We start from the raw sequence: 115343 nt of genomic DNA on the forward strand, positions 1-115343 counted from the left end.
GGGCGCCGGGCGGGCAGCGCGGGGCGCCTCGCCCGGTTCCTCAAGCGCCGCAGCGTGGTCAAGCCAGACGTGGCCACGGGCGCGCATGGCTTCAATCGCCGCTTGCCCACCTTGATCGGGAAGGCCAGAAAGCAGGTTCAGGATACGGTTCAACCAGCGCGATACCACGGTTTCGGCATCGGCAGAGCGCACGGAACGGGTGAGCCAGACCTCGGGTGCGGCAATCGCCTGTTGGAAATCATGCGCCGAAAGGCCGATTCGCCGCTCGGGCAGCAAGAGACCCACCTGATGACGCAGGGCGCGGTTGAGCCATGGGTCGGCTTTGGGGGATACGGGCCAGCTGCCCTCATTCAGTCCGGCGAGGATCAAGAGATCGGCCCCCTGAACGCGCGCCTCAAGCGTGCCCCAGATGAGGATATGGGGGTGCGGATCAACAGGATTGCGCACCTCGCGCGCGCTGAGAATTTTGTGAAAGAGGCTGGAATAGTCACTGGCGCTGAGCGTGCCTGCGTGATGTGCCTCGGTCTGCAACTCGGTCACGGCCTTCTGCGCCTCTTGACCGGCATCCTTGAGCCAGAGCGTGCCGGAGCCCGTGCCATGGCAGCCGTGGGCGATCTGTTCAGCCAGTTCCAGATGCGCGGCGACACTGTTTTCAAGCGGCATTTCACCGGAATAGTCTCTGTTCACGAAGCAATCGCAGAGCCAGTTGACCCAATCGGGGATGAGTTGATCCCTTTGGCCCGCACCCCAGGCGCGCAGGCTGTCTTCGGTCGGATAGGGCGGACCATGGCGGCGCAGGTGCAATTCCAACTCGCGGGTCAGGCGCAGATGCGTGCCACGTTCCGCCCCCTGATGCGCCAACGGATGCTTGAGCAGGGTCAGCAGCGATTCGGCGCTGAGCCGGTTGCGGAAAAGATCGGCGACATGACGCAGGAAACGCCCCGGCGGCGAGAGGTGCAGCGGCAGGCCCGCACTGTCATCGGGCAGGATATCCCAACGGTCAAGCGCGGCGGTCACTTGACGGGTGAGGGTCCGGTCGGGGGTGATGAGGGCGGCGGTGCGCCCATCCTCTGCCGCCTGACGCAGGCGCATGGCGATGGCGAGCGCCTCTTGGCGTTGCGACGGGGCCTCGACCAGCGTCACATCGGCCATAGCCCCGGTGATGTCGCGCAGATGCGGACCATCGCGTAACCATTGATCGGTCACGGGGGCCGGGCGCAGGGCCAATGACACCAGCGCGTTGCGTGCCGGATTGGCGGGGCGGGTGTCGGACCACGGCCGGATATCGACCGGCATGATCCCGGCCCCCACCGCCACGCGGCAAAAGCGGTATTGCGGATGATCCTCGGACAGCATGGCATCGTCCAACGCGTCCCAGACCGGGGCGGGCGTGTCGAAATCAAAGCCGGGCAGCACCACCGCCCCTTGCGGCAGGCGCGCAACCGCCTGCATGAGATGCTGCGTCGCCCCGCGCGAGCCGGTGGAGCCTGCGAGGATCACGGGATGCTTTGGCGGCATTTCGGCCCGGAGGGCCGCCAGACGCTCTATCACGAGCCGCTGACGGGTTTCCACATCGGGGGCGGCACCGCCCGCCTCGAAATAATGTCGGACGATGCCGAGAAAGGATTTGATCCGGGCCCAATGGCCGGATTGGTCGCTGACATCGAGCGCCTCGATGGCGTGCGGCGACACGCCTTCGCCGTGCATTTCGTCCATCAGCCCGGCAAGGCTATCGGAAAGGTCGTAGATCGCGCTGCGCGGGGCCAAATCAGGGGCGCTGTCGAGCAGTTTGGTGATCAGCCGCACCAGTTCCAGCCTGCGGCGCAGGGGCGGCACCGGATCGGGGATATGGGCCAGATCCCACAGTTCTCCGAGATCGGTCAGGAGGCTGATGCGCGGCAAGAGGCAGGGGGGGCCTTGGTCGAACAACTCGCGGATGCGGCGGGCCATGCGGCGGGTGTTGACGATAAGTTGCACGCGCGCGAGGGTTTCGGGCGGTTGGCCTGCGTGACGCGCGCGCAGGCCCTCGACCAGAGCGCGGGGGAAATCCACGCCGGGGGGGATGCCATAGAGGCGGGGGGCGTCCGAGGGGTCAAACATCGGCGGCGGCAAGCATGGATTCGGCCAGTGCGATCCCCTCGGGGCGACCGACATCGCACCAATGGCCGGGGTAGTCGGCGGCGAAGAGCCTGCGCTCGGCCAGCATCATGTCCCAGAGACGGTTGAGGGAAAAGGCACGCTCGGGGATGGTGTGAAGCAGGTCGGGCTTTACGATCTGAAGCCCGGAATAAACAGAGCCCGGGCCGCGCGTGGCGCGCCCATCCGGGTCTATCTGGAAATCGCCCGTGCCGGAATGGCCGACTGCCTGCGCGCGCGGGATGCAGAGCAGAAGCGCGTCCATTTCTGCGGGGCGCCAGAGGCGTGCGAGGTGGTCGAGCGGATTGGGGCCGCGCCAGACGGCATCGGTGTTCATGGTAAAGACCGGGCCGGGGCCAAGCAGCGGCAGCGCGGCGCGAAGTCCGCCGCCGGTTTCCAAAATCTCAGGCGATTCGAGAGAGAAGCGGATAGCGCGCCCCGCCAGATGCTGCGCCAGTTGATCAGCCAGATAGTGCAGGTTCGCCACCACCGGGGCCGCGCCATGCGCCGTGACGAGATCCAGCGCGTGGTCGATGAGCGGGCGACCTGCCACCTCGATCAGCGGTTTGGGACGGGTCGCGGTCAGCGCCCCCATGCGCGTGCCGAACCCGGCGGCAAAGAGCATCAGCGGCAGGCTCATGGCGCGCGTTGCGCGCGCAGGCGCTCTCTGACGGCGGGTGTTGGCGCAGGTAGCACGGTGCGCAAGAGATCGGCAACCGGGGCAAGCGCCGGGTGATCGAGATCCCGTTGCAGATGGTCCCAGACGCGCGGGATGAGGTCGATGTATTGCGACTTGCCATCGCGCAGGCAGAGGCGGGCAAAGACGCCGAGGATACGAAGATTGCGCTGCGCCCCGAGGCAGTGATAGGCGGCCTCAAAGGCGGTTTTATCCGTGCCGGTTGCGGCGCAATAGCGGGTAATCATCGCAGTCTGGAGCGGTTGGGGCACATCGCGGCGGGCGTCTTGCAGCACAGAGACCAGATCATAGGCCCGGTGGCCAGTCATGGCGTCCTGAAAATCCAGAAGGCCGACACGGGCCGCCCCAACGCGCGCCGGCAGCCAGAGCAGGTTCTCGGCGTGATAGTCGCGCAGGACGATCACATCGGTGGTTCCGGAGTGCTGGCGCAAGACACTGTGCAGCGCGGCGAGAGCTTCGGCGCGCTGTGGGCTGTTTTCACCCGTAGCGCCAGTGAGATACCAGTCAAAGGCGAGGGCCGCCATTTCGGTCATGGTGTCTGGGCCGTAGGGTTTGAGACCCTCAGGCGGGGGCGCGCGGTGCATTTCGGTCAGCACATCGGTGGCAGCGGCGTATAGCTGTTGCTCCATTTGTGGCGCAACCGGGATGACGCGGGCAAAGAGTGCGTCGCCCAGATCCTCAAGGATCAGGAAGCCGCGCGCCTCGTCCTGTGCAAAGACCTGTGGGGCGCTGAGGCCGAGCCCGGTGAGATAACCGGCAATCTGCAGGAAGGGGCGCACATCCTCGCCACGTTCGGGTGGCGCATCCATCAGCACGGCATGCGCGCCGGTGTCGCGCCGCAGCCGCAGATACCGCCGGTTAGAGGCATCGCCTGCCAAAGGGGAAAGCGCCGCATCGGCCCAATCAGTCCCGGCGAGAAAGTCCTGCATCAGGGCAGTGCGGTCAGTCATTCAATAGCCCCTCTAGTCGCGGTCCCCACCTGTCATCCTGCCACGTCAACCGCAAGAGGCGGCGATCCTCTGCGCCGGGGTCTGTCAACGGGTCGAAATGCAGCCAGAGGGCATCCATCGGGGTCAGGTCCCCGAGACGGTCGGGCCATTCGATCAGGCAAATGGCGTCGGAAAACGCCTCGGTCAGGCCCAGTTCGACAAGCTCGATTGCGTCGCTCAGGCGGTAGAGGTCGGCATGCCAGATGTCGGCCGTCCGCCCCGGATAGGTCTGGACAAGGGTATAGGTCGGTGAGGGCACATCTTCGGGGGTGATCAGCAGGGATTGAATCAGGCAGCGGGCGAAATGGGTCTTGCCCGCGCCCACGCCGCCCGAGAGCAGGAGCGTATCGCCGGGTCTGAGCCGGGGTGCTAGGCCTTGGGCCAAGGTGCAGGTCGCATCGGGGCTGGCGAGGGGGATAAGGACGTGGTGATCGGACATGCTCCGACACTACACACGCCGCGTTCGCCCGCAACCCGGATCAGCGTGCGGGCAGGCCAACAGCGCCTGTTGATGCGCTTTCCCGGCTCTTGAGGCAAAGCATGAATTGGCCTCGACCAAGCGGCACCACCCGCACGTCCGCGCCCTTTTGACCCGGTGGGCCGGCGCTGTCGTGGAGAGTTGCAACCAGACGCCGCGTCGTGATGCGATCCTCGATCTCCGGCCAGAGGCCGGGATCGGGATAGCGTGCGCTGCACGCGCTGATCACGTCATGCAGCCTCATCTCGGCAAAGGTGACATCCGGGGCAATCCCCAGCATCTCGCCAAAAGTGGTGTTGCAGAAGAGAAGACGACCATCCTGCGCGAGCACGGCGATCCCGTCCTCCAGCCGGTCGATGACGGATTGGTGCAGGTCCATCTGGAGCCTGTGACGCCGGGTGACAGAGACCTCGAGCGAGATATCCTCGAACATAAAGGCCACTGCGCCATCGGGATGGGGCCGTCCTGTGACGCGGTAGGTCTGGCCCGAGGGCAAGGTCCAGACCTCGTGATAGAGACCGCCCGTGGCGCTTTTGACCATATCGGCGATCTGGCCGCGCCAGCTTGCGTAGTTTTTGGGTTCGGGCATCACCATCCGGTCGCGCAAGGCGTCGAAAAAGCCAAAGAGACTCGGCCGAGCGCTGAGAAATTCAGGCGAGAGACTTGTGAGATCGGTCAGCGCGGGATTGAAGACCGCCAATGTCTTGGCCCGGTCGAACACCACCAGCCCGGCAGTCAGATCGGCAAAGGTCTTGCTGAGCGTTTGGACAAAATCACGTTGCGCTGTTTCGGCCCGGATCAGGCGTGTGATGTCGAAGGCGTAATGAATGGTGCCGGACTCTGTGCGGGTCACATGCAGATCATACGATTGATCCGCCGCTCCCCCTTCGCCCGTCAGGGTCAGTCGTGTCCGCAGGGTGCCACCGAGGTCCGGCAGATCATCGGGAGGTCCCGTAAGGCGCGCGGCATGTCGAGGTGCGATGGCGCGGGCGCTGTCATTCTGCCAGATCACAGTGCCGACTGCGTCCATTATCCAGACGGGGAGCGGCGCGCTCTGCGCGGCGAGAGATTGGGATTGTAAATCGTGGTGGTGACAGGCCTGGGCGTGGCGGGCGGCGGCATCGGCGGGCGGATCGTCCCGCAACACGGCGCGCACTGTCTCGTTCTGACGGGAGAGATGGAGTTGGGCCGCGCCGTCCGACAACAACCGAAGGCTCTCCCCGTCGGTCAGATCCTCATACCCGTGCGGCAAATTCCCAAACCGAAAGCCCATCCACCTGCGAAACCGCGCCCAGTCGGTCTCTGCCTCGCGTGCGTCGGGAAGGAGCAGGTTGGCAGCGTCGTGATCCACCAGGATTCCGCCCCGAAAGAGAAACACCGTCTCTTGCTTTCCGGTTTCATCAGTGGCCGCGGTAGGCGCGGTACGGCCCATCAGCCAGAGCGCAACCATCGAAAGCATCAGAGCCAGCGGCACCAGAATGGCAATATCCCAAACGGTCATGTCAGACATCCGCATCCCTCGCAGGCTGTTTCCGAGAGCGAGCTTGGCGCAGAGTGGTTAAGGGGCGATTAACGTCAGTCGGGATCAGCCGCGAATGGGCTGGTTCACTCCCAAGGCCGGGTTGAGCGCGCCCGATGGGGCCTCGATGGCGTTGCGGGGCCATGAGACCTCAACCATGGCCCCGGTGCGCGTTGCATGGCTGGCCTGCGTGCGGAACGAGTCCGAGCCGTTGGCAAAGGTGAGATCGGCGCCTGACCGCTCCAACAGGGTTTTGGCGATGAAGAGACCCAATCCCATGCCTTCGTATTCCGGGCGCTGCGGATCGCTGGTGGGCGCACGGCGGCGGATGAAGGGGTCGCCGATGCGCCCCAGCATGTCCGGCGGATAGCCGCGCCCATCGTCCATGATCCGCAGCGTGATGGCATCTTCGGTCCAGCCGCTCTCGACCCATACATTCTCGCGCGCGAAATCCACAGCGTTCTGGATCAGGTTGCGCAGGCCGTGAATCACTTCGGGGCGGCGCAGCACAGTCGGCTGGGTGATCAGATCCCCCTCGCCATGATCGAAATGAATCAGTTTGCCCCGGTCGACATGCGGCTCTGCCGCTTCTTCGATGAGCGCGGTCAGGGGGGCGCTGCGCAGGTGCAGATCATCCTTGCCCACGCGACCCATGGAGCGCAGGATGTCGCGGCAACGGTCGGTTTGCTGCACGATCAAGAGCGCATCCTCGCGCAGGTCCGGGTGATCGGTCAGTTCCTCCGCCAGTTCGGCGCTGGCCAATTTGATAGTCGCGAGCGGCGTGCCCAATTCATGCGCGGCGGCGGCGACCACGCCGCCCAGATCGGTCAGTTTCTGTTCGCGCGCGAGCGCCATTTGCGTGGCTTGCAGGGCGTCTGACATGGCGTGCATTTCCTGTACGATCCAGCGTGAATAGACCCCGAGAAAGAGGACCGCGATGACAATGGCCACCCAGTTGCCAAAGCGGAACACATCCGGCATCGCCAGAACGAACCCATCCTGAAGCCGCAGCGGCAGGTAGAATTGCATCAAGAGCGTGACGATCATGATCGCCATCGCGCCGAGAAAGGCGGTGGAGCGCCCCGAGAGGGCAGAGGCCGACACCGTGACGGGACCGACGATCAGGATCGAGAAGGGATTGTGCAGCCCGCCAGTGAGATAGAGCAAGAGCCCCAGTTGCAGCATGTCGAAGAGCACGACCAAAAAGGTATCCTGCTCCGACAGGCGCTTGTTCTCGGCAAAGACGAAGGCGGCGACGAGATTGCTTGCAATTGAAACCCCGATCACCAGAAAGCAGAGGCCGATTTCCAGATCGAGGTGATAGACCCGTTCGGCGATGATCAGCGCCGTCGCCTGACCCACGATGGCCCACCAGCGCAACAGGACCAGCGTGCGCAGCCGGATCCAATTGCCGCGTTCGCGGGATTTGAACAGATCAGGTGAGGGATGAGCCATATGTGCGCCTGCGTCCCATTGCATGCGGGGGAGGGGATGTTACATAGGCCGAACGTTGCACTCTGCCCGTTCGAACGCAAGGACATCCCATGACCCGCCTGATCGCCATGTCTGCCGCTGCTGTCTTGATCTTCGGTTTGGGGATCACCTATGTCATGACGATGGGCAAGACGGGCGATGACCAGTTTGCGCAATGCCGGGCGTCGAATGTGGCGGGCGGGGCTGCACAGATCGGTGGAGCGTTCACCCTTGTCAGCGAGACCGGCGAGACGGTCACAGACAAAGAGGTGATTGATCAACCCGCTCTGATCTATTTCGGCTACACCTTCTGCCCGGATGTCTGCCCCTTGGACGGGGCGCGCAACGCGGCAGCGGTCGATCTGCTGGAGGAGCGGGGCGCCATGGTCAAGCCGGTGTTCATCTCGATCGACCCAAAGCGGGACACGCCCGAGGTGATGGCTGAGTACACCGAGTATCTGCATCCCCGGATGCTGGGTCTGACGGGCAGCGAAGAGCAGGTGCGCGCCGCCTCAAAGGCGTATCGCACATTCTTTCAGGCGCATAAGCCGACCGAGGGCGAGGAAGAGTTTTATCTGGTGGACCATTCCACCATGACCTACCTGTCTCTACCTCAGCACGGCTTTGTCGAGTTTTTCCGCCGTGACGTGACTCCAGAGCAAATGGCTGATCGCGTTCAATGTTTCATTGACGCAAGCTAGAATAGCGCGTTTGTTTGACGCAGGTCATGCAGCGGGCTAGAACCTACGACAGCGTTGCGCAACAGGAGGATCGGCATGGCCGACGACATGCAGGACATCGGTGAAGACAGGTCGCTTCTGCTGGTTGACGATGACGAGGCATTTTTGAAACGTCTGGCCAAGGCCATGGAAAAGCGCGGTTTTGAGGTCGAGACCGCCGGATCGGTCGCCGCCGGGCGCGCGATTGCCACGGCACGCCCCCCCGCCTATGCGGTGTGTGACCTGCGGTTGGAGGATGGCAACGGGCTCGATGTGGTCGAAGTGATCCGCGAAAAGCGGCCGGATAGCCGGATCGTGGTTCTGACGGGCTACGGCGCAATTGCGACCGCGGTCGCTGCGGTCAAGATCGGGGCCACGGATTATCTGTCCAAGCCAGCAGATGCCACCGACATCACCAACGCGCTTTTGGCGAATGGTGCCGAATTGCCGCCGCCGCCCGAGAACCCGATGAGCGCGGACCGGGTGCGCTGGGAGCATATTCAGCGGGTCTATGAGCTGTGCGATCGGAACGTGAGTGAAACCGCGCGGCGTCTGAATATGCATCGGCGTACATTGCAGCGGATCTTGGCAAAGCGATCTCCAAGGTAGTTTCTAGCGATTTAAAAGCTCGTCATGCTTGTAATCGGGTCACTTTGAGACGACAGACCCTATTTTTAGCTAAGATTGTTTTGGAAAAGCTCGTATTAATCCTGAGGGACTAATGTTGAGCAATTTAGAGCGGGCAGCAGGGCATAATCTTTGGGGGCATGGCAGTCATATCGGATGCGGTTGCGACGCAAGCGTGCGAAAATTCGTGCGTTCCGCAAGCATTTCTCACTGACTCCGGTCATCAACCGCACCGAACGGATCAAGCCGGGCGATGTCCTTCTGTTCTCGACGATGCGCGATGAGCATATCCGCCTGCCCTATTTTCTGCGCTATTACAGAGAGTTGGGGATTTCGCATTTCCTGATCGTGGACAATGGCAGCACCGATGGCGGCGCAGAATATCTTGCGGCCCAAGAGGACGTATCGCTCTGGTCCACGAAATCGAGCTACAAGCGGTCGCGATTTGGCGTGGATTGGCTCAACTGGCTTCAGGGTAAATATGGCCACGGCCATTGGACTCTGGTGATCGATCCCGACGAGTTCTTTATTTATCCTTTCTGCGACACGCGGCCCATTCGCGCGCTGACCGACTGGCTGGATACCTCTCAGGTGAAATCCTTTGGCGCGATGCTGCTCGATATGTATCCCAAAGGGCGGATTGACGCTGTGCCTTATCAGCCGGGCCAGAACCCGATGGAGATTGCCGCGTGGTTTGATCCCGGTAATTACATCGTTGAAAAAAACAAGTTTTACGGCAATCTCTGGATTCAGGGCGGGCCACGGGCGCGGGTGTTTTTCCCGGATAATCCCAAGAAGGCGCCGGCGCTCAACAAGACACCGTTGGTCAAATGGGACAGGCGCTATGCCTATGAAAGCTCGACCCACATGATCCTGCCGCGCGGTCTGAACCTGACCTATGACGAATGGGGCGGGGAAAAGGCAAGCGGCATCCTGCTGCATGCCAAGTTCCTCGACACCTTTACCGTCAAGGCCGCCGAGGAGCTGACGCGCCGCCAACATTACTCGGGCAGTGTCGAATACAAAGCCTATGCCGAGATTGTGAAGGATAATCCCGAACTTTGGTGTAAATGGTCGGAAAAATATATAAACTGGCGGCAATTAGAAATTCTCGGGCTCATGTCCAAAGGAAATTGGGCATGAGCACAGGGGCAGTGAGTCGATGAGCGTAGGCATCATCATGCTGGTTCACACGGCCTTTGGTCGCGCCGAACAGGTGGCGCGCCATTGGGCGGCGTCGGGCTGTCCGCTGGTGATCCATGTCGACAAGGCGGTGCCGCGCAAGAGCTACAATGCCTTTGTGCAGGCGCTTTCGGATATGACCGATGTGCGCTTTGCCCCACGCCATCGCTGTGAATGGGGCACTTGGGGTCTTGTCGCCGCAACGCAGGGGGCTGCGGAAATCATGCTGCGTGATTTCAAGGATGTGCGGCATGTCTATCTTGCCTCCGGGTCTTGCCTGCCCTTGCGCCCGGTGCAAGAACTGATCGACTACCTCGCGAAACGGCCCCATACCGATTTCATCGAGAGCGCCACGACGGCGGATGTGCCCTGGACCATCGGGGGATTGGATCAGGAGCGATTCACGCTGCGCTTTCCCTTCTCATGGCGCAAGAACCGGTATCTCTTTGACAAATACGTGGCGCTGCAACGGTTGGTGCGGTTCAAGCGGCGCATCCCCAACGGCATCGTGCCGCATATGGGTAGCCAGTGGTGGTGTCTGACGCGCCAGACGCTATCGGCGATTCTGGAGGACCCGGACCGGCGGGGTTACGACCGTTATTTCTCCAAGGTGTGGATTCCCGACGAGAGCTATTTTCAGACCCTCGCGCGGCAATATTCCCGCCAGATCGAAAGCAGGTCGCTCACGCTGTCCAAGTTCGATTATCAGGGCAAGCCGCATATTTTCTACGACGATCACCTGCAACTCTTGCGGCGCTCCGACTGTTTTGTCGCGCGCAAGATCTGGCCCTTTGCCGACCGCCTCTACGAGGCATTCCTGACCGATCAGGCCAGTGCGATGAAGCGGACAGAACCCAATCCCGGCAAGATCGACCGTATTTTTGCCAAGGCCGTCGATCGGCGCACGCGCGGACGTCCCGGCCTGTATATGCAGAGCCGGTTTCCGGTAGAGGGGCGCGAAAATGGGCTGACCTGCGCGCCCTATTCGGTGTTCGAGGGCTTTAGCGATCTCTTTGAGAATTTCCAGCCGTGGTTGGCGCGGATGACGGGCATGCGGGTGCATGGCCATCTCTTTGCTCCTGAACGGGCCGAGTTTTCGGATGGTCAGACGGTGATGAACGGCGCGCTTTCGGACAGTGCGGCGCTGCGCGATTACAATCCGCGCGCCTTTCTGGCGAGCCTGATCTGGAACACGCGCGGCGAGCGGCAATGCTTTCAGCTTGGACCGCGCGATGTCTTTGAGGATATCGAGTGGCACATTGCGCGCGATCCGAATGCGCAGGTTTCGGTGATCTCAGGCGCTTGGGCGGTGCCACTGTTCAAATCCAACGCCAATTTCTCGGATATTCGGCGTGAGGCTGCGGTGCTGCAAAGGATCGAGAGCAAGCATCTGGAGGTGTTGCGTTCGCAATGGATCAAGGCGCGGGTGCGGATCTGGACCATGGCCGATTTCATCGAGGCCCCGATGGAGCCGTTGCAGACCATAATTGACGAGATCGGGCAGCAGAACCTGCGCGGTTTGGCCGAGGTCCCGCGCATGGCGGATCTGACCGGCTTTGGCCAATTCCTGCAAAACCTCAAGAATCAGGGCATGCATCCCTATGTGATGGGGGATTTCCCGGTCGAACAGGGGTTGATCGAACCGCAGAGTAATCCCCGCAAACCCTATCTTGTGCGATAAGGTCGAATGACAGCTATTTTTGATTATTTCGTGGTGTTCGCAGAGATGCGCACCGGGTCTAATTTTCTGGAAACCAACCTCAATGCCTTTGACGGCATCGAATGCCATGGTGAGGCGTTCAACCCGCATTTCATCGGCTATCCCAACAAGACCGAGTTACTGGGTCTGACACAGGCCGAGCGCGACGAGGTGCCAGAGCGCTTGATCGGCGCGATCAAGGGGCAGTCGCAGGGGATTGGCGGGTTTCGCTACTTCCATGATCACGACCCGCGCATTCTGGACCTGATGCTGGACAATCCGCGCTGCGCCAAGATCATCCTGACGCGTAACCCGGTAGAGAGCTATGTGTCGTGGAAAATCGCGCAGGCAACCGGGCAATGGAAACTGACCAACGTCAAGCGCCGCCGCGACAGCAAAATTACGTTTGATCCGGCCGAGTTCGAGCTGCATGTCGGACGGTTGCAGGCGTTTCAGGTGTTCTTGCTGAACCGCCTGCAAGCGGCCGGGCAGACAGGGTTCTACCTTGCCTATGAGGATTTGCAGAGCCTTGAGGTGATGAACGGTCTGGCGCGCTATCTGGGATGCACGGCGCGGCTGGAGGCGCTGGATGCCTCGCTCAAGAAGCAGAACCCGGAGCCGCTGGAAAGCAAGGTCGAGAATTTCGCAGAGATGGAGCGGGCGCTGGCGGGCCTCGACCAGTTCAACCTCACGCGCACCCCCAATTTCGAGCCACGGCGCGGGGCGGCGGTGCCCGGTTTCGTGAGCGGCGCGCGTGCGCCTCTGCTCTATATGCCGGTGCGCTCTGGTCCCGAGGCCGAGGTGCGCGCGTGGCTGGCAGCCCTCGACACTGTGCCGGTCGAGACGCTGCCCACAAAGCTCAATCAAAAGGTGCTGCGGCAATGGATGCGGCGCAAGCCGGGGCATCGGCGCTTTACCGTGCTGCGTCACCCGGTGGCGCGGGCGCATGCCGCCTTTTGCGACAAGATCCTGATCAAGGGGCCGGGATGCTATCGCGACATTCGCCGTACGTTGCGCAATTTTCACAAGCTGCCGATCCCCCAAGGGGAGTTGGACGAGAGTTATGATCGCGTGGCGCACCAGCAGGCATTTGCCGCCTTTCTACAATTTCTCAAGGCCAATCTGGCGGGGCAGACCGGTATAAGGGTGGATGCGCATTGGGCGACGCAGGCCGCCGTGCTGGAAGGGCTGGCCGAATTCGCCCTGCCCGACATGGTGGTGCGCGAGGCGGAAATGGCGGGCTATCTGGCGGCCTTGGCGCGGCAGGTGGGCTACCCCAAGCCGCCCGCGCCGCCCGCTGTTCAGGACACTGGGCCGTTTGCTCTGGCCGAGATTTACGATGCCGAGATCGAGACGCTGACGCGCGAAGCCTATTTGCGCGACTATATGACCTTTGGTTTCGACGATTGGGCGTGATTCCACAGGACCTCACGCAAGGGTGACGCGGGCGCTCTGTGCAGGAGAGGCTGAATATGGGAGGGTTGGGGGCAACCTTTCGCTGACCGGAGCCTCTGATGCGCCTCGTCTCTGTTCTTGCCCTCTGTCTGGGCCTCACCGGGCCGCTGGCCGCCGCGCCGCTCTGCGGCGATCCTGACACGCCCTGCGAGACAGCGACGGGCAGCTATCACATTGCCCTGCCCGAGGGGCCGGGGCCGCATCCGGTGCTGGTGTTTCTGCACGGGTATGGCGGGCGTGGTGGCCCTATGGTCGAAGGTGCGACGGCACGGGATGCGACCGCGCGCGGGTATGCGTATATTGCACCCAATGGTCTTATCCGACCGGCGCGCACGCGCCCAAGCTGGAATTTCCACCCGGATTTTCCGGGACAGAGGGATGAGGCGGCGTTTCTGCGAGAGGTGATGCAGGATGCCGCCACCCGGTTCGACATCGACCCCAAGCGCAGTCTCTTGGCGGGGTTCTCTATCGGCGGGTCGCTGGCCAGCTATATCGCCTGCGCCACGCCCAAGGCGTTCAGCGCCTATGCGCCGGTATCCGGCAGCTTTTGGCGGCCACATCCGACGGGCTGCGCCGGGCCTGTGCGTCTCTTGCATGCGCATGGCTGGCGCGACGAGGTGGTGCCGCTCGAAGGGCGGGTGATCCGGCAGGTCATGGGGCGCGATTTCGCACAAGGCGACGTGTTTCACGCCATGGGCCTCTGGCGCGCGGCCAATGGCTGTGAGAATCATCGCGCGGATCGGTTCGAGACAACGGGAAACTACTGGCGGCGTATCTGGACCCGCTGCACCCCCGGCTCAGCACTGGAATTCGCGCTGTTTGACGGGGGGCACACGGTGCCGAAAGGCTGGAGCACGCTGGCGCTCGACTGGTTCGAGACGCTGGACGGGCCGGGGCAGTAATCCGCTTACTCAGCGGCGATCGGTGGGCTCTCAGGATAGCGGAACATCATCCGGTGATTGCGCGCCAGTTGCAGGATCGGCGGAGTATCGACCATCTCCGGCGTGGCCATCACTGTGGACAGGCCGCGCCGCTGGTCCATCCGCAAACCGGACATCATCGACAGAGGCACTGCGCCAATCAGGCTGATCGCAATCGGCAAGAGCCAGAGCGACACCACGCCCGCCGCCATCCCCAAGGTCAAGAGCGCCCCACTGACGGCTTCCAGCGCGTGAAACTTGAGCACGGTGCGGGCGCTGTAATCGCCGCCCTTGCGCGCCTGTGGCGACCACGTCGGGCGAATGCCAATAACGGTCCGCAGCACGGCAACCACCTGTTGCACCATCATGATCGGGGCAAACAGGATCGACAGCAGGACTTCGACCAGCAGCGAAATGGTGAACCGGCCCCCCCCGCCGAATTGTGTCATATGCCGATCCGTCATGCCGATCATCAGCGCGCCCAGCATCTTGGGGGCCAGCAGCATGCCATACATGAAGAGCAGGATCAGAACCGAACTGACCCGGCTCAATTCCGGCCAGACCGGGTAGAGCGGATTCTCCATGGAGAAGTAGCTGATGACGCTGTCTTGCCCATTGCCCAGAATGGCCCAAATCACCAGAAGTCCGAACCATGCGGGCGACAGGAGGTAGCTCATCGCGCCGTGAAACAGGTGAAATCGCGACACAGGGTGCAGGCCGCGTGTTGCCAGCAGGCTGAGGTGTTGCAGGTTGCCATGGCACCAGCGGCGGTCACGCAGCGCATAGTCTATCAGGGTGGCGGGCGGTTCTTCATAGCTGCCGGGAATGGTGGGGATGAAGCGCACCGCCCAACCGGCGCGGCGCAAGAGCCCGGCCTCGACGAAATCGTGGCTGAGGATCAGACCGCCCTTGCCCCGCAGCGATGGCATGCGCGGCAAGCCCGCGCAATCGGCAAAGGCGCGGGTGCGCAGGATGGCGTTGTGACCCCAGTAGTTGCCCTCGGAGCCGGTCCAGCCCGCCAGCCCCTCGGACAGAAGCGTACCATAGACCGAGGCCGAGAATTGCTGCATCCGGCCAAAGAGCGTGTCAGAGCCCACCACCAGCGGTGCCGATTGAATGAGGCCTGCCGTGGGATCAAGCGACATCTCATCCGAGAGGGCAATCACCGCCTCGGGGCTCATGAGGCTGTCAGCGTCGAGAACGAGCATCGCCTCATAGGCGCCGCCCCAGTTTTCCAGCCATTGCGCGATATTGCCGACCTTGCGTTCGGTGTTCTGCACCCGCCTGCGATACCACACCGGCGCATCGGGCGGCATGGTGGCCCGCAGCGTGGCATAGGCGCGTTGCTCGGCCATGGCGATTTCCGTGTCCTGCGTATCCGACAGGATGAAAAGCTCGAACCGATGCGCGCTGCGCGCGACGCGCAGGGCGCTCATCATGGCGCTGGCATTGCCAAAGACCTCGGCCGTGTCCTCGTTATAGATCGGCACGAGGAGGGCAACGTTCAACGGCGCAGGGGCGGCCTGCGCGCGGGCGCGTTGCTGTTTGAGGTGAACGGCAAGGCCAAGCGTGGCCGTGCCCATAGCCAGCGCAATCCAGAAAAACGTAACCATCACAAAGGCCAGCAGCACCCATTCCAGCCACCAGATGCCATTGGTCGACAACCAGTCCCCAAAGGCCCAGGCCAGGGCCCCTGTGGTCAGTACCGCAGGAAGAAAGGCCGCCGCGCGGCGCCATTGAAACACGGCCGATGGTTGCCATTTCGGCGCGTTGGGATCGCGATAGACACGGCTGAAGCTCTGGACCGGATGGTCCAGAGGGGCAGGCGCGGGCATCAGCCCGGTGCCGGGAAAGGGCGTCAGACGGTCCATCGGTAGAGCCATACTTCGGACACAGCTTGTCCTTGGTGATAGAGTTGTGCGCGCAATTCGGCTGCCGTCACATCGGCAGGGTCAAAGGAGAACACCAGACGCGGGCCGTCAGTATCGGGGTTGCGCTGGATTTGCGGCACCGAGGGTTCAAAGGTGTTGGCCCGCACATAGGGGACCAGATCCTGGTAATCCTCGGGCAAGGCGGGATGTGGCGCGAAGTCGATGACAACGAGTTTGTGATCATTCTGCGCAAAGCCCTTGCCCAGACGCGTGTTGAGCACCTGCGTCACCGGCTTGCTTGACTCGATCTGGTCGGTCCACGTCATGCGATAAGAGAACGCGTGCTCGGAGCCCTCTGCCAGTGGTGTGCGCGGCTTCCAGTAGGCGACGATATTGTCGTAGATTTCCTTGTCGGTGGGAATCTCGACCAAAGTGATCGCGCCCTGACCCCAGTCTTCGCCCGGCGTAATCCAGAGACTCGGGCGGTCCTGATAGTGCGCCTCGAGATCCTCGAAGTTGGAAAAGGCCCGCTCGCGCTGTGCCAGACCAAAGCCCTTGGGGTTTTCATCCGCAAAGCTGGAAATCTGGATGAAGGTCGGGTTGGCCAGAGGCCGCCAGATCAGCTCGCCGTTGCCGTTGAGGATGCTCAGCCCGTCGCTGTCATGCACGGCGGGACGGAAATCGTCAAAGCGGCCACGGTTCGTCTCGTCGAAATAGAACATTGAGGTGAGCGGCGCGATGCCGACATTCGCCAACTCGGTGCGCGGCCAGAGCGTGCAACGGACATCGACCTCTGTGGTGGTGCCATTGGGCCGCAGGGTGAAATGGTAGATGCCGGTAACAGAGGGGCTCTCCAGCAGGGCGTGCACCTTGTGTTCGGAGACGCCCGGTGCCGGTTTTTCAATCCAGAAACGGGTGAAATCCGGGAACTCTTCACCATCCGGTGAGGCGGTGTTGAGCGCCAGACCGCGTGCCGACAGGCCATAGGCGAGATCACGAGCGATGACGCGGAAATAGCTGGCCCCTTGGAACACAGCGTATTCCTGAAAGAAGCCCGGCTTAGCGATCTCTGCCCGCAGACGGATACCGGAATAGCCCAATGCTTCATCCACCGGCAGATCCGGCACGATTTCATGCAGGTCATAGAGCCCGAAATCGAACGGCATTCTGTGCGCGATGCCATTCTCGACCATGTTGACCTCGACCGCATGCGGGAAATAGAGGCCCGGCGGAAACATGTCGAATTCGAGCGTGGTGTCAGCCCCGGCCCAGATCGCCTTGTCGGTGTTGTAGCGAATGCCGCGATACTGATCATAGGTCAGATCACGCCATGCGTCGGGTACGAAGGGACGCTCGGCATAGGGGTTGGCCGCGATCTGACGGGCCAATTCATGCAGCCCCGATTCGGAAAAGGCGGTGCCATCCGAAGCACGGGTCATGCCCGGCCAGATCGCGAGGGCGGCGAGAGATTTGAGAACATCGCGGCGGATCATTTTGCACCCCGCCAAGGATGAGATTTAAACCAGGCTACGGTGTAGGCCACCGCGATAAGCGCCCCGAACCCGATAAAGTTCGCAAGCGTGATGTTCCAGGTATTGCGTCCGATCTGGTCCATGACGAAACCCGAAAAGCGGGCGAACACCATGGAGAAGACGAAGACCGCCAGCGATTGCTGCCCGACCTTCAGAATCATTTTGAGCAGAACTCCCCAAATGTAAGAGATGATGCCGTTGCCAGCGACGCGGAGGCGATTACCACCTTCTCCGGCCGCTGCCCAGCACAGATATGCAAGGGCGAGAAAATGTACATAGCGCAGGATGCCGAAATCGGATTTGTTGAAGAGCCAGTTGTTTGCGCCGCGCCAGTCGCGGGCCCAGTCAAAACCGAATTCGCGCACGCCGATGTTGGAAAGTGGGATATTTGCAATCACAAGCGCCAGAGCGATGCCGATCAACACTTGGTTGACCGGTGGCTTGGGCAGCCAGCCGCGCATAAAGGCAAAGCCGGTGAAAAAGATCAATTGCCAGCCGAAGGGGTTAAAGAACCATTCCCGATTCGACCATGGCTCTGCCGGAAAGGCGAGATGAAGATGGCCCAGCCCAAGTGAGTCGAGGATGAATTGCTGCGCCATGAGCCATGTGAGACCCATCGCCCCCGCCACCGCCCAGAGGCTGATGCGGCTCAGCGCCATGATGACCGGCATCATCACGAGGATGACCATATACATCGGAAGGATGTCGAAATAATTTGGCACATAGGTGAGCGTGAACAGCCCGACCAGTTGAGGCGCGGGGTTTGCAAAGAAGTGCTGAAGATTGAGCGAACTGACGTAGCTCTTTTCAAAATTGCCCAGCACATCAAAGGCGGCAAGCATCGTGGCAATGACGAAAAACATCGCGATATGCGCCCAAAAGACCTGCCAGACACGATAGCCCACACGTCCCGTTCCCAGCGTCCAGCCCGCGCGGTCGAAGGTGCGGCCAAAGGCGATGGCAGAGGCCATGCCGGAACAGAACACAAAGATCTCTGTCGCGTCGGAAAAGCCCCAGCGCGCCGGAATCCAGCTTGTGAAAAAGTTGCGCGGGGTATGTGCGGCCAAGATGATGAACATCGCAAGACCGCGAAAGAAATCCAGCCGGATGTCCCGCGTGCTCGCGACCGGCTTGGCAACCGCTGCGCTGGCGCGGCCGTGCAATATGGACGGATCGGCAACACTCGTCATAACGGTGTCGGCTCCTTTTCGTGAGTTAGTCCGCGCCTATTCCGCCGGCAAGCGGCCAGCTTCGTCCCAGTCAACGCGTGACCCCGAGATAAGTTCCAAACGGGCGCTGGCATAGGAATCAAGCCGGCCTGCGCGCTGCGCGGTGCGCTCGTGCAAGAAGTTCTCGGCCTCATCGAGAAATCCGGCACGAATAGCCGCATCAATCGTGAGTCGTTCAAATACGTCGCGTTGGGCATGGCTGCCCCCGGCCAGTTGCATGGAACGTCTCGCTCGTCCAAGGTTGAGGAACGCGGTTTTGTAATCGCCATCCCCAAACGCCTCAAGGCCCGTGGCGGCCGATAGGCCAGGATTCGCCATCCGCGCCAAAAGCTCGCCTGCGTTGGTCTGTTTGGCATCGCGGTGCATCCGCGCCAGCATACGCTTGACGGCCACATCGCGACTGCCGCCGATAAGCGCCAGAAGATAGTGCAGATCGGCAAAGAGAAGACAGGCATCTTCGGTGCGCCGCTCTGCGATATCGGTCAGCTCGTCCCAACGATGACCGACATTGACCCCTTCCAGTTCCAGCCGCATCAACAAGGACGTTGCGTTGGATATATCACGGAAATCGTCGGTATGATCGCGCCGCACCTCGGTGTCATAGAGGTCGAGCACCGCGTCAATCTCACCCTGATCGAGATGCATCAGCGCCTTGTGCCACCAGACGTGGTAGCGAAAATTGTTGCAATGCGCCCAGGCGTGTTCGCGACCTTCCAGCCAATTCAGCCCGGCGCGGGCATTGGCTGTCATGTCAAATACATGCGCCACGGCATGCAGGCCCCAGGCATCGTCAGGCGAGAGGCTCAGGCCCAACCGACCAGCGGTTTCAGCGCGGGCATAGTCGCCCGTCTCTTCCAAGGAAAAGGCGTGGCAGCCAAAGAGATAGCCACGCGCTGGATTCTTGGCGTCATAGGCGGGAAGCAGCGCTTCGATCGAGGCGCGCATGCCCTTGCCGTCACCCATGATGAAGCGGGTCGCATGGCTGATTTTCATCGCCAGCGCATCCTCAGGCCAGCGCGTGAGAATCGCTTCCATCTCGCGTACGGTCTCGGAGGGGCGTCCGTCGAGCCATGCGCCCAGCCCACGGATATAGCCCATCTCGCGCGCCGTGGGGGCGCTGCGCAAGGCCGCCTCTTGTGCTGCGCGATACCCCTCTTGCGCGGTCTCGGTCATCTCGCGCCGCCCGAGCATCAGGAAAAATAGACCCTTGGTGGCATGCGCCATCGCAAAATCAGGCTCTTGGCTCAGCACGGACCCCAGATATTCGGGGGTCTTCGCGGCATGGGCGAGAAAGGCCAATACCATATTGTCCCAAGCCTCGGCGGCGGTGGGCGATGATATGGTCAACTCATATCCAAATTGATCTATACGCATAACCCGAATTCCTTCTGATACCTCTGCATCACAGCTAGCCCGGTAAATGTGACAGCGGCAACATACCTGCCGCTTATCTCACCAAGTCGTTATCCGCACTGTAGCGAATGTGACAGGTATCTTGCAGATGCTGCCGTGTAATGCGCTAGAAAATAGGCGTAATTCTGCTCAGGCAGGGAGAGAGCCCCACCGGTTCGCCAAAATTTCACTCGGCAATGGCAGTTTGCGCGACGGTTTTGAAAACACCATCCAATTCGGTCGCGAGCGCGCGGAGATCGTCCCCGCCTTCGTCGAAGTAAGGGGCAAAGACCGCAGTGGGCGTTTTATAACTGAGCGTGGCGGTGCCATCGGCCTCCTCGGTCACATAGAGGCGGATCGGCGCCTCGATTCCGGCTGCGACGCTGGCGGCCAACATGCGGCGGGCATAGTCGTTGCGATAGAGACCAAAGATGCGATTGCCGGGGATGGTGATCCCCTGCCCGCGCGCGCCATCCGAGGCGCTGGCCTGTGTGACGATGGCGATGGGCGCGGTCTCGACCGCTGCGCGCACCGCCTCGACCAGCGCGTCAAAGCCTTTGGCCGTGTCGTGGATCACCCAGCCGTCGCGGGGCTCCAGCGCCTGTGCGGTGCTGGACAGAAACAGGAAAACGCTCAGAATTGCCAGAAATCGTTGCATGACACAGTCCTCCGGTTGTGCCCGGAGAGGTAAGGCATACCTCGAGTCGCGGCAAATCACGTGGCCGCGAGGCAAGGTTACAGATCGCGCCGGAGCGGTCCAAGCACCGCGTCGGTATCGGCCCCGGTCGTGGGCGGAGCGCTGCGATAGCTCACCGGCGTGCGCGAGAATTTGAGCGGGTTGCCAATGAGGCGCACGTCCCCCTTGGCGGTGTGCGGCGCGGGCATCGTGATCGTCATGCCGCGCGCCTGCGCCTGTTCGGTCTCCAGCGCCTGACCAATGGTGTTGACTGGCCCCACCGGCACCTTGCGCGCCTCTAGCCCTTCGATCACATGCGCGGTGGTGCGGGTGGCCAGAACTTCGACAATCATCGGCACAAGGGTGTCGCGATGCGTCAGTCGCGCGGTATTGGTGGCATAGTGCGGATCAGTGGCCCAGTTGGGTTGGCCCAGATAATCGCAAAAACGGGCATATTGGCTGTCATTGCCCACCGCCACGATCACATGACCATCGGCGGTCGCAAAGACCTGATAGGGCACGATGTTGGGATGGGCATTGCCCGCGCGGGTGGGGGAAGTGCCGGAGGTGAGGTAGTTCAGCCCCTGATTGACCAGCCAGGCCATCGTGGCATCGACCAGCGCGATGTCGATATGCTGCCCCTCGCCGGTCGCGTCGCGGTGGCGCAGCGCCGCCAGAATGCCGGTCGAAGCATAAAGGCCGCAGACCACATCGGCGACGCCCACACCCACCTTCATTGGCTCACCATCCGCCTCGCCGGTGATCGACATGATGCCGCCGTAGCCTTGGGCCATCAAATCATAGCCGGGTTTGTCGCGATTGGGGCCGGTCTGGCCGAAACCGGAAATCGAGCAATAGACAAGGCCCGGATAGGCGGCGCAGAGCGTGTCGTGATCCAGGCCGTATTTCCGCAATCCGCCCGGTTTGAAATTCTCGATCACCACATCGGCGCGGCCTGCCAGAGCATGCAGCAGGCTCTGCACCTCTGGGTCGGTCAAATCCACCGCCACGGATTTCTTGTTGCGGTTGGAGGACATGAAATAGGCCGAGAGGTCCGTGGGATTGCCTTGGGCATCCAGCGCAAAGGGCGGGCCCCATTGCCGCGTATCATCCCCTTCAAGACTCTCGATCTTGATCACCTCCGCCCCAAGGTCGCCCAGAAGCTGCGTGCAGGTGGGGCCGGCGAGAATGCGACTGAGGTCGAGGATAACGAGACCCTCCAACGGACCGGGCATGGGCATCTCCTCAGATACGGTTGTCATAAGAGCCGCGGTCGATTTCGGCGGCGATGACGGTAAAGGTGTCAGCCTCTTGTGCGACCTTAAGGGCTGCGCGTAATTCTGTACGGTTGGTCACGCGCACGCCGTGGCCGCCAAAGGCGCGCCCGATGGCGGCGAAATCGTGATGGCCGAAATCGACCGCCAGATTGACCATCTGCCGCTCACGCTGTTTCTTTTCGATCAGCGCAAGGCTGGCATCGACGAAGACGACGAAGATCACCGGCAGTTTGAGTTCGGCGACGGTCGAGAGTTCGCCCGCGACCATCAGGAACCCGGCATCGCCGGAAAAACTGACGACGGTGGCCTCAGGCGTGGCGAGTTTCGCGCCCATCGCCAGCGGCACGGCACAGCCCATCGTGCAAAGGGCGGTGGATTGCAGCAGGGCGCGGGGGAAATGGCTGGTCCACATCTGCGACAAGAGAATGCGATGCGCGCCGCTATCGACGGTGGCGATGGTATCCTGCGGCAACACGGCGCGCGCCTCGGCGATGACACCGGCGGCCCCCCATTCGTCATCCGTTGGAAAGGCACCCGCCAGCGCCGCGCGGGCCGCGGCCACTTGCCCCCCCGTCCACGTCGCACGGGGGCTGACGCCCTCAGTGATGGCCGCAAGAGAGGGCGCGCAGGCCCCAACGATATTCATTGTGGCCTGATGCATATATTGGTCATTGGGCACGGCCGCGATGTCGATCACCTTGACCTCTGCCGGATCCCAGATCTCGCGCCAGCCGGGGCGCATTTCAATGGGGTCATAGCCGACACAGAGAATCAGATCGGCCTGCCGCACCAGCGGCACGAGGATACCATCGGCAAGCGGTGAGAGGCCGGCACCCCCAAGGGCGAGCGGATGCGTCTCGGGGATGATCCCCTTGGCCTTGTAGGTGGTGACAACGGGAATGTTCAGGCGCTCGGCGACCTCAAGGATCGTCTCGCCCGCCCCCTCGTTGACCGCATCAAGGCCCACGATCATCACCGGACGCTCGGCCGCCGCCAGCCAATCACGCGCCGCCTGAGGCGCGGCGGGCTGCATCGGCACGGCATCGGGACGTCGGCGCAGGCGCGGCAGGGTCACGCGCATATCCGCCACGGAAATCGGCACGTCGATATGCACCGGGCCGGGACGGCCTTCGGTGGCGATGCCGATGGCTTTGTCGGCGATGATATCGGCCCCTTGGGCGGTCAGGCGAAAGGTCGCCTTGGTGATTGGTGCTAGCACCGCCTCATGATCAAGAATTTGATGGGTATAGGTCAGCGCCTCATCGGCATCGACACACCCGGAAATCACGATCAGCGGCACACGGTCCTGATGCGCGTTGGCGATGGCATTGACCCCGTTCAATACCCCCGGCCCCAGCGTGGCAATCAGAATGCCGGGTGCGCCGGTGCGGTGCCAGACGCCTTCGGCCATGAAGGCGGCGGCGTTCTCATGCCGCGCCAATGTCACCTCGATGCCCGCCCGCGCCAACGCATCCATCACGGTCAGAACCTCGCCGCCCGGCATGCCAAAGGCATGGCGGCAACCCGCCTCGTATAGACGCCGTGCAAGATAGTCGGCGGCGCGGTTCTGGGTCTCTTGGCTATCGTTCACGGGGTGGGCTCCTCTGTCGTCCTTGGGCACTTTGTGGCCGAGGGTTGGGGCAACCGCAAGCCCGCTTCAGGGCGCGATTAACAGGGCGCCACTGGTTTTCCTGTGACCGCAGACCTAAATCCGGGTTGAGGGGCCAAGAGAAAGCGCCTAATCACGAGGCTATTCGCCCAGTTTCACGGCCCCGGTCCGCTCCGGGCAAAAGGATTTTCAATGGCCAACCATCTCTATCAGAACGACCTGCCCGATGGGCTGGATCTTGGCTCTGTCGTCGCGATTGATTGCGAGACGATGGGTCTGCACCCGCACCGTGACCGGCTCTGTGTCGTGCAGCTTTCGGGGGGGGATGGGCATGCACATCTGGTGCAGGTCGCCAAGGGGCAGACCAGCGCGCCCAATCTGGAACGGCTGCTGACCGATCCAAATGTCCTGAAACTGTTTCACTTTGGTCGCTTCGACATCGCGGCAATGCACAATGCTTTTGGCGCGCTTGCGGCTCCGGTCTATTGCACCAAGATCGCGAGCAAACTCATCCGTACCTACACCGACCGGCATGGGCTCAAGTATCTGTTGCAAGAACTGTTGAACATCGACATCTCCAAGCAGCAGCAAAGCTCGGATTGGGGCGCCGAAAGCCTGACGTCCGCACAGCTCGACTATGCCGCCTCGGACGTGCTCTATCTGCACCGCTTGCGGGACGAGTTGAACACACGTCTGGTCCGGGAAGACCGGATGGGGCTGGCGCAGGCCTGCTTTGATTTCCTGCCGCAACGCGCTGTGCTCGATCTGGCCGGATGGCCCGAGATCGACATCTTCGCCCACTAAGGAATGGCACGCGCGCAGAACACCTATTCGCGGATCGTGGCGTGGATGAAAATCATCCTGCCGCTGACTGCCCTTGGGCTGCTCTCGACGCTGTTTTTGTTTTCGCGCACCGTTGATCCGACGCAAACGGTGCCGATTGACCAACTTGATCTGGAACAGCGCGCTCAGGATCTCGGGGCGACAAAGCCGCGGTTTGCAGGGGTGACGGCCGACGGCGACGAGATTACCTTTGCCGCCGAGATCGCACGCCCCGACCGCAAAACGCCCGATCAGTTGATTGCCGAGGATATCACCGCACAATTGCGGCTGAGCGCAGGGACAGTCATCGACATCACCTCTGCCAATGCCGAAATGCAGCAAGGTGACATGACGGCGAGCTTGACGGGCCGAGTGCACATCACCACATCGACGGGCTATGAGATCGACACCGAGCGGCTGAATGCCAAGCTGGATGAGGTCTATGCCGAAACGCCGGGACGGGTTGAGGCCACCGGTCCTCTGGGAGAGGTGACGGCAGGGCGGATGCTGTTGCATAACAACTCCGAGAGCGCTACGCCGGAATTGCTTTTCACCGAGGGTGTCAAGCTGATATACCGCCCGGAAGAAGCGGGGGAGTGACACAAGTGCCAAGAATTTTCAGTTTGATTTTGGCGTTCGCGCTGCTTCTGCCACCTGTTGTCACACTGGCGCAGGGCGCGCAGGTGGCCTTTGGCAACACCCAAGCGGATCGCAACCTGCCCGTCGAGGTGACATCCGACTCTCTCAGCGTCAATCAGGCGGACAATACCGCCACCTTCACCGGGAATGTTGTGATCGGTCAGGGCGCGATGCGGCTGGCTGCACCCGAGGTGCTTGTGGTCTACTTGCCCGACAAGAGCGGGATCGAAAGCCTGAAGGCAACAGGGGGCGTCACGCTGGTCAGTGGCGAAGATGCCGCCGAGGCGGAACGAGCCGACTATGACATCACCACGGGGATGATAGAACTGCGCGGCAACGTCCTCTTGGTGCAGGGCACCAATGCGATCACAGGTGAGACCGTGTTCGTGGATACCGCGGCGGGCACGGCGCAGGTCAGCGGCAGGGTCAAGACCATCCTGCAACCGGGCAGCAACGAATGAGCTCTCCGAACTTGACACTCGCGCATGAAAATGCCGGCCTCGTGGTTGAAAACCTGCGCAAGAGCTATCGCAAGCGCTTGGTGATCCGCGACGTATCGCTCTCGCTCAAACAGGGCGAGGTGGTGGCGCTCTTGGGGCCGAACGGATCGGGCAAGACCACGACATTCTATGCCATTGCGGGGCTGATCTACCCCGAAGGCGGACATATCCACATCGACGGTCAGGATGTGACCAGTCTTCCGATGTATCGCCGCGCCAAGCTGGGCATCGGCTATCTGCCGCAGGAAATGTCAATCTTTCGTGGCCTGTCGGTCGAAGACAATATCCTTGCGATTCTCGACATCGCAGAACGTGACCGTCACAAGCGGCGCGAGCGGCTGGAAGAGTTGCTCTCGGATTTCTCGATCGAACATTTGCGCCGCGCGCCCGCCTTGGCCTTGTCCGGCGGCGAGCGACGGCGGGTCGAGATTGCGCGCTGTCTGGCCGCCAACCCGCGCTATCTCTTGCTGGACGAGCCTTTTGCGGGGGTTGATCCGATCTCTGTCGGCGACATTCGGCATCTGGTTGCCGATCTCAAGAAACGCGGCATTGGGGTGCTGATCACCGACCATAATGTGCGCGAGACGCTGGAAATCGTTGATCGCGCCTATATCCTGCATGACGGCAAGGTTCTGATGTCCGGCAGTCCGCGCGACGTTGTGGAAAACGAGAACGTGCGCCGCGTCTATCTGGGCGACACCTTTCGGATTTCCTGAGCGTCAGAGCCACGGCGAATCCGTGCCCCTATCCTTCAAATCAGATTGACAAGCTGCGCGGAAAGCGCGTCAATTGAGCTATGACATGTGTTGATCTCGCGCTGTTCCCCGAATGGCCCTCGCGACAAGGGCCTGTCTTGGGACAATTTCAACACCTGTCGTGTACCCGCATCCGGGACTAGGCAATCCCGCGGCGCAAGCGTGCCGCGCATGCCCCCGGCTTGTCAAACGAAGGAGATGAGATGCGTTATCAAATCAGTGGAAAGCAGATCGACATTGGCGAGGCCCTTCAGGTTCATGTGAAGGATGAGTTGGGTAGCGCGGTCGCGAAATACGCGGACCGGCCGACTGACGCGATGGTCGTTTTTTCCAAGAGCGCCAGCGAATTCGTCTGCGAAGCCATCGTGCATCTGTCCACCGGCCTAACCGCGCAGGCCAGCGCCAAGGCGCATGAGATCTACGCTGCCTTTGATGCCTGTTGCGCCAAAATGGAGAAGCAGCTGCGCCGCTACAAACGACGCCTCAAGGACCATCACCGCGAGCGGGCGGAACCGGTTGAACTCTTTGGTGCGTCCTCTTATATCCTCGCCTCAGATAGTGTGGAACCGGAATCAGAGCCCGACAGCCTTCAGCCGATCATCGTCGCCGAGATGGAAACCAAGATTCCGTCGCTCTCGGTTGGTGAGGCGGTCATGCAGATGGAGTTGGCAGGCGCCCCGGTGCTGGTGTTCCGCAAGCAAGGCAAGGATACGGTCAATGTCGTGTATCGCCGTGAGGACGGCAATATCGGCTGGATTGACCCATAACGAGAGGGAGACAGGCGGTGACACGCTTGTCTGAGCAACAGAGTTTATGGAAATTCCAATGATCCTCAAGCCAGAGGCAGTGCGCGTGCTATCAGGCGCGACCAGCAAGAAACGTCTGATGCACGAACTTGGAAGCATTGCAGAGGCCGCCTATGGCGTGTCCCATTCCGCAGCTGTCGAAGCGCTGTTGGAACGCGAAAGCCTTGGCCCGACAGGGGTTGGTCACGGTGTGGCTCTCCCCCATGCGCGCCTTCCAGGGTTGGAGCAGGTTGTTGGTGTGCTGGCTTTGCTGGAAAAACCGATCGACTTTGACGCGGTAGATCGGCAGCCGGTGGATCTGGCTTTTGCGCTCTTTGCGCCGCTTGATGCCGGGGTTGAACACCTCAAGGCGCTTGCACTTGTGTCACGCACTCTGCGGGATGTCGGACTATGCGCCAAACTGCGGTCGAACAGTGATCCCATGACACTCTATACCATCGTCACCGAGGCGCAGGCGGTGCAAGCCGCCTGACGCCCTGCCGGACCTCCGGCTGCCTCAGACCAGCCTGTCGCCCGGCTCTTGCCCAGCAAAGAACGCATCCAGATTGCCCAGCGCGCGAAAGCCCATGGCGTCCCGCGTGGCGCGTGTGGCGCTGCCGATATGCGGCAACATGAAGATGTTTTCATGCGCTGCAAAGGCCGCATTGCCACCCGGTTCAACCTTGAAGCAATCCAGCCCCGCGCCTGCGATATGGCCGGATTTGATGGCGGAGAGCAGGGCGTGTTCATCAATCAAAGCGCCGCGCGCGGTGTTGACCACAACGGCCCCCGCAGGCAGACGCGCGATGCGATCAGCATTGAGAAGATTGATCGTATCGGGCGTGGCCGGGCAGTGCAGCGACAGAAAATCCGAGACATCAAGCAGGCTCTCGACATCCGCATGAAAAATCGCGCCATGTTCATCCTCGGGCGAGAGGCGCGATCGATTGTGATAATGGATTTCCATATCAAAGCCGCGCGCCTTGGCGGCGAAGGCACGACCGACGCGGCCCATCCCAAGGATGCCCACGCGGGCGCCGGTCATCTGCTTGCCGACCATGAAGGAGGGTGACCAGCTATCCCATTGACCTTGTCGCACGATCCGGTCGCCCATGATCGCATGGCGCGCCGCACCCAGCATCAGAAGCATGGCAATTTCGGCCGTTGCGTCAGACAGCACATCCGGCGTGTTGGTGACAACGATACCGGCGGCCTTGAGCGCTGCCAGATCGCAATGATCCACACCCACCGAATGATTGGCGACGATTCTGAGCCTCGGATCAAGCTGCGCTACCACATCGGCGCTGAAATGCTCCGAGTGGCAGGGGATCATCCCGTCCACCCGCTGGCTCATGGCGATGATGTCCTCGGCGGTGCCGGGGGTGTCCGCCTCGTTGACGATCACCTCATAATCACGACGCGCGCGCTCCAGCGTGGCATCGGATAGGCGACGCGGGATCCAAATAACCTTCTTATCGGGCATGTCAGCTTTTGTTCTTGCTCGAGGTCACGAAATCATACCCCGCCAAGGCTGCCGTCAGGCCAACCACGATCCACAGGTCCAGCGTGCCGACCTTGCGCACAAGGATGTAGAGAAAGGCGGTAAAGACCGCGAAGGCAAATATCGCCAGAAATCTATTCATATCGTCATCCTTTTCTCATGCTCCGGCTTCATTCAGCCAGCCCGTAAACCAGTTTGCATTGCGCAAGAGTCGCGCGTCATTGCCGCGTGCGGCAACCAGTTGAATCCCCATCGGCAGTCCGTTTTCCGCCGTAAAGGCAGGCACGGTCACCGCAGGCGTTCCCGTCAGCGTCCAGAGCCCGTTGAAAATCGCATCGCCGGTGAATTTCAGCCCTTCGGGGGCGGGCCCAGTGGCTGCAGGACAGAGGATTGCGTCGCAGCGCTCAAAGATCTCGCCCAGCCCGGCATAGAGCACATCGGCCCAATCCAGCGCCGCCAGATAATCCCGCGCGAGCGTGGCGTTGCCCGTGTTCAGCGCCTCTTGCGTGCGCGGCCCAAGCGCGTCGATGGATTTGCCATAGCGATAGTAGTATTTCGCCATCTCCGCAAAATTGATCCGTGCCCGGATCTCTGCAGCCTCACTGAACGCCGTGGGCAGAGGGGCTTCAAACACCTGTTCGCCCAAGGCCGCGACCAGTTCTTCAAAGGCGGCATGCAGTTGCGGATCGGCTTTGTCCCAGCCCGGCGGGCGGACAAAGGCAAAGACCGGTTTGAGCGGAGGGGTCGAGGAGGCCACCGACAAGAGCGATGGCACAGGGGCGGGAACGGTCGCCGGATCGCCCGCGTCATGGCCCATCAATACCTCCGCCAAGAGCGCCGCATCGGCGGGCGTGCGGGCAAAGACGCCGAGCGTATCGAGCGTGGGCGATTGGATCAGAACGCCGGTGCGGGGGATCGCGCCAAAGCTGGGCTTGAACCCGGTCACGCCGCAATAGGACGCCGGGCGGATCACCGAGCCGCCGGTCTGCGTGCCCACCGCGAGCGGCACCATCCCATCCGCCACCGCCGCCGCAGAGCCCGAGGACGAGCCGCCCGGCGTGTGCGCGGTATTGAGCGGATTGCGGGTGGGTCCGGCGTGCATATAGGCCAATTCGGTCGTGACCGTCTTGCCCATGATCACCGCACCTGCCGCCTTGAGCCGGGCGACGATGGCGGCATCCTTGGTGGGGATGCGGCCTGCGTCCAGCGAACAGCCGTTCTCCGTCGGAATCTTGGCGGTGTCGATGATGTCCTTGAGCGCAACCGGCAGACCGTGCAGCGCCCCGATGGGGCGCCCGGCTTGCCGTTGCGTGTCGAGCGCCTTGGCCTGCATTCGGGCAAAATCGGCGTCAAACCACGCCCAAGCCCGGATTTCTGGCTCGCGTGCCTCGATCCGGGCGATACAGGCCTCGACCAAGTCCAGAGCGCTCAGCGCCCCTGAGGCCAGACGCGTGCGAAGGGTGCACGCGTCCAACATCAGGATTTCGGCCTTACTTGCCATACATCAGCTCCGGCAGATAGAACACGATCTGCGGAAAGATATACATCAGAGCCATGGCGATGAAGACGCAGAAGAGGAACGGCATGACGCCCGAGAAAATCTGCGTGAGCTTGATCTCTGGCGGGGCGATCCCCTTGAGGTAATAGGCCGACATGGCCATGGGTGGCGTTAAGAAACTGGTTTGCAGGTTGAGAGCCACCAGAATCCCAAAGAACAGCGGGTCAATCTCAAAGAACGCCAAGAGCGGCAGAAAGATCGGCACGAAGATAATGATAATCTCCGACCATTCCAGCGGCCAGCCCAGCAAGAAGATGATGAGCTGTGCCAACAGCAGGAACATCAGCGGGCTGAGGTTCATGCTCTGGACGAATTCCGAAATCACATGTTCCCCGCCGAGGTAAGAGAACACCGCCGAGAAGGTGTAGGAACCGACAAACAGCCAGCAAACCATCGCCGTGGTGCGCACGGTCAGATATACGCTCTCGCGCATCCGCTGCCATGTCATGGCACGGTAGACAAAGGCGAGGAAGATACCGCCCAGCGCACCGATGGAGGCCGCTTCTGTCGGGGTCGCCAGACCAAAGAGGATCGAGCCAAGCACTGCGAGGATCAGGAATGCCAGCGGCACGAGCGAGGTCAAGATCATCAGCATGAGCTGGCTCTTGGGGATGTCGGGAATTTCTTCCTTTGTGGGCTTCGGGGCCACAGACGGTTGCAGGATCGAACGGCCGATCACGTAGACCAGATAGAGACCAACCAGAGTAAGACCCGGCAAGAGCGCCGCCGCATAGAGCCGCACAATTGAGACGCTCGACGCCGCTGCATAGACGATCAGCATGATCGAGGGCGGAATGAGAATACCCAACGTGCCACCCGCGCAGATGATGCCCGAGGCAAAGGACGGATCATAGCGCGCCTTGAGCATGGCGGGCAGGGCCAGCAGACCCATCAGCGTCACCACCGCACCGACGATCCCGGTGGCCGTGGCAAAGAGCGCGCAGGTCACAAGTGCCGCCACGCCCATAGAGCCGGGCATATTCTTGGCTGCGATGTTGAGCGTCCCGAACAGCCGGTCCACGATGTTCGCCCGCTCGACGATATACCCCATGAAGAGGAACAGCGGCACAGCGGTCAGAACCTCGTTCGACATCACCGTATAGGTCTGATTGACGAAGAGGTCGAATATTCGGTTGTTAAAGAAGCCCTCAAGCCAGAGACTCCATTGGTCCCAAGCCCCGGCATCCTCAGCCAACCGGTCAAAGCTGCGCCACATCCGGCTCGCATCGAAGTAGGCGTAATAGCCAAAGCCAATACCCATCGCCATGAGGGTGAAGGCGATCGGAAAGCCGAGAAAAACAAAGATTAGGAAAAGGCCCAGCATCATCAGGGCGATTTGCGGATCGGTCATGGATGTGCGTCCTTTTCGGCCTCAGCGGCCTTTTGCATCAGCAGGTCTTCGGTCTCGAAGACGTCTTCATCGGCCTTGAGCCACTCATTGGTGCGCATGCAGTGGATGCAGCGAAACACCTGAGCGATGCCTTGGATCAAGAGGAGGATTCCGGCGGCGACGATCACCGTCTTGAATTGATAGATCGGAATGCCTGCCGGGCTATTGACCGACACCTCGGCATAGGACCAGGACCGCGCGGCGTATTTCCAGCCCGACACGATCAGTGCGATGATACCCGGAAAGAAGAACACGATATAGAGCACCAGATCGACCTTGGCCTGATTGCGTGGCTGCCAGAGGCGATACAGAAAATCGCCCCGCACATGACCGCCCCGCGACAGGGTATACGCCCCGCCCATCATGAAAAGCGTGCCGTACATGATGAACGACACATCCAACGCCCAGGCGGTCGGATTGTTGAAGACGTAGCGAACCACGACTTCATAGCCAGTGCCAAAGGCCATCAGGACGATCAGCCAGGCAAACGCCTTGCCGAACCAAGCCGACAGGTTGTCGGCGAAACGTATGAAACCGATCACACGGAGCCCCCTCTATTTTGAAAGTGGCCCCGGCGTTTACTGCGCCGGGGCCCTTGTTGCAACGGTATTGTACCGTGATTACATCTTCAGCTTGCCGGGGAAGTAGTGATCAAAGGCAAGCGCATAATCCGGTGCGTTCATCAGTTCATAGTAGGTGACCTGTTCAACCCAAGCACGCTGGCTGTCGAGACACTTCTTCATGAACGGATCTTCTTCGAGAACCGGGATCAGCTTGTCCCATGCCTCGATCTGGCCATTCAGAATGTCTGTCGAGGTGCGGTGAATGGTGACACCGGCCTCTTCTTGCAGCCACTTGAGGTCTGCCGAATAACGACGCATCGCTTTGGCGGTGTTGGCCGTAGAGGCCGCTTCGACCGCGTATTTCAGAATCGCACGCAGATCGGGGTCCAGATCTTCCATGGTGAGCTTGTTGAACAGGAATTCAAAGCTCTCGGAGGCCTGGTGATACGAGGACAGGTAATAGTTCTTGGCCACATCATGCGCGCCAAAGTTCCGGTCCGACGACGGGTTGTTGAACTCGAACGCGTCGATCACGCCACGCTCCATCGCGGGGACGATCTCGCCACCCGGAAGCTGTGCCACGGACATGCCCATCGACTGAAGCAGGTCAGCCGCAAGGCCCACAGTGCGATATTTAAAGCCGTTCAGGTCGGCAACAGTGTTCACTTCGCCTTTGAACCAGCCAAAGGGCTGCGCGAACATCGGGAAGCCCATGTAGCCATCGACTTCCAGACCCATGACGTCTTGGGTCAGTTCGTCATAGAGCGCCTTGCCGCCACCTTCATAGAACCAGCTCAGCATTGTTGTGGCAGAGCCACCGAACACGGGGCCGGTGCCAAAGAGCGACGCGGCCTTGTTCTTGCCGTACCAGTAGACCGGCACCGAATGCGCCATGTCGAGAACGCCGTCATTCACGGCATCAAGCACCTGGAACGCGGCCACGACAGCGCCTGCGGGCAGCACGTCGATCTTGAGGCGGCCACCGGACATTTCCTCGACCCGGGTCGCGTAATCCTGTGCCATTTCCTGCCAGATATCACCGGCGGGCCAGGATGTCTGCATTTTGAGAACCAACGGCGCCTGTGCCAGCACCGCCGGGGCCGCGAGCGAGCCCGCAGCAATCGCGGGCGCCCCAACCGCCGCGCGGCGCAGGAACGAGCGTCGGTCCATCTTAGACTTGTCTGTCATGGTATTCCTCCCATAAATTCTTGTGCGTCAGATTGCTCTTGATGGCGGGCAAAGCGTCTCCCCCACGGGCGATTCGAGGCCCTGCAATCCGCCACACACGCCAGATCGTAACGGTTATCCAAGCAAAGGCAAGCATTCTGGTAAGATTAATTTACCAAATCCGCCTGAATTCTCGTCAAACTCTCGAAAAAGCCGGAGCAGAGGGCGGGTGGTGCCCGCCGATCCGCCTTGCACGCGCCCGCCCGCTTTGGTTTAACCGCCGCAATTGTCCCGCCGGAGGCCGCTCATGGTCGATATCGCCACCCGTGTGCATAACCACAAATGGAAGATCGACCCGATTGTCCGATCTCTGATCGACACCGATTTCTACAAGCTGCTGATGTGTCAGTCGGTGTTTCGGAACAGGCCAGACACCACCGTCACCTTTTCCCTGATCAACCGCAGCACTTCGATCCGTCTGGCCGAACTGGTGGACGAGGGCGAGCTGCGCGAGCAACTGGATCACATCCGGTCATTGTCCCTGTCGCGCGGCGAGAGCACGTGGATGCGGGGCAACATGTTCTATGGCAAGCGCAGCATGTTCACGCCCGAGTTCATGGACTGGTTCGAGGCGCTGCGCCTGCCGCCCTATCATCTCGAAAAGCGGGATGGGCAATATGAGCTGACCTTTGAGGGCAAATGGCCCGAAGTCATGCTTTGGGAAATTCCGGCGCTGGCCGTGCTGATGGAATTGCGCTCCCGCGCCGTGCTGCATCACCTCAAGAAGTTCGAGCTTCAGGTGCTCTATGCCCGCGCCATGACGAAACTCTGGGAAAAGGTCGAACGCCTGCGCCCCATCGAGGGGCTGCGCATCGCCGATTTCGGCACAAGACGGCGCCATTCGTTTCTGTGGCAGGATTGGTGCGTGCAGGCCATGAGCGAGCGTTTGGGCAACCGCTTTGTCGGCACGTCGAATTGCCTCATCGCCAAGAACCGCGATCTAGAGGCGATCGGCACAAATGCCCATGAATTGCCGATGGTCTACGCCGCCTTGGCCGAGGATGACGCGGCTTTGGCGCGCGCGCCCTATGAGGTGCTTTCGGATTGGCACGAGGAACACGATGGCAACCTGCGTATCATCTTGCCCGATACCTATGGCACGCGCGGGTTTCTCGACAATGCCCCCGATTGGTTGGCCGGATGGACCGGCATCCGCATCGATTCCGGGGCCCCCGAAGACGCCGCGGAAACGGCAATCAATTGGTGGAAATCGCGCGGCGAGGATCCACTCAAGAAGATGGTGATCTTTTCCGACGGCCTCGACGTGGACCGGATCATTGCCTTGCATGAGCGGTTCTCGGGGCGTGTGCGCTGTTCCTTTGGCTGGGGCACGCTTCTGACCAATGATTTCAGGGGCCTGACGCCGGATGATGCGCTGGAACCCTTCTCACTGGTGTGCAAGGCGGTGGCTGCCAATGGGCGGCCCACGGTCAAGCTCTCGGACAATCCGCGCAAGGCGATGGGCCCGGCAAGCGAGATTGCCCGCTACAAGCGTGTCTTCGGGGTCGGCGCCCAGGACGAGATCGAGGTGCTGGTCTAGCGCGGTCTGACCCCAGGCCACCGAGACTGTTCAAATGCGGCAGGGTCTGAAGCCAGATCCCCGAATATCGCGGTGCCATGACGCTCCTTGGCGCGGTTCGAGGCCGCTCTAGGGACACGCATGGGCATCGTGTTCCGCCGTCTTGCGGTTTCTCTTGGTCAAGATCGGACCGACTTAAGTCGGAAGACCTTGAGGCAGGGATCGCATAAAGAGAAATAGCAGACTAGAAATTTCCGTGAGCGCGACCGCAATCCAAGTCGTCGCCTCGGCCACGCTTTGTAAACTCAATAATTCAGGACATGACATTCCGTACAGACTCGTGGAGGCTCCGGTGAACTTTATGGAACACGATTACGCTGTCAGGGATGTTCGACTTGGGCAACGCTCATCCGAGCTGTGGCGTTGGGTCCGAAGATGGTATCACTCGCTGCCGATGCATCTCCGCTTTGCCATCGTTGGCGGCATCGTCAGCCTTTTCAGCATGATTCTGATCGGGGCTTTCGTCAATCAGCGCATCGAAAGCGCCGTCGTGCGCAATTCTGCGATTTCGGCCGCGGTCTACATGGAGAGCCTGATTGCGCCACTGTCGCAGGACTTGGCGGATGGCAACGAACTCTCGCGGGAACAACGCGCCAATCTGGAGGAGATTCTCGCGCGGCCAGCTGTTCGGGAAAGGATTCTGTCCGTCAAGATATGGAAAGACGGTGGCCTTGTCGCCTATGCGAGCGATCCCGATCTGATTGGCCAGAAATTCGAGCCGAAAGGCGATCTTCAGCAGGCGTGGCAAGGGGATATTTTCGCTGGATTCGATGAGCTCGACCATGACGAATCAGAAGGCGAGCGCGCGCTTGGTGTGCCTCTGCTAGAGGTCTACAATCCGATCCACTCGATCCGCACAGGAGAGATTATCGCAGTTGCGGAGTTTTATCAGGATGCCAGCGAGTTGAAAGACGATCTGCGTTTCGCTCGGCTGACCGCCTGGGCAATCGTCGCCGCGCTTGCCGGTGCAACATTTCTCGCCCTGTTCGGTATCGTCCGCGCCGGAAGCCGGACGATCGAGACGCAAAGGTCCGAACTGGAGCAGCGGCTGAACCTGATCACGCTGGTCGGTCTCCAGAACGACCTGTTGCGCCTGCGAATTCAGAACGCATCCGAACGGTTTTCGGCACTCAACGAGCAATTGCTGCAACGGATTGGGGCAGAATTGCATGATGGTCCCGCGCAGGCGCTGTCCTTTGCCAATATGCGCATCAGCGCTTGGCGCAACGCGAACGGCCCCGAAGAGGCAGACTTGATCCTAAAGGCGCTCAACGACGCGCTTGGTGACATCCGTGGGCTGGCGCGCGGACTGGTGTTGCCCAAGCTCGAAGGGGCCTCCATCGCAGAAACGATCCGGCGGGCTGCCGAAGCGCATACCGAACGGACCCAGACCGAAGTTCTTCTGGATGGTGGTGACAAGAACGACGGGAATATGCGGCCGGGACTGCCACAACTGATTTGCCTCTTTCGCTTTGTGCAAGAAGGGCTGACGAATGCGTGGCGCCATGCAGGTGGCATAGGGCAGAGTATCGAGTTCGGAATTCAGGATGGCATGCTTGTCGTGACCGTCAGTGATCAGGGTTCCGGGTTCGATCCGAACGCCACGGCAGACACGGGCCGGATCGGGCTCGCAGGTCTGCGCGAGCGGGTGCAAAGTGTCGGGGGCGCATTCGAAATTGACAGTGATCCCGGGCAGGGAACCCGCCTGACCATGCGTCTGCCGATCCATGAGAGGGCGGTGTGACGGACCGTATCAGCGTCGTAGTCGCCGACGACCACCCGCTGTTTCGCGGCGGCGTTGCCCGCTCTCTGCAAGAGGCTGGCGATATCGACGTCGTTGCGGAATGCACAAGTGCCGATGGCGCCATTCAGGCAGCAGCAGACCACATGCCGGATATTGCGCTGCTGGACATCTCGATGCCCGGCAATGGGATCACGGCTGCCGAAAGGATCGGCGAACGATTTCCGGCGATCAAGGTGATCATGCTGACAGTTTCCGAGCAGGATGACGATCTTTTGCGTGCGCTCAAGGCGGGGGCCTCCGGTTATGTGCTCAAGGGCGTTGCTGTCGAGACGCTTGTGGAAGCCGTGCGTAGCGTTCGTGCGGGCGGGAGTTATATCTCTCCCGGACTGGCTGGAAAGGTGCTCTCGGCCATGGGGGCCGGCAAAATCCGCAATGCCCGCACATCCGATCCCATCTCGGATCTCACCTATCGCGAAGAGCAGATTCTCCGACTGGTGGCGCGTGGCTCCTCTAATCGCGAGATTGGCGAAGAGCTTGGTTTGCGCGAGGCCACCGTCAAACATTATATGACCAACATTCTTCAGAAACTGCATGTGCGCAACCGCGTCGAGGCGGCGATCATGGCGCGGGAAAAGGGGCTCTGACCCTAATCCACGTCCGACTTTCGTGCCGCGTATTCGCCCCACCTTCGAGCCCGCCACAGACCTCACATCTGCGCAAAGCTGATCAGGCGAACCTTGGTATCGGGAGACACGATCGTGAAGACGCTTCTTGCCACCTCCGCCCTGATCCTGTTGGGCACAATCGCGGCACCGACCTTTGCCGCTCAACCCACCAGCGCCATCGCAGGGCTTTCTCAGATGCAGCCTGATCTTGAGCCGGTCGATGACGCCTTTGACCGCCGGGGCCGCGGTCGGCGCAGCAAACTGCGCGTGCCTGGTGGCTCGGGCTGTGACGATCCGGGTGACATACTGGAGCATCCCGAATGCGCCGGATGACGGCTTGCTCTGCCCCCCAGTCTTAGCAACCGACGCCCCAGGCCTGACCGGCCCGGGGCACTTTCAATTTTGGGACCACGACTGATCTTCCGACGATCGTCGGAAATTTCGCCCGACGTCCTGACGATCCGCGGAGCAGCAGAGCGCCCTAGGGTCCTCCCATGACCAATCAGAGGAATACCCCAATGGAAATTATGGCAGTCGAATTGCGAACGAACAAAATCAAGATCGAATATGTGGATGGTTCACGCGAAGAGGTCGAGGCTGGCGTGTACGAACGCAAGAACAGCCAAGGTAACACCGTCGAACAGCGTCCGGCCACTTTGGCCGACACCACAAGATTGACAGCTTTGGCCGGCAGCTTTGAAACGACCAACCAGCCCAGCTCGTCCGCAGTCACCAGTGTCGAGGTCGTCGGTTCGTCGATCGAGGTCACTTTTGCGGATGGCACAAAGGAAGAAATCTCTAATGGAATCTATGAACGCAAGAATGCGGCCAACGAGACCATCGTCGAGCGCGTCGCAACCGCGTCTGACACCGCGCGCCTCAATTCCTTTGTGAACGGCACCCCCAATACATCCCCCGGCGATGATGGCACCTCCGATCAGGGGTCTGGCGATGTTGGTACCCCCAGCACCGGCGATGATGGCACGCCCGATCAGGGGTCTGGCGATGTTGGTACCCCCAGCACCGGCGATGATGGCACGCCCGATCAGGGGTCTGGCGATGTTGGCACCCCCAGCACCGGCGATGATGGCACCCCCGATCAAGGGTCTGGCGATGTGGGGCCGGGACCAGAGACCTCACCGGTGAACGTGCTCAACGGGACCCAAGGCAAGGATCGTATCGAAGGCCGCGCCGTTTCAGAGTCCATCAATGGCCATGGTGGCAAGGATGACCTGCGCGGGCGCGCAGGCGACGACAGTCTTGACGGTGGCAGTGGCAAAGACCGCGTGCGTGGTGATCGAGGCAATGACACGGTGGACGGCGGCAAAGGCGACGATGACGTGCGCGGCGATCAGGGTGATGATGTTGTGCTGGGTGGTGACGGCAATGACCACGTTCGGGGTGATCGGGGCGACGATACGGTCTCTGGGGGTGAAGGCAAAGATCGTGTCAAAGGCGGAGGCGGTGACGATCTGGTCGATGGCGGCGGAGGGAATGATCGCGTGTTCGGAAATCGTGGCAATGACACATTGGACGGTGGGAGCGGGCGTGACACCTACACGGGTGGTTTGGGCAACGATGTCTTTGTCTTTGAACGCGACGATAGCCTCGACAAGATCGCCGACTTTACCAATGGAGCGGATATGATTGATCTGACCGCCTATGCGTTGGGAGGGTTCGCCCAACTCCTCGACCTTGCAACCGAACGCAACGGTGACACGTTCTTTCGCTTTGGTGGGGCGGACGTGCTTCGGATTGACGACGTTGCCTTGTCTGATCTCGACGCGTCGGATTTCCTTTTGTAACTCAGTTATCCATCCGAGCGGCGCACTCCCTATGCGCCGCTCGGCAACGTTGCGTGGCCCGGTGTTTCAACCTGTCCCGGCGTCCCTGATTAAACCCGGCTCTGAATGATCCCTGTTACCAGGAATTATACCCCAGAAACTTGCCCGACATCTCGACCTTGACGCGGTCACCCTTGGGATTGGCGACGCGGGTGATCTTCATGTCGAAATCAATCGCCGACATGATGCCATCGCCAAACTCTTCTTGGATCAGCGCCTTCATCGTCGGGCCGTAAACGCCCACGATCTCATAGAGGCGATAGATACAGGGATCGGTCGGCACCGCCTGTTCCCAGATCTTGGTCGGATATTCCTCCAGCACCGAAACCGCCTCCTCCGGCAGATCGAGAAGCGCCACAAGCGCCTCTGCCTTGGCTTTGGGCATGGTGTTCATGCCCATGCAGGCAGAGTGGGTCCAGACCGGCGACATGCCGATGCCCTCTGCGATCTCTTCCCATTTCATCCCGGTCTTTTTCTTCGCGATCAGGATCAGGGTGGTCACATCCTCCTTGGTCATCAGTGCGGGCATATTCAAAGTGTCTTTCATGGTGTCCTCCATTCCTTTGGTCTCAGGTGAAAATCGGTGTCACAGATTCACGGCGCGCAGCCGACGGGCCTCGCCGCTCTCATCCTCCGGCGGGGTCCTTTCGATGCGAACGGTCGCAGGGGACTGTGCTGCCCCATCCGACGCTTGGCCGGCCAACTCCTTTGACCGTTTGCCTAGAAACTGCACCATATGGTTGCGGATCGGGTAATAGTTGGGATGCTCCACGATCTCGGTCCGGTTGCGCGGGCGCGGGATCGTGATCTCGACCGACTCGGCCACGCGGGCAAAGGGACCGTTGGTCATCAGCAGGATACGATCCGCCAGCAAGATGGCCTCGTCGATGTCATGGGTGATCATGAACACTGTCTGCCCGGTGCCGCCCCATATCTTGAGCAGTTCGTCCTGAATTGTGCCCCGCGTCAACGCATCGAGCGCGCCGAACGGTTCATCCAGCAACAAAAGCTTGGGGTGATTGGCAAAGGCGCGGGCAATCGACACCCGCTGCCGCATACCCCCCGACAATTGGCTGGGCTTGCGGTGGATGACATCCCCTTCCAGCCCCACCATCGCCAGATATTCACGGGAATGGTCCAACACCTTGGCCTTGGACCAGTCGGGATGCCGCGCGGCCACCCCAAAGCTCACGTTCTTGAGCGTGCTGAGCCACGGCAGCAGGGAATAGTTCTGAAACACCACCCCCCGGTCCAGACTTGGCCCCGACACCTCATACCCATCCATCTTGACCACGCCGCTGGTCGGCTCTGCAAGGCCCGCGAGAATGTTCATGATGGTGGATTTGCCACAGCCCGAATGCCCGAGGATGCAGACGAATTCGCCCTTTTCCACGCCGAATGTGGCGTTTTCAAAGACGGTCATCGTGCCGCCTTGGCCATCCGGATAACACTGGGTAAGATTCTCGATCGACAGAAACGGTTTGCTCATCTCACGGCTCCTTATTCCGCATAGGCCACGGCGCGCTGGAGCGTGGCAAAGGCCGCGTCCAGCATCATGCCGACAATGCCGATCATCAGGATCGAAAAGATGACCGAGGTCAGGTCGAGGTTGTTCCACTCGTTCCAGACGTAGTACCCAATGCCCGTCCCACCTACGAGCATCTCAGCGGCGACGATCACCAGCCACGCGATGCCAATGGAGATCCGCATGCCGGTCACGATGGTCGGCGCGGCGGCAGGCAGGATCACCGTAAAGGCGGTCTTGAAATGCCCCAGCTCATGCGTCCGCGCCACATTCACCCAATCCTTGCGCACGCCTGCCACGCCAAAGGCGGTGTTGATCAGCATCGGCCAGATCGAGCAGATGAAGATCACAAAGATCGCGCTCGCCTCGCTGTCCTGAATGATGAAGAGGGCCAGCGGCATCCATGCGAGCGGCGAAATGGGGCGCAGCACCTGAATGAACGGGTTCAGCGCCTTGTAGGCGACCGGCGACATGCCGATCAGGAACCCCAGCGGTATCGCCACCAGCGCCGCCATCAGATAGCCAGACAGCACCCGGTAGATCGAATAGCCGATCTGAATCCCGATCCCTTTGTCGTTGGGCCCGGCATCGTAGAACGGATTGCTCAGTTCCTCCCACGCCTTTGCCAGGACCTGAGAGGGGGGCGGCACACCTGCCTTTTGTGCGCCCCCGCCGGTCAACCGCTCGTATTCCGTCAATTCGCCCACGGCCTTTTGTGCCGGGATTGCCATCTCCCAGACAAAGAGCCCGACAAAAAGCAGCACCACAGACAAGAGCAGGGCACGTTGGTTCAGCGACAGCGTGGACATCGCTCAGCCCTTCCCAATGGCGAAGCTTTTGACATAGGCCTCGGGCTCTGCCGGATCGAATGTCTTGCCCATGATGGTGTGCGATTTGTAGGTGATGTCGGGCGCGTCATAACCCAGATCGTTCATCACCTTCTTGGCATCGGCAGCCAGATAGACCTGTTCGGCCACAGCCTTGTAGTCAATGTCATTTTCAATGTAGCCCCACCGCTTCATCTGGGTAAGGATCCACACACCCATCGAATGCCAGGGGAAGGGATCAAAGTCGATCCTGTCAGGCACTTGCTGGACCGCACCCAGACCATCAGCATAGGTGCCGGTCAGCACCTGTTCGATCACTTCGACCGGCTGATTGAGATAGTTGGTGGGCGCAATCGCCGCCGAGATTTCCTTGCGGTTCTCTGGGTTCGAGGCGTATTGCGTGGCGTCGATGATCGCCTTGAGCAGCGCACCATAGGTGTTGGGCATATCCGTGGCAAAACTCAGCGGTGCAGCAAAGGCGCAGCAGGGGTGCCCCTCCCAGATCTCCTTGGTCAGGATATGGATAAAGCCGATCCCCTCCCACACGGCGCGTTGATTGAACGGGTCAGGCGAGAGATAACCGTCAAGGTTCCCGGCGCGCAGGTTCGCCACCATTTCGGGCGGCGGCACCACGCGGATCTGGATATCCACATCCGGGTCAAGCCCATGTTCGGCCACATAATAGCGCAGCAGGAAGTTGTGCATCGAATATTCGAACGGCACCCCAAAGGTGAATCCCTTCCATTGCTTGGGGTCGCGCTTGTCCAGATGCTCGTTCGACAGCACGATGGCCTGTCCGTTGATGTTCTCGACGGCGGGCATGATATAGGGAACGGCGGTCGAGCCTGCCCCGAGTGTCATGGCCAGAGGCATCGGTGTCAGCATGTGGCTCGCGTCATATTCCCCCGAGAGCGACTTGTCGCGCGCCACGGCCCAACCGGCGGTCTTGATCACGCTCGCGTTCAAGCCGTAGCGCTCATAGAACCCCATCGGCTGCGCCATGATGATCGGCGTGGCGCAGGTGATCGGAACGAACCCGATATTGAGATCGGTCTTTTCCGGCGTGCCGAGATTATCCAGAATGGCCGCCTTGGCCGCATCGAGCGGAAACACCGACGCAAGGGCTGCCGCAACCGTGCCGCCGCCCATCATCCCCATGAACGACCGCCGCCCGATGTCGCTGTGACCGAACACCGACCGCACCACGGCGCTTTCGACCGCGCGCTCCATCATCGCCTCAGGGGACATCACCTGCGCGGCGGACCCGTGCGCCGCTGTCTTGCATGTCGCGCAGCCACAGGACGCGCCGTGGCGCAGATCGTTCTTTTCCGAAAATGGGTCGCCAAGGCTCTTCGTTGTCATCTCGCGTCCTCTCGCTCAGATACAGTTGCACCCATGATCCGACGAAGCGATCCGACACAAAAGGGGAGCGCCTAAATTTTAAGCACGTTAAATTTCAACATGATTACATATAGTTAATATAATTCCATACCAAGAGACACTTACGGGTTTTCGTAATTTACGATATTTCGTATTGCCGTGCTGCGATGCGGCAGTGTTTCCTGATCCCATGCGAGAGATACCGACAACCCCCGATTCCCTGCTTGACGCGCTGGCCGAGGCGGCGCTGGTGATTGACCTTGTCGCCGACCGGATCGTTGCGGCCAACCCCCGTGCCCGCAAGTTGCTTGATCTGGAGCCTGCCCCAAGCACGCCCTTTTCACCATTGGTCGGCGCCAGCCTGCCCGGTTTTATCGTCCTGGTGGATGAAATCGCTCACCGGGGCGAGGCGTGGAGCCGCGACATCACCCTGGCCACGACCAAGGGCACGCCCCTGCGCGTTGAAATCCGGGGCAGGCTGGTTGCCAATGCCCCGTCGCTCCTTGCCTTGACCCTGCTCGATCTCGCGGAAATGGAGCGGCACGACCGCATCGCGCAGGCCGCTGAACTGCACCGCTCAGGTTTGCTCGAATGGCGGCGGGCACAGGAATTCTTTTCCGAACTGGAACGCCAGAACCAACTGATCCTGAATGCCGCTGGAGAAGGGATCTACGGCGTCAACGCGGATGGCAAGACCACCTTCCTCAACCGCGCTGCACAGGAAATGCTGGGCTGGACCGCCGAAGATCTCTTGGGTCACGACATTCATTCCGTGATCCACCACCACCACCTCAACGGCGATGTGTATCACGCGCATGACTGCCCGATCTATCAATCCTTCCGCTTTGAAGAGGTCAACCGGATCGAGGATGAGGTGTTCTGGCGCAAGGATGGCAAACCGATCCGCGTCGAATATGTCTCGACCCCGATCTACGATCAGAATGTTCTGGCCGGGGCCGTCGTGATCTTTCGCGACATCACCGAGCGCAAGGAAAACGAACGCAAGCTGCGCGAGGCGATGGCAGAGGTTGCCGCGCTCCGCGACCGGCTGGAACAGGAAAACGCCTATCTGCAAGAGGCGATCACCACAGAACGCGCGCATCACAACATCATCGGCGCGTCGCCAGCGGTGCGCCAGACCGTTCAACGCATCGACCTTGTGGCACGCACCGATGCCACCGTGTTTATCAGCGGGGAAACCGGCACCGGCAAATCTCTTGTCGCCACCGCTATTCACAAGGCCAGCCCGCGCGCGCGCCGCCCCCTCATCCATTTCAAATGCGGCTCTGTCGCGCCCGAAGAGGTGGAGGCCGAATTATGGGGTCAGGTGCGCGGCGCCCCCAACGGGGCCACACGCGACAAGCCCGGCAAACTGGAACTGGCGCATAGCGGCACGCTCTTTCTCGATGATGTCGAGGAACTGCCCTTTGAGATACAGGGCAAACTCTTGGCCGCCTTGCAAAACAGCGCCGTGACCCGTCTGGGCGATACCCGCGAAAAGCCGCTCGATATACGCGTCATCGCCTCGACCACACTGTCGGACAAACAGGCCCGCCGCTCTCACCGCATCCGCGAAGACCTGTATCTGTTTCTCAACGTCTTCCCCATCACCTGCCAGCCACTCCGCGACCGGCAAGAAGATATCCCGCTTCTGGCCGCCCATCTGCTCAAGATCGCCTGTCGCAGGCTCAACCGCCCGGAACCGGTGTTGACCGAAGGGGTGGTGCAACAGCTTCAATCCTACGACTGGCCCGGCAATGTGCGCGAACTTCACAACGTGATGGAACGGGCCGCAATTGTGTCACAGGATCGCAAGCTGGTTGTCGAACTGGGCGGCGTGGGTCCGCAGGCAGAGACAGGCCGATCCTTTCGGACCGAGGCGCAGATGCAGGACTTGGTTCGGGTCAATCTGATCGCCGCCCTGCGCGAAACACGCGGCCGCATTGCTGGTCCCTCCGGTGCCGCCGCCTTGCTCGGGATCAAGCCAACAACGCTATATTCCCGCATCGGCACCCTGAATATCGTCGAGGCAGACTGGGCCTGAGGCCGACGGGACATAGCTGTCCTGCGCGCGAACTCATCCGAGTCGGGAGGCAGAGATATGGCGAATCTGCCGTGCCGCGCCCGCCAAACCTTTATATGCTGCCCATTTTCTAGCCACCCTGCCTGAATTTCACCAAAATTGTATACAGAACGCGGCAAGCTCGTATTTTCCGCGCTGCGGAATCTGGTTTCTGGTCTTCGGAACATCATGGTCTGCCCATCTGCAACCGATGGAAAAGGACAGGACTATGGACAGACGCAAGTTTCTGGCGGCCACTGCCGCCGCCCCTCTGGCCGCACCGAGCATTGCGCGGGCACAGACGAGTTTCGCATGGAAAATGACCAACGCCTATGGTCCCGGTTCCCCCTTTTATGTCGAGGGTCCGGGCAGCCCCAAGGATTTCTGCGACAAGGTTGCCGCTATGTCTGATGGTCGCCTCACCATTCAGCATTTCGCTGCGGGTGAGTTGATCCCGGCGCTTGAAGGCTTTGACGCCGTGCGCGGTGGCGCGGTCGAAATGAACGCCGCAAACGCCTATTTCTGGGCCGGAAAACTGCCTGCGGCGCAGTATTTCACGACTGTGCCCTTTGGCATGAACTTTCAGGGCATGACGGCGTGGCTCTATCATGGCGGCGGCATGGCGCTCTGGGACGAACTCTACGAGCCGCTTGGCCTCAAGGCGCTGCCGATGGGCAATACCGGCGTGCAGATGACCGGCTGGTTCCGTGAACCGATCGAGAGCGTCGCCGATTTCAAAGACCTCAAGATGCGCATCCCCGGCCTTGCCGGCAAAGTCTATGCCGCGCTGGGTGTCGATGTGAAACTGCTGCCGGGCGGCGAGATTTTCCCGGCGCTGGAACGCGGCGTGATTGATGCGGCGGAATTTGTCGGACCCTATCAGGATCGTCGCCTCGGATTGCACAACGCGGCCAAATATTACTACACGACCGGCTGGCACGAACCCTCCAACGTGACCGAACTCTTGATCAACAAGGCCGCGTGGGACACGCTGCCGGCCGATCTTCAGGCGATCGTGTCCACCGCCGCCATGGCCTGCAATCTCGAGAGCCACACATGGTGCGAGGCGAATAACGCCGCCGCCCTCAAGGATCTGGTCGAGAATGAGGGCGTGATCGCCAACACCTTGCCGCAGGACGTGGTGGACGAGCTGAAAGCCGTCACGCAGAAGGTGCTGGAGGAAGGCGCCGCCGCCGATCCGGCGACCAAAAAGGTGCATGACGCCTTTATGGCGTTCAAGGCAGAGCATGACAGCTGGGCCTCGGTGTCCGAAAAGCCGCTCTACGCCTTGTGATGCAGGCCGGGATCAAACGCGTTACGGACGGGGCCTCTGGCCTCGTCCGTGTGACCGGACATGTCGCGGCATGGAGCGCGCTGGCACTGGTGCTCGTTGTCGCGTTCAATGTGTTGGCGCGCTACCTCTTTTCCTACGGCACCGTCGCCTTGCAAGAGGCCGAGTGGCACATCATGGCCGTGAGCGCGCTCTTTGGCATGTCTTACGGTCTCAATCAGGGGGGCGAGGTTCGGGTCGACATCTTCTACGGCACGATGCGCCCCAGGACGCAGGCGCTGGTTGATTTCGTCTCTAACATCGCCCTTTTTGCCCTCGCGCTGATCATCGCGTGGCTTTGCATCGCCTACGTACAATCGAGCTATGCGATCAACGAAGGCTCGCCCGACCCCGGCGGTCTCGGATATCGCTACCTGCTCAAGGCGACCATGCCCTTGGCCTTCGTGCTCTTGGCGGTGCAGGCAGTGGCGATGACCGGACATGCCGCGCTCAAACTGATGACACGTCCTCCAGAAAGACAGGAATAGGCAAGTCCAATGCCCTATACAGAAATTCTCGCGCTGTGCATGATCGGCGCATTCTTCATCCTGTTGCTCATTGGCATGCCGGTGGCGATCTGCCTTGGCGTGACAGGGTTTGTGTTTGGCTACATGGGCTTTGGCTCCATGCTCTTCACGCTGATGCCCGCGCGGATATTCGGGGTGATCACCAATTACACGCTTCTGGCGCTGCCCCTCTTCATCTTCATGGGGATCATGCTCGAAAAATCCCGAATAGCCGAAGACCTGCTGGAGGTCATAGGCTTTGCCATGGGCGGCTTGCGCGGGGGAATGGCGCTGGCGATCATTCTCGTTGGTGTGCTGATGGGGGCGGCCTCTGGTGTGGTCGGTGCGACCGTGGTCACGATGGGGCTGATCGCACTCGGCCCGGTGATCAAGCGTGGCTACAGCGCCAGCGTGGCCGCAGGTGTCATCTGTGCCTCGGGTACGCTTGGGCAGATCATTCCGCCCAGTCTGGTTCTGATCCTGCTTGCCGATATCATGGGGCAATCCGTGGGTACGCTCTTTGCGGCGGCTCTCTTGCCGGGGCTGATGCTGGCGGGACTGTTTGTGGGCTATGTTCTCATCCTCGGGTTTCTCTCGCCCAAGACCCTGCCCGCCATCCCACTCGAGGAGCGCGCCGCGATGTTGCGTGGCGAACTTGCGGGCAAACTGCTCAAGGTCGTCTTTCCGCCCATTGCCCTGATCGTGCTGGTCTTGGGCTCGATCATCGGCGGCGTTGCTGCCCCGACCGAGGCCGCGTCCATGGGCGCGTTCGGCTCTATCGTTCTCGCGGCGCTGGCAGGACGGCTCAATCTCTCGATCCTGCGCGACGCAGTGCGCGCGGCGTTTGTCACCTCAGCAATGGTGTTCCTGATCCTGATCTTCGCCCAGCCATTCGGATTGGCCTTTCGCGGCCTTGGGGGCGAACATCTGGTGCAATCAGCGTTTTCCAGCGTTCCGGGGGGGCTGGACGGTCAGATCTTTTTCCTGATGCTCTTGCTCTTCGTGCTGGGTTTCTTTCTGGAATGGATCGAGATTTCCTACATCGCTTTGCCGCTCTTTTTGCCGATTTTCATGCAATCGGGCGCGGATCTGACATGGATTGCCATTCTGGTGGCGATGAACCTGCAAACCTCGTTTCTCACGCCACCCTTCGGCTGGGCGCTGTTCTTTCTCAAGGGCGTCGCCCCGCCCGAGGTCACGACGTCGGACATCTACAAAGGCGTTCTGCCCTTCATCGGCCTCCAGCTTGTCGCGTTGAGCCTTGTCTATTTTTCACCGGGGCTGGCCACATGGCTGCCCCAAGCGATCGGATGGTGACTCATGCTCCATGCTGCCTTGGGATATAACGGCGCGGTGTCCGCACCCCACCGCGCCGCCGCTCTGGCGGGGCGCGATGTGCTGCGCGACGGTGGCACGGCGATAGAGGCGATGGTTGCCGCTGCTGCCACGATTGCCGTGGTCTATCCGCATATGAACGGCATCGGCGGAGATGGGTTCTGGCTGATCAAGCAACCGGGCAAGACGCCCGTCGGCATTTTTGCGGGCGGACAGGCGGCGGGGCTAGCGACACCGGAGTGGTATGCGGCGCGCGGGCATGATCGTGCGATCCCTACGCGGGGCGGTTTGGCTGCGCTGACCGTTCCCGGCACAATCGGTGGCTGGCAAGCTGCGCTTGGGGTGCAGGAGACAAGGCTGCCGCTCTCTCGCCTTTTGGCCCCGGCGATTGCCTATGCCGAACACGGTATCGCCGTGACTGGTAATCAATCCCGCACCACGGCTGAAAAACTGGACGGGCTGCGCGACGTTCCGGGCTTTGCCGAGACCTTTCTGATCGGTGGCAAGGTGCCGGAGGCGGGCGCGCATCTTCGTCAATCGGCCCTCGCCCGTACCCTGCGCCACCTGTCAGACGAGGGCCTGCGCGCCTACTATGACGGTCCGCTGGCCCGCACCCATGCCGCCTATCTCGAGGCCAACGGCAGCCCGCTGCGCGCCGAAGATTTCAGCGCCTATACCGCAGAGCAGGTGACGCCACTGAGTTTGGAGACATCGCAAGGGCGGCTCTACAACATGATACCGCCCACGCAGGGGATCTCATCCCTGATGATCCTTGGCCTATTTGACCGTCTGCTCGTGACGACGGGCGAAGGCTTTGATCACATCCATGGGCTGATCGAATCCACAAAACAGGCGTTCATCCGGCGCAATGCCGAACTGGGTGACCACACCCATATGGCGACACCGGCGCAGGATTGGCTGATGGATGCGGCGCTGGACGGGCTGGCGGCGCGGATCGACAAAACCAAGGCCCTGCCTTGGCCTTATGAGCCCAAAGACGGCGATACGATCTGGATGGGGGCCTGCGACGCCGACGGCACCGTGGTCAGCTTTATCCAATCGGTCTTTTGGGAATTCGGCTCGGGGCTCACATGCCCGGACACAGGCGTCTTCTTTCAGAACCGTGGCGCGGGATTTGCGCTGGCTCCGGGGCCGAACCAGCTCGCTCCTGGCAAGCGCCCGTTCCACACGCTTAATCCCGCCATGGCCGAATTGCACGACGGGCGGGTCATGGCCTATGGCACGATGGGTGGCGAGGGCCAGCCCCAGACCCAATCGGCGGTTTTTTCTCGCTACGCGCAATTTGGCATGGACCTGCAAGCGGCGGTGACCGCGCCCCGTTGGCTCTTGGGCAAGACATGGGGGCAAGACACCACATCTCTGAAACTCGAGGATCGTTTCAACCCGGATCTGGTTGCGACACTGCAACGGGCCGGGCATGAGGTCGAGCTGATCGCACCCTATTCTGATCTTGCCGGCCATGCCGGAGCGGTGGTGCGCCATGCCTCGGGATTGATCGAGGCCGCAGCCGACCCACGCTCGGACGGGGCCGCCATTACCGAGTGAGTCACTCTTGGGTGTGTCGCGTGCGGCACCGCCTGAGCGGCGATGCCGGTCGTGTTACTTGACCGATTTGCCGGCTATCACAGTGGCGTTCTTGCCACTGTTGGAATTCGCGGTGGCGAGAACCTTAGGCTTTTCCTTCTTGGGTTTCTTTGCCTCGCGGTTGCTCTGGCTCTTTCCTTTGGACATGGGATCGTCTCCTGAATGATCCCGGTCGGGCAATGTGCCGGGCCGGGTCGTGCTCAGGGGATCAGGGGGCCTGACAGGGTCAGGGCGATGAGCCCTCGGGCGCAGCAGGCACGGCGCGATGCCGGTGCTGTACGCAGCAAGATATGCAGGATCATGCGCGGCGACAAGGGGCGGCCGCGATAGGCCAACCTTGTTCCCAGACGCAAACCCCACCCCAAACCCGATGATATCTGTGGTCTAGCGGCGCTTCAGAACTGCGTCGATTGTTCAACGCAGTTGCATACCAGAATTTAAAAAATAGTTGATTGCCTTATAGTCTCGCGCAAAAATGGCTCCTGCTGTGTGGGATAACCAATTCCCAAGTACCCCGAACTTTAATTCAAGGACGTATTCCATGCCGCTTACAGGTGAACAAAGTAATTTCGTAACAAAATACATCTCCAAACGGACGGCGATGAAGACCATACGCGCGGCCCGCGACACGCTTGGCGACATTCCCGTTGGCGCGGCAACGGCCAAGGCGGGACTTGAAGACAAGCTTGCCGATACGGGCCGGGTCTTGGACACTCGTTTGCCTCTGGATGATCGGGCAAGTGCCAGCGAGGACCGCCGCGAAAAGCACTTGCAGGATATCTTGTTGCGGGACGAGGACGGGCTGAACGCCAACCAGATCGTGCTGAAGCTCGCTCCAGTCACCGAGCAAGAATACAAGGACGCCCGCCGCGAGCCAACGGATGCAACAGACGCACTGGTCGTCGATGCGGCCAAGGCCAAGCTGGAAAAACAGCGGGCCATGCAACGGTATGTCGCTGATGAAATCATCGCCAAACGCGAGGCCGAAGAAACCACGAACGGGCACAGCAAGCGCATGGCCACAAACATTGCCATTGCCGATATGGCGAGCCGGGTAAATCAGGGGTCGCTTGCCCACCATGCGTCCCGCCATGGCCCAGCCACGACGATTGAGCAACACATCACCCGTATCGCCACCGGGTTTGCGCCCGATGATCCATTGCCATCGACGCTTCTCCCCACAGATGTGGTCCCCATCACAACCCGCAGCGACACCGCTGGCGGCGTGACCGGAGATCCGGTCAATGCAAATGTTCCCAAAGTGGGGGTGGCGGGGCCGCATTATGCGACCGGAGCCAGCCGAACCGGCTCGGGCGAAGCGGCGCTTTACATGATCGAGGACGCGCTCGCCCAGATCCATGAAAGCAGCATGTACAATCAGGCGAACAGTGGCGACACGTTTGTGGTCAAAACCCTCGCGCGAACGGGTGATGTTTCTGTGGGTGAAGCTGCCATGCTGGAAAAGAATTCTGGCGGGCAGACACTCAGCGCGCCTGTGTCCGGGGCACAGACGCCCCTGTCCAGCAGAAACGCCTTCCATAACACGCTGAACACCGGGACCGCGACAGCAAAGAACGCCGAGATCAAGGCCCGCGCCGAGGCGATCCTGATCCAGCGCGATATCAAACAGTCCCGGATCATCATCGAAACCTTGCCTGACGGGTCGTTTCGAACGATCACAGCCTTCCCGGACGCCAATGTAACTGCGGATTCATTTGAAAAAAATAACGCCGCAGAGAATCTTGCCACCCAGCGCGCAACAGCCCAGGCTGACGCCCTGAATGCGGCACAAACGGCTGCGACAGATGCACGTGCGGCCTCGGACGCGGCTATTCTGAACCGGAGCGGTGAACTGGCCACCAAACAAGCCGAGTATGACGCAGCTAAGGATGAAATTCATCAACTTGCGACACAAGATCCCGGCGGTCTGCAGCTTCTTGCCTTGGCGGTTGCGACGCGGACCTTGGCTGCGGAAGAGGCAGAACTGAAAAGCATTACGGACTCGATTGTCAGCGTTGAAACGCATCGCGCTGCTGCCGACACCGCCATGACGGACACCAATGCCTTGCTTGCAGGTCTGAAAACAGACCTTGGAACCAAAAAACTTGCCTATGAGACAGCAGCAGATGATCCAACCAAACAATCCACGGCAGAGGCCTATCAGAAAGCCTTGGAAGCACTGGCACTGGCAGAAAACAAGATCGCAACCCAAAAGAAGTTGAGAGACGTCTGCGACGAACATCTGGGGAAATTGCGGCCACAAGTCACCCCGCAAACGCAACGTCGCGATGAAGCCAAAGCCAAGTTCGATGCAGCCTTTGATGCTGCCCGGGATGAAACAGACGAACCCACAGCGAACAAGGCCGTTCAGGCCGAAAAGACCCGGGGCGAAAAAAGCGCAGCTTTTGCCGAGATTACGAAAGAGCTTAAAATCCTCGCGGACAAGGCATCGCTTGCGGAATCCCTTGTGCAGGAGGTCAAGGACCAGCAGGCGTTGTCAACAACCCCGACAGATACCGAAGTCGCCAACGAGCGCACCGAGCGGAAAGACGCGCTGCGCACGGCGCTGGACAGCAGCCCCGATGCGCTTGACGCAGCCAAAGCGCAATGGTCCACCGAGATTGATGGCGTTGAAGCGATGTTTGAAGACGATGCGGAGTTCCGTGCCGAAACCCTTGTCCGTCTGCAGTCCCGGCGCGATGCGGCCAATGACAAGCTGAACACCCTGCATAAGGATTTGCAAAAGCGCAAGGTGGAGGCCGCGAAAACTGACCCGTCGGACCAGCCTGCAGTGACCAAAGCCGCCGATGACATCGTGGCCCTTGAAACACAGTTGAATTCGGCCCGTGCCGCAAACGAAAAGCTGAAAAGCCAACTCAAAAGCGCCAGAGTGGACGATCAAAGACAGAAAAAATTGGACGATGCAAACATCGCATTGGCGCGCTCCGTGATGGAAGCGTCGGCTACTGCGGTCGCCGCTGAAAAAGCAGAGGCCGAGGACACATCCGACAAGGTGGCGCTCAGGGCCGCTGCGACAAAGGCGGCTGCGCAAGAAACTATGCGTCAGGCCGAGCGGGACCGCCTGGGCGCGCTGATCGATTTAAGGGACGCGAGAAACCGTGAACGGCTGGCGCGCCTCTCTGCTGCCAAAACAGAAAACACCCTGACGACAATGAGGTCGGAGGTGTCATCGGCACCCACACCATTGTCTGACGATATGCAGAAACTGCGCGACAAAACCATTCCAAAATTCGAAGCGGTAAAGGTGACGGCAGATAATCTCGTGACGATTGCCGAAACCGCTAAAAGGGCCGCAGAACAGAAGTTCAATATGCTGCATTCGGGATTTGAAGCCGCCAGCCGAGCATTCAATGCGCTCTGAGGCGGAGCGTGTCGGGTTAATTGTACGATCAGGCCCGAACCTTGTCATAGTCTCTGGCCATGTCGTTCAGACGATAGTCTTTTCCGAGCTGCGCCGTTTGGCAAGGTCCATGTGGAGGACGTCGCGGAGCAGACGTAGGACCTCAAGGTGCTTAGGCGATCAACGCCTCCACCTCTGTGTGACCAAGTGTCTTTATGAAGTGCGGCTTCTTGATTGGTCCCGCTAGGGCAACCGGCACCCGCCGCTTATAGACCTAGGGCCCATCCCTCGTGGGAACTTGGACATGTTTCACCGCAAAACTCCGCATATGCTAACCCGGTTGTGTATACGGGCGTGCATAACACAGGCGCAATGGGACAGGACAAACGCCAATAAAATCAGTTTGTTATGGCGATATTTCTGGTGCCGCTGAAGGGACTCGAACCCCCGACCCCATCATTACGAATGACGTGCTCTACCAGCTGAGCTACAGCGGCCCCGGTGGCGGCGCTATAGCATCGCGTATGGCAGGGGAAAAGCCCTATTTTTCGAGCTTTACCTCGTCCTCTTCCGCCACGATCTCGGCATCGACGACCGTGTCGTCCATCTCCTTCGCCGCTTCCTTGTGCGGCTCGTCCAGCGCTCCCACGATCAGCGGCAGCATTTCCAGGCCTGTGGGCGTGGCTATTGTGCTGTTCGGCGGCGCGCGCCAGCTCAGCGTATCAAAGGAGCTGCAATTCTCGCAGGTGGGGGACCATTCGGCATGGATATGCTGGCATTTGTCACAGACCCATTGTGGTCCGCGGGGGGCGGACAAGGCCCGCGCAAGCCAGCCCTTGACCACAGCATCGGGCGCGCCTTCGCCCCGTTCGATCGCCGCCATGATCGTCACTGCACGTGCGTCCGGCTCGACCTCGGCCAAATTGCCCAGCGCGCGGCGCGCAGCCGGAAAGTCCTCGGCAGCAAGGTTGAGTTCCGCCGCCAACAGCCGCGTCTCGCGGTGATCGGGATGCACTTTCAATAGCTTGGCAAAGCGTTTGAGCCGTTGGTTCGGTGTCTCATTCGGCTCAATCGCGGCAAAGGCCGCGGCCAGATTGGGATGCGGGTGCACCAGCCAGGCCTTGTTGATGACGCGCAGCGCGTTGCGGGTATTGCCTTGGTCAATATAGCCGCGCGCCGCCAGAACTGCCGCCGGGATCAGATCCGGCGAGAGGCGATTGGCCTCGATGGCAGCTTCGCGCGCCTCGATGGTCTTGCCCTCATCCAGCACATCGCGCGCCTCCGAGAGCGCCAGCACCGCATCGCGCCGCTTGTGCACATCGCGCGGCAGGTTGCCGTATTTCAGCTTGGCATTCAGCGTTTCGCGCGCGCCTTTCCAATCCGATGTCTTGGCCTGCAAGTCGAGCAAGGTATCCTGCACCTCGGCATGGCGTGGCTTGAGCGTAAAGGCGGTCTTGGCCAGTTTCAGCGCGGTCTCGGTATCACCCTCGGCCAGCTTTTGCCGCAGGATGCCGCGCACCCCGACAAAGCGGGTTTTCTCATTGGTCAAAAGCCGCTTGTAGACCTCTTCGGCCTTGCTGCGGTTGCCCGCCATCTCGGCGGCCTGCGCGGTGATCAGATTGGTCAGCGCCGGTTTGCGCAGATATTTCTCGGCCTTGGCGGCCTGCGCCATCGCCACCTCCCCCTCGCCAGAGGCGAGCGCCAGCATCCCCTCGGACAGCGCGCGATAGCCCTTGTCCTGACGGCTGCGGTCGAAATAGCGCGACAGCGCGGTTTCATCGCCATTGATGAACTTGAGCGACGCCACCAAGAGCCCGGTCAGTTTCATCAAGAGCCAAATGGCAAAGACCAGCACACCCAGCGCAATCACCGCCTTGATCGGGGTCAGGTTGATCTCGACCCCTGCCATCACGATACGCACGCCGCCATCCAGTTCGAGCAGGAAACTCGCGCCCAGCGTCACGCCCGCCACGAGGGCAATGAAAACCGCAATCTTGATAATCGACCAAAGCATGGCGCTCGCCTTTTCTAACTCAATTCAATGTTCCGGCCAGAGCCTCTGCGGCGGACAGCGCCTCTTGGCGGCGTGTGGCCTCGGCAACCCAGTCCTGCATGGTCGCGCGCGCGGCCTCGGGCAGGCTTTCGATCTCGGCCAGCGCATCCGCCAGACGCTCCTCGGTCAATGCCGCCTCGGCACGCGAGAGCACCGCGTCGGGATCATCGCCCTCCTGCGGGTTCAGTGACCGGATGCCCAGCTGGCTCTTGAGAAAGCCGCCGACCCCGGCCACCGTATCGCCGCTTTCAGCGCGTGCCGTGGCCAGCGCCGCGCGCGCCGCCTCGGGGAAGCTCTCGACCAGAGCGGCCTGTGTCGGCACGCCAGTATCGGCCTGATCGGCCAGTACATCGGGCACCTCGGCCCCGGTGTCGCGCAAATCGGTCAGCGCCGGGGCAAAATCGCTGCCGCTGTCCAGCGCGGTCATCACCCGAGTGAGCGCGGCGCGGCGCAGCGCGGCCATTGCGCTGTCGCGCGCAGCGGCCTCTTCCGCATCCGCGGCCCCGCGCAACGCTTCGATTTCTGACGCCTGCGCCGCGAGCGCCGCGCGCAAATCCTCCAACTCGGCCGCAGGCACGCTATCGCCCTGCGCCGCAGGGCGTTCTTCAAGCGCCGAAAGACGACCTTCCAGCTCCGAAATCTGCCCTGTAAGCGCTGTCAGCGTTTCACTCAGCCCGCCCATCTCTCCGCTCAGGTCTGGTGGGGTCTCCAGCCCTTGCACCTCGGCGCTCAACGCCGCGAGCCGATCATTCTGTGCGCTCAACGCTGCCTCGACACCCTCGTCGGAGTTAGAGAACCACGCGGGTGGAAGCACATAGGGCGCGGCGGCCACGCCCACACCCGCCGCCACTACACCGCCCAGCAGCATCGACCAGAAGCCACCTTGTCGGACAAACACCTGTTCGGTCTTCACCATGGCGGCGTGCTGCGGCTCTGCCTCTTCCGTCCGGGCATAAATGGCGCCGGGTACGTCTGCCCTGGTGTCGCTCTCAAATTCCACTACCTCAGGCTCGCGGGCCTCTGCGGCCTCCGTCAGCCCTTCCGACATCTCGTCATCGCCCGCCGCAGGGTCTGGCGCATCCGAGGTTTTGGGATGGTCCTCATCGGTCTCCGCCAAATCTTGCGCGACAGGATCGGTCGGCGCGTCCTGCGTCTCAGGCTCCGGTGCTGCCTCTGTTACCGGATCGACCGCATCAGACAGCGCGTCCGCTTCGGTCTTGCCCTTTGCAGCTTTCTTCTTATCGGCCACCTTGCGCCACCCTTTCGAATCTCACGATGCGTCCCTGTCAACTTGACCTTACAGCGCTCGTTTTCCACCCTCAAGCCGCTTGGCCGCGCCGACTTGCCCTTGCAGAACCGCAAGGATACCCGGCAGATCCGGCGTTTGCGCAATATCGACCCGCGTCGCCGCACCCTCCGGCACCGCTGCTGCCACCTTGCGGCTTATGGCCGCGATGCACAACCGTGCTGTGATCCGCCCCGCCTGATCAAAGAAAATCCGCGCAGAGCGTGGCGACATCAGAGGCACAATGACAACGCCCGCACCCCTCAACACGTTCCGCGCCTGCGCGCTCAACGTCGCCTCGACCTGATCGTAAACCACAACATCCTGTGCATCATGCCCGGCCGCGCCGAGTGCTCCCGCCACATCCGCCGCCACATGCGCCCCACGCAGATGCAGAAACGGGCCCTGCGTCCCGTCCTTCGCGATGCGGGCGAGCAGCGCCGTGGCATCACCTCCGGCAGAGATTGCAGGCAATCCATACGTCCGCGCCGCCTCTGCCGTGGCATCCCCCACCGCGTAGCAGGTAAAATCGCGCCGACGGCTCAGGCGGCAGAATCCCTCGACCCCGTGTCGCGAGGTGAAAATCAGGACGTTCACCCCCGACAAGTCCGGCAAAGCCCCGTCGTATTCGATCCGCAAGAGGGGCGAGGCGACCACAGCCACGCCGTCGCCCAAGACCTCTTCTAGCCGCTCGGCCATACGACTGGCCTCGGCTTCGGGCCGGGTGATCAGGATCGTAACGCTCATGGCCCATCCAGAGTTGTTGCCTGCCTCATTCGGTGTTACCTGCCTTCCACCCGTCACGCAACGCATGGGCATGATGACAGAGCCTTTGATCCTCCTCGGACTTGAGAGCAGCTGCGACGATACCGCCGCCGCTCTGCTGCGTATTGACCCCGATGGCGTGCCCGCAATCCTGTCTTCGGTGGTGCATGGCCAAACCGCGCTCCATGCCGATTTCGGCGGTGTCGTGCCCGAAATCGCCGCCCGCGCCCATGCCGAGAAACTCGATATTTGCGTGCGCGAGGCGTTGGCACAGGCGCATCTGACACTGCGCGATGTGCAGGCCGTCGCCGTCACCTCTGGTCCGGGCCTCATTGGCGGGGTGATCGCCGGTGTCATGTGCGCCAAGGGCATCGCGGCGGGCGCAGGCATTCCCTTGATCGGCGTCAATCACCTTGCGGGCCATGCGCTAACCCCGCGTCTCACGCATGGCGTGACCTATCCCTACCTCATGCTGCTTGTGTCGGGTGGGCATTGCCAGTTCCTGATCGTGCGCGGCGCGGATGATTTCACCCGTCTCGGCGGCACCATTGACGACGCCCCCGGCGAGGCCTTCGACAAGACGGCGCGCCTCTTGGGCCTGCCTCAGCCCGGTGGCCCGCACGTCGAGCGCGAGGCGACCCAAGGTGATCCCACCCGCTTCCGCTTTCCCCGGCCGCTTCTGGACCGTCCCGGCTGCGACATGTCCTTTTCCGGCTTGAAAACCGCGCTCCTGCGCGCCCGCGATGAAATCGTGGCCGAGAAATCCGGCCTGACACGTCAGGACCGCGCCGATCTCTGCGCCGGGTTTCAGGCCGCCGTGCGCGACGTGCTGGCCGAAAAGACCCGCCGCGCGCTGACGATTTATCTCGCCGATAGCCCAGAGCATCCGGTCATCGCCGTCGCCGGGGGTGTCGCCGCAAATACCGCCATTCGCGCCAGGTTAGAGACTGGTGCCGCCGAACTGGGCGTGACCTTTGTCGCGCCCCCGCTGGCGCTCTGCACCGACAATGCCGCGATGATCGCCTATGCCGGGGCCGAGCTTTACGCACTTGGCCGCCGTCATGACATGACCCTTGCCGCCCGCCCGCGCTGGCCCTTGGATCACACCAGCCCTGCCATGCTGGGAAGCGGCAAAAAGGGAGCCAAGGCATGATCCTCATCTGTGGCGCAGGCGCATTCGGCACGGCCCTCGCCGTGACATTGGCGCAAAACGGCCCCGTCACCCTCTGGGCGCGCGACGCAGATCACGCGGCAGAGATGCAGGCCACCCGCCAGAACGCCAGACGCCTGCCAGACATTCCCCTGCCAGACAATGTGACCGTGATCACGGGCCCATTGCCGGGCGGCACATCGCCCTGCCTGCTTGCCGTGCCGATGCAGACGCTTGGCGCGTTCCTGTCCGCGCATCACAGCGCGTTGGCCATCCGCCCTCTCGTCGCCTGCTGCAAGGGCATGGACCTTGCCACGGGCCTCGGCCCCACCTCGCTCATCGCGCAAGCCTGCCCCGATGCGACGCCCGCCATCCTCACCGGCCCCAGCTTTGCCCGCGACATCGCGCTTGGCCTGCCCACCGCTCTCACGCTGGCTTGTGCCGATGACAGCACCGGCCACTCCCTGCAACGTGCCCTGACCACACCAACCCTAAGACTCTACCGCACCACCGACACCATCGGCGCAGACCTTGGTGGCGCGCTCAAGAACGTGATCGCCATCGCCTGCGGCGCTGTCATGGGCGCCGGTCTGGGTGAGAGCGCCCGCGCGGCGCTGATGACCCGTGGCTTTGCCGAAATGAACCGCCTCGCACGCGCGCTTGGTGCCGAGCCTCAGACTCTTGCCGGCCTCTCCGGCTTTGGTGATCTGGCGCTGACCTGCACCTCTGCCCAATCCCGCAACTACCGCTATGGCCAGAGCATCGGAGACGGCACGGAGTTCGACCCCTCGATCACGGTCGAAGGCGCGGCAACCGCCCGCGCCGTCCTCCAGCGCGCCCGGTCCCTTCATCTCGAGATGCCCATCACCCATGCCGTCACCGCGCTCGTCACAGGCGAATTGCGCGTGACGCAGGCGATGGATATGCTGCTGTCACGCCCATTAAAGGAAGAATGATGCTTATTGCCCTCATAGCCCGCGACAAACCCGCTGCCCTGCAAACCCGCCTCGACACCCGCGACGCGCATGTCGAGTATCTCAAAGAGACCGGCGTTGTGTCTCAGGCCGGTCCCCTGCTCGATGACGCAGGCCAGATGATCGGCTCGCTCGTGATCCTCGACGTGGCCGATATGCAGGCCGCGCAGGATTGGGCGGCGGGCGACCCCTATGCCACGGCGGGGCTCTTCGCCAATGTCGAGTTGATCCCGTGGAAAAAGGTGATCTGATGCAGTATTGGCTGTTTAAATCCGAACCCTCCACCTGGGGCTGGCAGGACCAGTTGGCCAAGGGCGACGCGGGCGAGGAATGGGACGGCGTGCGCAACTATCAGGCCCGCAATTTCATGCGCGACATGGCGATTGGGGATCGCGGCTTCTTCTATCACAGCCAGACAGAAAAGGCCGTGGTCGGCATCGTTGAGGTGATCGCCACGGCGCATCCCGACAGCAAATCCGACGATCCCCGATGGGAATGCGTGGACATCAAGGCGATTGAGACGGCCAGGACACCCGTCACGCTGGATACGATCAAATCCGACCCGCGCCTTGCCGAAATGATCCTCGTGAAAAACTCCCGCCTCTCGGTGCAGCCGGTCACCGCCGAGCAATGGCGCATCATCTGCGATATGGCGGGATTGAAGGCGTAAGAGGGCTGGGGCGGGCCTGAAGGAGATGTTGGTATCCCTTCCGCGCGCGGAACAAGGCGCGTAGCGCCGCCGCGCGATCGCTGGGCCGTCCCGCGGCCTAGCGATTTTGAGGCGTCGCGCAACTCATTGAAGTCATACGGAGTTTTCGGGCATAAAGTGGCGAATTCTGCCGTTGCATCGCTAGTCCCCGGCCCAGCGACCGCGCGGCTTATCACCATGGTCAATGTCAGCTCACGCCCAAAACCATCCCCGCACGCATCGAAACCAAAAACCCAAACGGAGGATGCCAGCAGATGCCGACACCCTCCGTCCCCCACGTGCTCCCTACGCACCACACGTGTAACTTGATCAGGTCTCGGCCATACTGGCCCGAACACCTTCACCCTACGACAAATGCGCGGCCCCGCCAAATGGCGAATGCCGCGCATTCATTTCAATTTAAGGACAGGCCGCGCTCAGGCGGCCTTGCTAGGGACCTGCGCCCCCTCACCTTCGATCAAAGACCGGTGCAGCGCGGTAATCCCCGCCTTCATATCCTTGGCCCCAAGGACAAACTGCACATCCACGCTGCGCGGGGTCTGATGCGCGGCAATGACCTCGATCCCGGCCTCTTCCAATGCCGCCAGACCCCGGCTCAGCACCCGCAAACCGCTGAGGTCGCGCCCGATGGGCGACACCACTGACAGCGTCCGCGCCGAAACTTCAGCCGAGGGATAGATCTCTTCCAGATCGCGCGCCACGCGCCGCACCACCTTGAGCGAGGCATGCACATAATGCGTGATCGTATTGGCGTTGGATGTCTTGGACACGATCCAGACATTATGCCGCTTGAGCGCTTCCAGAATGGCTGCATCGTAGCCTTTGACACCCACCATATCCTGCTCAAAAAGCTCCAGCGCCACGACCTTCAATCCGGTCACGATTTCAACACTCGGGGCATCGGTCGGCTGATCGTCGATCAATGTCCCGGGATCGCCCGGATCAAACGCATTCGTCACCCGCAGGGCCACATCCGCTTGCCGCAGGGTCTTGGCCGCCTTGGGATGGATCGCCTCCATCCCGAGGTTCGACAGCTGATCGGCAACATCATAATTGGTGTGACCCAGCTTGCGCACAGCACCCTCGCCCACCAGCTTGGGGTCCGCCGAGGACAGGTGGAATTCCTTGTGGATGATCGCCTCCTTCGCCCCCGTATGGGCGGCGATGGTGGCGAATGTCACCTCGGAATACCCCCGGTCAAACTCGCGCATCAGCCCTTCGGTGCATTGCGCATAGCCTGTGACAATCGGCATCTCGCTGCTCAGATCCACATCCGACAGCCCCGCCGCGATCCGCTCGATCAGGCTATGCTCGCTCTCATCGCGCCAACCGCTCAGGTCGATGAACCGCGCATTCACCCCCGCCCGCTGCAACAGGAGCGTGGTGACGAATGCCGAATGCGACTCGCCTAGTCCAGACAGCAGTTCCCGAATGACCAGCATGTGATCGCTCAGGCGGAAATGCCCATAGGAGCACAGCCGTTGCAGATCAAACAGGCACGACCGCGCCCCCTCGATCCGCTCACGGACAAACTCATCCGCCATGCTGCGGTCGCCGGGATGCTCCAGAATTGCACCATGCGCCTCGCGCATCGCACGCCCCACCTCTGTCAGCGCATCGAGCCAGCCGTGATCGTCATCGTCATTGGCAAAGAGCGCATAGACACCCGGCGTGCCGGATTTCTTATGCTCCAACAGCTTGTTGGTGATCCCGCCAAAGGCGGAGACCACAAAGATCCGATGATAGAGCGCGGCACCCGTCCGGTCGCCGACAAAGAGCGTGTCGAGCAACTCGCCCACACGGCTCATGGATGTGCCGCCGATCTTCTCGACGGTATGATCTGGAAATGTCATAGTTCCTTATCCGGGCTAGGGCCCGAACCCTTTTGTCAGGCGCTTTCCAGCGCATAAGAGCCATCCGCCTGATGCACTTCCTTGCCGGTCACCGGCGGGTTAAAGCAGCAGGCCATGACCAGTTCTTCTTCTGCGCGCAGAATGTGGCGATCATGCTTGTCGAGCGCATACATCACACCGGGCCTGATCTCATGGGTCTCGCCCGTGGCGATATCGGTGATCGAGCCTTTGCCCTGCATGCAATAGACGCTCTCAAAGTGGTTCTTGTATTCGAACGTATGCTCCGACCCCGGCTCCAGAAACGTGATGTGGAACGAAAACCCCATCCCGTCATCGGCCAGCAGCATCCGCACACTCGACCACTGCGCGTCCGACACGACGCGGCTTCGTTCTTCCTCGATGATCTTGTTGAAGTCTCTGACAATCATTCTTGTTACTCCGCAGCAAGTTTATGGGTTTGAGTGACTTCGCGCGCGGCCTCGAACAGAATATCGAGCCCCTTGCGAAAGCTTGTCTCGGGGATGGTCAACGGGGCCAGAACCTTGACCACCTCATCATGCGCACCCGATGTCTCGATGATAAGCCCCTTTTCAAAGGCGCGCGCACAAATCGCAGAGGCCAGGTCACCTCGGCCAACATCGACCCCCTGCATCATGCCCCGCCCCTTGAGGCGCGCGCCGGGGATCGCATCCGCGATCCGCTCCAGCCCATCGCGCAGAATCTCGGCTTTCGTGGCGATAGATTTCTGGAACGCATCATCCGTCCAGAACTTCTCAAGCGCCACACGCGCGGTGACAAAGGCATGGGTATTGCCCCGGAACGTCCCGTTATGCTCTGCCGGTCCCCAGATATCATGCTCCGGTTTGATCAAGAGCGCTGCAAAGGGCAGGCCCATGCCGGAAAAGCTTTTGGCCATCGGAATAAGATGCGGCTCAATGCCCATCGTCTCAAAGCTAAAGAAGGTGCCCGTGCGCCCACAGCCCGCCTGAATGTCATCGGCAATCAGCAGCGCGCCATGCTCTTTCGCCAGCCGCGCAACGCCTTGCATAAAAGCGGTCGAGGCGGCATTCAGCCCGCCTTCGCCCTGCACCGGCTCGATGATGAACGCCGCCGGCGCATCAACACCGCTTGACGGGTTGCTCAGCATTTCCTCGATGATCCGCAGGCTGTCCACGCCCTCGCCGAACGCACCCTCATAGGGCATATGCGCCACATCGCTAAAGGATACAGCACCCGCGCCCGCGCGCTTGCCCGCATTCCCGGTGGCCGCCAGCGCACCCATGGTCATGCCATGAAATCCGTTGGTAAAGGCGATGATATTGCGCCGCCCCGTGACCTTGCGTGCCAGCTTCATTGCGGCCTCGACCGCGTTGGTGCCGGTGGGGCCGGTCATCATCACCTTATAATCCATCCCACGCGGCGTCAGGATGATATCCTCGAACGCCCGCAGAAAATCCGCTTTGGCATCAGAGTGCATATCCAGACCATGGGTGATCCCATCGGCGGTGATATGCGCGATCAACGCGGATTGCATATCGGGGTCATTGTGGCCGTAGTTGAGCGAGGAACAGCCCGCCAGAAAGTCGATATAGGTCCGACCCTCGGCGTCGGTCAGCTCCGCCCCCTTCGCCTTGACGAACGACTTGGGGAAGCTGCGGCAATAGCTGCGCGCCTCTGATTCACGGCGTTCAAAAATAGCAAGATCGGCTGACATGTCAGTCGTCATAACGTGTTCCTTCATGTGATTGGGAGAGAGGGCGGGCAGGGGGCCTGTGATCAGGCCGCCTTCTTCATCCGCTCTTTCATGGCAATGGTGACCATGTATTCGGTGTCGTGCAGATCGTTGAAATGCAGCGACTTGGAGAAATACGGCGTGCTCGACAGCTCACCGTCGTTGAGATCGGTAAACTTGCGGAACAGCGCCCAGCTTGCACCGTTGTCGCGCGTGATCGTGGTCTGCACCCGGCTCACGCCCTTGCAGTTCTCGCGCGACAGAAGGCCACGCAGCATCAGCGTGCCAAGCCCGGTGCCCCGCGCCTTTTCCGATACGGCAACCTGCCAGACAAACAACGTCTCGGGGTCATCCGGCAGGATATAGGCCGACACCCAGCCAACAACGTCACCGTTCAACTCGGCCACAATGCAGGTGTCACGGAAATGATCGCATTGGATCAGATTGCAATACATCGAATTCTCATCGAGCGGCTTGCAGGCCTGAATCAGCTCCCAAATCGCTGCGCCATCCTCTGACGAGGGCTTGCGCAGGGTTGGCATGGCTTTCCGAAACATTTCCATTGCATGTCGCATGGGTGCGTGACCTCTCTATTTGCTTCGTGTAACTAAATATATCATCGAAGCTTAGAAATCAACCTTCGGAGTCATTTTAACGTGCTGAGCGCGGTTTTATCAAGAAAGCCCTTATTTTTCTACACAAAATACCCTATATATTTATTTAGCAAACTAAATAATTTTTCTTAGGAGGAATGAAATTGCAATTGAGCGACAGCTTTGCAACCATTACAGCCATCACAAGAGGGGCCCGCATGGACCGCACAGACCAAAGCCTGATCGCCCTGCGTCGCATTTTGCGCGCGACCGAAATCTATGGGCGCAAACTTGCCACCGCTGCCGGGCTGACAGCGGTGCAATTCCGTGTGCTTCAGATCGTTGCGGACCGAACCAGCTGCACCGCGACCCAGATTGCCCAGCAGATGCGCGTGTCTCAGGCGACCATCACGGCCTTGGTGGATAAATTGGTGAAACACGGCGTGGTCACACGCGAAAAGTCTCAGACGGATCGCCGCCAGACCAATATCGTGATCACAGAGGCCGGGCGCGATACCATCCGGCGCGCCCCCGACGCCCTGCAACAGCGCTATGTGCGCAAGTTCGAGGCGCTCGAGGATTGGGAGCAGGCGCAGCTTGTGGCATCGCTTGAACGGGTCGCCACCCTGCTCGATGCCGAGGATCTCGACGCGGCCCCGGTGCTCGATACCAGCGACTTTCGGAACCATTCCTGAGCGACAAACAAAAACACCCACCACATCGGCGGGCGCTTCTGTCAATGACGGGTCAAGGCCTCAGCGATAGACCGATTCCTTGCCGAAATGCTTGGTCAGCATGTAATAGACGACCGCGCGATATTTGTTGCGTTCGGATTTGCCATAGGTCTCGATCACCTGATTGATCGCATCCATCAGCGCGGGGCTATCCGCCAACCCGAGTTTCTTGACGAGGAAATTCGTCTTGACCGTTTCCAATTCCGCCGGTTGGCCGCCCGCGACCGTCGAGGAATCTGCGTTGTAAATCGCCGGACCACAACCAATCGTTACCTTGGTCAGCAGGTCCATATCCGGTTCCATCCCGCACTTGTTACGCAGATCGTCGGCGTATTTTGCGATCAGGTCGTCACGCTTTCCCATCAATTTTCTCCCTTTTTCCGGCGAATGACCGGCCCATCGTTTCACCAAGCCTCACAAATGACGCTCTCGGCACGATAGCCGGGGTTATTAGCCATACAAAGGGAAATTTTCCTAAACGCTCCCCATGGGCGAGAACCCAACAGAATCCGCCGATGACAGTGGGCAAGGATCTAGTTTAGCGCCACGCCCTGCTTGCGACCGTGATCGGTTTTCTTGTCGAACGTGACGTCGATGGCGTTGTACTTCTTGAGGATTGCGTCACCGCCGACACAGGCGGCGCGTTCAATCTCTTGGGCGGCCTCGATACCGTGACGGCCATGCTGGCGCTCATGCGCTGTGAGCGCGGCAAGCATGGTGTCGAACTTCTGGCGCAGATCAGCGGGCATTTTTTCCGGATTCTTGTGTTTCGGCAGGGTAATGTCCACCGTAACGCTGAGTTTGCAATCCCCGGTCCACCGCACATACCACTCCGTAAAGGCCCAATAGGTCTTGGGGCCTTTTTGATCCATTTCCTGTATCAAACCTTGGAGAGAGGTGGCCGATACCGCATAGGTCTTGATGGTTTCGGTTACTTTTGGTTTTGCCTGAGCAGGTGTTCCACCAGAAACCGCAAACATCAGACCAATGGCTAGGATCCCGACATTAAGAATACATTTCTTCAACATCGGTCTCCTATCCAATTACCTAAATGCTCAATACCGATAATGCTCAGGCTTGAACGGACCATCGGTGCCAACACCGATATAATCCGCCTGATCCTGCCGCAATTGGGTCAGCTTGACCCCAATGCGATCAAGATGCAGCCGAGCAACTTTCTCGTCAAGATGTTTAGGCAGGACATACACCTCGTTGCCATATTGCTCGCCCTTGGTCCAAAGCTCGATCTGCGCCAGCACCTGATTGGTAAACGACGCGGACATCACGAACGAGGGGTGTCCGGTGGCATTGCCAAGGTTCAGCAGACGCCCTTCCGACAGTAGAATGATCCGGTTGCCCGAGGGCATCTCGATCATGTCCACCTGTTCCTTGATATTGGTCCATTTATGGTTCTTCAGGCTTGCCACCTGAATTTCATTGTCAAAATGGCCGATATTGCCAACGATCGCCATATCCTTCATCGCGCGCATATGCTCGATGCGGATCACGTCCTTGTTGCCGGTGGTGGTGATAAAGATATCGGCGCTCCCGACCACATCTTCCAGCACGACCACTTCAAACCCGTCCATCGCCGCCTGCAGCGCGCAGATCGGATCGACTTCGGTCACTTTGACGCGCGCCCCGGCCCCGCTCAGGCTGGCCGCAGATCCCTTGCCCACGTCGCCATAGCCGCAGACCACGGCAACCTTGCCCGCCATCATCGTGTCGGTGGCGCGGCGGATACCGTCCACAAGGCTCTCTTTACAGCCATATTTGTTGTCAAACTTCGACTTGGTCACGGAATCGTTCACATTGATCGCCGGAAACGGCAACTGCCCCTTCTTATGCAGATCATAGAGACGATGCACGCCGGTCGTGGTTTCCTCGGACACGCCCTTGATCTGATCGCGCAGCTTGGTGAACCAACCGGGGCTGGCTTTCATGCGCTTGGCAATCTGCGCCTTGATCACCGCTTCCTCGTCCGAGGCGGGAACCGGGATGATGTCCTCACCGGCTTCGGCGCGCGCACCCAAGAGCACATAGAGCGTGGCATCGCCGCCATCGTCGAGGATCATGTTCGGGCCATCCTCGAACATGAAGGATTTGTCGAGATAATCCCAATGTTCCTCAAGGCTCTGCCCCTTGATCGCAAACACCGGGGTGCCGCCTGCGGCAATCGCCGCCGCCGCGTGATCCTGCGTGGAAAAGATGTTGCAGGACGCCCAACGCACATCAGCCCCCAGATCAACCAGCGTCTCGATCAACACTGCGGTCTGAATGGTCATGTGCAAAGAGCCCACGATCCGCGCACCCTTGAGCGGCTTGGCCTCGCCATATTCCTTGCGCAGGGCCATCAGACCGGGCATTTCGGTTTCCGCAATATCCAGTTCCTTGCGCCCATATGCCGCGAGGTTGATGTCCTTGACGATGTAATCTTTTGCCATCTGAAGTGGCTCCTTGCATGACGATTTTGCAAGGCAGATAGCACTCACCCCCACTTTGGGCAATGCGCGATTAGCCCCCGACTTCCTCGGGACGGCGTGGCGGCGCAGTGTGCCAATGCTGACCAGTGGCCATGACACAACTCACGCCGCTGGGCCGGGTCACAAAGACGGTGAAACTCCCGGTTTCGCCAGAGGCCCACACCTCCAGCAATTGCTGCGGGCTCTGCAGCCCGCCCCCGACGAGATGTTCGTCAAATTGCCCCTCCAGCCGTTCGACCAGATCGCCGCGCGGCAGACAGGGTGTCACTTGAGCATCGGCGGACGGCGGCGCAAGCGCTGCCGCGCCAAAGATGAGTGCAGTGGAACAGAGACGTTTGAACATGGCTTTTCTCCTCAGACTTGAGAGTTGGCGCAGGGCCGCGCCGGTTCCCATGGTATTAATTTGGGGATCCGTCGCCCGTTTTGCACTAAATTTTCGCGCACAAGCGCGTGTGGCGCATGTGTTTATGGTTTGCGTAGGGGGCGCGCTTTGCCTACCTCTGTCGCCATGACAGCACCCTATCGCCTCACCTTCTCCAGCCCCGCCGCGCGGGTGCAATACCTCCTCCTGATGGGGCTCTTTCGGCTTGCCGTCACCCGTGGTCTCTACGGGCGCTTCGCGCGCGGTCTCGGACGGCTCTTTGATCCAGAGAATGCCGTGACCCTGCATGCCGCCGATGCCGCGCCGTACCGCATCGCCCTCAATGACGGATATTGGACCCGTTTCGCCCTCTACCGCGCGCCCTATGAACCCGAAGTTGACACAGTCCTGCGCGCCGCCGCCGGGGCCACGCCGCTCTTTTGCGACCTTGGGGCCAATATGGGCTATTGGACCACCCGCGCCGCGCCGCTCTTCGAGCAGGTGATCGCGGTCGAGGCATCGGCGCAGACCTTTGAGCGGTTGTACGGTAACGCCGCACAATTGTACGGTGTCACCCTCCATCACGCCGCCATTCACGCCACCTCGGGCGAGGTTCTGACCTTCGTCAACACCCATCTCAGCCATGCCTCTGCCCGTCTGATGGGCGATACCCCGGCCGGGACAGAGGACCGGACCGAGACTGTAACAACCCTCGCCATCGACGATCTCGTGCCGCCCGGCACCGCCGCCCTGATCAAGCTCGATGTCGAAGGCGCCGAGATCGCCGCCATCACCGGCGCCGCCCGCGCCTTGGCCGATGGCTCTGTTCTCATCTACGAGGATCACGGCAACGACCCCGCCTGCACCGTCAGCGCGCATCTGCTGGCGCAGCCGGGACTCAGTCTCTATTCCACCGAAACTGGCCTTACTTCTATGCCCGACACCGCCACAATCCGCGCTCTCAAAACCGATCCGTTCAAGGGCTACAACTTCCTCGCCGCCCGCACCGACTCGCCGCTTCTGGCACAGATCGCGCAGGGCTTTGCAAAACCGGATCAGCCGCGCTAGGCAGGATCGTCCAACATTTCCGGAGGCCCAATGCCCAAACCCCGCGCCTGGCAAAAGATGCTCTCGGGCCGCAGGCTCGACCTGCTCGATCCCACGCCCGTTGATATCGAGATCGAGGATATCGCCCACGGTCTCAGCTTTGTTGCCCGCTGGAATGGGCAGACTCTTGGTGATTTCGCCTACTCCGTGGCCGAGCATTCCTTGCTGGTCGAAAGACTCTATTCCCGCCTAACTCCCTCCACACCCGCCAAATGGCAGCTTGCGGCACTGCTGCATGACGCCCCGGAATACGTGATCGGTGACATGATTTCCCCGGTCAAGAACGCCGTCGGGCCGGGCTATGATGACCTCGACAAACGCCTTGCGGCGGCCATTCACATCCGTTTCGGTCTTCCCGCTTTGATCCCGCCCGCGATCAAAAAGCAGATCAAGCAGGCTGATAAAATCAGTGCGTGGATGGAAGCCACTGAAATCGCAGGCTTTACCGTAGCCGAGGCTGATCGTTTCTTTGGCAAACCTGATCCTGCGCTCCTGCACGGGCTCAGGATCACACTCCGCCCCGCGGTCGAGACCCGACAAGATTATACCGCACGGTATCACGCGCTTATCGCTCAGATCGGCTAGACCCAGCCGCCGCGCGACATGAGGCCCATCGCCTCCAATTGCCGCCACCCGGTCAATTGTGTTGACCCCTCGCACCACAGGTCAGGATCAGCCTGCAAGGCGTCATAATAGCCATGATAGAGACTACTATTGGCAAAATGCTCTTGTCTCGCCTGTTCTTCTGCGGCGCGCTCGACCACCGTGTTCAGAAACTTGCTGTGCAAGAGAATGCCCGAAGTAATCTCGCCGCCTGTGCTGTCATAGACATGATTCAATTGCCGGGGCAGCAGCGAATGCGCGGAACTCACATAGGTATAGCGCCGGTCCCACTTGACCAGCGGCACCTTGCCCATGGTCGGCGCACGGGCAGGGTCTTCTCCAAAGAACATCCGCGCACGCGGTCCTCCCTGAATCCACAGGTTTTGCAAATCCGCCTTGCGCTTCATGGAATAGTTGCCCGCATCAAACCAGCACAGCGTCTCAAACGGGTCTAATCCGGCCTGATAGCGATAGTTTGACAGTCGTCCTTGCGGATACATATCCAGCATAAGGGTGCCAAAGGACCGCAGTTTCTGATCCTCCAGCCACGCGCAGAGCGCGGGCAGGGGGCGTGTGTCGTGATAGGGATAAACCAGACACTCATCAGCATCGAGTGTCAGGCACCAATGCCCATGCCCATACCGCATTTGCAACCAGGTCAGCCAATCAACCCCAAATCTTGAGAGTTTATAGCTCCTTGGCGTCGTCCAGAGCGAAACATCCGCCTGCGCGGCCAAATACTCGCGCGTGCCGTCGTCGCTTGCGTTCTCGACGATCAGGAAATGCCGTATCCCCAAACGCCGGTGATACTCCAGAAAGTAAGGCAGACGAAGCGCCTCATTGCGCACCGTGCTGAAGCATAGGATATCACCCGGTTTGATTTGCGCCGTTTCGTCTCTAACACAGCGCAATTGATGTCTTTTGCGAAAGCTGCGCCAGAGCAAGCGTCGCCGCCTCCACCGCAGGCGATAGGCCATCGCCAGATCGCTGATCCTTTCACCTCTGCCCATGCGGACTCCGTGATCCCCCAATAGGCAAAGTCAGCGCTATTTGTCGTAATGTCCAGTCTGATGCCAGCGCCACGCGTCGCCGATCATCTGAGGCAGCGTCGAACGCGTCGGCTTCCAGCCCAATTCCGCAACCGCGCGGGTCGACCCCGACACCAGCCGCGTGCAATCGCCGGGCCGCCGTGGCCCCTCGACGATCGGCACGGCCCGGTTCGTCACCGCCGCCGATTGATCCGTGACCTCACGCACCGAAAATCCTGTGCCAGTCCCGAGATTGAAAACACGGCTTTCTTTGCCATTTTCGAGCCAATTCAGGCCCAAAACATGCGCATCAACCAGATCGCAGACATGTACATAATCCCGGACGCAGGTGCCATCAGGCGTATCATAATCGGTGCCAAAGATCGTCAGCGCATCACGTTTACCGTCAATCGCATCCAGTATCAGCGGGATGAGATGGGTTTCGGGCTGGTGAAATTCGCCAACCTGCGCTTCTGGATCGGCCCCCGCCACATTGAAATAGCGAAAGATCACATGGCGCAGCCCATAGGCGTCCTCGAAATCGCGCAGCATATCCTCGATCGCGCGCTTGCTCGCCCCGTAGGCATTGATCGGAAACTGCGCGCAGGTTTCATCCAGCACCACATTATCCTGATCGCCATAGGTCGCGCAGGTGGACGAAAACACGAGATCGAGACAGCCCGCCGCGACCGCCGCCTGCATGAGGCTGAGGGAGCCGGCGACGTTATTGTGCCAGTATAGACCCGGATTCTGCATGCTCTCGCCCACTTGGCTGAGCGCCGCGAAATGCATCACGGCAACGGGCTGATAGGCGGCAAACACCTGATCCAGACGCGTGCGGTCCGTCAGATCGCCCTGCTCGAAGGGGCCGAACTTTACAGCATCCTGCCAGCCTGTGCTGAGATTGTCATAGGTGATGGGCGTGTATCCCGCCGCGGCCAATGCCTTGCAGGCGTGACTTCCGATATAGCCCGCGCCGCCCGTGACCAGTATATGCGTCACCGCAGTCTCCCTTGCGGTTTGTTACTGAGCGGCTTTTTCGGAATGCACGACATCCGAAATGTAATTCCAAAGTTCGTCGCGCAGATCGTCGCGCGCCAATGCAAAGGCTACCGTCGCCTGCAAAAACCCTGCTTTAGAGCCACAATCGAACCGCTGACCCTGAAAGCGGAAGCCGTAAACCTCTTCGCCATCCTCGCGTGCGGCGTCGATCGCATCGGTCAGTTGGATCTCGCCACCTGCGCCGGCCTGTTTGCGGTTCAGTTTCTGCAACACCGTGGGTGTCAGGATATAGCGGCCGATCACCGCGAGATTTGACGGTGCCGTGCCCGAAGCAGGTTTCTCCACCATGCCTTTGGTCGACACGATGCTCCCCATGTCCTCTTTGATATCGAGAATACCGTAAGACTTTGTCATTGAATCCGGCACTTCCATCGCCGCCACGATATTGCCCTGCGTTTCCTCAAAGGCTTCGACCATCTGGGCAAGGCAGGGTTTCTCTGCCGCGATCACGTCATCCGGCAGGATCACAGCAAATGGCTCATTCGAGATCAGCCGCCGCGCGCACCACACCGCGTGGCCCAGACCCAGCGGCTTGTGCTGGCGCATATAGGCCACTTCGCCGCTGTCCATATTGGTGGATTTGAGGATTTCGAGCAGATCATCCTTGCCCTTGCGGCGCAATTCCGCCTCAAGTTGCGGGGCATAGTCGAAATAATCCTCCAGGGCACCCTTCCCGCGCGAGGTGATGAAGATGAATTCCTTGATCCCGGCGGCGCGCGCCTCGTCGATGGCATATTGCACAAGCGGTCGGTCTACGAGCGTCATGATTTCCTTGGGAACTGACTTGGTGGCCGGAAGGAACCGTGTTCCTAGTCCGGCAACTGGGAAAATTGCCTTGGTAACCTTCGTACGCATCGCCTGCTCCTAACTCGTTTTTTTCCGCACAGTCTACACAACAGCAAATACCATTGCATCGTGTTAAGGGGAAAAGTTGCGAATTGTTATGAAATTGCAGATTCCCACCGACGCGGCAAGGACAATGCACGCAGCCTGCCTTATGTGTCAGCTTTCCGGCAGAATTCCACCGACGCCAATGGTCCGGTTCGGGGGTTCAGCCCATCCCCATCTCTTGCATCATCCGCTCGATCCGGGGGACATCCTCAGGGTTGTTCAACTCCCAGAATTGTCTCCCCTTCGCCTCGACCTCGACGCAGAGCACCGCGCGTCCCCGCTCCAAAAATCGGAGTTGCTCCAAGCCTTCCAGTTGTTCCAGTGGACCGCAGGGCCAGGTTGCGTAATCGCGCAGCGCTTGCGGGCGATAGGCATAGACCCCGACGTGATGAAACACTGGCGTCGCCTCCTCCGTACCATAGCGCCGCGCGGTGTAGGGGATCACTTCCTTCGAGAAATAGAGCGCGCGTGCCCCTTCGCCAAACACCGCAGTGGTGCCGCCCACCCGACCGTCGGCCCGGTCCTCGAGAAACCCGTTGAGTGCCCGCCCATCACAGCGCAGCACGGGGGTCGCCACCTCGGCCCCTGCATCGGCGCTCAGCCCTGCCACCAGATCTTCGACGAACCAATGCGGTGTCAGGGGCGCGTCACCTTGCAGGTTGACGATGATGTCAAATCCGTCGCCCAGAACCCCCAGCGCCTCGGCGCAGCGTTCGGTGCCATTGCCACAGGCCTCAGAAGTCATGACTACTTCTGCCCCAAACGCCTCTGATGCACGTCGAATACGGTCGTCATCGGTGGCCACAACCACCCGGTCCACGCCCTGCACCTGACAGGCCGCCTCCCATGAGCGCCGGATCAGGCTCTTGGCCTCACCCGTCGCGCCTGTAAGGGACACCAATGGTTTGCCCGGATAGCGGGTCGAGGCAAAGCGCGCGGGAATGACAATCGCCACGCTCATGTCAGGCTCCCTTCAGGTCAACGCCGGGGGCGAGTGCGATAAAGAATGGATTGGCAAAGCCCGCCTTGCCATAGGTCAGCGGTGCGTGATCCTCAAAGCGCACCACCTGACCGCCAGCGCCATTCAGCACCGCGTGACCTGCCGCCGTGTCCCATTCCATGGTCCGCCCAAGACGAGGATAGAGATCGGCCTCGCCGGTCGCGACCAGACAGAACTTGAGCGACGATCCGGCGCTCGTCATGTCTTTGACGTCGTATCTGCCAATATAATCATCGGTTGCCTGATCCCGGTGCGATTTGCTCGCCACCACCATAAGGGCTTTATTGTCTGGCTCTGACACCCGAACAGGGCGCAGTTTGCCCGGCGCATCCCTCTCGAATGGACCTTCTTCCTCGACGGACGATCCATCCGCCAGAGTGTAGAACATCCGTCCCTTGGCAGGGGCATAGACCACCCCTCGTGTGGGGACACCCGCCTCGACAAACGCGATATTGACGGTGAAATCGCCGCGCCGGTTGATGAATTCTTTGGTTCCGTCCAACGGATCGACAATCAGAAACGTGGCTGCGGTCTCGCTGTGAGACGCGGCTTGTTCCTCGGTCACAAGCGCAATCTGTGGAAATGCGGCGCGCAGCCCGGCCGAGATGAGTGCATCGGCTGCCTCGTCCGCCTCGGTCACAGGGCTTGCATCAGACTTCACCTTGACCGCGAAATCATCCGCCTCATAGATCTCCATGATCCGTTCTCCGGCCTCAAGCGCCAGCTTGCGCATCACCGAGATCAGCCTGTCATACTCCAAATCGCCGCTCCTTTGCCGCCAAGACGCCACTTTGCGCCGTTAACCGATGGATTACCCGATGTCCCTTATGATATGCTATGTCAGGGACAGCAAGAAACCCGGACCACAAAATCATAGGGCAGCGACACTTTCCAATGTTCAAAACAACGCGTCCCCGTTCAAGGCTGCATTCAGCAATTGTCATTGCAGAGTTGATCTATCACGCAGCCGTGCGAGACGTCCGCAAAAGCGACGGAAACGCGATCATCGCTCTGGCCAAGAATATCATGACCGTCGTGATCATGGTTCTGGCCTTTTACCTGATGTTCAGCGTGCTGGGCCTCAAGGGAACAAAGATGCGTGGCGACTTTCTTCTGTTCATGATGTCCGGCATCTTCATCTACATCACACATATCAAGGCGATGAGCGCAGTCATCGGGGCCGAGGGACCAGCCTCGCCGATGATGCAGCACGCGCCGATGAACACGATCATCGCGATTTCCGCCGCTGCCCTAAGCTCGCTCTATATTCAGGTATTGTCGTTGTTTGTGGTGCTCTTTGTCTATCACGTGGGCTTTGTGCCAATCACGATCTACCAACCCATTCAGGCGTTCGGAATGATCCTTGCCGCTTGGTTTACGGGTCTGTCGGTCGGTCTTGTTCTTATGGCGATCAAGCCATGGTCGCCCGGATTTGTTTCCATATTCGCCTCAATTTATCAGCGCGCAAATATGATTGCTTCGGGCAAGATGTTCGTGGTCAACACCCTTCCCACCTTCATGATGAACATGTTCGACTGGAACCCACTCTTTCACATCATCGACCAGACCCGTGGCTTTGTATTCATCAACTATTTCCCGCATAGAACCTCTCTAGAGTATCCGATCTATGTCGGGCTTGCGCTGCTGATGATCGGGTTGATGGGAGAGTTCTATACGCGCCAATATGCCTCCAGCAGTTGGGAGGCGCGGCGCTAGCGCAGCACCTTGCCTTCGGGCCACGTGAGCGTTGTGTCCAGAGTGATCTTGCGCGTCTCTCCGGCGGGCAGATCAAAGGTCCATGCCAGAATGCCGCGTGCGCCGTCAATGTCGCGCTCGGCGGGCATCGGCTCGGCCTCCCATGTGATCTCCAGATCCTCCTGTTCTGATACCGGCACGCGATCAATCAGACGCAGGGGCCATGTCTCGCCGGTCAGATTTTCGACGGTGATTTCAACAGCCTCGGTTTGTTGATTGGATTTTGTGATGATACCTCGGTCACCTTCGTTGCGATCGGTCACCAGACGGGTCAGTCGCAGTCCCTCGATGGGGCCAAAGGACATGTCGGCCTTGTCCCCGTCCGCGATCAGATCAAGCCAGCGTTGCCCGACATACCGACCATCAAGATAAAATCGGGCTTCCGGCGTCGGCAATAGAATCTCGCCTGTGTCATTGGTCAGTCGCGCCATGACAAAGGCCGTCGGATCGAGCATCGGCACTGCCTGCGCCACAATCTCTGCGTCTGTTTCCAGCGGGGAGAGCATCAGGCGAACGCGATCCGCCCCGGTGGTGACGGTGACCGGCGTGGGATAGCTGTAGGTGACGGAGAGCCCGTCAAAGCTGGCGCTGGCCATGTCGGCATTGGCGGCCTCTGCCATCGGGGCGGCCATGGTCATCAGCCCGGATTCTGCCTTGCCCCGCGCCAAGGGCTGGATTTCCTCGGGGTCCTGAATGCGGGGTATCCAAGGCCAGATCTGACCCGGTTCGGTTTGCTCGGAGGGGCGCAATGTCGAGAGGGAGAGCGAAATGTTCTGCCAGTTCTCGCCGGTGGATTGCTGCACAAAAGCCCCCCGGTCGATCCGCAGAGCGCCGCTGTCGCGCGCCAGATGCAGATCGTAGAGCGGTTGCCAGCCTGCATCGGGGATGGTGTAGGTCACGGTGAGCATGCCTTGGGTCTCGGTGTCCGAGGTGATGGCCACGGCGAGCATGGCGCGGGCCTCGTCCTCCGGAACGAGCGCATTGAGCGCCTGACGCGCCTCTTCCAGCGTCTCGATCTGGTCCTTGAGCGCGCGTTCTGCGGTATCGGCGCGGCGGGTGGCATCGGCTTCGGCTTGCCGCGCGGCAAGGGTTTCAGCGCCGATCATGGTCGTGAGGTCACGCAGTTGGTCGATGGCGAGGGCGGCTGCCCCGTCGCCCTGACCGATCTGGCTCAGAAAGGTGATGCGGGCGCGGGCGGCGTCGGCTTCTAGGCGAATGTCGGTGATCTCGTTGCGGGCGGTGCGCAGTGCCTCTTCCAGCCGCTCCACCTCGGCGCGGGCGGCGATCAGCGCGTCGCTGTCATCCGGATCGCGCGGCGGCACGTAATCGTTGCGGGTGGTGACCCCGCCCATGCGTGCGCCCTCGACCGTGACGCGCACTGAGGCCAGCGGCGTGCCTTGTGGCAGGTCGGCGAGGATGAGGTCATGCTGTCCGGCGGGGGCGCTAAAGGCCACTTCGCGGATCACGGTTGCGCCTTGCGGATAGAGGGTCACGGCGCTGACGCGGCTGGAAAGGGCAATGTCATCGGCCATGGCGGGCAGGGCGAGGAAGATGAGAGGCAGGGAAAGGGCACGCATGCGGAACACTCCTGAAATATATGCGGCAATGTTTCGGGGTTGGCGGGGCTGAGTGCAAGCGTGCCGCGCGGTCATGCGCAGGTTTACGCCGGGTTGCGCCGGGGGGGCGTCGGCGTGCGCCTATGCCACCGGATGCCTTCGCCGCACCGCCACCGGGCGGCCCGGTAGCTCAAGCGTCGCATCGCCGCGCGGTGTGCGGGCAATGACGCGCCCCCTGGACACCACTGTGAGGCGGGCCGCGCGCAGGCGGATTGCCTCAATCGGGTCGCCCGCATCGAGCACCACGAGCGAGGCGATTGCACCGACATGCAGCCCGTAATCGTCAAGTCCGAGGATGCTGGCATTCTGATGCGTCACCATGTCGAAGCAGCGGCGCATCTCATCGGGGCTCGACATCTGCGCCACATGCAGCCCCATGAAGGCCACATCGAGCATGTCGGCGGTGCCGAGGGAATACCACGGGTCGCGGACGCAATCCTGACCCCAGCCGACGGTGATGCCATGCGCCTGCATTTCCTTGACCCGTGTCAGGCCGCGCCGTTTCGGAAAGGTGTCGTGCCGCCCCTGCAACATGATGTTGATCAGCGGATTGGGGATCGCCGCCACGCCCGCCTCGGCCATCAGCGGCAGGAGTTTCGAGACATAGTAATTGTCCATCGAATGCATGGACGTCAGGTGTGATCCGGCCACCCGCCCCTGAAGCCCGAGGCGCTGCGCCTCATAGGCCAGCGTTTCGATATGGCGGCTCATCGGATCGTCGCTCTCGTCGCAATGCATATCGACGCGCAACCCCCGCGCGGCGGCAATCTCGCAGAGTTCGCGCACAGACGCCGCACCATCCGCCATCGTGCGCTCAAAATGCGGGATGCCACCCACCACATCGACACCCATATCGAGGGCGCGGATCGTATTGGCGCGCGCGGTGGGGTCGCGGTAGAACCCGTCCTGCGGAAAGGCCACGAGTTGCAGGTCGATATAGTCTTTGACCTTGTCGCGCACCTCGAGCATCGCCGCCACGCCTTTGAGGCTGTCATCGCAGGTGTCAACATGGCTGCGGATCGCCAAAAGGCCCATCGAGGCGGCCCAATCGCAATAATCGAGCGCACGCGCGACCATCTCTTCTTGGGTCACAATTTGCTTCAGCTCACCCCACAGGCCGATCCCTTCCAGCAGCGTCCCGGAGGCGTTGATGCGCGGCAGCCCGTAGCTGAGCGTGGCGTCGAGGTGGAAATGCGGATCGACAAAGGGCGGGCTGACCAGATCGCCGGTGGCCTCGATCACCTGGCCCGTCTCGGCCCCCTCAAGCCTGCCCATCGCCGTGATCCGGTCGCGGGTGATACCAATATCGGCGGTGCTGCCATCGGGCAGCGTGCCGCCCTTGACGATGAGATCGAACATCAGCGTTCTCCCTTGTTGAAGGCCACCATCAGGGCAGCGGGCACCTCGGCGCGGCGCGACATGACGATGAGGGCGAGGATGGAGAGGACATAGGGCGTCATCAGAAAGATCTGATAGGGAATGTCGGCGCCGAGTGGTGTCTGTTGCACCCGGATTTGCAGCGCATCGAAGGCGGCAAAAAGCACGGCTCCCAAGAGCGCCTTGCCCGGTTTCCACGCGCCAAAGACCACCAGCGCGATGCAGATCCAGCCGCGCCCGTTGACCATCTCGAAGAAGAAGGAATCAAACGCCGACATGGTCAGGAACGCGCCGCCCACCGCCATCAGCCCTGATCCGACGATCACCGCGCCCATGCGCAGGCCGGTGACCGACAGGCCCTGTGCCGCCACCGCCGCCGGGTTCTCGCCCGCCGCACGCAGCGCAAGGCCAAGAGGCGTGCGGTAGAGCACGAGGCTGACGACGCCGACCAGAATGAACGCCAGATAGGTGAGCGGGGTTTGTGAAAAAAGCGCGGGACCAATCAGGGGAATGTCCGACAGCAGCGGGATTTCCCAAGGTTTAAAGGCCATGATCTTGGGTGGGCTTGTCACCTCTGGCAACGCCAGACGATAGGCGTAATAGGTTGACGAGGTGGCGAGAAGCGTGACGCCTAACCCCACCACATGCTGAGAGAGGCCGAAGGGCACGGTCAAAAGGCTATGCACCGCGCCAAATCCCATGCCCACGACCATCGCCACGGCGACACCGGGCCAGAGGCCCAGACCGGAATAGACCGCCATCCAGCCCGCAAATGCGCCTGCAACCATGATCCCCTCGATCCCGAGGTTGAGCACGCCCGCACGTTCGCAGATCAACTCGCCCAAGGTGGCAAAAATCAACGGGCTGGCGATGCGGATCGCAGCGGCCCAAAAACTGGCGGAGAGGAGGATGTCGAAAATATCCATGCGCTATCCTCTCACCACTCGGAACCGCGTGAGCAGGATCGCCAGCACCATCAACAGGAGTGCCGTGGCGAGCATGATATCGGCGAGATAAGTGGGCACGCCCACCGCGCGGCTCATGCTGTCAGCACCCACAAAGATGCCTGCGACAAAGAGGGCGGCTGCAATGACACCCAACGGATTGAGCAGCGCAAGCATCGCCACGATGATGCCAGTATAGCCAAAGCCGGGGCTGAGATCGAGCGTGAGACTGCCTTTGACGCCCGCCACCTCGGAAAAACCGGCCAAGGCTGCAAGACCACCCGACAGGAGTGCCGTCTTGATCAGCACCGCATTGACCGGAATACCGGCAAAGCGCGCCGCCTCGCGGTTCAGGCCAACGGCGCGCATCTCATAGCCGAGGGTGGTGCGCCGCTCGACCAGCCAGACGAGACCGGCGGCAATGAGCGCGAGCGCAAAGCCCCAATGCAGGCGCAGACCCTCGATGATGCGCGGCAGGCGCGCCTCGGCAATCAGGCGCTCGGACTTGGGCCAGCCCATGCCCATCGGGTCTTTGAGCGGCCCCTCAAGCAGGAGCGAGATAAACAGCAGAAAGATGAAGTTGAACAATAGAGTTGTGACCACCTCATCGACGCCAAACCGCACCTTGAGCAGCGCAGGGATGAGAAGAACCACCGCACCGGCCAGCATCGATACGAGCACCAGCGTGGGCAAGAGCGCTGCGGCGGGCCAAGACAACACCCCGGTGCCCAACACGACCGTCATCAAGGCTCCGGCATATAGCTGCGCCTCGGCCCCGATGTTCCAGAGCCGGGCGCGGAACGCTACCGCCACTGCAAGCCCGGTGAAAATAAGTGGCGTGGCGCGGTTCAGTGTCTCTAACACGGCGAATTGTGACCCCGCCGCGCCCTTGAGGATCAATCCAAGAACGGCAAAGGGATTGGCTCCGGCGAGCATCGCCAACAGGGACGCGACGACTACGGTCGCAACAATCGCCAGCACAGGTGGCAGGGTGCTGCGCGCGAGGCTCGGGTTGGCGATGGGTTCAAGACGCATGTGCCAGCCCCTCGTCAAACCCGTGTCCCGCCATCCACACGCCAAGTTCGGCAGGTGTCATGCTGCCGCGCGCAAATTCGGGCGAGAGCCGCCCCTCGGACATCACATGGATCACGTCCGAGAGCGCCATGATCTCATCCAGATCCTCGGAAATGAGCAGCACCGCCGCCCCCCGGTCGCGCGCCTTGAGCAATTGTTCATGCACATAGTTCACCGCGCCGATATCCAGCCCTCGGACGGGTTGGTTGGCAAGGATGATACACGGATTGGCCTCAAGCACGCGGCCAAGGATCAGTTTCTGCATATTCCCGCCTGAAAGTAGGCGAATGCGCGTATCAGGCCCGGGACAGCGTATATCATAGCCTTTGATAATCGCCTGTGTTTCTGCCTCGGCGCGTGGCCAGTTCATCCAGCCGGCGCGGCTCATGGGCGGTTTGTGATAGCTCTCCAGAATGGCATTCTCAGTCAGGGAGAAATCGGCGATTGTGCCGGTTTTGTGCCTGTCTTCGGGAATGCGCGCGATGCCATGTTCAACGGCGGCGCGCGGCGACCATTGCGCCAAGTCAGCCTCACCCAGGTCAAGCCGCCCCGAAGCAGGGACGCTGAGACCGGCAATGAGATCGGCCAGCGCCGCCTGGCCGTTGCCGGAAACACCCGCCAGCCCGGTGATCTGCCCCGCGCGCAACGACAGCGTCACGGATTTCAGCCCCGGCGCGCTGCCTTGGTCGGGCGTGGTGACCGCGTGCAACTGCAAGAGCGGCGCGCCGGGTGTGCCGGGGGCCACCCGTGGCGCGCTGACTTCACTGCCGACCATCGCGGCGGCAAGCGCGTGGCGGTCAGTATCTGTCGTGGCCATTTCCGCCACAACCTTGCCATGGTGCAGGATCACGACCCGGTGGGCGATATCCATCACCTCATGCAGTTTGTGGCTGATGAACACGATCGACAGGCCCTTGGCCACCGCTTCACGCAATGTTGCAAAGAGGTCGTCGGTTTCCTGCGGTGTCAGAACGGCGGTCGGCTCGTCCAGAATGAGAATGCGCGCCTCGCGGTAGAGCGCCTTGAGGATTTCGACCCGCTGCCGTTCCCCCACCGTCAGGCTTCCAACGCGAGCGTCGGGATCAACGGCCAGATGAAAATCCGCCGAGAGTTTGGCAATTTTGGCGCGCGCGGCGGCAGTATCAGAGCGCCAGCGCCAGAGCGGTTCGGTGCCAAGTGTCACGTTATCCAGAACCGTCAGGTTGTCGGCCAGCGTGAAATGCTGATGCACCATACCCACGCCCGCCTCGAGCGCCGCGCGCGGATTGCCGGGGGGCAAGGCCCGTCCCATCACCATCACTTGTCCCTCGTCGGCGGTGTATTGGCCAAAGAGGATGTTCATCAGCGTGGTCTTGCCTGCGCCGTTCTCGCCCAAGAGGGCAACAACCTCGCCCCGCCGTAAGTCGAGGCTCACCGCGTCATTCGCGGTGAGCGCGCCGAAACGCTTGGTGATCCGATCGAGGCGCAGAACGACCTGCGCCGTGTCTGCGCCTGTCATTTACGAGGATTTCGGCTCTTCGTCGTTGATCTCGACAGAGAACGTCCCCGCCTTGATCGTCGCCTCGCGTTCCGCCACCAGCGCCAAAGCCGCCTCTGGCACCTTGCCCTCGAACGTGCCAAGCGGGGCCAGTGACGATCCGCCTTCCTTCATGAAGGAATAGACCCCATAATCGGCGGCGGTGAAATTGCCCGCGTTCACGGCGGCAATCGCGGCATCAAGCGTCGGCTCAAAATGCCAGAGCGCAGAGGCGACAACCGTCTCGGGATAATCGGCTTGGGTGTCGATCACGTTGCCGATGGCCAGCACGCCCTTTTCCTGTGCCGCATCCGAGACACCAAAGCGTTCGGCATAGAGCATGTCCGCGCCGCCTTCGATCATCGCAAAGGCAGTTTCCTTGGCCTTGGGCGGATCGAACCACGAGCCGATAAAGCTCACCTGAAACTTGATGTCCGGATTCATCTCCTGCGCACCGGCCATGAAGGCATGCATCAGACGATTGACCTCGGGGATCGGGAAACCGCCGACCATCCCGATATTGGCGGTCTTGGTCATGGCGCCCGCGATGATGCCCGAGAGATATGAGGCGTCCTGAATGTAGTTGTCGAACACGGCGAAATTTGGCAGGGCGTCATCCTGCTTGAAGCTCGATCCCATCAGGAAGGCGATATCTGGATAATCGGCGGCGACTTCGCGAGCCTCTTGCTCGACCGCGAAGACCTCACCGATGATGAGCTTGTAGCCCTGTTCGGCATACTCCCGCATGACGCGGGCGTAATCGGTATTCGAGACATTCTCGGAATAGACATACTCGACATCGCCACGCTCTTGCGCGGTCATGGCGGCTTTGTGAATGCGGCTGACCCATTGTTGTTCAACGGGCACGGTATAAATACCGGCGGTCTTGATCGGTTCTGCAGCGCGCAGCGGCGAGGCAAGGCCAGAGGCCCCGGCAATGAGAGCCGCTCCGGCCGAGGTGGCCATGAAGCGGCGACGGGAAAGTGGCAGGCGTGTCATGTTGTTCTCCATGTTGGCAGGTGGGCAGTCTTTTTGGTTTTACCAATTGGTAAAATTTATCCGGCCGATTTTCTACAGAAATTTAGCCATGGACGAAACTAAACCGCCGGCGGGTCGAGTCCCAGCGGTTTATGCTCAAAATGCGAGCAGGTTCGCAAGGGTCAGGCTGCGGGCAGGCGCGCGGTGATCGGTAGTTTCTGCCATGTGCCGTCCGGCCCCGCCTGCATCGGCTCAGCCAAAAGTTTGAGGCGGGCCGTCGTCTCGCCCCTGCGATAGCAATGCCCCATGGAGTGCCCGAGAGCCACGCGCCAACCGGGCCGTGGATTGAGGCCCGGCTTGGTCGGGCCAAGCCCCGCCTTCATGTGATGCGCAATGTCCCAGTCCAACACCGCGCCGGCATGGCGGGTGACGACCCAGCAATGCATGTCATGGGTGACGCCACCCTTTTCCGCCGGAAAAAAGTAGCCATAGACATAGCCCGCCTCATAGCCCGCCGCGCGCAGGCTGGCGACAAGATAGGTGTTGATATCCACACAAGAGCCGGGCGTCGTTCCGCAAGAGAGATAGGGCACCGCCTCTGTGCCATCGTTGAATCGCGCCTCAGGGTGATCGTAGGTAAAACGCGCCTCGGCCTCGGCCACCAATGCGTCGATACCCGCGCGCCCCCCGCCTGCCTTGGCTGCAGTGGCGCGGCTGGCCTCGGCCAGATCAGCGGCGGCGGCGGTATATCGGGTGACGCGTGGGGCAAAGACCGCCTCGGGATAGCCTTGGCCGATGGGGGCTGGCGCGATTATATGGTTGAGTGTCAGCCTTGTCCCTGCTGCCTCGATCCAGAGCGCGGCAAGACCCAATTCCGGCTCAAGTGCTACGGTAATGATCTCTCCTCCCGTCACGGTCGTGGCTGTCACCGCGTCCTCGGGGCTGCACATGCCAGCTGGGGCCAACAGGTGCGCGCCGGGTTGAAGGCCGCTCACCTCAATCCGCAACTGCCTCATGCCATGTTCCACAGTTGAAAGAGCAGGCCCGCCGCAAACGCCCCGGTGAGCGACAGCGCGATATAGAGCGCGAAAACCCGTGGCTTGACCAACGCCCAGACCGCAATCGCAGCAGGCAAAGAGGTGACGCCCCCGGCCACGAGAAAGGCCAGACCAGCACCGGGGGCCATGCCCTGACCGATCAATCCGCCGACCAGTGGCAGGGCGGCGTAGCCGTTGAGATAGGCAGGGACGCCAATCAGGGTGCCGAGGAAGATCGGGCCGATGCCGGTGCCGCCAAGCGCCTTCGTGATGGTCTCTGCCGGGACAAAGGCCAGCATGAGACTTTCCAGGATAAACGCCAAAGTGAGCCATTTCAGCAGAAACAGGGTCACAGTCAGCGCCTCACGGGCAAACTTGGCCCGGCGTGCCTGATCGGTCCAAAACCGCCAGACCACCGGCTTGGGCGCGCGCACTTTACTGCCGCCACAACCACCGTTGCCGATGCCGTCGCGCAGCGGATCGCTTAGCCCCCCGGCGCGGCCCACCAGATGCACGACCCAGCCACCCATAAGGCCCAGGCCGACAGCGGCCAATGTCTTGGCAACGGCAAACTCTAGCCCGAGAACGCCGGTGGTCAGCACGAACATTGACGGGTCCATCACCGGCGAGGCAAGCCAGAAGGCCATGACCGCCGAGAGCGGAACACCCATCGCCAAAAGGGCGGCGATCAGCGGAATCACTCCGCAAGAGCAAAAAGGCGAGAGTCCGCCCGCAAAGGCCGCGAGCAGGATCATCATCGCCGGTGCGCCGGTAAAGGCGCGCGCGATCAGATTGTCCGCGCCGGTGGCTGTCGCCCATGCGGCGATGCCGATGGAGAGCAGGAGAAACGGCGCGGTGCCAAGAAGGGCGTCGGTCGTAAAGACCAGCGTGGCGCGGGCCTGCGCCGCATCGGAGAATGCGAGCACGATCAGGATCAGGGCGGATATCATCCAGATGCGGTGATCTTTCCACGCGCGTCGCAATATGACGGTTGCGCGTGGTTGCGGAAGGCTCGAGTCTGTCATGTCCATATCCCTAGAAATGTCGTTAAGTTTGGCCAAATAAATGGCGTTCAGGCAGCAGTCTCTGTCTTGGCCAACTTCACCCCGGTGCAGCATTCCGAGGTCAGGAAATTCAGCGTGCGGCGCATGGCAGCATAATCCACGCGGTTGATCACCGCGCGCCCCTGCCGTTCTTGCACCACTAAACCAGCCTCGACCAGCGCCGAGAGGTGGTGCGCGAGGGTTGAAGGCGCCTGATCCAGATGCTGACCGATGTCACCCACGTTCAACCCCTCGTCGCCCGCGCGTACCAACAGGCGAAAGATCGCAAGGCGCGTGTCATGGCCAAGGGCAGCAAGGGCGCGGGCTGTGGAGCTTGTGATGCTCATGCGATCAATATAACGATAATTCTAGTTATGTCAATCTATCTCACTCGGCACGTGCCGCCATGGTCGCCACCCCATCGCCCGTGCGCCGCACCCGCAGGTCGAGACCGCCGTCTGTCTGGCGCGCTTCGATTGCGACGGGCAGGTTGCAGATAAGCGGCGTTAGGCCGCGATAGGTGAACCGCGTCGGCAGGTGGCCCAGGAAATGGGTGGCCAGATTCATCATCCAGACCGCCTGCATCGGACCATGCACAACCAGCCCCTCATACCCCTCAACCCCGGTTGCATAGGGGTGGTCATAATGGATGCGGTGGCCATTGAAGGTGAGCGACGAGAACCGGAAAAGCAGGGTCGAATCCGGCGTAATCTGCCATGCGGTCGCACCGGGCCACTCCTCAGCGGCCTCCGGCGTCTTGGCCTGTCCCGGCTTGGCGTCTTCGCGGTAGACGATATCCTGCCGCTCGGTCAGGCGCGCCGCCCCGTCCACGCTGTAGACATGTCGCTGCGTGACAAAGCCCAGCTTGCCGCTGCGCCCGTCCTTGAAGGTCACATCGTCAATCGTCGTCTCTCGCGTCACCAGATCACCGGCGGCAAAGGGCGCGTGAAATTCGATCTCTCCCCCCGCCCACATGCGGCGGGGCAAGGGCAGGGCAGGTAGGAAAATGCCCGTCTTGGGATGGCAATCGCGCCCCAATTGATCAGGCGTGACCGTATCGGGCACCAGACACCAATGCAGCCCAACAGGCATATCCACCTCGGCCAGAGTGCCCGCCAGCGTGGCGCGGTATTCCCGGACCAGCCGTGCGGAAATCGGCTCTGACCGGCTATAGCTGCGCCCGATCCAATCTGCGTAATCGTTCATTCGATTCCCCTATTGCCCACGTCCCGGCCCGTAGGATTTTGGCAGGCCAAGCACCTGTTCGGCAATATGGCACAGGATGAGATTGGTCGAAATCGGCGCGATCTGATAGAGCCGCGCCTCGCGAAATTTACGCTCGACATCATATTCCTCGGCAAAGGCAAAGCCGCCATGGGTCTGCATGCAGGCCTCTGCCGCCTCCCAACTCGCCTCAGAGGCCAAGAGTTTGGCGGTGTTCGCTTCGACGCCGGGATTGTGGCCTGCGTCATACATCGCGGCTGCGCGGTAGACGATCGCCTCGGCGGCCATCAGATGCGCCTGCGCGCGGGCCAGTGGGAATTGCACGCCCTGATTGACCCCGATGGGCGCGCCAAACACCACCCGCTCGCGGGCATAGTCGGACCCGGTCTTGAGGAACCATTTGGCATCGCCGATACATTCGGCGGCGATCAGGATACGCTCGGAATTCATGCCCGAGAGGATATAGCGAAATCCCTTGCCCTCTTCTCCGATCAGGCTGTCCGCTGGAATGCGCAGGTTGTCAAAGAACACTTCGGTCGTGGCGTGGTTGATCATGGTGCGGATGGGCCGGATGTCGATGCCGTGACCCACCTTGCCGCGCAGGTCGATGAGAAAGACCGACAGACCGTCAGTTTTCGATTTCGCCTCCTCGCGCGGTGTGGTGCGGGCCAAGAGAACCATCAGATCGGAATGTTCCACCCGCGAAGTCCAGATTTTCTGGCCGTTGATGACATACTCATCGCCATCCCGCCGCGCCGTTGTTTTCAGCGCCAGCGTGTCAGTGCCGCTGGTGGGCTCGGTCACGCCAAAGGCCTGAAGACGCAAGGAGCCATCGGCGATGCCGGGCAGATAGGCCGCCTTTTGCGCCTCGGACCCGTGGCGCAGCACGGTGCCCATTGTATACATCTGCGCGTGACAGGCGGCGGCATTGCAACCAGAGCGGTGGATTTCCTCGAGTATGACCGAGGCTGCCGTCAGATTAAGCCCCGATCCGCCGAATTCCTCCGGAATCATCGCCGCCAGATACCCCTCGCGAATCAGGGCATCAACGAAGTCCTTGGGATAGGCACGGCGCGCATCCAGATCGCGCCAATAGGCGCCGGGAAACTCGGCGCAGACCTTTGCCACGCCTGCGCGGATATCGGCATAGTCTGCCGTTGGATCAAATGACGTCATGTCAGCCTCTTACGTTTCTCATGCCCGATTTTCGTGCTCTAGGTGGCAGGTTTTCCGGCCTGACGGAAATACCAATGCCCGCTTGCGGCCATTGGGCGCGCCTATAGCCGCAACTCACCCTGCCAGATGCCCCGCTGCACCAGATCGCGCAGCACATCGAGTGTGATCGCCTCGACAGCACGACTGGCGCGGCTGGTGGGAAAGGAGGGGTTGCTCACCAGATAAACCGGTCGCACCATATCAGGGGCCGTGATGGGCGCGCCGACAAGTTCGCCCCGCGCAACCGCGTCATGCACCGCTGAGGGCGAAAAGATCGCATGACCAGACCCGCGCGCCACCAGTTCCTTGATCTGCGTCATCGCATCCATCTCGATGGGAACATTCAGGCGCAGGCCAAGCGGTGCGGCATAGCTCTCGATCGTCTTGCGCAGGCCATGTGCGGCTTCGGGCAGAATCATCTCCAGTCGCTCGAGCGCACGCAGCGGCACCGGCGTGCCGGGCGGCGTATCAAAGGGCCAGTTGTCCGGGGCGGAATACACATGCAGACGTTCGTCAAGCACATGGGTGATCCGAAAGTGATCGGCGTTCTGCAAGTCGTAGATAAAGCCCATGTCAACGGTGCCGTCGCTTACCCATGACTTGATATAGCCGCTCATCGCCTCGACCACGCGCAGACGGATATCGGGCAATTCTACACGAACCGTTTCCGCGAGAGGGACCGACAGCACCATAGAGACAGAGGATGGCAGACCAAATCCCACCTTGCCGCGCGGCGCGCCCGACGAATCGCGCATCTCGTCCACGCAGCGCTCCATTGCGGTGGTGATCTCGCGCGCGTGACGCAAGAGGACTTGCCCCTCGGCGGTCAGCATCGAGCCGCGCGGTGAGCGGTCGATCAGGCGCACACCAAGCTCCGCTTCCATCCGCGCCACATGTTGGGAGAGCGAGGGTTGCGCGACCCCCAGTCGATGCGCCGCCGCCGAGAGCGAAGGGGCCTCGGCGATGGCGATGAAATAGCGGAGTTGGCGGATATCCATAGGCTGAACGTCTACCAACTGGAAAGGTCAGAGCGCAAGCCTATGATGTCCTATAGCCCCGCGCTATACCCGTTCAACGCCACTGATATTTCTCATCCTGGACGGAATGGGGCATGCTCCACCGGAATGCGACCCAGAAGTAAGAGGCCCATATGCGTAGCGACCTTGCCGGTCTTTTTGTTGTCTCCGTCGAACAGGCGGTCGCCGCCCCCTATGCGTCAAGCCGTCTGGCCGAAGCAGGCGCGCGGGTGGTCAAGGTCGAGCGGCCCGAAGGCGATTTTGCGCGCGGGTATGACGCGCTGGTCCATGGGGAGAGCGCTTATTTCGTCTGGCTCAACCGGGGCAAGGAATCGCTCTGCCTCGACCTGCGGCAAATGGCGGATCGCGCGCTGATGGAGCGGATGCTGGCGGGGGCAGATATCTTCATCCAGAACCTCGCACCGGGTGCGATTGATCGGTTGGGATTCGCGCCGGATCGGCTGCGCGCCGATTACCCGCGTCTGATCACTGTTTCGATCTCTGGCTATGGTGAGGAAGGGCCATTGGCGGACCTCAAGGCCTATGACCTTCTGGTGCAGGCTGAAACCGGCCTCTCGTCGATCACCGGCAATGAGCATGGCCCGGCGCGCACAGGGGTTTCGGTCTGCGACATCGCGGCGGGAATGACCGCCTATCAGGCCATTCTCGAGGCGCTGATCGGTCGCGCGGCAACCGGAGAGGGACGGCATATCGCGGTCTCGCTTTTTCATGCGCTGGGCGATTGGATGAATGTGCCCTACCTGCAATATGCTTATGGAGGAAAGGTGCCGCAGCGTGCGGGGCTCAACCACCCGACTATCGCGCCCTATGGAGTCTATCAGGGCAGCGACGGAAAGGCGGTGCTCATCTCGATCCAGAACGAGCGGGAATGGACGGTGTTCTGCGAGGCGATTCTGGGGGATGCCGCGCTGGCCCGCGATCCGCGCTTTGACAGCAATTCGGCCCGCGTTGCCAATCGCGGGGCGCTGGACGCGATCCTGCGGCCGGTCTTTGCCGCGATCCCGCGCGACGCCATGGCGGACCGCTTGCGCGCCGCGCGGATCGCCTATGGGCGCGTGAGTGAGATGGAGGATCTGGTGAGCCATCCACAGAACCGGCACGTCACGGTCGACACCCCCTCTGGCCCGGTGCGGATGCTGGCCCCCGGCGCGCAGATCGACGGTGTCGAGGCTGTCTTGGGGTCTGTGCCCGCCCTTGGGGCGCATAGCGCCGCGCTGCGCGCGGAGTTTGGCAATGACTGAGACAAACGATACCGGCACGCGTCTTTTGGCAATTCTGTCCGAAATCGGCGCACATGCGGTGCTCGATATCGGCTGTGGTCATGGGGCGCTGGCGCGCAATCTGGTACGCGCGGGCTATAACGTGACCGGGATTGACCCCGCGCCCGAGGCGGTCGCTGCCGCGCGTCTGTCCGTGCCCGAGGCCCGGTTCGAGGCGTGCGGGGCAGAGGCGCTGCCCTTTGCGGCTGCGTCTTTTCAAGCCTGCGTTTTTCTCAACTCCTTGCACCATGTCCCGGTGCCTCTCATGCCGGACGCCTTGCGGGAGGCCTTGCGCGTGCTGCGCCCCGGTGGCGAGGTGATCATTGTCGAACCCTTGGCAGAAGGCGCGTTCTTTGAGGTGATGCGCCCGGTCGAGGATGAGACAGCGATACGTCACGCGGCGATTCGGGCGATTGATACGATGCTGGCTACGGGCGAGGCCACTGGCCCTGCGCCTGTCACCTATGCGCGGCCCACGCCTGTGGCTGATCTGGACGCCTTTATTGCCTATCTTGCCCGTGTCGATCCCGCCCGCCGCGCCCTGGCCGAGGCACAGCGCGAGACGCTGGGGCGGCTTTATGCGGTGCATGTAAGCATGGGATCGAATGGGCCGGAATTGATCCAACCGCTGCGCCTCTGGCGATTGCGCGCCGCAAAACCCTGAGGGGCTGTCGCGTTTAGGGGCTGGCGTCTTATGTCTTTTTGTGGTTTTTTTCCCAATAAGGGGAGAAATCGCACGTGTTCAGCTTTGGCGACATCATGTCAGAGGCTTTTGTCCTGATCCTCAATTGGGATCGGAACCTGAGCGAGATCGTTGCGCTGTCGCTCCGGGTGACGCTTTCCGCTGTTTTCTTGTCCTGTCTCATTGGCCTGCCCCTGGGGGCCTTGGTCGGCGCATTCCGCTTTCCGGGGCGGGGCATTCTGACGGTCCTGCTCAATGCGCTGATGGGCCTGCCGCCGGTGGTGGTTGGGCTCTTTGTCTACCTCATGCTTTCCGCCTCTGGCCCGCTTGGCCCGCTGCAATTGCTCTACACGCCCTTGGCAATGATCATCGCGCAGACGATCCTTGTGACGCCCATCGTCGCGGCACTCACGAAACAGGTGGTCGAAGATCTGCACGGCGAATATGCCGAGCAATTCGCCTCCATGGGCCTGCGCGCCTATGACCGCATCGCCGCCTTGCTTTGGGATGCGCGCTATAGCCTGATGACTGTCGCACTGGCGGGATTTGGCCGCGCGGTGGCCGAGGTCGGCGCGGTGCTGATCGTGGGTGGCAATATCAATCATGTGACCCGCGTGATGACCACCACCATCGCGCTCGAGACGTCCAAAGGAAATCTGGAACTGGCATTGGCGCTGGGTGTGCTGTTGCTCTCCATCGCGGTGATCGTGAATGCGGTGGTCATGGCGCTCCGGGCCTCTGCGGTGCGGGCGGCCTATGCGTGATACGGTGATGGATATGATCCCGGCACAGGTCGCCACAAGCGCTGCGTTGCTCGAGGCGCGTAACCTGTCTTTCGAGGCAGGAGGCAAGCGGCTCATTGACGGTGTATCCCTGACAATCCGCGAAGGGTCGCGCACTCTGATCATGGGGGCGAATGGCGCGGGCAAGAGCCTGATTTTGCGTCTTCTGCATGGTCTTTTGCCACCCTCTGCCGGGCAGGTTTTGTGGCGGGGGGCAACCCCGGATCACACCGCGCGACGTGCGCAGTCGATGGTGTTCCAGCGTCCCGTGATGCTGCGCCGGTCGGTGCTGGCCAATCTTAATTTTGCCCTCTCGATGCATGGCATACGCGGTGCGCAGCGGGCAACAGAGGCGGGGCGCGCGCTCGATATGGCTGGGCTGACCGATCTGGCGCGGCATCCTGCACGTGTTCTCTCGGGCGGAGAGCAGCAGCGCCTCGCCTTGGCACGCGCGCTCATTGGTCAGCCGCACCTGCTTTTTCTTGATGAACCCACCAGCAGCCTCGATCCCGCCTCGACGCAGATGATCGAGTCTCTGATCGACGCCGCCCATGCGCGGGGTGTGACCATTGTCATGGTCACCCATGATATGGGTCAGGCGCGTCGGATGGGAGATGAAGTGATCTTTCTGCACGCGGGGCAGGTGGCCGAAACCGGTCCAATTGATCAAGTCCTTAGCCACTCCCGCTCCGAGGCCGCGCGCGCCTGGACCGAAGGGCGGCTCTACACAAACTCAACCCTCTGACATCCAACCGAACAGGGAGTGTTCCATGCTCAGACGTCATCTTTTTTCGCTTGCTGCCGGTGCGGCACTGGCCTTGGGCCTGGCTGGATCCGCGCAGGCGCAGGATCAGTTCATCGTGGTGCAATCCACCACATCGACGCAGAATTCCGGTCTGTTTGACCACATTCTGCCGATCTTTCAGGACAAGACCGGGATCGAGGTGCGCGTCGTGGCCGTAGGCACCGGGCAGGCGATCAAGAACGCCGAAAATGGCGATGGTGATGTGCTCTTTGTCCATGCCAAGGCGTCCGAGGAAAAATTCGTGGCCGATGGGCACGGGCTGAAACGGTCGGATGTGATGTACAACGATTTCATCCTGGTTGGGCCGCCCGCCGATCCGGCAGGTATCGCCGGGACCAAGGATATCACGGCGGCCTTGACCAAGGTCGCAGAGACCGAGGCACCCTTTGCCTCGCGCGGGGATGACAGCGGCACCCACAAGGCAGAATTGAAACTGTGGAAAGACGCAGGCGTCGATGCCGCCGCCGCATCTGGGGCGTGGTATCGCGAGACTGGCTCCGGCATGGGGGCCACGCTCAACACCGGCACGGCGATGGGGGCCTATGTGCTGACCGACCGCGCGACGTGGATATCCTTTGGCAACAAGGGCGACTACCAGATCTCGGTCGAGGGTGATGATCGCCTGTTCAACCAATATGGCATCATTCTCGTGAACCCGGAAAAGCATGCGGGCGTCAAGGCCGAGGCCGGGCAAGCGTTCATTGACTGGGTTCTGTCCGCCGAAGGCCAACAGGCCATCGCCGACTACAAGATCGACGGCCAGCAGTTGTTTTTCCCGAACGCGGGCGGCTGACACTGCGCGGCAGTCTACAGAGCTCTCCCCAAAGAAACTTCGAATTTACTTGGGGAGGCGCGGCCTCAGGCGGAAATCCAACGCACCGTGCCAAGTGCGCCCAGATCATAGCCTCCAAGCGCTGCTGCCTTGGCGATCATCGTATCCGACCGCATGAAGGCGACAAGGCGTTGCACGGGTTCAGTGAAATAGGCGCGGCGGTCGATCAAAAGATCGAACCGCTCTTGCACCAGGGGCCGGAACACCAACCGAAACTGCCGCGCCATTGAGTCGATCCCCAAGGTCGCCTCTGCCTCACCCGCCGCTACGGCGGCGGCGGCGTCGCTCTCGGTATGCGCGGGACTGGCAGGCGTCAGGATGTCGCCGGGCACTAACCCGGACTCGGCCATCATTCGGTCAAACAGCGTCGTGGTGCCTGCCCCCTCTTGTCGCAGGATCACACGGCGACCCCGCAGATCGCTAAAACTCTGCACCAGATCGGCCACAGCGGGCGTCAGAATCAGACCGCGCATCCGTTCGGCCCAGCCGATCAGCACCGCATCGCGCAACCCACGCGCCTCTATGGCGGGAATGTTCCAGTCGTTATCGCCCGGAATATGCAGCCCTGTCAAAACCGCGCGCCCCTCGGCAAAGACCTCTAGCCCGTCATGGCTTCCGTTCCAAAGAGTGGCAAGGCCCGCACCACTCTCGCGCAGAGCCCAATCGAGCAACGGATCATGCGAACCGGTCACGAGCGCCATCCGCTCTGTCGGCAGCGTGACGCCAGTACCCTCAATCCAGCACATCAGTTCATTGTGTGGAAACAAGAGCTTGCCGGTGATCTTGCGATGCGGAATCTCGCCCGTGGCGACCATGTCGTAAACTCTGCGCTCTTTGACTCGCAAGAGGTCAGCAACCTCTTTGGTTGTCAGATAGGCGGGGATGTCATTGTCCATGAGTGAGTGTCGATCATGCATAAGGAATTCCAATGCTGCGTTCCTATCGCATCTCTGCGCGGAAATCAGCATCAAACGCATCCTTGTTTTGTCTTGTATTGTGACGCTTGCCGGAGCATCATATTCATAAATGCGAATAAATAAGGGAAGACGAAACCATGCATTTCAAGCGACGTCAAATCCTGGCTGCGATAGGTGCCACCACGCTTGTCGGCCTGCCGCGCCCCGGCTTTGCTGCGACCGAACTGACATTGGGCAGTGCTAAGATCACCACCCTCAGCGATGGCAATCTCGTGCTGCCGATGGCGTTTCTGTTGGGCAACCTGCCCGCTGCCGATGCCGCCCCTGTTCTGGCGCAGTACGGCATCACCGGTGACACGGTAGAGCCGCCTTGCAACCTGACACTGTTGCAGGATGGCGACCGAACGGTGCTCTTTGATGCCGGGTCCGGGTCTGGCTTCATGCCCACAGCGGGCAAGATCCTCGAGGCGCTCGATACCATTGGGGTCAGCGCCGATGCCATCACCCATGTGCTCTTTACCCATGCGCACCCCGATCACCTCTGGGGCGTGCTGGATGATTTCGACGATCCGGTGTTTGCCAATGCCAGCTATATGATCGGGCAGGCGGAATGGGAGTATTGGACCGATCCCGCCACGGTCGAGAGCATCGGCGCAGAGCGCGCCAGCTTTGCCGTGGGCGCGGCGCGGCGGCTGGCGGCGATTGAGGATCAGATGGAGTTCATCAGCGGCGGGCAAGAGGTGCTGCCGGGTATCCTCGCGCATGACACACCCGGCCACACGCCGGGGCATATCGCGTTTGAGGTTCGTCAAGGCACCGAGGCGGCGCTGGTGGTGGGCGATGCCATTGGCAACGGTCACCTGGCCTTTGCGCGGCCGGATTGGGCCAGCGGATCGGATCAGGATGCCGAAACCGGCATTGTCACGCGCACGCGGCTCTTGGACCAACTGGCGACCGATCAGATGGCCATGGTCGGCTTTCACCTGCCAGACGGCGGTCTGGGTCGGGTAGAGCGCGATGGCGATGCCTACCGTTTCGTGGCGGAGGCCTGAGATGCGGCGCGCAACTCTCGCCGTTCTGCTCTCTGCCGCCGGCTTGGCCTCGGCGAGCGAGGATATCCCCGACCAATATCCCGCATCGCTGCTCTACTCCAAGCCGGTCGAAGTGATCCCGCATGTCTGGTCCGCCATCGGCGCCACCGCCCCGCCGACCTATGAGAATGCCGGGCACAACAATAATCTCAGCTTCATTGTCACCGGGGACGGTGTGGTGGTGATCAATGGCGGGGCCTCTTATGGTCTGGCCAAGGCGCTGCACGCTGAAATCAAGGTGATCACGGATCAACCCGTCAAGCTGGTCTTTAATGAGAACGGTCAGGGTCATGCCATGCTGGGCAATTCCTATTGGGCCGAACAGGGCGTGCCGATCGTGGCGCATGAGGATGCCGCCGCCGAGTTCGAGAACCACGGCGGCAGCGATCTGGACACGGCGCAGCGTGTGACCAAGGAGGAGGCCGAAGGCACAAGCGTCGTGCTGCCGACAGAGACATTCAGCGACGCGTATCTCGTCGAGATGGGCGGTTTCCGGATCGAGGCGCGCTATCTGGGACCAGCCCATAGCGCGGGGGATATTGTCGTCTGGCTGCCAGATCAAAGACTTGTCATCTCGGGCGACATGGCGTTTCACGAACGCATGCTGCCGATTTTCCCCGACACGATCACGGCGGATTGGCTGGAAACTTGGGATAGCGCGTTCGAACCACTGGAAGCCAGCTATGTGATCCCCGGCCACGGCCATCCCACCAACATGGATCAGGTGCGCCGCTATACCAAAGGCTATCTGGAACATCTGCGCGCCCAGATCCGGGCGCATATCGATTCGGGCGGCGACCTAGCCGGGGCCTATTACGTCGACCAATCCGCCTATACCCATCTTGATACGTTCGAAGAGTTGGCCACCAAGAATGCGGGCCGGGTCTATGAGCAAATGGAATGGGAATAGCGCATTAGCAAACGGCCCCCACATCGCCTGTGGGGGCCTTCATGCTCAGTCCTTGACGAACATCTTGCGCGGGCGGTTGCAGAAGGTTTCTGCCGGGCCCGTGTCCTTGATCAGGATGGATTCGGTGATTTCCAGACCCCAGTCGGACATCCAGAGCCCCGGCATGAAATGGAATGTCATTCCCGGCTCCAGCACGGTTTCATCCTCGGACCGCAGGGAAATCGTGCGCTCGCCCCAATCGGGCGGATAGCTCAGACCGATGGGATAGCCACAGCGCGCGCCACGTTCAATGCCAGCACGCTCCAGCGGGGCGGCCAAAGCATTGGCGATGTCACAGGCGCGGTTGCCTGCCTTCGCGGCCTCTAGCCCTGCCTCCAGCCCCTCGATCAGCGCCTTTTCAGCATCAAGCAGGAACTGCGGCGGCTTGCCCAGAAACAGCGTGCGGCAGAAGGGCGCGTGATAGCGGCGGTAACAGCCCGAGATTTCAAAGAATGTCGCCTCTCCCGTGGCAAACTCGCGCCCGTTCCACGTCAGATGCGGCGCGGCGGCGTCTGACCCAGACGGCAAGAGCGGCACGATGGCCGGATAATCACCCCAAGCGCCCTCGACCCCACGGATGGCATCACGGAAAATCTCGGCCACGATCTCGTTCTTTGGGATGCCCGGTTCGACCCGCTCCATCAGCCCATCGGTGATCTTTTCCGAAATGAGCGCAGCCTTGCGCATAAAGCCAAGCTCTTCCTCGGATTTCACCGTCCGTTGCCAGTTCACCAGCGCGGTTGCGTCGAGAAAGGTCGCGTCGGGCAATTCCTCGCTCAGGGTCTGCATCGCCTTGGCGGAGAAATAGTAATTGTCCATTTCCACGCCAATGCGTTTATCGGCAAGGCCCATCCCCTTGAGCCGCTCTGCCAGATCCTGCATCGGATGGCGTTCGGTCGATTGCACGTAATTGTCGGCATAGCCGATCACCCGGTCATCTGTCATCCAGACGGTGCGCACGCCGCCATTGGCATCCTGATTGCGGCCCCACCAGATCGGGTCGGCCTCTGGAAAGACCAGCACGCCCTGATGCACATAGAAGGACCAGCCGTCATAGCCGGTCAGCCAATGCTGGTTTGACGGGTCGGTGACAAAGAGCGCGTCAAGGTCAAGCCGGGCCATGGCGGCGCGGGTTTTTTCCAACCGGCGCTGATACTCCTGAGCCGAGAAGGGCAGGTCTTTTTCAATCATGTCGGGGGTCCGTATCTAGAATGTCCCGGTCATACTTGGGGGTTTGTCTTGGGCTTGCCCCAAGAAATGCGCCCCGTTTTGTCGTTTTCAGACCATCTCGTGCCGCAGAGTTGACGCTAGGCTTGCCCCAACGCAAGCTGCGCGCGATCAGTTGATGGGAGAAAACAATGCAGCCTGTTCTGGCCGATATTCTTGCTGCGGCACAGGTGATTGCCGGTGTGGCAGACCGCACGCCGCTGGTGCCCTCGCCCTATATGAGTGGCGTTTCGGGCGCTGACTTCCTGCTCAAGCTGGAGAATATGCAACCCATCGGCGCCTTCAAACTGCGCGGCGCGCTCAATGCGGTGGCGGGGGCGCAGGATGCGGCGGGCGTCACCTGTTGCTCGACCGGCAACCATGGGCGCGGCGTCGCCTATGCCGCGCGGGCACGCGGTTTGCGGGCCGTGATCTGCATGTCGGACCTGGTGCCACAGGCCAAGGTGGATGGCATCCGCGCGCTGGGGGCGGAGGTGCGGATCATTGGACGCAGTCAGGATGCCGCCCAGGCCGAGGCCGAGCGGCTGGTTGCTGAGGAAGGGTTGACCGAAATCTCGCCCTTTGATGATCTGCGGGTGATCGCAGGTCAAGGCACCATCGGGCTGGAAACCCTAGCGGCGCGCCCGGATCTGGAAACGCTCCTCGTTCCCTTGTCTGGTGGGGGCCTTGCAGCGGGGGTGGCGCTGGCCGCCAAGACGATCAAACCCACCCTGCGCGTGATTGGGATTAGCATGGACCGGGGGGCCGCGATGTATGAAAGCATCCGCGCAGGTCACCCCGTTGAGGTTGAAGAGGTGCCAAGCCTTGCCGATAGCCTTGGCGGTGGGATTGGCATGGCGAACCGTCTCAGCTTTGCCATGTGCCGCGAGTTGCTGGAGGAGGTGATCCTCGTGAGCGAAGAAGAGATTTATCACGCGATGCAGGTGCTCTATTACGAGGATCGGATCGTGGCAGAGGGGGCTTGCGTCGTGGGCCTTGCCGCGGTGCTGAGTGGCAAGGTTGCGCCCAAAGGGCCAACGGCCACCATCATCACGGGCCGCAACCTTGACATGGCGCTCTTTACCAAGGTGATAACCGGGCAGACCGTGATTTTGGGCGACAAGGTGATTGAGGGCAAACCCTATGACACATGATATAAGGATCGTGACAGAGGCCGAGTTGCGCGGAGCGATCAAGCTCGACCGCGAGACAGTCAAGGTGATCGAGAGCGCCTTTGCCGCGCTCTCGGATGGCGGCGTTGTGATGCCGCCGGTGATGTCGATGGATTTGGCAGATGTGCATGGCGAGGTGGATGTCAAAACCGCCTATATTCCCGGCTTTGATGGCTTTGCAATCAAGGTCAGTCCGGGTTTTTTCGACAATCCCAAGCTGGGTCTGCCCAGCCTCAACGGGTTGATGATCCTCTTTTCGGCCAAGACCGGGCTGGTCGAGGCGGTGTTTCTCGACAATGGCTATCTGACCGATCTGCGCACGGCGGCTGCGGGAGCGGTGGCGGCGCAGCATCTCGCCCCCGAGGTGGTTCATACGGCGGGCATCATCGGCACTGGCGTTCAGGCACGGCTCCAGGCGCGGGCGGCGCGGTTGGTGCGCCCCTATGACCGGCTGCTCATCTGGGGGCGTGATGTTGACCGCGCGCGCGCCTGCGCGGCCGATCTGGCGGACCTCAAATGCGATATTCGCGTGATGGACAATCCCGCAGATGTAGTGTTGGCGAGCCAGTTGGTGATCACCACGACTCCGGCGCAGACCCCGGTGATCGAGTCGAAATGGCTGCATCCCGAATTGCATATCACCGCCATGGGCTCTGATCAGGCGGGCAAGAATGAGATTGACCCGCAGGCCCTGATCAAGGCCGACCTTTACGTCGCCGACCGTGCGACGCAGGTCGAAAAACTGGGCGAGCTGCGCAGCGCGATCGAGGCCGGGATATGGACCAAGGGCGCGCCGGTCGAGTTGGGGGATGTGATCCGCGGTCGGGCGCGCGGGCGCAAGAGCGATGCCGAAATCACCATTTGCGATCTGACCGGCACAGGCGTGCAGGATACTGCGATTGCCACTCATGTCATGGACCGTCTCAAGGGACGTGACGTGGGCACGGTGATCCCTGCATGAAGCTGGATGCGCGCGATCTCGATATCCTGCGGGTGCTGGCCGATGAGGGCCGCATCACCAAGGCCGATCTGGCGGCGCGCGTCGGTCTCTCGGCCAGCCCCTGTTGGGAGCGTTTGAAGCGTCTGGAAGAGGCGGGTCTGATCGAGGGCTATAACGCCCGGATCGCTCTCAAGAAGTTGGGGTCGCATGTGACGGTCTTTGTTGCGGTGGAACTGGCGGATCACACGCCCGCCTCGTTTCGCGCCTTTGAAGACAGTGTGCAGCGCTATGGCGAGGTGACGGCCTGTTGGGCGTTGGGGGGCGGGTTTGACTATCTGATGCAGATCGTGACCCGTGACATCGACGCTTATCAGCGGCTGATTGATCAGATGCTGGAGGCCCGGATCGGACTGGCACGGTATTTCACCTATATTGTGACCAAGCCGGTCAAATCCCTGCGCCTGCCACCGCTCGAGATATTTTTCGAATGAAACATCTGCGCTTTGGCGGTTCCGCAGACGAATAATCTGCAAAACTGTGAAACTTCAGCCCCACATGGTGGCAATCACAGGACATTCTTTGGCGCAAAAGGAGCGCCTTCATGTCCGACTCAGCCATCTGGACCCGCAACGGGATCACCGACACACGCCTCGTGCGCAGCTTTGCCTATGTGAATGGCAAATGGGTGGGCGGTGACCACACTGCTACGCTTCCCGTCACCAATCCCGCCGATGGCCGTGCGCTGGGCGATGTGGCGAGCCTCAGTGCAGATCAGGCACATGCGGCGGTGGATGCGGCGGAGGCGGCGTTTCAAATGTGGTCTCTGACCCTGCCGCAAGACCGCTCTGTGCTGCTACGGCGGTGGTTCGATCTGATGATCGAGCATCGCGAAGACCTCGCGCGGATCATGGTGCTGGAACAGGGCAAACCCCTCAGTGAGGCGCGCGGCGAGATCAGCTATGCGGCGAGTTTCGTGGAATACTACGCCGAAGAGGCCAAACGCCCCAATATCGAGGGGGTTACAAGCCATCTGCCCGATGCCGAGGTGGAATTGTGGTTGGAGCCCGTGGGCGTGGCGGCCCTCATCACCCCGTGGAATTTCCCCGCAGCGATGCTCACGCGCAAGGCGGCGGCGGCGATGGCGGCCGGCTGCACGGTCGTTGCGCACCCGAGCAGTGAGACACCCTATTCGGCACTGGCCTTGGCGGAACTGGCCGAGCGCGCGGGCATCCCAGCGGGTGTGTTCAACGTCGTTACAGGCCGCGCGGCGACGGTGGTGGAACCCTGGACGCAAGACGCCCGCGTGCGCGTCCTGAGTTTCACCGGCTCCACCAATATCGGGCAGTTGCTCTATCGCCAATGCGCCGGGACGGTCAAGAAACTGGTGCTGGAACTGGGCGGCCACGCGCCGGTGATCGTGTTCAAGAATGCCGATCTGGAAACGGCAGTGACGGAATCGATCAAGGCGAAATTCGCCACCTCGGGGCAGGATTGTCTGGGCGCGAACCGGATTTACGTGGAGCGGCCCGTCTATGACGCTTTTTGCCGTCGCTTTGTCGAACAGACGCAGAAACTGACCCTCGGGCGCGGCATGGATGATCCCGATATCGGGCCGTTGATGAACGAGAGCGCGGTCAGAAAGCAGGAAGAGCATGTATCCGATGCCCTGACCCATGGCGCAACGCTCGCCTGCGGCGGTCAACGCGACGACCTTGGGCCGCTTTTTTATCAACCTACGGTTCTGATTGATGTGCCCGACGACGCAGCGATCATGCGCGACGAGACCTTTGGCCCAGTGGCGGCAATCGCGCCCTTTGACACCGAAGAAGAAGTGGTGGCCCGTGCCAATGCCACGGAATACGGTCTCATAGCCTATCTGCATTGCCATGATCCGCGTCGCATCTACCGGATGACGCGGGCGCTGCAATTCGGCATGGTCGCGGTCAACCGCACCAAGGTGACCGGCGCACCGATTCCCTTTGGCGGGGTCAAGCAATCGGGTCTGGGCCGCGAAGGGGCGCGGCGCGGCATGGAGGAATTCATGGAAATCAAGTATGTCTGCCGCGATTGGGCGTGACGGTGGGGATTTGAGTATTTTTGGAACGATGAAGCTGGGGGCGTGCCCCCGATGAAAGGAAACACGATGCTGCGCAACGACCAACTCGATCAATGGGATCGCGAGAATTTCTTTCACCCTTCCACGCATCTGGCGCAATTCGCCCGTGGCGAGGCGCCGAACCGGGTGATCAAAGGCGGGCAGGGCTGTCATATCGAGGATCGTGACGGCAATCGCTTTCTCGATGCCTTCGCAGGGCTATATTGCGTCAACGTCGGCTATGGCCGCCAAGAGATTGCCGAGGCGATTGCCACGCAAGCGCGCGAACTTGCCTATTACCACGCCTATGTGGGTCACGGCACAGAGGCGTCGATCACTCTTAGCAAAATGATCATGGACCGCGCGCCCAAGGGCATGAGCAAGGTCTATTTCGGGATGTCGGGCTCTGACGCCAATGAAACCAACATCAAGCTGATCTGGTATTACAACAACATCCTCGGGCGGCCCGAGAAGAAAAAGATCATCAGCCGTTGGCGGGGCTACCACGGCTCGGGACTGATGACCGGTTCGCTCACCGGGTTGGAGCTCTTTCACAAGAAATTCGACCTGCCGTTGGCGCAGGTTGTCCATACCGAAGCCCCCTATTATTTCCGCCGCGCCAATCTGGATCAGACCGAGGAGCAGTTCTCGGCGCATTGCGCCGCAGAACTGGAGGCGCTGATCGAACGCGAAGGTGCGGATACCATCGCCGCCTTCATCGGCGAGCCGGTGCTCGGCACAGGCGGCATCGTGCCGCCCCCCGCTGGCTATTGGGCGGCCATTCAAGAGGTGCTGAAAAAGCATGACATCCTGTTGATTGCCGATGAGGTGGTCACGGGCTTTGGTCGTCTGGGCACCATGTTCGGTTCGGATCATTATGGCATGACGCCGGATCTGATCACCATCGCCAAAGGCCTCACAAGCGCCTACGCGCCGCTCTCGGGCAGCATCGTCAGCGACCGCATGTGGAAGGTGCTGGAGCAGGGCACGGACGAAAATGGCCCCATTGGCCATGGCTGGACCTATTCGGCGCATCCCATCGGGGCGGCGGCGGGGGTGGCCAACCTCAAGCTGCTCGATGATCTGGACCTGATCGCCAATAACCGCGATGTGGGCGGCTATCTCAATCGTGGCATGGCCGAGGCGCTGGGCGCGCATGCGCATGTGGGCGAGGTCCGGGGCGAGGGGATGCTCTGTGCCGTCGAATTCGTCAAGGATCGCGACAATCGGGAATTCTATGATGCCGCCGACAAGGTGGGCCCACAGATTTCCGCCGCTCTGGCGGCCACGGGTGTCATCGCGAGGGCCATGCCGCAGGGGGACATTCTGGGCTTTGCTCCGCCCTTCTGTCTCACGCAATCCGAAGCGGACGAGGTGATTCACAAAACTACAAAAGCCGTGAAATCAGTCTTGGGATAGGCCAATACGCTATAAAACCTTTGCCGAGGCTCGCGTTAAAGCGGAGCGTGCCCCGGCGATTTGCAGGAAATTTGACTTATCTTGCTTGACTTGCAGGCGATTTGACCTGCGCGCGTCGGATTCGGGAAAAAAGTGCCGCAATCCGCTTGCATGATTAGGCCATTGACGTTTTAGTTTTCCCCGAACGCGGGGCAAACGCCCGCGACGATAAAAAAGATAGGGAGCCGACCTTGGCAGATACCGGGAACAACGATGCGTTCGTTGCGTTTGAACGTGTTCAAAAGAGCTACGACGGCGAAACTCTGGTTGTCAAAGATCTGAACCTGAGCATGCCCAAGGGCGAGTTCTTGACCATGCTGGGGCCGTCCGGGTCGGGCAAAACGACCTGCCTTATGATGCTGGCCGGATTTGAAACCGCCACGCATGGTGAGATCAAGCTCGATGGCATCAGCATCAACAACATCCCGCCACATAAACGCGGCATCGGCATGGTGTTCCAGAACTACGCCCTCTTTCCCCATATGACGATCGCCGAGAATCTCAGCTTTCCGCTTGAGGTGCGCAAGATCGGCAAATCCGACCGCGAGGCCAAGGTCAAGCGTGCGCTCGAAATGGTCGAGATGGGGGCCTTTGGCGGTCGTCGCCCTGCGCAACTTTCGGGTGGGCAGCAACAGCGGGTTGCCCTTGCACGCGCGCTGGTGTTCGAGCCAGAATTGGTTTTGATGGATGAGCCCCTGGGCGCGCTCGACAAGCAATTGCGCGAAAAGATGCAGTTCGAGATCACCCATCTGGCGCATAGTCTGGGAATCACGACGGTTTATGTGACCCATGACCAAACCGAGGCGCTGACCATGTCGGACCGCGTTGCAGTATTCAACGATGGCCGCATTCAACAGATCGCACCGCCGGATCAGCTCTACGAGAGCCCGCAAAACAGCTTTGTTGCGCAGTTCATTGGCGAGAACAACACGCTGCAAGGCAAGATAAAAGAGATCAGGGGCGGCATCGCCGTGGTTCAGCTCGATAATGGCGACCTGATTGATGCCAAGCCGGTCAATGTCGAGAAACCGGGCGACCGCACGCTGATTTCGATCCGCCCCGAGCGGGTGGAATTCAACCGGGACCGGCTCAAGCCGGATGCCCATACGCTCAAGGCGGAAGTGTTGGAATTCATCTACATGGGTGATATTTTCAGAACACGGCTTCGGGTGGCGGGCACGGATGATTTCATTATCAAAACCAGAAATGCCCCCGACCAACGCCGTCTGCAACCGGGCGAGCAGATCGAGATCGGTTGGCTTCCCGAGGATTGCCGCGCGCTCGACGCGCCCCAAGTATAAGTATATTCGCGCCGGTCGCGGTATCGGTGCGAGTGCAGCAAGGCCCTCGACGTTCTACCCGTAGCGCAGGGCCCAACCATCCAAAAACGGGAACAAACTGGGAGTATGTTTATGAAACTCACGAAAACCCTGCTCGCGACCACGGCTCTGACCGTCGCTGCGGGCACCGCAGTGACCGCGCAGGACATGGCCAATAGCATGACCATCGTCAGCTGGGGCGGCGCCTATCAGGACAGCCAGGACAAGGCCTATGTACAGCCCTACCTTGCTGCGAATTCCGGCGTAACCGCCACTTGGGACGAAAGCTCGGCCGAGGCTGTGGCCAAACTGCGTGCCATGAACGAAGCTGGCAACGTGACCTGGGATCTGGTTGATGTCGTGGCCTCTGACGCAATGCGCCTCTGTGACGAGGGTCTCGCCCTCGAGCTTGATCACGACGAGGTTCTGGCCGCCGCGCCCGATGGCACCTCTGCCAGCGACGATTTCGGTGATCTGATTGTCAGCGATTGTTTCGTGCCGCAGATCGTCTACTCGACGACCTTCGGGTATCGCACCGACATGGTTCCCGAGGGCGTAGAGCCTCCGAGCACCGTCTGCGACGTCTTCGATCTGGCAAAATACCCCGGCAAGCGTTCGCTGCAGAAGCGTCCGATCGACAACATGGAATGGGCACTCTATTGCGACGGCGTCGCCAAGGACGAGATCTATGACGTTCTCGGCACCGAAGAGGGCGTTGACCGCGCCCTTGCCAAGCTCGACACGATCAAGGATCAGGTTGTCTGGTGGTCTGCCGGTGCCGAAACCCCGCAGCTTCTGGCCGATGGCGAAGTCTTCATGGGCTCCACCTTCAATGGTCGTCTGTTCTCGGCGATTGCCGAACAGAACCAACCGATCGCGATGATGTGGGACATGCAGTCCTTTGACCTCGATGGCTGGATCGTTCCCGCTGGTCTGCCCGCAGATCGTCTTGCGCGCGTGATGGACTTCCTCAAGTTCGCCACCGACACACAGCGTCTGGCCGATCAGGCTGCTTACATCTCCTACGGTCCGGCGCGTGCGTCTTCGGCACCATTGGTGGGCAAGCATGCCGATCTCGGTATCGACATGGCACCGCATATGCCGACCGATCCGGCCAATGCAGGCAACGTCCACATCTATGACTACGAATGGTGGGCAGACAACCGCGACGATCTGGACGCCAAGTTCCAGTCGTGGCTGGCTCAGTAAACACTGCTGACACAAAATGGTGGGGCCGATTACGGCCCCACCTCTCCTCTGACCGGGCGCAAGACCCGGCCTGTATAACCAGATTTGTTCGACGGGGATGACATGAGCGATACCACCCAGACCGGCCCGATGCTTGCCGCGGATGGCACGCCGCTAAAACGCAGCTTACGCCGCGCGCTCCGGGCGCAGAAGATGCGGGCGCTTGCCCTGATCGCTCCCCTATTGATCTTTGTGCTTCTGACCTTCATCGCGCCGATTGTGGATATGCTGTTCCGCTCGGTCGAGAATCAGATCGTCGGCAATACCCTCCCCATGACGGTCGAGGAGCTGCGCGATTGGGATGCCGCCGACACCCCCGATGAACAGGTGTTCCGCGCATTGTTCTTTGATCTCTTTCTTGCAGCCGAGGCCAAGGAACACACCAAGCTGGGCAGCCGCCTGAACTATGAGGAAAGCGGTATTTCGTCGCTGTTCCGCACATCGGGTCGCGACGTTGCCGACATCGGCGAAGTGTTTCAGGACGCGTTGGAAGAGATTGATCCCGCCTTTGAAGAGGCGCAGGTCTGGGCTGAGATGATGTCAGGTGGCGCTGGCGCAGAGGCCAACACCCGCCTTCTGTCGAATCAGATCGGGCGGCTCGAACAACTCGAGTCCTCGGCGTTCAACGGGGATATAGGGTTTGTTCCCGGCGCGGAGATTTCCGAAATCCTGCCCAACACGGCGCGCGCCTATGCGGCCTTCGCAGGCTTTACGTATTTCGTAGATGGCGATGTTGTCGCCGAAGAAGAGCCATGGGAGGCCGTTTATGCCGCCCTTGCGGTCGATCTCGAAGACCCGGCCACGGCAACAGCACTTGCCTCCTATTCCGGTCCCTCCGCCGATATGCTGCGCGCAGCCGCCGCCGCCGAATTGCCGTCGATCGATATGAAGGCCGCGATGATCGACTCCAACAAGGATTGGGCAAGACCCAACTTCTGGGAGACGATCCAGACCTATTCGCCGCCCTACACCACCGGCTATTTCCTCAATGCCGTGGATATGGAAAAGACGCCCAACGGCATCGCCCTGCGCAGCGAGGATGAGCGGATCTATGGCATCCTCTTCAAGCGCACGATGTTCATGTCGCTGATGATCACCTTTAGCTGCGTGGCGCTGGGGTATCCGATTGCTTGGCTTTTGGCCAATCTGCCATCGCGAACGTCAAACCTGTTGATGATTTTGGTCCTTTTGCCCTTCTGGACCTCGCTTTTGGTGCGTACCAGCGCGTGGAAGGTGATGTTGCAACAACAGGGTGTCATCAACGACGTTCTGGTTTGGCTTGGGCTTGTCGCGGATGAAAGCCGTCTGGTGATGATCAACAATCAATTCGGCACCATCGTGGCGATGACCCACATCCTGCTGCCTTTCATGATCCTGCCGATGTATTCGGTGATGCAGACCATCCCGCAGACCTATCTGCGGGCGGCCAAATCCCTCGGCGCGACCAATTGGACAGCCTTCTGGCGGGTCTATTTCCCACAGTCGGTGCCCGGTATCGGCGCGGGCTCGATCCTCGTGTTCATCCTTGCCATCGGGTATTACATCACACCCGAGATTGTCGGCGGGACGACGGGGACTTTCATCTCGAACCGGATCGCCTATCACATCTCGTCCTCTCTCAACTGGGGACTGGCGGCGGCGTTGGGCACGATCCTGCTGGCGGTCGTCCTGCTCCTCTACTGGGCCTATGACAAGATCGTCGGCATCGACAACGTGAAGCTGGGGTAAATGACATGAACGGATTTACACTCACACCGGTCGAGACCAAGCCGCTCTCCTTTGCCCTTCCGGTGATCGGTGCAGCAGGTGGCTTTGCCGGACTTTTCGTAGGCACCGCGCATGGGTCCGGCGCGATGGGCATCGTCATCGGGGCGGTGGCCCTGATCCTTTTGGCCTATCTCGCTCTGGTGGTCTTTGGGTTGGGACAGGAGAAAGTCACCCGTTGGGGTATTTTTGCACTGTTTGTGATCACCGGCTTTTTGTTGGCGGCCCTTCCTGGCATCGTGCTGGGAGTGCTCTCTGGCCTCTTCTTCTCGTGGTTCATCTTCTGGATCGGCGAGGGGCGGTATCGCGCGAATCTGGCCCCCTACCTAACCAGCGGTCAGGTGCTCTGGCACTACACATTCCGAGTGATCTGCGGCGCGATCTTTGTGTTTCTGATCACGCCCATTCTGGTGGTCATGCCGCTCAGCTTCAATGCGCAGAATTTCTTTACGTTCACGCCAGAAATGCTGCGGTTTGATCCGGCAGGCTACAGTCTCAAGCATTATCAGGATTTCTTCACCTCAAGTGGCTGGCAGCAGGCGCTGCGTAATTCTCTAGCGATTGCGCCAGTCGCGACGCTGCTTTCGGTCAGCTTTGGCACCTTGGCGGCGATTGGCCTGAGTTCCGAACATGTACCCTTCCGTCGCGCGATCATGGCGATCCTGATCTCTCCGATGATCGTGCCGCTGATCATCTCGGCGGCGGGGATGTATTTCTTCTATAGCCGGATCGGCCTGCAAGGCACCTATTTCGGGGTTGTGCTGGCCCATGCCGCGCTTGGCATTCCCTTTGTCATCATCACGGTGACGGCGACCTTGGTGGGCTTTGACCGCTCGCTCACACGCGCTGCGGCCAATATGGGCGCTGATCCGGTCACCACGTTCTTTCGGGTGCAGATGCCGCTTATCCTTCCCGGTGTGATTTCGGGCGGCCTCTTCGCCTTCATCACCTCGTTTGATGAGGTGGTTGTCGTGCTTTTCGTCGGCTCTGCCAATCAGCAAACCCTGCCTTGGCGGATGTTCACCGGCCTGCGCGAGCAGATCAGCCCAACCATTCTGGCGGTGGCCACGATCCTCGTGGTGATCTCGATCGCCTTGCTGACGACGCTGGAATATCTGCGTCGGCGCTCCGAGCGTCTGCGCGGCATGAGCCCGGGCTGAGGTGACACGCGTCTGACGCAGCGTCGTGCTTTGGTTGGGTCCTAACCTTGGCATAGCGTGACGCAGCAGAGGGCAGCAGGCTATGATCTATGACTATATCATCGTCGGTGGGGGCTCGGCAGGCGCAGTCTTGGCGGCCCGCCTGAGCGAAGACCCCGGCATCACCGTCTGTCTAGTCGAGGCTGGCGGTGACGGGCGCGATATCTTCATCCGCGCGCCGGGGCTGGTGGCGGCGATGGTTTCGGGGCGTCCGAAAATCAACAACTGGGCGCTCACGACGGTGCCGCAGGCTGGCTTGAACGGGCGGCGCGGGTTTCAGCCGCGTGGTCGCGCCCTTGGCGGCTCGAGTGCGATAAATGCCATGCTCTATGCGCGCGGGCATCCCGGCGATTACGATGAATGGGCGGATCTGGGCTGTGATGGCTGGGATTGGAAGAGCGTGTTGCCGTGGTTCATCGCCACAGAGCGCAACGCACAGCATGGCGGTGGCTTGCATGGCCAGTCAGGCCCCTTGCAGGTCACCGATCAAAGCGCACCGCGCGGCATATCCGAGGCATTCGTCACGGCCTGCGAGAGCGTGCAAATCCCCCGCAACGCGGATTTCAACGGCCCTCAACAAGAGGGCGCGGGCCATTATCAGGTCACGCAATTCTTTGACGGGCCACAGCGCGGTGAACGCTGTTCTGCTGCTGCCGCCTATCTCTTTCCCGCGATGACACGTCCCAATCTGACGGTGATGACCGGCACCATGGCCGAGCGCGTGCTCTTTGACGGCAAACGCACAACCGGCCTGCGCTATCGTCATCGGGGCCGTGTACAAGAGCTGCACGCAAGACGCGAGGTGATCCTCAGCGGTGGGGCCTTTGGCTCGCCGCAGCTTCTGATGCTCTCGGGCATCGGCCCGGCAGAGGCGTTACAGGCGCATGGTATCGCTCCGGTGCAGGACCTGCCCGGCGTGGGTGAGAACCTGCAAGATCATCTGGATTACATTCTGGCCGAGACGTCAAAGCGCGATGATGTCGTCAGCCTTGGTCCCAAAGGTCTATGGCAGCTGGGCAAGGCGGCGCTGCACTGGCGCAAGACGGGCACAGGCCAGTTCGCCACGCCCTATGCCGAGGCAGGCGCGTTCCTGCGCTCCTCTGCCAGCGTGACACGCCCGGACCTGCAACTGCATTTCGTGATTGGCATTGTCGAGGACCACATGCGCACCCTGCATTTCAGACCGGGTTACTCCTGTCACATCTGCGTGCTGCGGCCCCATAGCCGGGGGCGCGTCACGCTGCGCTCTGCGCGCGCCTCTGACGCCCCGGTGATTGATCCGGCCTTCCTCAGCGATGACCGTGATCTGGCGCTGATGATGCGCGGTGCGCGGCAGATGGATGCGATCCTGCGCGCGCCTGCGTTTGATCCATGGCGCAAAGAGCGGCTGCATCCGCACGACTGGTCCGATGCGGCGCTCGAGGCCGATATCCGCGCCCGCGCCGACACAATCTATCATCCGGTCGGCACCTGCGCGATGGGGCGTGGGGATATGGCGGTGGTTGATCGCTCGGGCTGCGTGCACGGGGTTGAGGGCTTGCGCGTCGTCGATGCCTCGATCATGCCGCGCCTTATCGGCGGCAATACCAATGCACCAACCTTGATGATCGCCGAGAAAATCGCCGCAGAAATACGAGGGATCAGCGCGGAGCGTCAGGCGCGATAGCGCGCCAGAAACATCTCGACCGCGCCGTTGACGACGCGCTCCACATCCGCGTCTGTCGCCCCATCGCACATACCGCAGAGGCTCCGAATAAAGAGATCGCCCTTGCACAGCTCCCCAAACTGATTGGCGGCAAGATCCATGTCGTCGATCTTCAATATCCCGGCCTCGACATAGGGCCGCAGGACTTTGCTCAGGCGCTCACGCACCAGATCCGGACCCGAGGCAAAGAACCGTCGCCCCAACTCCGGAAAGCGATGCGATTCCGCGACACAGATGCGAAACACCTGCTGGCCAAAATCCGACAGGAAAAAGCGTAATATCCGTGTGCCCGCCTCACGCAGCACATGTTCAATTGTCGCCCCCTTGCCGATCACCGCAAGCGCCTCTTCGGCCTGCCGGTTGCACTCGAGCCGCGCCACTTCAGAAAACAGCAGCCGCTTGTCGGGGAAATAGCTGTAAAGCGTCGCCTTGGAGACCTGTGCCTCACGCGCGATTTCATCGACGCTGGCCCCTTCGAAACCATCCCGCATGAAGATCCGGCGCGCTCCTTCGAGCACTTGATCGAACTTGCGACCCTTCTTGATTTCAACGGCGGGAGCCGACATCCAAACCCTCCCCATAGGTCGAGCCAGTGTAGTCGGCTCCGCCCTCCAACCGCAAGCACATCTGCGCGAGCGGTCAGAGGATGGGCCGCTTGGGCCTTGCGGCATCGATCTACTGATTGATGCCACTGGTGCCTTGCGTCACCGGCGCAGGGGTCGGTTCGGGAAAGCTCAATGAGGGCGTCAGGCTGCTCATGTCAAAGCTCAAGGCCAACGTCGGGCTGGCAATGAGGCTGATAGAGAGAGCGAGTGCAGTCAGTGCGTGTTTCATGTCAAACTCCATAACTGAACTAATCTGTTCAGACCCATAACTAAACAGTTCGGTTTAGAAATCAAGTAAAAAATGAACCGATCGGTTTACTTATTTGAGAGGCATTACGCCGCTTTGCGCTTGCTCTGCCGCGCGGCTAGACTAGTTTAGAATTATTCTAAAAGAGGTGTTCCATGATTCCCGGCATGACATCGCGCCGTCGTTTCCGTGACCTGTCCGAGCAAGAGATCCTTGCTCTGGCTATTTCGTCCGAAGAGGATGACGCGCGCATCTACCGCTCCTATGCGGAAATGCTCCGTGCTGATTTCCCAGACACGGCTGCCATTTTCGATGGCATGGCCGTCGAAGAGGACGGCCACCGCGCACGGTTGATCGACCTGCATCGCACCCGCTTTGGCGAGGTGATCCCGCTGATCCGTCGCGAACATGTGGCGGGGTTCTATGCCCGTCGCCCCGTATGGCTGATCGAGAACCTTGGGATCGAGCGCATTCGCGACGAGGCCGAGGCGATGGAGCGCGACGCCGGGGCGTTCTATCTCAAGGCAGCACAGCGCACGACTGACGCCACCACCCGCAAACTTCTGGGTGATCTGGCGGCGGCAGAGGCAGGCCACCAAACCCGCGCCGAAGAATTGGAGACAGAACACCTCAATGCAGATGCCCGCGACGCTGAGGATCGCACCGCCAAGCGGCAGTTCCTTCTGACATGGATACAGCCGGGGCTTGCGGGGCTGATGGATGGTTCTGTTTCGACCCTCGCCCCGATCTTTGCCACCGCTTTTGCCACGCAAGATACATGGACAACCTTTCTGGTCGGTCTTGCGGCCAGCGTGGGCGCAGGCATCTCGATGGGCTTTACCGAGGCCGCCAGCGACGACGGAGAGCTTTCAGGGCGCGGCAGCCCGATCAAGCGCGGATTTGCCTCCGGCATCATGACGACGGTGGGCGGCCTCGGCCATGCGCTGCCCTATCTTATCCCGGATTTCTGGACTGCGACGATCATCGCCTTTGTCGTGGTCTTTGTCGAACTTTGGGCTATTGCCTGGATTCAGAACAAATACATGGAAACCCCGTTCTTTCGCGCGGCGTTTCAGGTGGTCTTGGGCGGGGCACTGGTCTTTGCCGCCGGCGTGTTGATCGGCAGTGGCTAAACCTTAGTCGCCATTCTCAAATCCACCGGGATAACTCGGCGGGTTCTGATCTTCGGTCGTGATTTGGACAGAGTTTTGCGTCCTAAGATCCTGGAGAAATTGCCTGACTTCAGCCTCGCAGAGAGGCTGAGCTGGCGAGCAGCTTATACGGACCCCACTCACAGTGACGTAATATTGCGATGTCCCGCCGGGCCCATAAGATGCCGGTTGATAGACGTCTTCGAATGGATAGCTCTTGCCATCGACCGAAATGGTTCCTTTGTGCACAACCGGGTCAAGCGCACATGCACCAAGGGCCAGACCGGCCGAGAGAGCGAATAATCTTGAATTGCCAAACATTGATTTTCCCCAAAACAGATAAATGGCCCGGTTTCATTCAGGGCCGACTGGTTTCTGGTCAGGGTTGGAAAACGTCAATTATTGTTATGATATCATTACCTTGGCCAGATTTTCGAATGAACAATCAGATATGTCCTATGCATGATGATAGCAAAAGCGGTGGATAGAAAAAAGAAATCATATCCGCGCCGGTCGATACCGCAGGGCCAGATTGGCAAAGCGCCCAATCAGCCCCGCTCAGCTATCTAATTCATGCGGGTTTTCACAGTTGCGATTGACCCTGCCCTTCGGCCTGTCTACCAAACCGGCATGCTGAGCATCTTTCTCCAGACCCTACCTTTCTTCATGATCATCGGGCTTGGATATGGTGCCGGGCGGACCGGGTTTTTCCCCGAGGCGGCGACCGCATGGCTCACGAAATTCGTGTTCTACTTTGCTCTCTCTGCCATGCTCTTTCGCTTTTCGGCAAACCTGACCCTATCCGAGGTGCTGGATTGGAATTTTGTGCTGGCCTATCTCTGGGCCACCGCGTTTGTCTACGGCATCGCCACGCTGGTGGCGATCCTGCGCCGCGTGAAACTCGAGGAAGTCGCCATCGAGGCGCAATGCGCAGTGATCGGCAATGTGGGATTTCTGGGCGTGCCGATGCTGGCCATGCTGATGGGCGAGGCGGCGATTGGCTGGGTGATGATCGTGCTGGCGGTGGATCTCATCGTGTTCGGCTCGCTGGTGGTGATCCTGATCACCGGATCACGCGATGGGCGGCTCAGTCTGGGAATTCTGCGCACGGTGGGCATGGGTCTCTTGAAAAACCCTATGATCGTGTCGATCGTTCTGGGCCTGACATGGTCCGGCCTGCGGTTGCCAATCCCGGACCCGATCAACGATTTCGTGCGCATTCTCGGCGGGGCTGCCACCCCCGGCGCGCTCTTTGCCATCGGCGCGTCGCTGGCCTCGAAATCCGCAGAGCGGCCGTATATCGCGGGCTGGCTCTCGTTCTGCAAACTGGTGCTGCACCCGATTTTCGTGGCCTTTGCCGTGCTCGTGCTCTTTACAGTCGAGCCCTACGCAGGGGCCGTGATGATCGCCGCCTCCAGCCTGCCCGTCGCGGGTAATGTGTTTATGCTGGCCCAACATTACGGGGTCGCGCCCAAACGGGTCTCGTCCTCAATCCTGATTTCCACCGGAGCGGCAATCGTGACAGTGTCGCTTGTGATCGGCTGGGTGAACCAGCTTTACTGAACAGTCATCTTGACGTGAGAGGAGAACACTATGGAAACGGTTTCTGAAAACACCTGTTTTGGCGGCACCCAGGGCGTCTATACCCATGCCTCCGATGTCTGCGGCGGGGATATGACCTTTGGCCTCTTCCTGCCCGCCGAGGCACAGGATGGCCCGGTCCCGGTGCTGTGGTATCTCTCGGGCCTGACCTGCACGCATGAAAATGCGATGGTCAAGGCTGGCGCGCAGGGCTGGGCGGCGGAACAGGGCATCGCGCTGGTGTTTCCCGACACGTCGCCCCGTGGCGACGGCGTGGCCAATGACGAGGCCTTTGATCTGGGGCAGGGGGCCGGGTTCTACGTAAACGCCACACAATCCCCTTGGGCGCCGCATTTCCGCATGTGGGATTATGTCGCCACGGAACTGCCCGCGCTGATCGGTGAAAATTTTGCCGTCGACATGGACCGGCAGGCCATTACGGGGCATTCCATGGGCGGGCATGGCGCATTGACGCTGGCCATGTCCCTGCCGGGACGGTTCCGGTCCGTGTCGGCCTTTTCCCCGATCTGCAACCCCACCAACAGTGACTGGGGCCGCAAGCAATTCACGGCCTATCTCGGTGCGGACGAATCCGCTTGGGCGGCGCATGACGCCAGCCTTTTGATGGCAGAGCGCGGCTTTGACGGGCCGGTTCTGGTGGATACCGGCACCAAGGATCAATTCCTCGATCTCCTGCGCCCCGAAACGCTGGCCCATGCCATGACCGCCCGCCGCCAAGAGGGCACGTTCCGGATGCAAAAGGGCTATGATCACAGCTATTTCTTCATCTCGACCTTCATGGAGGATCACGTGACCTTCCATGCCGAGGCGCTCTATGCGGATTAAGACATGAGCCATTATGATCTGATCATCGTTGGCAGCGGTCCCGCAGGTCGGGCCGCTGCCATTCAGGCGGGCAAACTGAAACGCCGCGTGCTGGTGATCGACCGCAAGGACCGGCTGGGCGGCGTGTCCGTCCACACCGGCACGATCCCGTCCAAGACGCTGCGCGAGACCGTGCTCAACCTCTCGGGCTGGCGCGAGCGCAGCTTTTATGGTCGCTCTTACCGGGTCAAAGACAACATCGCCGCAGAGGATCTCAAGGCGCGGCTGCACATGACGCTCGACCACGAAGTTGACGTGCTCGAACATCAGTTCAATCGCAACCATGTCGATACGCTGCACGGCATGGCCCGGTTTGTGGATGACAAGACCATCGAGGTCGCGACCGAGGCGGGCGAAGTCACACGCCTGACCGCCGACCGCTTTCTGATCTCGACCGGGACCAAGACCTATCGCCCCGAGAATGTCCCCTTCAACGGGCGCTCCGTCGTGGACAGTGACGAGTTTCTCGAACTGGCCCGCATTCCGCGTAGTCTCATTGTGGTGGGCGCAGGTGTGATCGGGGTGGAATATGCCACGATGTTTTCCGCCCTCGACGTGCGCGTGACGCTGATCGAGCCGCGCGAGACATTCCTTGATTTCATTGACCGGGCCCTGATTCAGGACTTTACCCATCAGATCCGCGAGAATGGCGTTGATCTGCGGCTTGGCTCGGCGATCGAGCGGATCGAGGACGCCAGCGATCATGTCGAGGTGAGCCTTGCCAATGGCCGCCATGTGCGTGCTGAAATGCTGCTCTTTGCCGCCGGGCGGATGGGGGCCACCTCCGCGCTCAATCTGGCGGCGGCAGGGCTCAAGACCGACCATCGCAACCGGATCGAGGTCAACCGCAAGACCTATCAGACCGCCGTGCCGCATATCTATGCCGCAGGCGATGTGATCGGGCATCCCAGCCTTGCCTCGACCTCGGTACAACAGGGGCGTGTCGCGGCCTGTCATGCGCTCGAGACGCCGACATTGCCTGAATCGCCTTGGTTTCCCTATGGCATCTATTCCGTGCCCGAGATTTCCACCTGTGGCATGTCCGAAGAGGAAATGCAGGAGCGCGGCATCCCCTATGAGGTGGGCGTCGCACGCTTTCGCGAGACCTCGCGCGGCCATATCATGGGGCTGGAACATGGCATGCTGAAGATGCTCTTTTCGCTCAAGACACGCCGGGTCTTGGGTGTGCAGATCGTGGGCGAGGGGGCGACGGAGCTGATCCACATCGCTCAGGCGGTTTTGAATCTCAAAGGCACGGTGGATTATTTC

Annotated in this window: 108 protein-coding genes and 1 tRNA gene (1 of these 109 running past the window's edge); 52 read left to right on the forward strand and 57 right to left on the reverse strand. The window is 60.9% G+C overall.

The genetic code is table 11. From position 1 onward, the window contains the following. From addB to regB, 6 genes are all read right to left on the reverse strand, one after another. Positions 1–2100: double-strand break repair protein AddB (gene addB, locus VR71_RS00985; protein WP_045680418.1), on the reverse strand; the 2100-nt coding region annotated here is incomplete at its 3' end. Further along, on the reverse strand, positions 2093–2776 hold the full coding sequence (locus tag VR71_RS00990) for a nucleotidyltransferase family protein (RefSeq protein WP_045680420.1): 684 nt from the start codon (positions 2774–2776) through the stop codon (positions 2093–2095). The genes addB and VR71_RS00990, both read right to left, overlap by 8 nt. Then, positions 2773–3783 (reverse strand): phosphotransferase, encoded by a 1011-nt coding sequence (locus VR71_RS00995; RefSeq protein WP_045680422.1) that lies wholly within the window; start codon positions 3781–3783, stop codon positions 2773–2775. The genes VR71_RS00990 and VR71_RS00995 overlap by 4 nt, the downstream gene beginning before the upstream one ends. Then, a complete protein-coding gene (tsaE, locus tag VR71_RS01000) occupies positions 3776–4261 on the reverse strand; it encodes a tRNA (adenosine(37)-N6)-threonylcarbamoyltransferase complex ATPase subunit type 1 TsaE (RefSeq protein ID WP_045680424.1) in 486 nt (161 codons plus the stop codon). The genes VR71_RS00995 and tsaE overlap by 8 nt, the downstream gene beginning before the upstream one ends. Positions 4262–4301: 40 nt before the next feature. Beyond that, the gene (locus VR71_RS01005) at positions 4302–5801 is read right to left on the reverse strand and encodes a PAS-domain containing protein (RefSeq protein ID WP_296429668.1); all 1500 of its coding nucleotides are present in this window, start codon (positions 5799–5801) and stop codon (positions 4302–4304) included. A gap of 84 nt (positions 5802–5885) precedes the next feature. Continuing rightward, on the reverse strand, positions 5886–7274 hold the full coding sequence (regB, locus tag VR71_RS01010) for a sensor histidine kinase RegB (RefSeq protein ID WP_040651195.1): 1389 nt from the start codon (positions 7272–7274) through the stop codon (positions 5886–5888). A gap of 89 nt (positions 7275–7363) precedes the next feature. On the opposite strand from regB, the gene VR71_RS01015 reads away from it, so the two are divergent. From VR71_RS01015 to VR71_RS01040, 6 genes are all read left to right on the forward strand, one after another. Next, positions 7364–7993 (forward strand): SCO family protein, encoded by a 630-nt coding sequence (locus tag VR71_RS01015; protein ID WP_009816969.1) that lies wholly within the window; start codon positions 7364–7366, stop codon positions 7991–7993. Positions 7994–8068: 75 nt separating this feature from the next. Then, entirely contained in the window at positions 8069–8620 is a 552-nt protein-coding gene (locus VR71_RS01020; protein WP_009816970.1) for an ActR/PrrA/RegA family redox response regulator transcription factor, read from the forward strand. A gap of 174 nt (positions 8621–8794) precedes the next feature. Continuing rightward, the gene (locus tag VR71_RS01025; protein WP_009816971.1) at positions 8795–9781 is read left to right on the forward strand and encodes a glycosyltransferase family 2 protein; all 987 of its coding nucleotides are present in this window, start codon (positions 8795–8797) and stop codon (positions 9779–9781) included. Between the two features lie 19 nt (positions 9782–9800). After that, a complete protein-coding gene (locus VR71_RS01030) occupies positions 9801–11501 on the forward strand; it encodes a beta-1,6-N-acetylglucosaminyltransferase (RefSeq protein ID WP_009816972.1) in 1701 nt (566 codons plus the stop codon). A 6-nt stretch (positions 11502–11507) separates the two neighbouring features. Then, positions 11508–12935, forward strand: coding sequence for a sulfotransferase family 2 domain-containing protein (locus tag VR71_RS01035; RefSeq protein WP_045680429.1), 1428 nt, complete (start codon positions 11508–11510; stop codon positions 12933–12935). A 98-nt stretch (positions 12936–13033) separates the two neighbouring features. After that, positions 13034–13876, forward strand: a complete 843-nt coding sequence (locus VR71_RS01040) for a PHB depolymerase family esterase (protein WP_296429669.1) — start codon at positions 13034–13036, stop codon at positions 13874–13876. A 5-nt stretch (positions 13877–13881) separates the two neighbouring features. Here the strand turns inward: VR71_RS01040 and mdoH are convergent, their stop codons facing one another. The 7 genes from mdoH to VR71_RS01075 all read right to left on the reverse strand — a co-directional run bounded on the left by mdoH (position 13882) and on the right by VR71_RS01075 (position 23462). Continuing rightward, on the reverse strand, positions 13882–15765 hold the full coding sequence (gene mdoH / locus VR71_RS01045; protein ID WP_045680433.1) for a glucans biosynthesis glucosyltransferase MdoH: 1884 nt from the start codon (positions 15763–15765) through the stop codon (positions 13882–13884). Then, entirely contained in the window at positions 15753–17258 is a 1506-nt protein-coding gene (locus VR71_RS01050; protein WP_045680435.1) for a glucan biosynthesis protein, read from the reverse strand. The genes mdoH and VR71_RS01050 overlap by 13 nt, the downstream gene beginning before the upstream one ends. Continuing rightward, a complete protein-coding gene (locus VR71_RS01055) occupies positions 17255–18487 on the reverse strand; it encodes an OpgC family protein (protein ID WP_009816977.1) in 1233 nt (410 codons plus the stop codon). Before VR71_RS01055 ends, VR71_RS01050 begins: the two co-directional genes overlap by 4 nt. Before the next feature lie 36 nt (positions 18488–18523). Next, positions 18524–19900 (reverse strand): tetratricopeptide repeat protein, encoded by a 1377-nt coding sequence (locus tag VR71_RS01060; RefSeq protein ID WP_045680437.1) that lies wholly within the window; start codon positions 19898–19900, stop codon positions 18524–18526. 205 nt (positions 19901–20105) lie between these two features. After that, positions 20106–20576, reverse strand: a complete 471-nt coding sequence (locus VR71_RS01065; RefSeq protein ID WP_045680439.1) for a DUF302 domain-containing protein — start codon at positions 20574–20576, stop codon at positions 20106–20108. 77 nt (positions 20577–20653) lie between these two features. Beyond that, on the reverse strand, positions 20654–21829 hold the full coding sequence (locus tag VR71_RS01070) for a CoA transferase (protein WP_045680440.1): 1176 nt from the start codon (positions 21827–21829) through the stop codon (positions 20654–20656). Positions 21830–21839: 10 nt separating this feature from the next. Continuing rightward, positions 21840–23462: a thiamine pyrophosphate-binding protein gene (locus VR71_RS01075; RefSeq protein ID WP_045680441.1), complete on the reverse strand. Its 1623-nt coding sequence runs from the start codon at positions 23460–23462 to the stop codon at positions 21840–21842. A gap of 210 nt (positions 23463–23672) precedes the next feature. Here VR71_RS01075 and VR71_RS01080 point away from each other — a divergent pair, with 210 nt between their 5' ends. The 6 genes from VR71_RS01080 to VR71_RS01105 all read left to right on the forward strand — a co-directional run bounded on the left by VR71_RS01080 (position 23673) and on the right by VR71_RS01105 (position 27474). Further along, positions 23673–24284 carry a ribonuclease D gene (locus VR71_RS01080; protein WP_009816982.1) on the forward strand — a complete coding sequence of 204 codons (612 nt, stop codon included), beginning with the start codon at positions 23673–23675 and terminating at the stop codon, positions 24282–24284. A 3-nt stretch (positions 24285–24287) separates the two neighbouring features. Continuing rightward, positions 24288–24902 (forward strand): LPS export ABC transporter periplasmic protein LptC, encoded by a 615-nt coding sequence (gene lptC / locus VR71_RS01085; RefSeq protein WP_009816983.1) that lies wholly within the window; start codon positions 24288–24290, stop codon positions 24900–24902. A 14-nt stretch (positions 24903–24916) separates the two neighbouring features. Continuing rightward, positions 24917–25402, forward strand: coding sequence for a lipopolysaccharide transport periplasmic protein LptA (gene lptA / locus VR71_RS01090; protein WP_296429684.1), 486 nt, complete (start codon positions 24917–24919; stop codon positions 25400–25402). Then, a complete protein-coding gene (gene lptB / locus VR71_RS01095) occupies positions 25399–26157 on the forward strand; it encodes an LPS export ABC transporter ATP-binding protein (RefSeq protein ID WP_009816985.1) in 759 nt (252 codons plus the stop codon). The genes lptA and lptB overlap by 4 nt, the downstream gene beginning before the upstream one ends. 242 nt (positions 26158–26399) lie before the next feature. Further along, on the forward strand, positions 26400–26963 hold the full coding sequence (raiA, locus tag VR71_RS01100; RefSeq protein ID WP_009816986.1) for a ribosome-associated translation inhibitor RaiA: 564 nt from the start codon (positions 26400–26402) through the stop codon (positions 26961–26963). Positions 26964–27009: 46 nt separating this feature from the next. After that, positions 27010–27474 (forward strand): PTS sugar transporter subunit IIA, encoded by a 465-nt coding sequence (locus VR71_RS01105; protein WP_045680442.1) that lies wholly within the window; start codon positions 27010–27012, stop codon positions 27472–27474. A 24-nt stretch (positions 27475–27498) separates the two neighbouring features. On the opposite strand, the gene VR71_RS01110 is transcribed toward VR71_RS01105, so the two are convergent. From VR71_RS01110 to VR71_RS01130, 6 genes are all read right to left on the reverse strand, one after another. Next, positions 27499–28464 (reverse strand): D-glycerate dehydrogenase, encoded by a 966-nt coding sequence (locus VR71_RS01110; protein WP_045680444.1) that lies wholly within the window; start codon positions 28462–28464, stop codon positions 27499–27501. Position 28465: 1 nt separating this feature from the next. Next, entirely contained in the window at positions 28466–28624 is a 159-nt protein-coding gene (locus VR71_RS24470) for a hypothetical protein (protein ID WP_009816989.1), read from the reverse strand. 15 nt (positions 28625–28639) lie between these two features. Beyond that, a complete protein-coding gene (locus tag VR71_RS01115) occupies positions 28640–29983 on the reverse strand; it encodes an amidase (RefSeq protein WP_045680447.1) in 1344 nt (447 codons plus the stop codon). Then, positions 29973–31391: a TRAP transporter large permease subunit gene (locus VR71_RS01120; protein WP_009816991.1), complete on the reverse strand. Its 1419-nt coding sequence runs from the start codon at positions 31389–31391 to the stop codon at positions 29973–29975. Before VR71_RS01120 ends, VR71_RS01115 begins: the two co-directional genes overlap by 11 nt. Then, positions 31388–31972, reverse strand: coding sequence for a TRAP transporter small permease subunit (locus tag VR71_RS01125; RefSeq protein ID WP_009816992.1), 585 nt, complete (start codon positions 31970–31972; stop codon positions 31388–31390). Before VR71_RS01125 ends, VR71_RS01120 begins: the two co-directional genes overlap by 4 nt. A 78-nt stretch (positions 31973–32050) precedes the next feature. After that, a complete protein-coding gene (locus VR71_RS01130) occupies positions 32051–33181 on the reverse strand; it encodes a TRAP transporter substrate-binding protein (RefSeq protein ID WP_040650431.1) in 1131 nt (376 codons plus the stop codon). A 286-nt stretch (positions 33182–33467) separates the two neighbouring features. Between VR71_RS01130 and pncB the strand changes: the two genes are divergently transcribed. From pncB to VR71_RS24475, 5 genes are all read left to right on the forward strand, one after another. Then, entirely contained in the window at positions 33468–34760 is a 1293-nt protein-coding gene (gene pncB, locus VR71_RS01135) for a nicotinate phosphoribosyltransferase (protein WP_045680451.1), read from the forward strand. 340 nt (positions 34761–35100) lie between these two features. After that, on the forward strand, positions 35101–36543 hold the full coding sequence (locus VR71_RS01140; protein WP_296429686.1) for a sensor histidine kinase: 1443 nt from the start codon (positions 35101–35103) through the stop codon (positions 36541–36543). Continuing rightward, positions 36540–37187 (forward strand): response regulator transcription factor, encoded by a 648-nt coding sequence (locus tag VR71_RS01145; protein WP_045680454.1) that lies wholly within the window; start codon positions 36540–36542, stop codon positions 37185–37187. Before VR71_RS01140 ends, VR71_RS01145 begins: the two co-directional genes overlap by 4 nt. Before the next feature lie 114 nt (positions 37188–37301). Further along, a complete protein-coding gene (locus tag VR71_RS01150; protein WP_045680455.1) occupies positions 37302–37541 on the forward strand; it encodes a hypothetical protein in 240 nt (79 codons plus the stop codon). A 185-nt stretch (positions 37542–37726) separates the two neighbouring features. Beyond that, the gene (locus tag VR71_RS24475) at positions 37727–39013 is read left to right on the forward strand and encodes a hypothetical protein (RefSeq protein WP_296429670.1); all 1287 of its coding nucleotides are present in this window, start codon (positions 37727–37729) and stop codon (positions 39011–39013) included. A gap of 115 nt (positions 39014–39128) precedes the next feature. Here VR71_RS24475 and cynS read toward each other — a convergent pair whose 3' ends face one another. From cynS to VR71_RS01175, 4 genes are read right to left on the reverse strand one after another with little or no spacing between them, the layout of a single operon-like run. Further along, positions 39129–39611, reverse strand: a complete 483-nt coding sequence (gene cynS, locus VR71_RS01160) for a cyanase (protein ID WP_009816996.1) — start codon at positions 39609–39611, stop codon at positions 39129–39131. Between the two features lie 27 nt (positions 39612–39638). After that, positions 39639–40541 (reverse strand): ABC transporter ATP-binding protein, encoded by a 903-nt coding sequence (locus VR71_RS01165; protein ID WP_045680456.1) that lies wholly within the window; start codon positions 40539–40541, stop codon positions 39639–39641. 11 nt (positions 40542–40552) lie between these two features. Further along, positions 40553–41386, reverse strand: a complete 834-nt coding sequence (gene ntrB / locus VR71_RS01170) for a nitrate ABC transporter permease (RefSeq protein WP_045680458.1) — start codon at positions 41384–41386, stop codon at positions 40553–40555. A 3-nt stretch (positions 41387–41389) separates the two neighbouring features. Beyond that, positions 41390–42766, reverse strand: coding sequence for a CmpA/NrtA family ABC transporter substrate-binding protein (locus tag VR71_RS01175; RefSeq protein ID WP_045680460.1), 1377 nt, complete (start codon positions 42764–42766; stop codon positions 41390–41392). A 208-nt stretch (positions 42767–42974) separates the two neighbouring features. Here VR71_RS01175 and VR71_RS01180 point away from each other — a divergent pair, with 208 nt between their 5' ends. The 5 genes from VR71_RS01180 (at position 42975) to VR71_RS01200 (ending at position 49583) form a co-directional block, all read left to right on the forward strand. Continuing rightward, entirely contained in the window at positions 42975–44828 is a 1854-nt protein-coding gene (locus tag VR71_RS01180) for a sigma 54-interacting transcriptional regulator (RefSeq protein WP_045680462.1), read from the forward strand. 247 nt (positions 44829–45075) lie between these two features. Continuing rightward, positions 45076–46140 (forward strand): TRAP transporter substrate-binding protein, encoded by a 1065-nt coding sequence (locus tag VR71_RS01185; RefSeq protein WP_009817001.1) that lies wholly within the window; start codon positions 45076–45078, stop codon positions 46138–46140. Next, entirely contained in the window at positions 46140–46664 is a 525-nt protein-coding gene (locus tag VR71_RS01190; protein WP_045680463.1) for a TRAP transporter small permease subunit, read from the forward strand. The genes VR71_RS01185 and VR71_RS01190 overlap by 1 nt, the downstream gene beginning before the upstream one ends. A gap of 9 nt (positions 46665–46673) precedes the next feature. Beyond that, complete coding sequence (locus VR71_RS01195; RefSeq protein ID WP_045680466.1) at positions 46674–47999, forward strand: TRAP transporter large permease subunit; 1326 nt, start codon at positions 46674–46676, stop codon at positions 47997–47999. Between the two features lie 3 nt (positions 48000–48002). Next, positions 48003–49583 carry a gamma-glutamyltransferase family protein gene (locus tag VR71_RS01200; RefSeq protein ID WP_045680467.1) on the forward strand — a complete coding sequence of 527 codons (1581 nt, stop codon included), beginning with the start codon at positions 48003–48005 and terminating at the stop codon, positions 49581–49583. 54 nt (positions 49584–49637) lie between these two features. On the opposite strand, the gene VR71_RS24480 is transcribed toward VR71_RS01200, so the two are convergent. Beyond that, positions 49638–49769: a hypothetical protein gene (locus tag VR71_RS24480; protein WP_296429671.1), complete on the reverse strand. Its 132-nt coding sequence runs from the start codon at positions 49767–49769 to the stop codon at positions 49638–49640. A gap of 394 nt (positions 49770–50163) precedes the next feature. On the opposite strand from VR71_RS24480, the gene VR71_RS01205 reads away from it, so the two are divergent. Further along, complete coding sequence (locus VR71_RS01205; protein WP_296429672.1) at positions 50164–53004, forward strand: hypothetical protein; 2841 nt, start codon at positions 50164–50166, stop codon at positions 53002–53004. A gap of 400 nt (positions 53005–53404) precedes the next feature. Here VR71_RS01205 and VR71_RS01210 read toward each other — a convergent pair. The 4 genes from VR71_RS01210 to VR71_RS01225 all read right to left on the reverse strand — a co-directional run bounded on the left by VR71_RS01210 (position 53405) and on the right by VR71_RS01225 (position 57068). After that, a tRNA-Thr gene (locus VR71_RS01210) sits at positions 53405–53480 on the reverse strand. A gap of 44 nt (positions 53481–53524) precedes the next feature. Next, positions 53525–54997: a heme biosynthesis protein HemY gene (locus VR71_RS01215; protein ID WP_045680472.1), complete on the reverse strand. Its 1473-nt coding sequence runs from the start codon at positions 54995–54997 to the stop codon at positions 53525–53527. A 19-nt stretch (positions 54998–55016) separates the two neighbouring features. Then, positions 55017–56285 (reverse strand): COG4223 family protein, encoded by a 1269-nt coding sequence (locus tag VR71_RS01220; protein WP_045680474.1) that lies wholly within the window; start codon positions 56283–56285, stop codon positions 55017–55019. Between the two features lie 48 nt (positions 56286–56333). Continuing rightward, positions 56334–57068 (reverse strand): uroporphyrinogen-III synthase, encoded by a 735-nt coding sequence (locus VR71_RS01225; RefSeq protein ID WP_045680477.1) that lies wholly within the window; start codon positions 57066–57068, stop codon positions 56334–56336. 73 nt (positions 57069–57141) lie between these two features. Between VR71_RS01225 and tsaD the strand changes: the two genes are divergently transcribed. From tsaD to VR71_RS01245, 4 genes are read left to right on the forward strand one after another with little or no spacing between them, the layout of a single operon-like run. Next, entirely contained in the window at positions 57142–58239 is a 1098-nt protein-coding gene (gene tsaD, locus VR71_RS01230) for a tRNA (adenosine(37)-N6)-threonylcarbamoyltransferase complex transferase subunit TsaD (protein ID WP_045680630.1), read from the forward strand. Beyond that, positions 58236–59192, forward strand: coding sequence for an NAD(P)H-dependent glycerol-3-phosphate dehydrogenase (locus VR71_RS01235; RefSeq protein WP_045680481.1), 957 nt, complete (start codon positions 58236–58238; stop codon positions 59190–59192). Before tsaD ends, VR71_RS01235 begins: the two co-directional genes overlap by 4 nt. Next, entirely contained in the window at positions 59192–59461 is a 270-nt protein-coding gene (locus VR71_RS01240; protein WP_045680483.1) for a YciI family protein, read from the forward strand. Before VR71_RS01235 ends, VR71_RS01240 begins: the two co-directional genes overlap by 1 nt. Further along, positions 59461–59880 carry an EVE domain-containing protein gene (locus VR71_RS01245; RefSeq protein ID WP_045680485.1) on the forward strand — a complete coding sequence of 140 codons (420 nt, stop codon included), beginning with the start codon at positions 59461–59463 and terminating at the stop codon, positions 59878–59880. Before VR71_RS01240 ends, VR71_RS01245 begins: the two co-directional genes overlap by 1 nt. 455 nt (positions 59881–60335) lie before the next feature. Here VR71_RS01245 and VR71_RS01250 read toward each other — a convergent pair whose 3' ends face one another. From VR71_RS01250 to ectA, 4 genes are read right to left on the reverse strand one after another with little or no spacing between them, the layout of a single operon-like run. Continuing rightward, the gene (locus VR71_RS01250; protein ID WP_045680487.1) at positions 60336–61772 is read right to left on the reverse strand and encodes an aspartate kinase; all 1437 of its coding nucleotides are present in this window, start codon (positions 61770–61772) and stop codon (positions 60336–60338) included. Positions 61773–61807: 35 nt separating this feature from the next. Next, the gene (locus tag VR71_RS01255; protein ID WP_045680489.1) at positions 61808–62200 is read right to left on the reverse strand and encodes an ectoine synthase; all 393 of its coding nucleotides are present in this window, start codon (positions 62198–62200) and stop codon (positions 61808–61810) included. Positions 62201–62205: 5 nt separating this feature from the next. Next, positions 62206–63498: a diaminobutyrate--2-oxoglutarate transaminase gene (gene ectB / locus VR71_RS01260; protein ID WP_296429674.1), complete on the reverse strand. Its 1293-nt coding sequence runs from the start codon at positions 63496–63498 to the stop codon at positions 62206–62208. Between the two features lie 50 nt (positions 63499–63548). After that, complete coding sequence (ectA, locus tag VR71_RS01265) at positions 63549–64067, reverse strand: diaminobutyrate acetyltransferase (RefSeq protein WP_045680491.1); 519 nt, start codon at positions 64065–64067, stop codon at positions 63549–63551. Positions 64068–64315: 248 nt separating this feature from the next. Here ectA and VR71_RS01270 point away from each other — a divergent pair, with 248 nt between their 5' ends. Beyond that, the gene (locus VR71_RS01270; RefSeq protein ID WP_045680633.1) at positions 64316–64792 is read left to right on the forward strand and encodes a MarR family winged helix-turn-helix transcriptional regulator; all 477 of its coding nucleotides are present in this window, start codon (positions 64316–64318) and stop codon (positions 64790–64792) included. A gap of 60 nt (positions 64793–64852) precedes the next feature. Here VR71_RS01270 and VR71_RS01275 read toward each other — a convergent pair whose 3' ends face one another. The 4 genes from VR71_RS01275 to VR71_RS01290 all read right to left on the reverse strand — a co-directional run bounded on the left by VR71_RS01275 (position 64853) and on the right by VR71_RS01290 (position 67657). Continuing rightward, positions 64853–65194 carry a DUF2853 family protein gene (locus VR71_RS01275; RefSeq protein ID WP_045680494.1) on the reverse strand — a complete coding sequence of 114 codons (342 nt, stop codon included), beginning with the start codon at positions 65192–65194 and terminating at the stop codon, positions 64853–64855. Positions 65195–65364: 170 nt separating this feature from the next. Then, a complete protein-coding gene (locus VR71_RS01280; protein WP_157046562.1) occupies positions 65365–65856 on the reverse strand; it encodes a DUF922 domain-containing protein in 492 nt (163 codons plus the stop codon). A 30-nt stretch (positions 65857–65886) separates the two neighbouring features. After that, on the reverse strand, positions 65887–67275 hold the full coding sequence (gene ahcY / locus VR71_RS01285; RefSeq protein ID WP_009817021.1) for an adenosylhomocysteinase: 1389 nt from the start codon (positions 67273–67275) through the stop codon (positions 65887–65889). 70 nt (positions 67276–67345) lie between these two features. Then, positions 67346–67657 (reverse strand): hypothetical protein, encoded by a 312-nt coding sequence (locus tag VR71_RS01290; RefSeq protein WP_009817022.1) that lies wholly within the window; start codon positions 67655–67657, stop codon positions 67346–67348. Positions 67658–67804: 147 nt separating this feature from the next. On the opposite strand from VR71_RS01290, the gene VR71_RS01295 reads away from it, so the two are divergent. Together VR71_RS01295 and VR71_RS01300 are read left to right on the forward strand one after the other, a co-directional pair. Next, positions 67805–68743: an FkbM family methyltransferase gene (locus VR71_RS01295; RefSeq protein ID WP_254656385.1), complete on the forward strand. Its 939-nt coding sequence runs from the start codon at positions 67805–67807 to the stop codon at positions 68741–68743. A 30-nt stretch (positions 68744–68773) separates the two neighbouring features. Beyond that, a complete protein-coding gene (locus tag VR71_RS01300; protein WP_045680498.1) occupies positions 68774–69367 on the forward strand; it encodes an HD domain-containing protein in 594 nt (197 codons plus the stop codon). Here the strand turns inward: VR71_RS01300 and VR71_RS01305 are convergent. From VR71_RS01305 to cysQ, 5 genes are all read right to left on the reverse strand, one after another. Then, the gene (locus tag VR71_RS01305; RefSeq protein ID WP_045680499.1) at positions 69364–70395 is read right to left on the reverse strand and encodes a glycosyltransferase family 2 protein; all 1032 of its coding nucleotides are present in this window, start codon (positions 70393–70395) and stop codon (positions 69364–69366) included. The genes VR71_RS01300 and VR71_RS01305 overlap by 4 nt on opposite strands. Before the next feature lie 36 nt (positions 70396–70431). Beyond that, on the reverse strand, positions 70432–71415 hold the full coding sequence (gene galE, locus VR71_RS01310) for a UDP-glucose 4-epimerase GalE (RefSeq protein ID WP_045680501.1): 984 nt from the start codon (positions 71413–71415) through the stop codon (positions 70432–70434). A 21-nt stretch (positions 71416–71436) separates the two neighbouring features. Then, complete coding sequence (locus VR71_RS01315) at positions 71437–72330, reverse strand: UTP--glucose-1-phosphate uridylyltransferase (RefSeq protein WP_040650433.1); 894 nt, start codon at positions 72328–72330, stop codon at positions 71437–71439. A 196-nt stretch (positions 72331–72526) separates the two neighbouring features. Continuing rightward, the gene (locus tag VR71_RS01320; protein ID WP_045680503.1) at positions 72527–73327 is read right to left on the reverse strand and encodes a 3-deoxy-manno-octulosonate cytidylyltransferase; all 801 of its coding nucleotides are present in this window, start codon (positions 73325–73327) and stop codon (positions 72527–72529) included. Between the two features lies 1 nt (position 73328). Next, positions 73329–74126, reverse strand: a complete 798-nt coding sequence (gene cysQ, locus VR71_RS01325) for a 3'(2'),5'-bisphosphate nucleotidase CysQ (protein WP_040651207.1) — start codon at positions 74124–74126, stop codon at positions 73329–73331. A 134-nt stretch (positions 74127–74260) separates the two neighbouring features. Here cysQ and VR71_RS01330 point away from each other — a divergent pair, with 134 nt between their 5' ends. Beyond that, positions 74261–75082 carry an ABC transporter permease gene (locus VR71_RS01330; protein ID WP_009817030.1) on the forward strand — a complete coding sequence of 274 codons (822 nt, stop codon included), beginning with the start codon at positions 74261–74263 and terminating at the stop codon, positions 75080–75082. Here VR71_RS01330 and VR71_RS01335 read toward each other — a convergent pair. The 12 genes from VR71_RS01335 to VR71_RS01390 form a co-directional block, all read right to left on the reverse strand. Next, entirely contained in the window at positions 75079–76698 is a 1620-nt protein-coding gene (locus tag VR71_RS01335; RefSeq protein ID WP_045680505.1) for a mucoidy inhibitor MuiA family protein, read from the reverse strand. The two genes, VR71_RS01330 and VR71_RS01335, sit on opposite strands and share 4 nt — an antisense overlap. A gap of 120 nt (positions 76699–76818) precedes the next feature. Next, positions 76819–78096, reverse strand: a complete 1278-nt coding sequence (locus VR71_RS01340) for an amidohydrolase family protein (protein ID WP_045680507.1) — start codon at positions 78094–78096, stop codon at positions 76819–76821. Next, positions 78096–79040 carry an ABC transporter permease gene (locus VR71_RS01345; protein WP_009817033.1) on the reverse strand — a complete coding sequence of 315 codons (945 nt, stop codon included), beginning with the start codon at positions 79038–79040 and terminating at the stop codon, positions 78096–78098. Before VR71_RS01345 ends, VR71_RS01340 begins: the two co-directional genes overlap by 1 nt. A 3-nt stretch (positions 79041–79043) precedes the next feature. Further along, on the reverse strand, positions 79044–80093 hold the full coding sequence (locus tag VR71_RS01350) for an ABC transporter permease (protein ID WP_045680508.1): 1050 nt from the start codon (positions 80091–80093) through the stop codon (positions 79044–79046). Beyond that, positions 80083–81630 carry an ABC transporter ATP-binding protein gene (locus VR71_RS01355; RefSeq protein ID WP_045680510.1) on the reverse strand — a complete coding sequence of 516 codons (1548 nt, stop codon included), beginning with the start codon at positions 81628–81630 and terminating at the stop codon, positions 80083–80085. The genes VR71_RS01350 and VR71_RS01355 overlap by 11 nt, the downstream gene beginning before the upstream one ends. Then, entirely contained in the window at positions 81631–82659 is a 1029-nt protein-coding gene (locus VR71_RS01360; protein ID WP_045680512.1) for a BMP family protein, read from the reverse strand. 149 nt (positions 82660–82808) lie between these two features. Continuing rightward, complete coding sequence (locus VR71_RS01365) at positions 82809–83642, reverse strand: transglutaminase-like domain-containing protein (RefSeq protein WP_045680514.1); 834 nt, start codon at positions 83640–83642, stop codon at positions 82809–82811. Next, the gene (locus VR71_RS01370; protein WP_045680519.1) at positions 83639–84694 is read right to left on the reverse strand and encodes a permease; all 1056 of its coding nucleotides are present in this window, start codon (positions 84692–84694) and stop codon (positions 83639–83641) included. The genes VR71_RS01365 and VR71_RS01370 overlap by 4 nt, the downstream gene beginning before the upstream one ends. Before the next feature lie 41 nt (positions 84695–84735). Continuing rightward, a complete protein-coding gene (locus tag VR71_RS01375) occupies positions 84736–85053 on the reverse strand; it encodes a helix-turn-helix transcriptional regulator (RefSeq protein ID WP_045680521.1) in 318 nt (105 codons plus the stop codon). Between the two features lie 40 nt (positions 85054–85093). After that, complete coding sequence (locus VR71_RS01380; RefSeq protein ID WP_045680524.1) at positions 85094–85912, reverse strand: MaoC family dehydratase N-terminal domain-containing protein; 819 nt, start codon at positions 85910–85912, stop codon at positions 85094–85096. Positions 85913–85921: 9 nt separating this feature from the next. After that, complete coding sequence (locus tag VR71_RS01385; RefSeq protein WP_009817041.1) at positions 85922–87106, reverse strand: acyl-CoA dehydrogenase family protein; 1185 nt, start codon at positions 87104–87106, stop codon at positions 85922–85924. A gap of 101 nt (positions 87107–87207) precedes the next feature. Next, complete coding sequence (locus VR71_RS01390; RefSeq protein WP_009817042.1) at positions 87208–88143, reverse strand: LysR family transcriptional regulator; 936 nt, start codon at positions 88141–88143, stop codon at positions 87208–87210. A 152-nt stretch (positions 88144–88295) separates the two neighbouring features. Between VR71_RS01390 and VR71_RS01395 the strand changes: the two genes are divergently transcribed. From VR71_RS01395 to VR71_RS01415, 5 genes are all read left to right on the forward strand, one after another. Then, the gene (locus VR71_RS01395; protein ID WP_045680526.1) at positions 88296–89423 is read left to right on the forward strand and encodes a CaiB/BaiF CoA-transferase family protein; all 1128 of its coding nucleotides are present in this window, start codon (positions 88296–88298) and stop codon (positions 89421–89423) included. Further along, complete coding sequence (locus VR71_RS01400) at positions 89416–90105, forward strand: class I SAM-dependent methyltransferase (protein ID WP_045680528.1); 690 nt, start codon at positions 89416–89418, stop codon at positions 90103–90105. Before VR71_RS01395 ends, VR71_RS01400 begins: the two co-directional genes overlap by 8 nt. Before the next feature lie 74 nt (positions 90106–90179). After that, positions 90180–90887: an ABC transporter permease gene (locus tag VR71_RS01405; protein WP_083781520.1), complete on the forward strand. Its 708-nt coding sequence runs from the start codon at positions 90180–90182 to the stop codon at positions 90885–90887. Between the two features lie 7 nt (positions 90888–90894). Continuing rightward, complete coding sequence (locus tag VR71_RS01410) at positions 90895–91650, forward strand: ATP-binding cassette domain-containing protein (RefSeq protein ID WP_296429676.1); 756 nt, start codon at positions 90895–90897, stop codon at positions 91648–91650. A gap of 25 nt (positions 91651–91675) precedes the next feature. Further along, positions 91676–92503, forward strand: coding sequence for an extracellular solute-binding protein (locus tag VR71_RS01415; protein ID WP_045680530.1), 828 nt, complete (start codon positions 91676–91678; stop codon positions 92501–92503). 65 nt (positions 92504–92568) lie between these two features. Here VR71_RS01415 and VR71_RS01420 read toward each other — a convergent pair whose 3' ends face one another. Further along, positions 92569–93459 carry a helix-turn-helix transcriptional regulator gene (locus VR71_RS01420; RefSeq protein WP_296429679.1) on the reverse strand — a complete coding sequence of 297 codons (891 nt, stop codon included), beginning with the start codon at positions 93457–93459 and terminating at the stop codon, positions 92569–92571. Between the two features lie 137 nt (positions 93460–93596). Here VR71_RS01420 and VR71_RS01425 point away from each other — a divergent pair, with 137 nt between their 5' ends. Both VR71_RS01425 and VR71_RS01430 read left to right on the forward strand, forming a co-directional pair. Beyond that, positions 93597–94511 (forward strand): MBL fold metallo-hydrolase, encoded by a 915-nt coding sequence (locus tag VR71_RS01425; protein WP_045680532.1) that lies wholly within the window; start codon positions 93597–93599, stop codon positions 94509–94511. A 1-nt stretch (position 94512) separates the two neighbouring features. Then, on the forward strand, positions 94513–95460 hold the full coding sequence (locus tag VR71_RS01430) for an MBL fold metallo-hydrolase (protein WP_045680540.1): 948 nt from the start codon (positions 94513–94515) through the stop codon (positions 95458–95460). A gap of 45 nt (positions 95461–95505) precedes the next feature. On the opposite strand, the gene doeA is transcribed toward VR71_RS01430, so the two are convergent. After that, a complete protein-coding gene (gene doeA / locus VR71_RS01435; RefSeq protein ID WP_045680542.1) occupies positions 95506–96690 on the reverse strand; it encodes an ectoine hydrolase DoeA in 1185 nt (394 codons plus the stop codon). A 167-nt stretch (positions 96691–96857) separates the two neighbouring features. On the opposite strand from doeA, the gene eutB reads away from it, so the two are divergent. From eutB to VR71_RS01485, 10 genes are all read left to right on the forward strand, one after another. Next, positions 96858–97859 (forward strand): hydroxyectoine utilization dehydratase EutB, encoded by a 1002-nt coding sequence (eutB, locus tag VR71_RS01440; RefSeq protein ID WP_045680544.1) that lies wholly within the window; start codon positions 96858–96860, stop codon positions 97857–97859. Next, positions 97849–98838, forward strand: coding sequence for a cyclodeaminase (locus tag VR71_RS01445; RefSeq protein WP_045680546.1), 990 nt, complete (start codon positions 97849–97851; stop codon positions 98836–98838). Before eutB ends, VR71_RS01445 begins: the two co-directional genes overlap by 11 nt. Next, positions 98835–99308 carry an Lrp/AsnC family transcriptional regulator gene (locus VR71_RS01450; protein WP_045680548.1) on the forward strand — a complete coding sequence of 158 codons (474 nt, stop codon included), beginning with the start codon at positions 98835–98837 and terminating at the stop codon, positions 99306–99308. The genes VR71_RS01445 and VR71_RS01450 overlap by 4 nt, the downstream gene beginning before the upstream one ends. Positions 99309–99418: 110 nt before the next feature. Next, on the forward strand, positions 99419–100894 hold the full coding sequence (locus VR71_RS01455; protein WP_045680550.1) for an NAD-dependent succinate-semialdehyde dehydrogenase: 1476 nt from the start codon (positions 99419–99421) through the stop codon (positions 100892–100894). Positions 100895–100960: 66 nt separating this feature from the next. After that, a complete protein-coding gene (locus VR71_RS01460; RefSeq protein ID WP_045680552.1) occupies positions 100961–102331 on the forward strand; it encodes an aspartate aminotransferase family protein in 1371 nt (456 codons plus the stop codon). 230 nt (positions 102332–102561) lie between these two features. After that, positions 102562–103671 (forward strand): ABC transporter ATP-binding protein, encoded by a 1110-nt coding sequence (locus VR71_RS01465; protein WP_045680554.1) that lies wholly within the window; start codon positions 102562–102564, stop codon positions 103669–103671. A 105-nt stretch (positions 103672–103776) separates the two neighbouring features. Then, entirely contained in the window at positions 103777–104898 is a 1122-nt protein-coding gene (locus tag VR71_RS01470) for an extracellular solute-binding protein (protein ID WP_296429681.1), read from the forward strand. Positions 104899–105000: 102 nt separating this feature from the next. After that, positions 105001–106665 carry an ABC transporter permease gene (locus VR71_RS01475; protein WP_045680639.1) on the forward strand — a complete coding sequence of 555 codons (1665 nt, stop codon included), beginning with the start codon at positions 105001–105003 and terminating at the stop codon, positions 106663–106665. Positions 106666–106670: 5 nt separating this feature from the next. Continuing rightward, positions 106671–107861, forward strand: a complete 1191-nt coding sequence (locus VR71_RS01480; RefSeq protein WP_045680557.1) for an ABC transporter permease — start codon at positions 106671–106673, stop codon at positions 107859–107861. A gap of 82 nt (positions 107862–107943) precedes the next feature. Beyond that, positions 107944–109566 (forward strand): GMC family oxidoreductase, encoded by a 1623-nt coding sequence (locus tag VR71_RS01485; RefSeq protein WP_045680560.1) that lies wholly within the window; start codon positions 107944–107946, stop codon positions 109564–109566. Here the strand turns inward: VR71_RS01485 and VR71_RS01490 are convergent. Further along, positions 109554–110171 (reverse strand): TetR/AcrR family transcriptional regulator, encoded by a 618-nt coding sequence (locus VR71_RS01490; RefSeq protein WP_009817063.1) that lies wholly within the window; start codon positions 110169–110171, stop codon positions 109554–109556. The genes VR71_RS01485 and VR71_RS01490 overlap by 13 nt on opposite strands. Positions 110172–110280: 109 nt before the next feature. Further along, positions 110281–110439 (reverse strand): hypothetical protein, encoded by a 159-nt coding sequence (locus VR71_RS24485; RefSeq protein ID WP_296429683.1) that lies wholly within the window; start codon positions 110437–110439, stop codon positions 110281–110283. Between the two features lie 173 nt (positions 110440–110612). Here VR71_RS24485 and mbfA point away from each other — a divergent pair, with 173 nt between their 5' ends. The 4 genes from mbfA to sthA form a co-directional block, all read left to right on the forward strand. Next, positions 110613–111590: an iron exporter MbfA gene (mbfA, locus tag VR71_RS01495; protein WP_045680561.1), complete on the forward strand. Its 978-nt coding sequence runs from the start codon at positions 110613–110615 to the stop codon at positions 111588–111590. 648 nt (positions 111591–112238) lie between these two features. Beyond that, positions 112239–113171 carry an AEC family transporter gene (locus tag VR71_RS01505; RefSeq protein ID WP_045680641.1) on the forward strand — a complete coding sequence of 311 codons (933 nt, stop codon included), beginning with the start codon at positions 112239–112241 and terminating at the stop codon, positions 113169–113171. A 30-nt stretch (positions 113172–113201) separates the two neighbouring features. Next, positions 113202–114035 (forward strand): S-formylglutathione hydrolase, encoded by an 834-nt coding sequence (gene fghA, locus VR71_RS01510; RefSeq protein WP_045680565.1) that lies wholly within the window; start codon positions 113202–113204, stop codon positions 114033–114035. Positions 114036–114038: 3 nt separating this feature from the next. Continuing rightward, on the forward strand, positions 114039–115343 hold the 5' portion of the coding sequence (gene sthA / locus VR71_RS01515) for a Si-specific NAD(P)(+) transhydrogenase (protein WP_009817069.1). It continues 132 nt past the right edge of the window; only the first 1305 of its 1437 coding nucleotides appear in the window; it begins with the start codon at positions 114039–114041; the stop codon falls past the right edge of the window.

Source organism: Roseovarius sp. BRH_c41, assembly GCF_000961715.1.
In the GTDB taxonomy this organism is placed as follows: domain Bacteria; phylum Pseudomonadota; class Alphaproteobacteria; order Rhodobacterales; family Rhodobacteraceae; genus Roseovarius.

What these genes read in the sequence shown, in the direction of transcription:
- VR71_RS01015 (WP_009816969.1), top strand. Translation starts at nt 7,364, where the DNA reads ATGACCCGCCTGATCGCCATGTCTGCCGCTGCTGTCTTGATCTTCGGT.
- VR71_RS01190 (WP_045680463.1), top strand. Translation starts at nt 46,140, where the DNA reads ATGCAGGCCGGGATCAAACGCGTTACGGACGGGGCCTCTGGCCTCGTC.
- VR71_RS01420 (WP_296429679.1), bottom strand. Translation starts at nt 93,459, where the DNA reads ATGCATGATCGACACTCACTCATGGACAATGACATCCCCGCCTATCTG.
- VR71_RS01315 (WP_040650433.1), bottom strand. Translation starts at nt 72,330, where the DNA reads ATGCGTACGAAGGTTACCAAGGCAATTTTCCCAGTTGCCGGACTAGGA.
- VR71_RS01430 (WP_045680540.1), top strand. Translation starts at nt 94,513, where the DNA reads ATGCGGCGCGCAACTCTCGCCGTTCTGCTCTCTGCCGCCGGCTTGGCC.
- VR71_RS01415 (WP_045680530.1), top strand. Translation starts at nt 91,676, where the DNA reads ATGCTCAGACGTCATCTTTTTTCGCTTGCTGCCGGTGCGGCACTGGCC.
- VR71_RS01180 (WP_045680462.1), top strand. Translation starts at nt 42,975, where the DNA reads ATGCGAGAGATACCGACAACCCCCGATTCCCTGCTTGACGCGCTGGCC.
- VR71_RS01165 (WP_045680456.1), bottom strand. Translation starts at nt 40,541, where the DNA reads ATGAGCAAACCGTTTCTGTCGATCGAGAATCTTACCCAGTGTTATCCG.
- cynS (WP_009816996.1), bottom strand. Translation starts at nt 39,611, where the DNA reads ATGGAGGACACCATGAAAGACACTTTGAATATGCCCGCACTGATGACC.
- VR71_RS01205 (WP_296429672.1), top strand. Translation starts at nt 50,164, where the DNA reads ATGCCGCTTACAGGTGAACAAAGTAATTTCGTAACAAAATACATCTCC.
- VR71_RS01105 (WP_045680442.1), top strand. Translation starts at nt 27,010, where the DNA reads ATGGAAATTCCAATGATCCTCAAGCCAGAGGCAGTGCGCGTGCTATCA.
- VR71_RS24475 (WP_296429670.1), top strand. Translation starts at nt 37,727, where the DNA reads ATGGAAATTATGGCAGTCGAATTGCGAACGAACAAAATCAAGATCGAA.
- VR71_RS00995 (WP_045680422.1), bottom strand. Translation starts at nt 3,783, where the DNA reads ATGACTGACCGCACTGCCCTGATGCAGGACTTTCTCGCCGGGACTGAT.
- VR71_RS01235 (WP_045680481.1), top strand. Translation starts at nt 58,236, where the DNA reads ATGATCCTCATCTGTGGCGCAGGCGCATTCGGCACGGCCCTCGCCGTG.
- VR71_RS01025 (WP_009816971.1), top strand. Translation starts at nt 8,795, where the DNA reads ATGCGGTTGCGACGCAAGCGTGCGAAAATTCGTGCGTTCCGCAAGCAT.
- ahcY (WP_009817021.1), bottom strand. Translation starts at nt 67,275, where the DNA reads ATGGCAAAAGATTACATCGTCAAGGACATCAACCTCGCGGCATATGGG.
- VR71_RS01380 (WP_045680524.1), bottom strand. Translation starts at nt 85,912, where the DNA reads ATGAACGATTACGCAGATTGGATCGGGCGCAGCTATAGCCGGTCAGAG.
- eutB (WP_045680544.1), top strand. Translation starts at nt 96,858, where the DNA reads ATGCAGCCTGTTCTGGCCGATATTCTTGCTGCGGCACAGGTGATTGCC.
- doeA (WP_045680542.1), bottom strand. Translation starts at nt 96,690, where the DNA reads ATGATTGAAAAAGACCTGCCCTTCTCGGCTCAGGAGTATCAGCGCCGG.
- VR71_RS00990 (WP_045680420.1), bottom strand. Translation starts at nt 2,776, where the DNA reads ATGAGCCTGCCGCTGATGCTCTTTGCCGCCGGGTTCGGCACGCGCATG.
- ectA (WP_045680491.1), bottom strand. Translation starts at nt 64,067, where the DNA reads ATGGAAATGTTTCGGAAAGCCATGCCAACCCTGCGCAAGCCCTCGTCA.
- VR71_RS01195 (WP_045680466.1), top strand. Translation starts at nt 46,674, where the DNA reads ATGCCCTATACAGAAATTCTCGCGCTGTGCATGATCGGCGCATTCTTC.
- VR71_RS01460 (WP_045680552.1), top strand. Translation starts at nt 100,961, where the DNA reads ATGCTGCGCAACGACCAACTCGATCAATGGGATCGCGAGAATTTCTTT.
- VR71_RS01065 (WP_045680439.1), bottom strand. Translation starts at nt 20,576, where the DNA reads ATGCAACGATTTCTGGCAATTCTGAGCGTTTTCCTGTTTCTGTCCAGC.
- VR71_RS24480 (WP_296429671.1), bottom strand. Translation starts at nt 49,769, where the DNA reads ATGTCCAAAGGAAAGAGCCAGAGCAACCGCGAGGCAAAGAAACCCAAG.
- VR71_RS01455 (WP_045680550.1), top strand. Translation starts at nt 99,419, where the DNA reads ATGTCCGACTCAGCCATCTGGACCCGCAACGGGATCACCGACACACGC.
- tsaD (WP_045680630.1), top strand. Translation starts at nt 57,142, where the DNA reads ATGACAGAGCCTTTGATCCTCCTCGGACTTGAGAGCAGCTGCGACGAT.
- VR71_RS01005 (WP_296429668.1), bottom strand. Translation starts at nt 5,801, where the DNA reads ATGACCGTTTGGGATATTGCCATTCTGGTGCCGCTGGCTCTGATGCTT.
- VR71_RS01395 (WP_045680526.1), top strand. Translation starts at nt 88,296, where the DNA reads ATGCGTAGCGACCTTGCCGGTCTTTTTGTTGTCTCCGTCGAACAGGCG.
- VR71_RS01475 (WP_045680639.1), top strand. Translation starts at nt 105,001, where the DNA reads ATGAGCGATACCACCCAGACCGGCCCGATGCTTGCCGCGGATGGCACG.
- VR71_RS24470 (WP_009816989.1), bottom strand. Translation starts at nt 28,624, where the DNA reads ATGAATAGATTTCTGGCGATATTTGCCTTCGCGGTCTTTACCGCCTTT.
- pncB (WP_045680451.1), top strand. Translation starts at nt 33,468, where the DNA reads ATGGTCGATATCGCCACCCGTGTGCATAACCACAAATGGAAGATCGAC.
- VR71_RS01140 (WP_296429686.1), top strand. Translation starts at nt 35,101, where the DNA reads ATGGAACACGATTACGCTGTCAGGGATGTTCGACTTGGGCAACGCTCA.
- VR71_RS01385 (WP_009817041.1), bottom strand. Translation starts at nt 87,106, where the DNA reads ATGACGTCATTTGATCCAACGGCAGACTATGCCGATATCCGCGCAGGC.
- VR71_RS01485 (WP_045680560.1), top strand. Translation starts at nt 107,944, where the DNA reads ATGATCTATGACTATATCATCGTCGGTGGGGGCTCGGCAGGCGCAGTC.
- VR71_RS01035 (WP_045680429.1), top strand. Translation starts at nt 11,508, where the DNA reads ATGACAGCTATTTTTGATTATTTCGTGGTGTTCGCAGAGATGCGCACC.
- VR71_RS01030 (WP_009816972.1), top strand. Translation starts at nt 9,801, where the DNA reads ATGAGCGTAGGCATCATCATGCTGGTTCACACGGCCTTTGGTCGCGCC.
- VR71_RS01450 (WP_045680548.1), top strand. Translation starts at nt 98,835, where the DNA reads ATGAAGCTGGATGCGCGCGATCTCGATATCCTGCGGGTGCTGGCCGAT.
- VR71_RS01275 (WP_045680494.1), bottom strand. Translation starts at nt 65,194, where the DNA reads ATGGGAAAGCGTGACGACCTGATCGCAAAATACGCCGACGATCTGCGT.
- tsaE (WP_045680424.1), bottom strand. Translation starts at nt 4,261, where the DNA reads ATGTCCGATCACCACGTCCTTATCCCCCTCGCCAGCCCCGATGCGACC.
- VR71_RS01370 (WP_045680519.1), bottom strand. Translation starts at nt 84,694, where the DNA reads ATGGACATGACAGACTCGAGCCTTCCGCAACCACGCGCAACCGTCATA.
- VR71_RS01355 (WP_045680510.1), bottom strand. Translation starts at nt 81,630, where the DNA reads ATGACAGGCGCAGACACGGCGCAGGTCGTTCTGCGCCTCGATCGGATC.
- fghA (WP_045680565.1), top strand. Translation starts at nt 113,202, where the DNA reads ATGGAAACGGTTTCTGAAAACACCTGTTTTGGCGGCACCCAGGGCGTC.
- VR71_RS01320 (WP_045680503.1), bottom strand. Translation starts at nt 73,327, where the DNA reads ATGAGCGTGGCGATTGTCATTCCCGCGCGCTTTGCCTCGACCCGCTAT.
- VR71_RS01505 (WP_045680641.1), top strand. Translation starts at nt 112,239, where the DNA reads ATGCTGAGCATCTTTCTCCAGACCCTACCTTTCTTCATGATCATCGGG.
- VR71_RS01070 (WP_045680440.1), bottom strand. Translation starts at nt 21,829, where the DNA reads ATGCCCGGTCCGTTGGAGGGTCTCGTTATCCTCGACCTCAGTCGCATT.
- VR71_RS01215 (WP_045680472.1), bottom strand. Translation starts at nt 54,997, where the DNA reads ATGCTTTGGTCGATTATCAAGATTGCGGTTTTCATTGCCCTCGTGGCG.
- lptC (WP_009816983.1), top strand. Translation starts at nt 24,288, where the DNA reads ATGGCACGCGCGCAGAACACCTATTCGCGGATCGTGGCGTGGATGAAA.
- VR71_RS01375 (WP_045680521.1), bottom strand. Translation starts at nt 85,053, where the DNA reads ATGAGCATCACAAGCTCCACAGCCCGCGCCCTTGCTGCCCTTGGCCAT.
- VR71_RS01255 (WP_045680489.1), bottom strand. Translation starts at nt 62,200, where the DNA reads ATGATTGTCAGAGACTTCAACAAGATCATCGAGGAAGAACGAAGCCGC.
- VR71_RS01130 (WP_040650431.1), bottom strand. Translation starts at nt 33,181, where the DNA reads ATGACAGACAAGTCTAAGATGGACCGACGCTCGTTCCTGCGCCGCGCG.
- VR71_RS01225 (WP_045680477.1), bottom strand. Translation starts at nt 57,068, where the DNA reads ATGAGCGTTACGATCCTGATCACCCGGCCCGAAGCCGAGGCCAGTCGT.
- VR71_RS01270 (WP_045680633.1), top strand. Translation starts at nt 64,316, where the DNA reads ATGGACCGCACAGACCAAAGCCTGATCGCCCTGCGTCGCATTTTGCGC.
- VR71_RS01490 (WP_009817063.1), bottom strand. Translation starts at nt 110,171, where the DNA reads ATGTCGGCTCCCGCCGTTGAAATCAAGAAGGGTCGCAAGTTCGATCAA.
- VR71_RS01115 (WP_045680447.1), bottom strand. Translation starts at nt 29,983, where the DNA reads ATGGCAAGTAAGGCCGAAATCCTGATGTTGGACGCGTGCACCCTTCGC.
- regB (WP_040651195.1), bottom strand. Translation starts at nt 7,274, where the DNA reads ATGGCTCATCCCTCACCTGATCTGTTCAAATCCCGCGAACGCGGCAAT.
- VR71_RS01200 (WP_045680467.1), top strand. Translation starts at nt 48,003, where the DNA reads ATGCTCCATGCTGCCTTGGGATATAACGGCGCGGTGTCCGCACCCCAC.
- mbfA (WP_045680561.1), top strand. Translation starts at nt 110,613, where the DNA reads ATGATTCCCGGCATGACATCGCGCCGTCGTTTCCGTGACCTGTCCGAG.
- VR71_RS01445 (WP_045680546.1), top strand. Translation starts at nt 97,849, where the DNA reads ATGACACATGATATAAGGATCGTGACAGAGGCCGAGTTGCGCGGAGCG.
- VR71_RS01250 (WP_045680487.1), bottom strand. Translation starts at nt 61,772, where the DNA reads ATGACATTTCCAGATCATACCGTCGAGAAGATCGGCGGCACATCCATG.
- VR71_RS01425 (WP_045680532.1), top strand. Translation starts at nt 93,597, where the DNA reads ATGCATTTCAAGCGACGTCAAATCCTGGCTGCGATAGGTGCCACCACG.
- mdoH (WP_045680433.1), bottom strand. Translation starts at nt 15,765, where the DNA reads ATGGACCGTCTGACGCCCTTTCCCGGCACCGGGCTGATGCCCGCGCCT.
- VR71_RS01335 (WP_045680505.1), bottom strand. Translation starts at nt 76,698, where the DNA reads ATGCGTGCCCTTTCCCTGCCTCTCATCTTCCTCGCCCTGCCCGCCATG.
- VR71_RS01360 (WP_045680512.1), bottom strand. Translation starts at nt 82,659, where the DNA reads ATGGAGAACAACATGACACGCCTGCCACTTTCCCGTCGCCGCTTCATG.
- VR71_RS01340 (WP_045680507.1), bottom strand. Translation starts at nt 78,096, where the DNA reads ATGTTCGATCTCATCGTCAAGGGCGGCACGCTGCCCGATGGCAGCACC.
- VR71_RS01120 (WP_009816991.1), bottom strand. Translation starts at nt 31,391, where the DNA reads ATGACCGATCCGCAAATCGCCCTGATGATGCTGGGCCTTTTCCTAATC.
- VR71_RS01185 (WP_009817001.1), top strand. Translation starts at nt 45,076, where the DNA reads ATGGACAGACGCAAGTTTCTGGCGGCCACTGCCGCCGCCCCTCTGGCC.
- VR71_RS01175 (WP_045680460.1), bottom strand. Translation starts at nt 42,766, where the DNA reads ATGACAACGAAGAGCCTTGGCGACCCATTTTCGGAAAAGAACGATCTG.
- VR71_RS01305 (WP_045680499.1), bottom strand. Translation starts at nt 70,395, where the DNA reads ATGGGCAGAGGTGAAAGGATCAGCGATCTGGCGATGGCCTATCGCCTG.
- ectB (WP_296429674.1), bottom strand. Translation starts at nt 63,498, where the DNA reads ATGACGACTGACATGTCAGCCGATCTTGCTATTTTTGAACGCCGTGAA.
- VR71_RS01020 (WP_009816970.1), top strand. Translation starts at nt 8,069, where the DNA reads ATGGCCGACGACATGCAGGACATCGGTGAAGACAGGTCGCTTCTGCTG.
- VR71_RS01330 (WP_009817030.1), top strand. Translation starts at nt 74,261, where the DNA reads ATGTTCAAAACAACGCGTCCCCGTTCAAGGCTGCATTCAGCAATTGTC.
- VR71_RS01345 (WP_009817033.1), bottom strand. Translation starts at nt 79,040, where the DNA reads ATGGATATTTTCGACATCCTCCTCTCCGCCAGTTTTTGGGCCGCTGCG.
- VR71_RS01050 (WP_045680435.1), bottom strand. Translation starts at nt 17,258, where the DNA reads ATGATCCGCCGCGATGTTCTCAAATCTCTCGCCGCCCTCGCGATCTGG.
- VR71_RS01400 (WP_045680528.1), top strand. Translation starts at nt 89,416, where the DNA reads ATGACTGAGACAAACGATACCGGCACGCGTCTTTTGGCAATTCTGTCC.
- VR71_RS01350 (WP_045680508.1), bottom strand. Translation starts at nt 80,093, where the DNA reads ATGCGTCTTGAACCCATCGCCAACCCGAGCCTCGCGCGCAGCACCCTG.
- VR71_RS01300 (WP_045680498.1), top strand. Translation starts at nt 68,774, where the DNA reads ATGCCCAAACCCCGCGCCTGGCAAAAGATGCTCTCGGGCCGCAGGCTC.
- VR71_RS01480 (WP_045680557.1), top strand. Translation starts at nt 106,671, where the DNA reads ATGAACGGATTTACACTCACACCGGTCGAGACCAAGCCGCTCTCCTTT.
- raiA (WP_009816986.1), top strand. Translation starts at nt 26,400, where the DNA reads ATGCGTTATCAAATCAGTGGAAAGCAGATCGACATTGGCGAGGCCCTT.
- VR71_RS01110 (WP_045680444.1), bottom strand. Translation starts at nt 28,464, where the DNA reads ATGCCCGATAAGAAGGTTATTTGGATCCCGCGTCGCCTATCCGATGCC.
- VR71_RS01390 (WP_009817042.1), bottom strand. Translation starts at nt 88,143, where the DNA reads ATGGATATCCGCCAACTCCGCTATTTCATCGCCATCGCCGAGGCCCCT.
- VR71_RS01060 (WP_045680437.1), bottom strand. Translation starts at nt 19,900, where the DNA reads ATGCGTATAGATCAATTTGGATATGAGTTGACCATATCATCGCCCACC.
- lptB (WP_009816985.1), top strand. Translation starts at nt 25,399, where the DNA reads ATGAGCTCTCCGAACTTGACACTCGCGCATGAAAATGCCGGCCTCGTG.
- VR71_RS24485 (WP_296429683.1), bottom strand. Translation starts at nt 110,439, where the DNA reads ATGAAACACGCACTGACTGCACTCGCTCTCTCTATCAGCCTCATTGCC.
- VR71_RS01245 (WP_045680485.1), top strand. Translation starts at nt 59,461, where the DNA reads ATGCAGTATTGGCTGTTTAAATCCGAACCCTCCACCTGGGGCTGGCAG.
- VR71_RS01365 (WP_045680514.1), bottom strand. Translation starts at nt 83,642, where the DNA reads ATGAGGCAGTTGCGGATTGAGGTGAGCGGCCTTCAACCCGGCGCGCAC.
- VR71_RS01290 (WP_009817022.1), bottom strand. Translation starts at nt 67,657, where the DNA reads ATGTTCAAACGTCTCTGTTCCACTGCACTCATCTTTGGCGCGGCAGCG.
- VR71_RS01040 (WP_296429669.1), top strand. Translation starts at nt 13,034, where the DNA reads ATGCGCCTCGTCTCTGTTCTTGCCCTCTGTCTGGGCCTCACCGGGCCG.
- VR71_RS01240 (WP_045680483.1), top strand. Translation starts at nt 59,192, where the DNA reads ATGCTTATTGCCCTCATAGCCCGCGACAAACCCGCTGCCCTGCAAACC.
- VR71_RS01410 (WP_296429676.1), top strand. Translation starts at nt 90,895, where the DNA reads ATGGATATGATCCCGGCACAGGTCGCCACAAGCGCTGCGTTGCTCGAG.
- ntrB (WP_045680458.1), bottom strand. Translation starts at nt 41,386, where the DNA reads ATGTCCACGCTGTCGCTGAACCAACGTGCCCTGCTCTTGTCTGTGGTG.
- VR71_RS01055 (WP_009816977.1), bottom strand. Translation starts at nt 18,487, where the DNA reads ATGACGAGTGTTGCCGATCCGTCCATATTGCACGGCCGCGCCAGCGCA.
- VR71_RS01470 (WP_296429681.1), top strand. Translation starts at nt 103,777, where the DNA reads ATGTTTATGAAACTCACGAAAACCCTGCTCGCGACCACGGCTCTGACC.
- VR71_RS01080 (WP_009816982.1), top strand. Translation starts at nt 23,673, where the DNA reads ATGGCCAACCATCTCTATCAGAACGACCTGCCCGATGGGCTGGATCTT.